102 protein-coding genes and 2 pseudogenes (2 of these 104 only partly in view) are annotated in these 115,343 nt (G+C 46.2%); 32 read left to right on the plus strand and 72 right to left on the minus strand.

All coding sequences use genetic code 11. The features are described 5' to 3' along the window. On the plus strand, positions 1-227 hold the 3' portion of the coding sequence (locus tag LNN34_RS12140) for a YnfA family protein (protein ID WP_081638253.1). Its footprint begins 103 nt before the window's first position; only the last 227 of its 330 coding nucleotides appear in the window; its start codon lies off the left edge, out of view; it ends in the stop codon at positions 225-227. A gap of 36 nt (positions 228-263) precedes the next feature. Here LNN34_RS12140 and LNN34_RS12145 read toward each other — a convergent pair whose 3' ends face one another. The 10 genes from LNN34_RS12145 to LNN34_RS12190 all read right to left on the minus strand — a co-directional run bounded on the left by LNN34_RS12145 (position 264) and on the right by LNN34_RS12190 (position 10,380). Beyond that, positions 264-443, minus strand: a complete 180-nt coding sequence (locus LNN34_RS12145) for a small acid-soluble spore protein H (protein WP_010333419.1) — start codon at positions 441-443, stop codon at positions 264-266. 52 nt (positions 444-495) lie between these two features. After that, a complete protein-coding gene (locus LNN34_RS12150) occupies positions 496-2,313 on the minus strand; it encodes a sigma-54-dependent Fis family transcriptional regulator (protein ID WP_229043530.1) in 1,818 nt (605 codons plus the stop codon). A 102-nt stretch (positions 2,314-2,415) separates the two neighbouring features. Then, entirely contained in the window at positions 2,416-3,792 is a 1,377-nt protein-coding gene (gene lpdA / locus LNN34_RS12155) for a dihydrolipoyl dehydrogenase (RefSeq protein WP_229043531.1), read from the minus strand. Between the two features lie 16 nt (positions 3,793-3,808). Beyond that, positions 3,809-5,005: a dihydrolipoamide acetyltransferase family protein gene (locus LNN34_RS12160; protein ID WP_229043532.1), complete on the minus strand. Its 1,197-nt coding sequence runs from the start codon at positions 5,003-5,005 to the stop codon at positions 3,809-3,811. A gap of 13 nt (positions 5,006-5,018) precedes the next feature. After that, on the minus strand, positions 5,019-6,047 hold the full coding sequence (gene acoB, locus LNN34_RS12165; RefSeq protein WP_059291633.1) for an acetoin:2,6-dichlorophenolindophenol oxidoreductase subunit beta: 1,029 nt from the start codon (positions 6,045-6,047) through the stop codon (positions 5,019-5,021). 1 nt (position 6,048) lies between these two features. After that, positions 6,049-7,050 (minus strand): acetoin:2,6-dichlorophenolindophenol oxidoreductase subunit alpha, encoded by a 1,002-nt coding sequence (gene acoA / locus LNN34_RS12170; RefSeq protein ID WP_199398690.1) that lies wholly within the window; start codon positions 7,048-7,050, stop codon positions 6,049-6,051. Between the two features lie 233 nt (positions 7,051-7,283). Beyond that, complete coding sequence (locus tag LNN34_RS12175) at positions 7,284-7,973, minus strand: hypothetical protein (protein WP_229043533.1); 690 nt, start codon at positions 7,971-7,973, stop codon at positions 7,284-7,286. Between the two features lie 2 nt (positions 7,974-7,975). Beyond that, positions 7,976-8,455: a DUF6884 domain-containing protein gene (locus LNN34_RS12180; protein WP_059291636.1), complete on the minus strand. Its 480-nt coding sequence runs from the start codon at positions 8,453-8,455 to the stop codon at positions 7,976-7,978. Positions 8,456-8,569: 114 nt separating this feature from the next. Beyond that, positions 8,570-9,142 (minus strand): GNAT family N-acetyltransferase, encoded by a 573-nt coding sequence (locus LNN34_RS12185; protein ID WP_175422407.1) that lies wholly within the window; start codon positions 9,140-9,142, stop codon positions 8,570-8,572. Between the two features lie 251 nt (positions 9,143-9,393). Then, on the minus strand, positions 9,394-10,380 hold the full coding sequence (locus tag LNN34_RS12190) for a tRNA dihydrouridine synthase (protein WP_069487598.1): 987 nt from the start codon (positions 10,378-10,380) through the stop codon (positions 9,394-9,396). A gap of 1,182 nt (positions 10,381-11,562) precedes the next feature. Here LNN34_RS12190 and LNN34_RS12195 point away from each other — a divergent pair. Then, entirely contained in the window at positions 11,563-12,699 is a 1,137-nt protein-coding gene (locus LNN34_RS12195; protein WP_229043534.1) for a hypothetical protein, read from the plus strand. A gap of 245 nt (positions 12,700-12,944) precedes the next feature. Here LNN34_RS12195 and LNN34_RS12200 read toward each other — a convergent pair whose 3' ends face one another. From LNN34_RS12200 to LNN34_RS12210, 3 genes are all read right to left on the minus strand, one after another. Further along, positions 12,945-14,114, minus strand: coding sequence for a hypothetical protein (locus tag LNN34_RS12200; RefSeq protein WP_229043535.1), 1,170 nt, complete (start codon positions 14,112-14,114; stop codon positions 12,945-12,947). Between the two features lie 216 nt (positions 14,115-14,330). Further along, positions 14,331-15,731, minus strand: coding sequence for a 23S rRNA (uracil(1939)-C(5))-methyltransferase RlmD (gene rlmD, locus LNN34_RS12205; protein WP_151174844.1), 1,401 nt, complete (start codon positions 15,729-15,731; stop codon positions 14,331-14,333). Positions 15,732-15,844: 113 nt separating this feature from the next. After that, positions 15,845-16,708 carry a DNA-3-methyladenine glycosylase family protein gene (locus LNN34_RS12210; RefSeq protein ID WP_229043536.1) on the minus strand — a complete coding sequence of 288 codons (864 nt, stop codon included), beginning with the start codon at positions 16,706-16,708 and terminating at the stop codon, positions 15,845-15,847. 118 nt (positions 16,709-16,826) lie between these two features. On the opposite strand from LNN34_RS12210, the gene corA reads away from it, so the two are divergent. Beyond that, entirely contained in the window at positions 16,827-17,786 is a 960-nt protein-coding gene (gene corA, locus LNN34_RS12215) for a magnesium/cobalt transporter CorA (protein WP_044163648.1), read from the plus strand. A gap of 100 nt (positions 17,787-17,886) precedes the next feature. Next, positions 17,887-18,750: an NAD(P)-dependent oxidoreductase gene (locus tag LNN34_RS12220; protein WP_229043537.1), complete on the plus strand. Its 864-nt coding sequence runs from the start codon at positions 17,887-17,889 to the stop codon at positions 18,748-18,750. A 34-nt stretch (positions 18,751-18,784) separates the two neighbouring features. On the opposite strand, the gene pdaA is transcribed toward LNN34_RS12220, so the two are convergent. Both pdaA and LNN34_RS12230 read right to left on the minus strand, forming a co-directional pair. Beyond that, positions 18,785-19,576, minus strand: a complete 792-nt coding sequence (gene pdaA / locus LNN34_RS12225; RefSeq protein ID WP_229043538.1) for a delta-lactam-biosynthetic de-N-acetylase — start codon at positions 19,574-19,576, stop codon at positions 18,785-18,787. A 99-nt stretch (positions 19,577-19,675) separates the two neighbouring features. Further along, a complete protein-coding gene (locus tag LNN34_RS12230; RefSeq protein WP_010333401.1) occupies positions 19,676-19,861 on the minus strand; it encodes an SE1561 family protein in 186 nt (61 codons plus the stop codon). A gap of 145 nt (positions 19,862-20,006) precedes the next feature. On the opposite strand from LNN34_RS12230, the gene yfkAB reads away from it, so the two are divergent. Both yfkAB and mscC read left to right on the plus strand, forming a co-directional pair. Continuing rightward, on the plus strand, positions 20,007-21,128 hold the full coding sequence (yfkAB, locus tag LNN34_RS12235; RefSeq protein WP_044163646.1) for a radical SAM/CxCxxxxC motif protein YfkAB: 1,122 nt from the start codon (positions 20,007-20,009) through the stop codon (positions 21,126-21,128). Next, on the plus strand, positions 21,129-21,971 hold the full coding sequence (gene mscC, locus LNN34_RS12240) for a mechanosensitive ion channel protein MscC (RefSeq protein WP_083504394.1): 843 nt from the start codon (positions 21,129-21,131) through the stop codon (positions 21,969-21,971). It begins immediately after the preceding gene. A 34-nt stretch (positions 21,972-22,005) separates the two neighbouring features. Here mscC and LNN34_RS12245 read toward each other — a convergent pair whose 3' ends face one another. Then, entirely contained in the window at positions 22,006-22,800 is a 795-nt protein-coding gene (locus LNN34_RS12245; protein WP_082687919.1) for a YfkD famly protein, read from the minus strand. A gap of 70 nt (positions 22,801-22,870) precedes the next feature. Next, positions 22,871-23,926: a calcium/proton exchanger gene (gene cax, locus LNN34_RS12250; RefSeq protein WP_024120588.1), complete on the minus strand. Its 1,056-nt coding sequence runs from the start codon at positions 23,924-23,926 to the stop codon at positions 22,871-22,873. Positions 23,927-24,093: 167 nt separating this feature from the next. Between cax and LNN34_RS12255 the strand changes: the two genes are divergently transcribed. Beyond that, complete coding sequence (locus LNN34_RS12255) at positions 24,094-25,269, plus strand: MFS transporter (RefSeq protein WP_044163643.1); 1,176 nt, start codon at positions 24,094-24,096, stop codon at positions 25,267-25,269. A 198-nt stretch (positions 25,270-25,467) separates the two neighbouring features. Here the strand turns inward: LNN34_RS12255 and LNN34_RS12260 are convergent, their stop codons facing one another. From LNN34_RS12260 to LNN34_RS12270, 3 genes are read right to left on the minus strand one after another with little or no spacing between them, the layout of a single operon-like run. Further along, positions 25,468-26,295, minus strand: a complete 828-nt coding sequence (locus LNN34_RS12260; protein ID WP_044163642.1) for a YihY family inner membrane protein — start codon at positions 26,293-26,295, stop codon at positions 25,468-25,470. Between the two features lie 23 nt (positions 26,296-26,318). After that, positions 26,319-26,642 carry a hypothetical protein gene (locus LNN34_RS12265; RefSeq protein ID WP_099043428.1) on the minus strand — a complete coding sequence of 108 codons (324 nt, stop codon included), beginning with the start codon at positions 26,640-26,642 and terminating at the stop codon, positions 26,319-26,321. An 18-nt stretch (positions 26,643-26,660) separates the two neighbouring features. Next, positions 26,661-27,131, minus strand: coding sequence for a low molecular weight protein-tyrosine-phosphatase (locus tag LNN34_RS12270; protein WP_106295815.1), 471 nt, complete (start codon positions 27,129-27,131; stop codon positions 26,661-26,663). A gap of 201 nt (positions 27,132-27,332) precedes the next feature. On the opposite strand from LNN34_RS12270, the gene LNN34_RS12275 reads away from it, so the two are divergent. After that, on the plus strand, positions 27,333-27,548 hold the full coding sequence (locus tag LNN34_RS12275) for a DUF1128 domain-containing protein (RefSeq protein WP_044163637.1): 216 nt from the start codon (positions 27,333-27,335) through the stop codon (positions 27,546-27,548). Positions 27,549-27,711: 163 nt separating this feature from the next. Next, positions 27,712-28,908: an MFS transporter gene (locus tag LNN34_RS12280; protein ID WP_202656801.1), complete on the plus strand. Its 1,197-nt coding sequence runs from the start codon at positions 27,712-27,714 to the stop codon at positions 28,906-28,908. Positions 28,909-28,942: 34 nt separating this feature from the next. Here LNN34_RS12280 and LNN34_RS12285 read toward each other — a convergent pair whose 3' ends face one another. Beyond that, positions 28,943-29,461 (minus strand): type 1 glutamine amidotransferase domain-containing protein, encoded by a 519-nt coding sequence (locus LNN34_RS12285; RefSeq protein WP_059336024.1) that lies wholly within the window; start codon positions 29,459-29,461, stop codon positions 28,943-28,945. A 242-nt stretch (positions 29,462-29,703) separates the two neighbouring features. Between LNN34_RS12285 and LNN34_RS12290 the strand changes: the two genes are divergently transcribed. Then, complete coding sequence (locus LNN34_RS12290) at positions 29,704-34,080, plus strand: multifunctional 2',3'-cyclic-nucleotide 2'-phosphodiesterase/3'-nucleotidase/5'-nucleotidase (RefSeq protein WP_229043539.1); 4,377 nt, start codon at positions 29,704-29,706, stop codon at positions 34,078-34,080. Between the two features lie 33 nt (positions 34,081-34,113). Here the strand turns inward: LNN34_RS12290 and LNN34_RS12295 are convergent, their stop codons facing one another. From LNN34_RS12295 to LNN34_RS12320, 6 genes are all read right to left on the minus strand, one after another. After that, a complete protein-coding gene (locus tag LNN34_RS12295) occupies positions 34,114-34,779 on the minus strand; it encodes an NAD(P)H-dependent oxidoreductase (protein ID WP_099043431.1) in 666 nt (221 codons plus the stop codon). Between the two features lie 138 nt (positions 34,780-34,917). Next, positions 34,918-35,634 carry a trehalose operon repressor gene (gene treR / locus LNN34_RS12300; RefSeq protein ID WP_215510746.1) on the minus strand — a complete coding sequence of 239 codons (717 nt, stop codon included), beginning with the start codon at positions 35,632-35,634 and terminating at the stop codon, positions 34,918-34,920. Positions 35,635-35,654: 20 nt separating this feature from the next. Beyond that, entirely contained in the window at positions 35,655-37,343 is a 1,689-nt protein-coding gene (gene treC, locus LNN34_RS12305) for an alpha,alpha-phosphotrehalase (protein WP_215510747.1), read from the minus strand. 72 nt (positions 37,344-37,415) lie between these two features. Continuing rightward, entirely contained in the window at positions 37,416-38,828 is a 1,413-nt protein-coding gene (gene treP / locus LNN34_RS12310; RefSeq protein ID WP_229043540.1) for a PTS system trehalose-specific EIIBC component, read from the minus strand. Positions 38,829-39,631: 803 nt separating this feature from the next. Next, entirely contained in the window at positions 39,632-41,047 is a 1,416-nt protein-coding gene (locus tag LNN34_RS12315) for an alanine/glycine:cation symporter family protein (RefSeq protein ID WP_069487605.1), read from the minus strand. Between the two features lie 135 nt (positions 41,048-41,182). Then, the gene (locus tag LNN34_RS12320; protein WP_059291655.1) at positions 41,183-41,575 is read right to left on the minus strand and encodes a DUF1992 domain-containing protein; all 393 of its coding nucleotides are present in this window, start codon (positions 41,573-41,575) and stop codon (positions 41,183-41,185) included. Between the two features lie 255 nt (positions 41,576-41,830). Here LNN34_RS12320 and ltaS point away from each other — a divergent pair, with 255 nt between their 5' ends. Further along, positions 41,831-43,777, plus strand: a complete 1,947-nt coding sequence (ltaS, locus tag LNN34_RS12325) for a lipoteichoic acid synthase (RefSeq protein ID WP_059336020.1) — start codon at positions 41,831-41,833, stop codon at positions 43,775-43,777. 34 nt (positions 43,778-43,811) lie between these two features. Here the strand turns inward: ltaS and nagE are convergent, their stop codons facing one another. Further along, positions 43,812-45,170 (minus strand): N-acetylglucosamine-specific PTS transporter subunit IIBC, encoded by a 1,359-nt coding sequence (gene nagE, locus LNN34_RS12330; RefSeq protein WP_024120573.1) that lies wholly within the window; start codon positions 45,168-45,170, stop codon positions 43,812-43,814. A gap of 169 nt (positions 45,171-45,339) precedes the next feature. On the opposite strand from nagE, the gene map reads away from it, so the two are divergent. The 4 genes from map (at position 45,340) to LNN34_RS12350 (ending at position 47,034) form a co-directional block, all read left to right on the plus strand. After that, complete coding sequence (gene map, locus LNN34_RS12335; protein WP_069487607.1) at positions 45,340-46,089, plus strand: type I methionyl aminopeptidase; 750 nt, start codon at positions 45,340-45,342, stop codon at positions 46,087-46,089. A gap of 73 nt (positions 46,090-46,162) precedes the next feature. Then, complete coding sequence (locus LNN34_RS12340; protein WP_044163609.1) at positions 46,163-46,477, plus strand: DUF3243 domain-containing protein; 315 nt, start codon at positions 46,163-46,165, stop codon at positions 46,475-46,477. A gap of 105 nt (positions 46,478-46,582) precedes the next feature. Further along, a complete protein-coding gene (locus LNN34_RS12345; protein ID WP_010333377.1) occupies positions 46,583-46,738 on the plus strand; it encodes a hypothetical protein in 156 nt (51 codons plus the stop codon). A gap of 158 nt (positions 46,739-46,896) precedes the next feature. Then, on the plus strand, positions 46,897-47,034 hold the full coding sequence (locus tag LNN34_RS12350) for a YflJ family protein (RefSeq protein WP_010333376.1): 138 nt from the start codon (positions 46,897-46,899) through the stop codon (positions 47,032-47,034). Positions 47,035-47,071: 37 nt separating this feature from the next. Here LNN34_RS12350 and LNN34_RS12355 read toward each other — a convergent pair whose 3' ends face one another. Next, positions 47,072-47,737 carry an MOSC domain-containing protein gene (locus tag LNN34_RS12355; protein ID WP_229043541.1) on the minus strand — a complete coding sequence of 222 codons (666 nt, stop codon included), beginning with the start codon at positions 47,735-47,737 and terminating at the stop codon, positions 47,072-47,074. Positions 47,738-47,804: 67 nt separating this feature from the next. On the opposite strand from LNN34_RS12355, the gene LNN34_RS12360 reads away from it, so the two are divergent. Then, positions 47,805-48,080, plus strand: coding sequence for an acylphosphatase (locus tag LNN34_RS12360; protein WP_010333374.1), 276 nt, complete (start codon positions 47,805-47,807; stop codon positions 48,078-48,080). Here LNN34_RS12360 and nosA read toward each other — a convergent pair. The 6 genes and pseudogenes from nosA to LNN34_RS12390 all read right to left on the minus strand — a co-directional run bounded on the left by nosA (position 48,071) and on the right by LNN34_RS12390 (position 54,880). Continuing rightward, complete coding sequence (gene nosA, locus LNN34_RS12365) at positions 48,071-49,162, minus strand: nitric oxide synthase (protein WP_217828178.1); 1,092 nt, start codon at positions 49,160-49,162, stop codon at positions 48,071-48,073. The genes LNN34_RS12360 and nosA overlap by 10 nt on opposite strands. Positions 49,163-49,283: 121 nt before the next feature. Next, on the minus strand, positions 49,284-50,078 hold the full coding sequence (locus LNN34_RS12370; protein WP_069487610.1) for an MBL fold metallo-hydrolase: 795 nt from the start codon (positions 50,076-50,078) through the stop codon (positions 49,284-49,286). A 55-nt stretch (positions 50,079-50,133) separates the two neighbouring features. Next, positions 50,134-51,435, minus strand: coding sequence for a citrate transporter CitM (citM, locus tag LNN34_RS12375; protein ID WP_202647055.1), 1,302 nt, complete (start codon positions 51,433-51,435; stop codon positions 50,134-50,136). A gap of 198 nt (positions 51,436-51,633) precedes the next feature. Further along, positions 51,634-52,593, minus strand: coding sequence for a tripartite tricarboxylate transporter substrate binding protein (locus tag LNN34_RS12380; RefSeq protein ID WP_059353399.1), 960 nt, complete (start codon positions 52,591-52,593; stop codon positions 51,634-51,636). A gap of 2 nt (positions 52,594-52,595) precedes the next feature. Further along, positions 52,596-53,276, minus strand: a complete 681-nt coding sequence (locus LNN34_RS12385; protein ID WP_229043542.1) for a response regulator — start codon at positions 53,274-53,276, stop codon at positions 52,596-52,598. Beyond that, positions 53,248-54,880: pseudogene (locus tag LNN34_RS12390) on the minus strand (ATP-binding protein). The gene LNN34_RS12385 and the pseudogene LNN34_RS12390 overlap by 29 nt, the downstream one beginning before the upstream one ends. A 234-nt stretch (positions 54,881-55,114) precedes the next feature. On the opposite strand from LNN34_RS12390, the pseudogene LNN34_RS12395 reads away from it, so the two are divergent. Next, a pseudogene (locus tag LNN34_RS12395) lies at positions 55,115-55,341 on the plus strand (glycosyltransferase family 2 protein); the annotation flags it as partial. A 328-nt stretch (positions 55,342-55,669) separates the two neighbouring features. Here the strand turns inward: LNN34_RS12395 and LNN34_RS12400 are convergent. The 3 genes from LNN34_RS12400 to LNN34_RS12410 form a co-directional block, all read right to left on the minus strand. Next, a complete protein-coding gene (locus LNN34_RS12400) occupies positions 55,670-57,106 on the minus strand; it encodes an anion permease (protein ID WP_044163592.1) in 1,437 nt (478 codons plus the stop codon). Between the two features lie 128 nt (positions 57,107-57,234). Next, positions 57,235-58,497 carry a pectate lyase gene (locus tag LNN34_RS12405; RefSeq protein ID WP_044163590.1) on the minus strand — a complete coding sequence of 421 codons (1,263 nt, stop codon included), beginning with the start codon at positions 58,495-58,497 and terminating at the stop codon, positions 57,235-57,237. Between the two features lie 199 nt (positions 58,498-58,696). After that, positions 58,697-59,044: a general stress protein gene (locus tag LNN34_RS12410; protein ID WP_024120550.1), complete on the minus strand. Its 348-nt coding sequence runs from the start codon at positions 59,042-59,044 to the stop codon at positions 58,697-58,699. 235 nt (positions 59,045-59,279) lie between these two features. On the opposite strand from LNN34_RS12410, the gene LNN34_RS12415 reads away from it, so the two are divergent. From LNN34_RS12415 to LNN34_RS12440, 6 genes are all read left to right on the plus strand, one after another. Continuing rightward, on the plus strand, positions 59,280-59,648 hold the full coding sequence (locus LNN34_RS12415) for a DUF3212 family protein (protein ID WP_202663637.1): 369 nt from the start codon (positions 59,280-59,282) through the stop codon (positions 59,646-59,648). 116 nt (positions 59,649-59,764) lie between these two features. Continuing rightward, a complete protein-coding gene (locus LNN34_RS12420) occupies positions 59,765-60,715 on the plus strand; it encodes an ABC transporter substrate-binding protein (protein WP_044163588.1) in 951 nt (316 codons plus the stop codon). Positions 60,716-60,786: 71 nt separating this feature from the next. Beyond that, the gene (fecD, locus tag LNN34_RS12425) at positions 60,787-61,788 is read left to right on the plus strand and encodes a Fe(3+) dicitrate ABC transporter permease FecD (protein WP_044163586.1); all 1,002 of its coding nucleotides are present in this window, start codon (positions 60,787-60,789) and stop codon (positions 61,786-61,788) included. Beyond that, a complete protein-coding gene (gene yfmE, locus LNN34_RS12430; protein WP_229043544.1) occupies positions 61,785-62,786 on the plus strand; it encodes a Fe(3+)-citrate ABC transporter permease YfmE in 1,002 nt (333 codons plus the stop codon). The genes fecD and yfmE overlap by 4 nt, the downstream gene beginning before the upstream one ends. A gap of 12 nt (positions 62,787-62,798) precedes the next feature. Further along, complete coding sequence (gene yfmF, locus LNN34_RS12435; RefSeq protein ID WP_229043545.1) at positions 62,799-63,596, plus strand: Fe(3+)-citrate ABC transporter ATP-binding protein YfmF; 798 nt, start codon at positions 62,799-62,801, stop codon at positions 63,594-63,596. Between the two features lie 107 nt (positions 63,597-63,703). Beyond that, positions 63,704-64,723: an NADP-dependent oxidoreductase gene (locus LNN34_RS12440; protein ID WP_193660246.1), complete on the plus strand. Its 1,020-nt coding sequence runs from the start codon at positions 63,704-63,706 to the stop codon at positions 64,721-64,723. A gap of 54 nt (positions 64,724-64,777) precedes the next feature. On the opposite strand, the gene LNN34_RS12445 is transcribed toward LNN34_RS12440, so the two are convergent. Both LNN34_RS12445 and LNN34_RS12450 read right to left on the minus strand, forming a co-directional pair. Beyond that, entirely contained in the window at positions 64,778-65,224 is a 447-nt protein-coding gene (locus LNN34_RS12445; protein ID WP_229043546.1) for a GNAT family N-acetyltransferase, read from the minus strand. 66 nt (positions 65,225-65,290) lie between these two features. Beyond that, entirely contained in the window at positions 65,291-66,424 is a 1,134-nt protein-coding gene (locus LNN34_RS12450; RefSeq protein WP_059353404.1) for a DEAD/DEAH box helicase, read from the minus strand. 172 nt (positions 66,425-66,596) lie between these two features. On the opposite strand from LNN34_RS12450, the gene LNN34_RS12455 reads away from it, so the two are divergent. Next, positions 66,597-68,153 carry an ABC-F family ATP-binding cassette domain-containing protein gene (locus LNN34_RS12455; RefSeq protein WP_044163577.1) on the plus strand — a complete coding sequence of 519 codons (1,557 nt, stop codon included), beginning with the start codon at positions 66,597-66,599 and terminating at the stop codon, positions 68,151-68,153. A 37-nt stretch (positions 68,154-68,190) separates the two neighbouring features. Here the strand turns inward: LNN34_RS12455 and LNN34_RS12460 are convergent, their stop codons facing one another. The 7 genes from LNN34_RS12460 to yfmT form a co-directional block, all read right to left on the minus strand. Further along, positions 68,191-68,427: a hypothetical protein gene (locus LNN34_RS12460; protein ID WP_059293904.1), complete on the minus strand. Its 237-nt coding sequence runs from the start codon at positions 68,425-68,427 to the stop codon at positions 68,191-68,193. Positions 68,428-68,834: 407 nt separating this feature from the next. Then, entirely contained in the window at positions 68,835-70,025 is a 1,191-nt protein-coding gene (locus tag LNN34_RS12465) for an MFS transporter (RefSeq protein ID WP_059293859.1), read from the minus strand. 65 nt (positions 70,026-70,090) lie between these two features. Continuing rightward, positions 70,091-70,513, minus strand: coding sequence for a MerR family transcriptional regulator (locus LNN34_RS12470; RefSeq protein ID WP_024120538.1), 423 nt, complete (start codon positions 70,511-70,513; stop codon positions 70,091-70,093). 124 nt (positions 70,514-70,637) lie between these two features. After that, the gene (locus LNN34_RS12475) at positions 70,638-71,084 is read right to left on the minus strand and encodes a YfmQ family protein (protein WP_069487616.1); all 447 of its coding nucleotides are present in this window, start codon (positions 71,082-71,084) and stop codon (positions 70,638-70,640) included. 123 nt (positions 71,085-71,207) lie between these two features. Continuing rightward, positions 71,208-73,097 carry an ABC-F family ATP-binding cassette domain-containing protein gene (locus tag LNN34_RS12480; RefSeq protein WP_044163569.1) on the minus strand — a complete coding sequence of 630 codons (1,890 nt, stop codon included), beginning with the start codon at positions 73,095-73,097 and terminating at the stop codon, positions 71,208-71,210. A gap of 134 nt (positions 73,098-73,231) precedes the next feature. Next, the gene (locus tag LNN34_RS12485; protein ID WP_369810965.1) at positions 73,232-73,852 is read right to left on the minus strand and encodes a methyl-accepting chemotaxis protein; all 621 of its coding nucleotides are present in this window, start codon (positions 73,850-73,852) and stop codon (positions 73,232-73,234) included. Positions 73,853-74,104: 252 nt separating this feature from the next. Beyond that, the gene (gene yfmT / locus LNN34_RS12490; RefSeq protein WP_101863633.1) at positions 74,105-75,562 is read right to left on the minus strand and encodes a benzaldehyde dehydrogenase; all 1,458 of its coding nucleotides are present in this window, start codon (positions 75,560-75,562) and stop codon (positions 74,105-74,107) included. Between the two features lie 247 nt (positions 75,563-75,809). Between yfmT and LNN34_RS12495 the strand changes: the two genes are divergently transcribed. From LNN34_RS12495 to LNN34_RS12505, 3 genes are all read left to right on the plus strand, one after another. Then, entirely contained in the window at positions 75,810-77,195 is a 1,386-nt protein-coding gene (locus tag LNN34_RS12495) for an amino acid permease (protein WP_101863634.1), read from the plus strand. Positions 77,196-77,298: 103 nt separating this feature from the next. Then, positions 77,299-78,009: a YjjG family noncanonical pyrimidine nucleotidase gene (locus LNN34_RS12500; RefSeq protein ID WP_059336002.1), complete on the plus strand. Its 711-nt coding sequence runs from the start codon at positions 77,299-77,301 to the stop codon at positions 78,007-78,009. Positions 78,010-78,130: 121 nt separating this feature from the next. Further along, complete coding sequence (locus tag LNN34_RS12505; RefSeq protein WP_101863635.1) at positions 78,131-79,363, plus strand: MFS transporter; 1,233 nt, start codon at positions 78,131-78,133, stop codon at positions 79,361-79,363. A 30-nt stretch (positions 79,364-79,393) separates the two neighbouring features. Here the strand turns inward: LNN34_RS12505 and LNN34_RS12510 are convergent, their stop codons facing one another. The 7 genes from LNN34_RS12510 to LNN34_RS12540 all read right to left on the minus strand — a co-directional run bounded on the left by LNN34_RS12510 (position 79,394) and on the right by LNN34_RS12540 (position 90,010). Then, a complete protein-coding gene (locus LNN34_RS12510; protein WP_101863636.1) occupies positions 79,394-80,329 on the minus strand; it encodes a putative nucleotide-diphospho-sugar transferase in 936 nt (311 codons plus the stop codon). Positions 80,330-80,343: 14 nt separating this feature from the next. Next, complete coding sequence (locus LNN34_RS12515) at positions 80,344-81,507, minus strand: glycosyltransferase family 2 protein (protein WP_069487620.1); 1,164 nt, start codon at positions 81,505-81,507, stop codon at positions 80,344-80,346. 28 nt (positions 81,508-81,535) lie between these two features. Next, positions 81,536-82,447 (minus strand): putative nucleotide-diphospho-sugar transferase, encoded by a 912-nt coding sequence (locus LNN34_RS12520; RefSeq protein WP_059353410.1) that lies wholly within the window; start codon positions 82,445-82,447, stop codon positions 81,536-81,538. 22 nt (positions 82,448-82,469) lie between these two features. Then, entirely contained in the window at positions 82,470-83,438 is a 969-nt protein-coding gene (locus LNN34_RS12525) for a GDP-mannose 4,6-dehydratase (RefSeq protein ID WP_024120527.1), read from the minus strand. 6 nt (positions 83,439-83,444) lie between these two features. Further along, entirely contained in the window at positions 83,445-84,209 is a 765-nt protein-coding gene (locus tag LNN34_RS12530; protein WP_059293866.1) for a glucose-1-phosphate cytidylyltransferase, read from the minus strand. A 240-nt stretch (positions 84,210-84,449) separates the two neighbouring features. Next, positions 84,450-86,369 carry a lipoteichoic acid synthase LtaS1 gene (gene ltaS1 / locus LNN34_RS12535; protein WP_044163549.1) on the minus strand — a complete coding sequence of 640 codons (1,920 nt, stop codon included), beginning with the start codon at positions 86,367-86,369 and terminating at the stop codon, positions 84,450-84,452. A gap of 452 nt (positions 86,370-86,821) precedes the next feature. Then, positions 86,822-90,010 carry a bifunctional cytochrome P450/NADPH--P450 reductase gene (locus LNN34_RS12540; protein WP_101863637.1) on the minus strand — a complete coding sequence of 1,063 codons (3,189 nt, stop codon included), beginning with the start codon at positions 90,008-90,010 and terminating at the stop codon, positions 86,822-86,824. 148 nt (positions 90,011-90,158) lie between these two features. On the opposite strand from LNN34_RS12540, the gene LNN34_RS12545 reads away from it, so the two are divergent. After that, on the plus strand, positions 90,159-91,229 hold the full coding sequence (locus LNN34_RS12545; protein ID WP_229043547.1) for a DUF3900 domain-containing protein: 1,071 nt from the start codon (positions 90,159-90,161) through the stop codon (positions 91,227-91,229). A 329-nt stretch (positions 91,230-91,558) separates the two neighbouring features. On the opposite strand, the gene LNN34_RS12550 is transcribed toward LNN34_RS12545, so the two are convergent. Both LNN34_RS12550 and LNN34_RS12555 read right to left on the minus strand, forming a co-directional pair. After that, positions 91,559-92,665 carry a restriction endonuclease gene (locus LNN34_RS12550; protein ID WP_059293870.1) on the minus strand — a complete coding sequence of 369 codons (1,107 nt, stop codon included), beginning with the start codon at positions 92,663-92,665 and terminating at the stop codon, positions 91,559-91,561. A gap of 432 nt (positions 92,666-93,097) precedes the next feature. After that, positions 93,098-94,207: an FAD-dependent oxidoreductase gene (locus LNN34_RS12555; RefSeq protein WP_229043548.1), complete on the minus strand. Its 1,110-nt coding sequence runs from the start codon at positions 94,205-94,207 to the stop codon at positions 93,098-93,100. A gap of 161 nt (positions 94,208-94,368) precedes the next feature. Here LNN34_RS12555 and LNN34_RS12560 point away from each other — a divergent pair, with 161 nt between their 5' ends. Beyond that, positions 94,369-94,872, plus strand: coding sequence for a MarR family winged helix-turn-helix transcriptional regulator (locus LNN34_RS12560; RefSeq protein WP_106295797.1), 504 nt, complete (start codon positions 94,369-94,371; stop codon positions 94,870-94,872). Positions 94,873-95,051: 179 nt separating this feature from the next. Here the strand turns inward: LNN34_RS12560 and LNN34_RS12565 are convergent, their stop codons facing one another. The 3 genes from LNN34_RS12565 to LNN34_RS12575 all read right to left on the minus strand — a co-directional run bounded on the left by LNN34_RS12565 (position 95,052) and on the right by LNN34_RS12575 (position 97,003). Further along, complete coding sequence (locus LNN34_RS12565; protein WP_059293873.1) at positions 95,052-95,696, minus strand: Bax inhibitor-1/YccA family protein; 645 nt, start codon at positions 95,694-95,696, stop codon at positions 95,052-95,054. Between the two features lie 115 nt (positions 95,697-95,811). Continuing rightward, entirely contained in the window at positions 95,812-95,979 is a 168-nt protein-coding gene (locus LNN34_RS12570) for a YezD family protein (RefSeq protein WP_044163542.1), read from the minus strand. A 154-nt stretch (positions 95,980-96,133) separates the two neighbouring features. After that, the gene (locus LNN34_RS12575) at positions 96,134-97,003 is read right to left on the minus strand and encodes an STAS domain-containing protein (RefSeq protein ID WP_044163541.1); all 870 of its coding nucleotides are present in this window, start codon (positions 97,001-97,003) and stop codon (positions 96,134-96,136) included. Between the two features lie 197 nt (positions 97,004-97,200). Between LNN34_RS12575 and LNN34_RS12580 the strand changes: the two genes are divergently transcribed. The 3 genes from LNN34_RS12580 (at position 97,201) to hmoA (ending at position 98,594) form a co-directional block, all read left to right on the plus strand. Then, positions 97,201-97,707 carry a hypothetical protein gene (locus LNN34_RS12580; protein ID WP_044163538.1) on the plus strand — a complete coding sequence of 169 codons (507 nt, stop codon included), beginning with the start codon at positions 97,201-97,203 and terminating at the stop codon, positions 97,705-97,707. Between the two features lie 99 nt (positions 97,708-97,806). Further along, a complete protein-coding gene (locus LNN34_RS12585; protein WP_059335991.1) occupies positions 97,807-98,169 on the plus strand; it encodes a VOC family protein in 363 nt (120 codons plus the stop codon). 101 nt (positions 98,170-98,270) lie between these two features. Further along, positions 98,271-98,594: a heme-degrading oxygenase HmoA gene (gene hmoA, locus LNN34_RS12590; protein WP_024120514.1), complete on the plus strand. Its 324-nt coding sequence runs from the start codon at positions 98,271-98,273 to the stop codon at positions 98,592-98,594. Between the two features lie 36 nt (positions 98,595-98,630). Here the strand turns inward: hmoA and LNN34_RS12595 are convergent, their stop codons facing one another. From LNN34_RS12595 to LNN34_RS12655, 13 genes are all read right to left on the minus strand, one after another. Next, complete coding sequence (locus tag LNN34_RS12595) at positions 98,631-99,326, minus strand: DUF421 domain-containing protein (protein ID WP_229043549.1); 696 nt, start codon at positions 99,324-99,326, stop codon at positions 98,631-98,633. A gap of 75 nt (positions 99,327-99,401) precedes the next feature. Then, positions 99,402-100,745, minus strand: a complete 1,344-nt coding sequence (gene lplD, locus LNN34_RS12600; RefSeq protein ID WP_229043550.1) for an alpha-galacturonidase LplD — start codon at positions 100,743-100,745, stop codon at positions 99,402-99,404. Positions 100,746-100,753: 8 nt separating this feature from the next. Continuing rightward, on the minus strand, positions 100,754-101,641 hold the full coding sequence (locus LNN34_RS12605; RefSeq protein ID WP_044163530.1) for a carbohydrate ABC transporter permease: 888 nt from the start codon (positions 101,639-101,641) through the stop codon (positions 100,754-100,756). A 13-nt stretch (positions 101,642-101,654) separates the two neighbouring features. Next, positions 101,655-102,611 (minus strand): ABC transporter permease, encoded by a 957-nt coding sequence (locus LNN34_RS12610; protein ID WP_229043551.1) that lies wholly within the window; start codon positions 102,609-102,611, stop codon positions 101,655-101,657. Positions 102,612-102,665: 54 nt separating this feature from the next. Next, positions 102,666-104,174, minus strand: coding sequence for an extracellular solute-binding protein (locus LNN34_RS12615; protein ID WP_229043552.1), 1,509 nt, complete (start codon positions 104,172-104,174; stop codon positions 102,666-102,668). 122 nt (positions 104,175-104,296) lie between these two features. Then, positions 104,297-106,870 (minus strand): hypothetical protein, encoded by a 2,574-nt coding sequence (locus LNN34_RS12620; RefSeq protein ID WP_229043553.1) that lies wholly within the window; start codon positions 106,868-106,870, stop codon positions 104,297-104,299. 44 nt (positions 106,871-106,914) lie between these two features. Beyond that, a complete protein-coding gene (locus LNN34_RS12625) occupies positions 106,915-108,909 on the minus strand; it encodes a beta-galactosidase (protein ID WP_229043554.1) in 1,995 nt (664 codons plus the stop codon). 5 nt (positions 108,910-108,914) lie between these two features. Beyond that, positions 108,915-109,568 carry a rhamnogalacturonan acetylesterase gene (locus LNN34_RS12630; RefSeq protein WP_059293879.1) on the minus strand — a complete coding sequence of 218 codons (654 nt, stop codon included), beginning with the start codon at positions 109,566-109,568 and terminating at the stop codon, positions 108,915-108,917. Positions 109,569-109,571: 3 nt separating this feature from the next. Beyond that, positions 109,572-110,582, minus strand: a complete 1,011-nt coding sequence (mgrA, locus tag LNN34_RS12635; protein WP_059353422.1) for an L-glyceraldehyde 3-phosphate reductase — start codon at positions 110,580-110,582, stop codon at positions 109,572-109,574. 9 nt (positions 110,583-110,591) lie between these two features. Further along, on the minus strand, positions 110,592-112,430 hold the full coding sequence (locus tag LNN34_RS12640; RefSeq protein ID WP_229043555.1) for a rhamnogalacturonan lyase: 1,839 nt from the start codon (positions 112,428-112,430) through the stop codon (positions 110,592-110,594). Positions 112,431-112,479: 49 nt separating this feature from the next. Further along, a complete protein-coding gene (locus LNN34_RS12645) occupies positions 112,480-114,342 on the minus strand; it encodes a rhamnogalacturonan lyase (RefSeq protein ID WP_229043556.1) in 1,863 nt (620 codons plus the stop codon). A gap of 124 nt (positions 114,343-114,466) precedes the next feature. After that, positions 114,467-115,093, minus strand: coding sequence for a YesL family protein (locus tag LNN34_RS12650; RefSeq protein WP_229043557.1), 627 nt, complete (start codon positions 115,091-115,093; stop codon positions 114,467-114,469). Further along, on the minus strand, positions 115,090-115,343 hold the end of the coding sequence (locus tag LNN34_RS12655) for a YesU family protein (RefSeq protein ID WP_229043558.1). The gene runs 409 nt beyond the window's last position; the window shows 254 of its 663 coding nt (coding positions 410-663); its start codon lies off the right edge, out of view — the gene reads right to left on this strand; its stop codon occupies positions 115,090-115,092. Before LNN34_RS12655 ends, LNN34_RS12650 begins: the two co-directional genes overlap by 4 nt.

The raw sequence follows: 115,343 nt of genomic DNA on the forward strand, positions 1-115,343 counted from the left end.
ACGGGGCAGCCGGGGCACTGATATTGATTGTGTACGGCATTCTCCCGACGTTTCAATCCTTCCCTTCCTTCGGCCGTGTATACGCCGCTTATGGAGGAGTGTTCATCGTACTAGCTGTCTTTTGGGGGTGGCTTGTCGATCGGAAAACTCCTGATCTGTATGACTGGATCGGCGCACTGATTTGTCTGATCGGCGTTTGTGTGATCTTATTTGCGCCGCGAGCATAACAAAATGGCCTGCTTATGAAAGCGGGCCATGTTTGTTTAATCCTCTTTTAAGTTGTTCAGCAGCACTTCATGCTCCTGCTGCGGTTCGTCCAGCGGATAAATTCTTGCTGTTCCGGTTTCTTCATTCACATGCTGAATGTAAATCGGAACTCCGTTATACGTTACTTTCTTCATATCCGGTGATTCCACGATTTCTTTCGCTCTCTGTATATTCATCTCAACACCCTCCTTCACCCATAACGTTTCCATTTCTTGAAAGAAGTATGCTTTATGATCCAGCGGTCATATTAAATTTTTTCAATCGTTTGTAGAAGGTGCTGCGCGGAATGCCGCTGATTTTCGCAGCTTGGGAGACGTTTCCTTTTGCCGTTTCAAGCGCATTGATGAGGATATCTTTTTGAATTTGCTCACGGAGATTAAGCCCCTTTGTTTCAGCCTCCTTTTCTTTTACGGGGCCGATCGGCAAGCCCGACGCTTCGAGCAATAAGGAAAGCGGCTCGTCACTCAGCCGTCCGTCCGGAAACCTGATGGAAAGGCGTTCAAAGACATTAAACAGCTCGCGAATATTCCCCGGCCACTTCCATTGCTTCAGTACGTCCAAAAAGGCAGGCGGAAGCTCTCCCGGCCATCCATTTTTCTGTGTGTAGTACGCAAAGAGGGTCTCAATATCTTCGAGACGGTTCCGCAGCGGAGGAAGCTGAATCGGGTAGACATGAAGGCGGTAAAACAGGTCCTCTCTGATTTTTCCGCTTTCTGCGAGTTCACGCAAATCACAATGTGTGGCAGCAATCACTCTGATATCAACCGGAATTTCTTTTGTCCCGCCGACCGGCGTAATCTTGCGTTCCTGAAGCACCCGTAAAAGCGCCACCTGCATCGAGTGGGAAATTTCTCCGATTTCATCTAGAAATAAGGTGCCGTGATGTGCTTTTTGGAAGGCGCCCTTGTAGCCATCTCGTTTCGCTCCTGTAAAAGCCCCTTCTGCATAGCCGAACAGCTCGCTTTCGATTAAATCCGACGGGATCGCTCCGCAATTCACGGCTACAAACGGGCCGTGCTTACGGTCGCTGTTTTCATGAAGCGCGCGGGCCGCGACTTCCTTGCCCGTGCCGGTTTCACCCGACAGGCAAACTGTCGCATCAGCCGCGGCCGCTCGTTCAAGGCTTTTGAGCATCGCTTGCGATTGCCTGCTTTGTCCGAGGACTCCATTGAATCGAAAGGCCGGCTTTTTCTTTTGTTCCGATAAATAAAAACAAGTGGCGCTGTTCCCCATGGTGACCGCTTTTTCGATCGTAAAGCCTCTTTCCTTCAACTCATAAAGATGCCGGCCTTGCCAATCCGGTATTGACGTTCGTATCGGCAGGCTTGCGCCGATGATGTGCTGTTTGGCATTGCAAAGCACAATCGGCACACGGGACGCTGCCCTATCGGCAAAGCGGCTGAGCAGTTCAAGCTCTTTCTCCCTGCTTTTGGCTGCCAATTCCCTTTCCGCGGCAAAGGCAATGGCCGCGGAAATGCCGAGCATATTTGGCTGTGCGTGCGCTGCCGGGCAAGAGATATCAATCACCCCCGCAAGACTGCCGTCCTCATAATGAATTGGTGCTGCTGAGCAATTCCAGTGATGGGAGGCGACAGAATAATGCTCTGATCCTTGAATGACAACCGGCTCGCTAATGTGAAGCGCCGTTCCAATTGCATTTGTGCCAACCGCCGTTTCTGTCCAGCACGCGCCTTCGACAAAGTTAATGTGTTTGGCTTCATGCAGCGCGCGGCGATGGCCGTCAAGCGCCAGCACCACGCCGTCCGCATCAATTAATAGCGCCATCATTTCCATTTCTTTTATTGCGGGCAGCAGTTTTTCCAGGTAAGGCATTGCGGTCGACAGAAAGAATGAATGCTTGTTTGACTGCTGATCCAGTTCCGTTTGCTGCAAAACCTTCGGGCCTTTTTCTAAATAGGGGTTAACCTCAGCCTTTCTGCAGCGGTGCCAGGATTCGGCTATCCTTTTTCTTATTCGGGCTTCGTCCAGCACGCCGTCTTTCACAAAACGTTTCCAGGTTTGCAAATCGTTCGGGATCGAATTCATTCTTTGATCGTTCCTCCCTTACACGCCGTTTTCATCTATTGTAGGGGAAAAATAAAGCGCTTTCAACATAAAAAAAGCCGGCGCATTCGCCAGCTTTTCTTGTTATGCATGTACCGCAAGCCCAATCGTGCTTAACAATGCTTCGTGCAGCGTTTCCGACAGTGTCGGATGGGCCGCGATAAAATGCTCTGCCATATCCGCCGTCATTTCTCCGTTCATGATGGCAGCCGCCTGGCCGATAAGCTCGGTCACATCCGGTCCGATCATTGAGACTCCGACGATTTCGCCGAACTCCGGTTCCGCCACGATCTTGACCTTTCCTTCCGCTTGGTGTTTGATGAGCGCCTTCCCGTTTGCGGAAAAAGGAAATTCACCAATCTGTACATCTCCGTAAACGTGTCTTGCCTGTTTTTCCGTCAATCCGATACATGCGATTTCCGGCGATGTGTAAATACATCGGGGCACGTTTTTTTCATTCATTTTGACGTCGCGTCCTGAAGCGTGTGAAGCGGCGATGATCCCTTCATGGAAAGCAGCATGGGCCAGCTGAATGCCACCGATCGCGTCCCCGCATGCGTAGATATGAGGAACATTGGTCTGCATCTGCTCATTTACGGGAATACCTTTTTGGGAAAAATCAATTCCCGCCTGGTCAAGCTGTAATCCATCCAGACGAGGTTTTCTGCCGATCGCCACCAGCACATAATCGGCCTTTGTCTTAAACTCACGCTGTCCGCTTTTCCATATCGCCGTTTTGGCTGCTTGATCAACACGCTCTAACCGGGAGGAGGTGTGAACTTCAACTCCGTCTTCCTCAAGCTTTTCCTGAAAGAGACGGGCGATATCCTCGTCCTCTGCCGGGATCAGCTGGCCGGCCGTTTCAATGATCGTCACCTTCGATCCAAGTCTGGCGAACAATCCGGCATACTCGCAGCCGATCACACCGCCGCCGACAATCACAAGCGAACCGGGAATTTCAGAAAGGCCGAGTGCATCTTTGCTGTCGATCACCCATTTGCCGTCAAACGGGGCAAAGGGCAGCTGGATCGGCTCTGATCCGGAAGCAATCAATATTTGTTCAGCCTCTCTGATTTCTTTTCCGCTCTCCCCTTCGATTAAGAGCTTCTTGTCAGAAAGAAAGGAGGCCTCTCCCTTCACGACTTGTATTTGATTTTTTTTCATTAAGTACTGTACGCCTTGGACAAGCTGGCTGACAACCTGCTGTTTTCGGCTCTGCATTTTGTCCCAATCAACCAATATTGCACCGGGCGGGAGTTCAATTCCGAAGCGCCCGGCATGTTTGATTTTATCGAGCACATTTGCGCTTTCTAACAAAGACTTCGTCGGAATGCAGCCTTCATTCAGACAGGTTCCTCCAAGTGAGCCTTTGTCAATGAGCAGCACCTTTTTTCCCTGCTGTGCCGCTGAGACTGCTGCCGCATAGCCTGCTGGTCCCCCTCCGATAATGGCTAATGTCATGTTCTCACCTGCTTTTCTATAAAATTAACGCTGCCGGTTCCTCCAAATATGTTTTGATCGTCTTCAGAAATTCAGCTGCCGGAGCGCCGTCACAGGTTCTGTGATCAAACGTCAGGCTGAGTGGCAGTATCGTACCTCTGACAATCTCCTCCCCTTGAAAAACCGGCGTGTCATAGCTTGCTCCGATGCCGAGAATGCCTGTTTCCGGCGGATTTAATATCGGGGTGAAATGCTCGACTCCAAAAGCGCCAAGGTTTGTAATGGAGAAAGTGGAGCCTTGCAGTTCTTCGCTCCCCGCCCGTCCCTCGCGTGCTTTTTTGGCGTTTTCTGAAATGGTTTTGGCCAGCTCAATCAGCGGCAGTTTTTCAGCATGACGAATGACAGGGACAACCAACCCTTTTTCAAGAGCAACAGCCATTCCGAGATGAACATGAGGATGTGTGATAATGCGCTCATTTTTGTAGAAGCTGTTCAGCATAGGGTGTGATTGGAGAGCGAGCACCGCAGCTCTTGAGACAAAATGAGTGATCGTCAATTTCGTGCCGTGCCGTTCCTCCGCTGTCGGCGAAAGCTGTTTTTGAAGAGCTCCCAGCTTAGTGATATCAGCCTTCATTGTAATCGTCAGCTGGGCGCTGTTTGCCAAGCTTTCCTGCATTCTGGACGCGATCACTTTTCTCATGCCAGTAACTGGCATTTCCTGCGCCTTTTGTTCGGAAACTGGCTCAGCCTGTTCCCTTTTTTGTTCAGAAAGCGCCTTTGTGACATCATCCTTTACGATTCGTCCGCCCGGTCCCGTGCCTTTCAGATTTTTCAGGTCTAACCCTGCTTTTTCCGCTATTTTTCTGGCGACTGGAGAAATTTTCAGTCTGTCTTTTTTAGTGTTTGCGGGTTTGTTCTCCTGTTTAGGAGGCGGGGGATTGGCTTGCCTGCTAGCTTCAGCGGCTGGCTCTTTCGCCTCTTCCTGTACCGATTCATTAGCGTCCCCGATGTAGCAAATGGCCGTACCGGGCGGAACCTCTTCCCCCTCTTTCACCTTAATATCAATCAGCGTGCCCTTTTCAGGCGCTTCGATGTCCATTTCAATTTTCTCCGACTGAATGCTGGCGATGCTTTCTCCCTTTTCAACCGGATCTCCCACTTTTTTGTTCCAAATCGATACTTCTCCTTGTTTCATGGCCATTCCCAACTTTGGCATCACTACTTTGACCGCCATATGTGTCCCCCCTTTAATTCACTGCCGGCTCGCCAAGCAATTCAAGCGTAACGCTGACGATTTTATCTGGTGTCGGCAAATATTGGTCTTCAAGCACTGGCGAAAACGGCACAGGTGTGTGCGGTGCTGTAATCCGCTTAATCGGCGCATCCAGCAGATCAAAGCCTTTGTCGGCCACAATCGCGGCTATATCTGTGGCTATGCTGCATCGCGGATTGGCTTCGTCAATGATGATCAGCCGGTTTGTTTTTTCTAGCGATGTGAAAATTGCTTCCTCATCCAGAGGAGACAGACTGCGCGGATCAAGAACTTCGGCTTCAATGCCTTTTTCTGATAATTGTGCTGCCGCTTCGAGTGCGGTATTGACCTGCTTGCCGATCGCAAACAGCGTAATGTCGCCGCCCTCGCGTTTGATGTCCGCTTTTCCGAGCGGGATTGTATAATACTCTTCCGGCACTTCCCCTTTCATGTTGTAGGACGTTTTGTCTTCAAAAAAGAACACCGGATCGTTGTCTTCGATCGCCGCAAGCAGCAGACCTTTGGCATCATACGGATTCGACGGAACAACCGTCTTCAGCCCCGGAATGCTTGTGAAAAGGCCGTACAGCGTTTGGGAGTGCTGTGCCGCAGCCCGGAAACCCGCTCCGTATGTGGTGCGGACGGTAATCGGCACTTGAGCTTTTCCGCCGAACATATAGCGGAATTTTGCCCCTTGGTTAATGACCTGGTCAAAGCACGTGCCGATGAAATCGTTAAACATCAGTTCCGCAATCGGTCTCAGCCCTGTTGATGCCGCAGCCATAGCGGCGCCCATATAGCCCGCTTCAGAAATGGGCGTATCCAGCACCCTGCTCCGTCCAAATTCCTGAACGAGCCCTTTTGTGACGCCTAATACGCCGCCCCATGCTTCGTCATCCTGCAAATGATCGACTGCCGCTCCTCCGGCTACATCCTCACCGATCAACAGCACATTTTCATCTCTTCTCATCGCAAGCTTCATTGCTTCATTGATCGCGTCTGACATACTTATGACTCTCGCCATCTTACATTCCTCCTTTTTCGTATGAGACATATACATCTGCCAGCAGCTCTGATTCTTTCGGATATGGGCTGTCTTCGCTGAAGGAGACTGCTTTTTCAATCGATTCTTTGACGCTTTGTTCAATGTCTGCCAGTTTTTTTTCATCCGCCTCCTTTAACAGATAGTTTTTAAAGCCTTGTATGGCATCCTTTTCTTCAAGGTGCTCAGCTCTTTCATCCTTTGTTTTATAGGTTTGGGCATCTCCTTCGAAATGGCCGTAGTTTCTGTAAGTCATGCATTCAATCAAGGATGGGCCTCCGCCGTTTCTTGCTCGTTCAATCGCTTCCTCTGCTGCCTGATAAACTGCTAAAATATCTTTTCCGTCCACGGTTACTCCCGGCATGTTATAGGCAGCTGCCCGATCAGCGATTGAATCACAGGCTGACGCGTACTCAAATGGCGTGGCTTCGCCGTAGCCGTTGTTTTCAGCGATAAACACAACTGGAAGATTCCATACAGCCGCTAAGTTGAGGCCTTCATGGAAGGTTCCTTGGTTATTTGCTCCGTCCCCAAAAAAGCAAACGCTTACATTTTTAGTCTGTTTATATTTAGCCGTGAGCGCTGACCCGCATGCGAGCGTAAATCCGCCCCCGACGATTCCATTTGCCCCTAACATGCCTTTATCGAGATCGGCAATGTGCATCGACCCGCCCTTGCCTTTACAAAGCCCGGTCGCTTTCCCGAAAATTTCAGCCATCATGCCATCCAGATCACAGCCCTTGGCGATACAATGCCCATGCCCTCTATGTGTGCTTGTAATGCTGTCGCCATCATCTAAGTGAGCGCACACGCCTACAGCTACCGCTTCTTCACCGGCATACAAATGGACGAATCCGGGAAGCACTCCCTCTGCGAACAGTTCATGCACTTTGTCCTCAAAGCCCCTGATTTCCAGCATCTTTTGGTACATCCACAGCGCTTTTTCCTCAGTTAATGACAAGCCTTCTCGTTTTAACAGTTCCATTGTGTGTGCCTCCTTCTATTTAGGGTTCACCTTAATGAATGCAAGAAGTGTGCCAGCTATTGGATGCCCGTAAAATCAGTCTTTTATGTTGATACCATGAGACAGTTTGAGACAGGTGTCTCATTTTGTCTCAATATGAAACCATGTGTCTCGTTTTATTCCAAATCAAAAAGACCGGGCACCTGCATGGTCTTTTGACGTCGATCGACATATTTATTTCCTCGGAAATCTTATCAACTTCCTAATGCCTCTGCATCGTTTTTCTGAATGGCGATTTCAGGAGTGAAATCAATTGAATATTTTACATAACCAAAGCCGCCGTCCCCATCCTTCTGCATGCAGTCTATCGTGCCTCTGAAATATGTATACCCTTTTTGATTAAGCGTTTTTCTGACGGTTTCCGCCATCGCCGCGGCATCTGTTTTTGTTTTTCCGCTTGCATCTAACTGAATCGTCAAACTCAGCGGCGCTCTTTCAGCCAATTGCTTGCTCCATCTTGTATCTAATGTAAACTGGGCGTTTTCAACGCTGATATCTGCTTCGGCTTTTATAAGTTGCGGAACGGCTTTTTTCAAATCCGCTTCGATTTCCTTTGATGCTTCTTGATTTAGATGTTTTGCAACAGACTCGGTATAGGCTTCTTCAATCCCATCGCAGGTTACCTTAGGATGGAGAAACCCCATCGCGCACATTTGGTAGCTTTGAGATTGGGTGTTTGCTTGAAACACATATTCCGAGGTTTTGGCGTTATAAACTCCATTCGTGATCTTGATTTCTTTTTGAGGATAGGTTTCTTTCACATAAGAGACAAGCTTTTGCTCTGCGGTATTTTTCGTAAATGGATCACCGAAACATACATGATAGATAAATAGTCCGCATCCGAATAATGCAATGGCAAGTAAGCCAACCACAAGTTTTTTCATGTTCACACTCTTTTCTTCATCTGTACGTTCTGCAGTTCATGCTTTTCTTCAACAGCCCGATTCAGCGCTTGAAGCATGTAACCAATGCCTTTGTACGATGACAGAGGCCAGCTGATATTCTGATGTTCTTCAATGACGGCGTTTAGGACGTTTCGGTATTTTTTCCCGCCAAGCATAACAAGCTGTTCAATGTCGGAAAAGCCTTTTTCGTGAAATTGACGGCGCAGCTCGTCCGCTGCCATAATCTCCGGATGAGCGGTTCCAAAAGTGACATCGTAATTTTCGGGTACGACATCATCTGGGCGAAGGAATCCGTGCTTAGCCGACAATATGACCCACTCGTCGAAAAAAGCTTTCGCATATCGCTCGCACGCCTGATGAAACGGGCTGAGATAAGCGTCTTCCGCCCTTACCGGACCTGTATCTGGCCGGATGTCCCATATTTTTTTCTTGCCGCAGGGGATGATGCATAGTCGTTTCATTTTTCTCTTCCCCCTATTTCTGTTTCATATAATAGTTGAAATAACAAGCGCCCCTGTTTTATTTTCCATATCCCGGGCAGTTAGTTCCTCACATTATTGTGAAAGAGGCATTTGTTAAAATTTATTTTTATCTTTTCCCAAACCAGCTGTAAAATCTCCTTTGATCATTGAAAACATATATAAATCTTCAAATTTACCACAAGCGAATTCATAATGTCTCAACAAACCCTCTCTGCTAAAACCTTGTTTTTCTACTAGTTTTATCGATGGGATATTAGAAGGTTCAATAAGAGCTTCAACTCTTTCCAGCTGCAAGTGGTTATATCCATATTTGACAACAGCCTCTAATGCTTCACTGACGATTCCTTTTCTCCAGTAATCTTTGCTTAATTCGTACCCAACTTCAGCTCGATAATGTTTTGCAAGTCTATTAAGAAATCCACAACTTCCTATTACGACGCCAGAATCTTTAAGGGTAATTCCCCATCTGATTCCTGTACCTTCTTCATAAATGGATTTATACCACCTGATCTCTTCCCACACATCTTTAGTTGTTTCAAAGGGGTCTAACCCCATCGGCTTAACAACATCTTGATCTGAAAGATATGGTAGCATATCTTTGGCATCTTCAAAGTTTACTTCTCTTAAACGTAATCTTTTTGTTTCAATTATAGGAAATTCTTTCACCGTAAACTCCCCCTTCATTGTTTCCGCACCATCTCCTGTTATTACCATGTATTTTATCTTATCCATTTAGATAAAAAAAGATAGCAAGGACAATTCCCTGCTATCTTGATTCTTATAATACTTCAACAGCTTCTAGGCAGCATGTCTCCCTGAATATCGAGATGAAAATTTGCAGGAATAATCCGGCGCAATACCGCATTCACACCAGTTTAATGTCCCCACTTCGCTCTCACCTTGAATTGGAACACTTTTTACTTTGGCTCCGCCCCATCAAGATACTTCCTCTCAAATTCATCGAGCAATGCACGCACTTCATCTGTTGACTTTGTGTTCATGCATTGGTTTCTTAATTCACTTGCCCCACGGAATCCGCGGAGGTAAATTTTGAAAAAGCGAGGAAGAGGCTTGTATGGACGCGCTTCTAATGCTGAATATTTATCATGAAGATCCAGATGCAGCCGTAAGAGATCAAGCAATTCCTTACTGCTATGCTCTTTCGGCTCCTTTTCAAAGGCAAATGGATTTGTAAAAATACCGCGGCCAATCATAATCCCATCAACACCGTATTGTTCAGCAAGTTTCAAGCCAGTTTGACGGTCAGGAATATCCCCATTGATCGTCAACAGTGTATCTGGCGCTACCTCATCACGAAGTTTCTTAATCTCCGGGATGAGTTCCCAATGCGCATCCACTTTGCTCATTTCCGATCTTGTACGCAAATGGATAGAAAGATTCGCAATGTCTTGTTTCAGTACGTGTGTCAGCCACTCACGCCATTCGTCAACATCTGTGTAACCAAGCCTTGTCTTCACACTTACAGGCAATCCCCCTGCTTTTGCTGCTTGTATTAGTTCTGCTGCAACCTCTGGACGACAAATAAGGCCGCTTCCCTTTCCATTCCCCGCCACATTAGGTACAGGGCAGCCCATATTAATATCCAGACCCTTAAACCCTAATTCCGCCATACCAATACTCATTTGGCGAAAGTTCTCAGGCTTGTCTCCCCATATATGAGCTACCATTGGCTGTTCATCCTCTGTAAAAGTCAAACGGCCGCGCACACTGTCCTTCCCATCCGGGTGACAATAGCTCTCCGAGTTTGTAAATTCCGTAAAGAACACATCAGGTCTTCCTGCTTCACTCACTACATGGCGAAACACAACATCCGTCACATCTTCCATTGGTGCCAGTACAAAAAAAGGCCGTGGTAATTCACGCCAGAAATTATCTATCGTCATTACATTCAAATCCTTTCATTATGGGATACGGCTACACCTTTATCCCAAAATTAAAAAGCTGACCATGCTTATTTACACTTATAGCATGTGTAAGCACTTCTTATCAAACGATAGTAAATTTTGAACATTTAAACTAGTAATAAAACGTTAAGAAAGGGCAGTTTGGGTTATAGGGTTGGTACATGATCCAGGGTTCACCTGCATACTCTCCAAAATTTCCGGTCGATAGCTAGGGGACTATTACATACTTGTTTTTGTCTTCCTATCTAATAAATGACAGCAGGCCAACGATGTATATGAAAAGACCTAAAATCGGTATTGTTAATTCTGCCGAAATCCAGATCTACTTAGGAATCGTTTACATTAATTAGACGATTTCTGTGCAGTTAAAATATACAACTTCTACATCAGACCGTTCCAGTTAAAATAAAGTTTTCCTTCTGAACCCCATTTACACACTTTTTTGATTCAGAATTGAACATTTTCCACCTAATCTTCTACTTTTTTGTTTTCCAATAAGAAACGGTACAATTCTGGTGATAACCTATCTCTGTCCAAGTCTCCGTCACTACCATCCAGCATTGTTTTTCTCGAATTCATTCGATATCTTTGGTCAGTTACATTAACAATTCCTTGATAATCCCCCAACCAACCCCTTTTTCTTACAAATACCTCCTTTCGATCTTTTTGCATTTTCCACTGTAAAAAAAGTTAGTTTTCAGGATGTAGGATTCCAACGTTTCTTTGTTAGTAAACTCTTGTCAAAACGAAGACCATCTTTATCATTTATCACTTCCATTACATCTAGTAAAGGAAATGACTCTCTAATATCAAAAACCGTTAGAGTTGAACACATATAATAGGAATGCTAAGTACTGGCTATCTGCATGAAGGATGATTAGTACGCTTTGTTTTTAATCCACAAAGCCCTGAAAACCTCCTTAAGAAGAAAGATCATATAATTCAGCCAAGGAAGGTAATCTGTCCAAATTGATTATAGACAATTCTGTTCGTTTTTAACACGCATATAATGAAACATCTAACACCTTCAATATATCACCTAGTTTTACAAAATCATTGTATGACAGCTGTTATGTCATTCTCAAAAGCCTACGGCAAATTAAATTATTTTCAATAAATCATTCACATATTCTGTATAATAAGATAAAAAGGAGTTTTTATATGCTAGATTTGTATGCTGACTCATCTAAAAGCTTCAGGTACGCACTTCATCATTTACTTGATATTGTAGTTGAGCACTTTATGGAAGTAGGAAGTAATCTTTCTTATGAAGAAATTTATGCTTCTGTTTTTCCTTTGCATAAGCAAGAAGATGAAGAATATGCAATGGGTTTTCTAAAAAGCCTCCAAAGAGAAATTAGGGATGATTATTCTCATAGATTAACTTCAATGAAAGAATATGTCCTATATAATATTCTTTTGTTTGTCTACGAGGGATCCGAAGATGGATTCTTATTGAATGATGAGATTACAAATTATATTAAGTATTGTCCCAACGTTATGTTTTTTGAAGATGAATTTGATGTCTTGTACACTATTAAAACGCCTAATGACCTTATCGGAATATGCTTTGATGATTTAGATTTTCTTGAGGTGCACAAATATTTCGAGGCTTATAAGAAGAATCCATACATAGTTAACAATCTTTATAATGTTGATTTAGATTACCATACTGAGTTAATGCCTAATGATATCTTGACTGAGTATAATGAACTAAAGGATTACATGCAAACAAGTACAGAACCTAAAGTTTTTCCTGCAGACACAGAGGAATCATTTTATAATCTTATAAATGAATTAGTCGCTAATTTTAATCATTATATTGTTCATAAGAAAGGTCATACCCTTATAAATAACAAATTAGGAGAATATGGCGAAAAAGAGGTCCAAGTGCTATTTGATCTCTTCACTAGTACATACCTAAAAGATACTGAACTAGTAATAACCAGAGAGGTGGATACTGGTCGAGGTACAGTTGATTTTTATATTTCTAAAGGCAAGAATATGAGGGGTTTAATTGAAATTAAATTAGGAAGTCACAATAGATTTGCGCATGGTCTAAAATATCAGTTACCCGTATATTTATTAACCGAAAATATTAAGTGTGGTTTCTTCATTCTTATATGTTATTCAGAAGAAATATATCAACATTCTAACTACTTACATGTAGAAGCAAAAAAATTGAGCAAAGAGCACCAAAGAAAAATCTATTTTAAAAGAATCAATGCGAGTGGTAGTTTAGCAACTGCTTCCAATATCAATTCGGAAGCAGGAATGGGCTTTTCAAACAAACAATAGTTATAATTTTTTACCTGCTTGTGACAATGAAAAAAGATTATTCACAAACCCAAAAAGGAATGTTGCTTCATCAACATTCCTTGGTTTACCCCCTCAAGAATTGTAAAGTTATCAGTTGGAGTAATACCCTAGAGAGGATGCAGTTAAGCATTGATTGATTCATATTCAATTAAAACTCAATCTGTAATTGCATTTTCCATCAGTTTCCACAGTTTATTATACTAATCTTCAAAATCCCATTCTTATCACTTTACTTCCCAATATTGAAATTTATACATACTCTTAAAGGAGTCAGATTGAGATAAGGCAATTTTCTCTGCTTTTCTTTCATCATATGAGGACATGCCAGTAATACCAAACACCTCAAATATTATATCCTTGTCTTTATCGATAATATATCCATCCGGAATAAAACTTCCATAACCTTCTATTGGCAAATAAGGCTTATAAAATGTTAGATTATCTTCACATAACCGATCATATATACTTTTTTCATGAGAACTTTCACAATATAAACCTCGGTCAGATATTGGTATTAAACAGTAGTTTTTCAGAGTCATACATTTATGATACTTGTCTTCTTTATACACAAAACCTGCTACCACATATTCAAGGCTATGCGGTTCTATTTTAATCTTCTGTTCATATTCCTCCTTTTCAACATAAAAGCGATTAGTTCGCCCAAAAGCATCTTTACAATACAGAATATCTTTTTTTGTATTATCAAATAGAGTATCTTCTCCAAGCAGTGCTACACTATTTACATACATATAAACAAAATAGATTTCTTTTTTTACTTTTACATTATTTATGCCTACTTGTTTATAAAACATCTCGTTTAATGTTTTTCTTTTTCTAGATAACCTAATTCGAGACGCTATTCCATAAACATGCCTAGCTAATTCATTTTTATCATTAGGAATTCTATGTTTTTTGCCTAACACCATGCTTTCCCACGCCATCATATTTATCCTTGTGGCTAAGCCAAAAACCGTTGATACATTTTTATTAGACCCTGTTCCTTCGTGATAAAAAACATTATTTCTAACATTATTGTTTCTCTCTTTATCATCTCCTGACTGAGAAAGATGTAATTCTTTAATTCTAACAATGTGTAACCCTTCTTCTTCATCATAGCTCCAAGCCTTTTCATATGGGCTTGAACCCACAAATTGAGGATGTCGGCAACATTCCTTGGAATGTTTAAATTGTCTGGTAGAATTATACAAATACGGTGATTTTGCATTGGAAACTTTAAGCACTATCTTATCAGAACACTCACACCTTAATTCTATTTCTCCCTTTTCACTCCTAGTTTTTAAGTTTAGTAACAGAGATTCTTTTATAGGTGAATAAGGTAGTTTTGTTATGTTTCCTTTTGGTTTTTCAATTACGAAAAATGATTTTTTATCCAAGATATCCCTTCTCTCTATATTAAACAGACTACAGTTCAATTATAGTTGAAGTTAACACAAAAATCGTTGAAGAATTTCCAAAAATCTTATATTTTAGAATTGCTATTAAAAGGAGGAAGAAAGAATCGAAAAGACAATCAGGGCAAAGGTCTACGCATGAAAAAGACCCGGAAATCGGAATTGTTTATTCTACCGAAATCCAGATCTGATTAGGACTTAATGAGACGATTTCAATACAAGCTTCGCCACTGCTTCAACGTGAGCCGTCTGCGGAAACATATCGACAGGCTGAATATATTCCACGCGATAGTCTTTCGACAGCGCCTGTAAATCCTTCGCAAGCGTGGATGGATTGCAGGAAACGTACACAAAGCGTTTCGGTTTGACTTTTTTGATCGTGTCCAGGAACGTAGTGTCACAGCCAGTTCTTGGCGGGTCGACGATGACGACGTCCGGGCGGAAACCTTCTTTCGTCCATTTCGGGAGCCAGTGCTCGGCTGTTCCTGTTACGTACGTGGCGTTTGTCATGCCGTGTTTTTTGGCGTTTTTCTTGGCATCATCAATTGATTCCTTGATGACGTCCATGCCGCGGACTTCCTTCGCTCCGTCCGCCACCCACATTCCGATGGTGCCGACGCCGCAATACGCGTCAACGACTTTTTCTTTTCCGGTCAGCTGCGCCGCTTTTTTCACTTCGTCATACAGCTTGACGGTTTGCTCCGGGTTGAGCTGGAAGAAGGCGCGGGCGCTCAATTCAAAAGATACGTCGCCGAGCACCTCTTGAATTACGGTATGTCCGGCGAGGGGTTTTGATTTCTCACCGAAAATCACAGAGGTTTTCGCTCCGTTTACATTTTGAATAATGGATTTCACCTCAGGCAGGCGCTTTTGGATCGCTTTGACGATTTCTTCCTTATGCGGAAGCGTTTCTTTTGCTGTCACAAGCACGACCTGCACTTCGCCTGTTTCAAAGCCGACTCTCGTCACGATCGTGCGAACGTCGCCTTTTCGTTTTCTTTCATTATAAACAGACACATTGAAGTCCTCTAAAATGCGGCGGACGATGCCTGTTGTTTTATTTGTTGCCGGATGCTGGACGACGCAGTCTTTGATCGGCACGATATCATGAGAATCAAGGCCGTATAAGCCGGCGATGATGCTGCCGCTTTGTGAGCGTCCGATCTGGAATTGGCTTTTGTTGCGGTAATTCCATGGATTGTCCATGCCGACCGTTTCTCTGATATCCATGTTTTCGACTTTAAACTTCGTATGGCGCTCCAGAGACTGGATGACGATGTCGCGCTTTTCCCGAAGCTGCTGGCTGTATGCAAGATGCTGAAGCTGACATCCGCCGCACTGCTCGTAGACAGGGCAAGGCGGTGCCACCCGATGCTCTGAAGCCTTGCGAATCTTCTTGATCCGTCCCTCCGAGAACTTCGGCTGCACTTTCGTCGCTTGGACGACAACCTCTTCACCAGGAAGCGCGCCAGGCACGAACACGACTTTTTTCTTGAAATAGCCGACGCCTTCCCCGTTAATTCCGAGACGTTTAATCGTCAGCGGAAAGGTCTGTCCGACTTTCAGTTCGACGAGCGCCTTTTTGTTTTGTTGGTTCACGTTGTTCTCTCCGTTTCTATATGAAGCTTTCTGCAGATGGCAGAAAGTGAAATGTTTTTTTCACATCTTTCTAGTATAACACGTTTGCACGATTTCCTTCATTGTCAGACGAATTATTCTATACTCCTCCACAAATACAACGACGCATAGCTCAAATAAGGCTCCCACTCCTTGCTCATCGCGAGCATAACATCCTTTGCCGGTTTGTCGTCCAAATTGAAATGGCGTTTGATCGCGTTTTGCAGTCCGATATCGGCCAGCGGGAATAAATTGGGCCGTCCGAGCCCAAACATCAGCACGTTTTGTACTGTCCATGGGCCGATGCCTCTGATTTTGATCAGTTTCTTCATGATGTCTTCATCTGTCAGTTGGGGCAGCTCTGACAAATCGAGTGTGCCTTCTGCAATCATCCTTGACGTATCAATGGCGTATTCCGCTTTTCTCATGCTGAACTGGAGCTCGCGGAGATCTTGATAATCCAGCGCCGCAATTGTTTCCGGCTTCGGATAGCACCACACGCCGTCCTTCTGCTCGCCGAACGTATGGACAAACCGTTCTGTCAAGGTGTACGCAAAAGATAGATTCAGCTGCTGGTGCACAATGCATTTCATGATACAGTTGTACACGCTGTAGTCCAATACAAGCGGCGTGCCTGCATGCTCTTCAAAAATCGCGGAAAGATTCGTTTTTGAGAAATGATCAAGGACATGCTGCAAATCATGTTCCCATTGAAAAATCCGTTTGATTTCCTTCATCATGTCTTCCTGCTCTGTTTCCCCGCTGACGAGAAACTCGGGCTCGTCCGCATGGCCTAAAGCCTGCACCTTCACAATACATACGTCACCGGCCTTATTTCTGATCGGCACTCTTATGTCCCGCGCTTTCAAATCAACTGCATTCAGAGGGTCTAACGCCAGCCTGTCGAGCACACGGTCAAAATGGTACGGCGGTGTGACCGATACTTTTTCTTTCCACATATGATCAGCCCTTTTTCCGTTTTTTGTTCAGTATACCATGCGGCTGGAAACCTGTAGAAAACACTGTATACTTTTCTGAAAAAGGCTGCATGATATAATGGCAGGTGGAGGGTTGTTTATGATCAACATTACCGCTATCACAACACAGCATCAGCTTTTGAAAAATATACCGATCGAACGGGTTGAACAGCCGGATATTGCGTGGTACTGGGTTGATTTTTACGGCCCGGAGGAAACGGAAACCGCGTTATTGAGAGATTTTTTTCATTTTCATCCGCTTGCGATTGAAGATTGCTTTCAGCATATGCAGCGCCCGAAGCTTGACCATTACGATGGCTATCGCTTTTACGTGCTTCATGCGCTGAATCAGGAAACACTTGAGACCGAAGAAGTCGATATCTTTCAAGGCGAAACATTTGTCGTCACCTTTCATTTACACGAAACGCCCGGTATCGCCAAAGTCCGGGAGCGATTATATGCTTCACCGGACATGTTTAAAAAAGGGCCGGGGCATATTTCTTACATGATCATGGATCAGCTTGTTGATGAATATTTTCCTCTGGTGTACAACATAGAAGACCGGCTGAATGAGATTGAAGACAGCCGCAGCCACAAAACGTACGGGACACTGATGAGCGAGGTGTTTGAGCTCAGAACTGACCTATTGCATCTCAGGCGGACCATTATTCCGATGCGTGATTTGCTGTATCGGATTTTAAGTCTTGACCATGTGAAAGAGCAGCGGGAAACAAAGGCATACTTCAGCGATATTTACGATCATTTATTAAAACTTTCAGAAATTGTGGAATCTAACCGCGACATGACGTCCGATTTACGTGACAGCTACGTGACACTGAATTCGAACCGGATGAATGCGATTATGATGACATTGACCATCGTGTCTACGATTTTTATCCCGCTCACGTTTATCGCCGGCGTTTACGGCATGAACTTCGACAACATGCCGGAGCTTCACTGGAAATACGGATATTTTGCTGTGCTTGGCCTGATGGCCGCTCTTGTGGCCGGCATGCTGATATGGTTTGTACATAAAGGATGGTTCAACATCTTTAAATGAGGACAGCGTGAAGCTGTTCTTTTTATTTTGGTAAGCCGATTTCCAGCATATCCTGTTCATTTTGTATATAATGAAAAAAAATGTTCAGGGAGTGATCAGATTGAAAATCGCTGTGATCGGACTCGGCAATATGGGACAGCCCATTGCCCGAAACGTGCTACAAGCAGGCTATCGTTTGACAGTATACAATCGGACGAAAGAAAAGACGGAGGAATTCGCATCCCAGGGCGCCCAAGTGGCAGAAACGCCGCGCCAGGCGGCCGAGACCGCTGATATTGTCGTGACAATGCTTTCTGATGACAATTCTGTCAGCGCCGTGACATTCGGCAAAGACGGATTGATTGAAGGATTATCTGGGAATGGCATTCACATTTCGATGAGCACGATCAGTGTGGAGTTCTCAGAAAAACTCGCGGCCGCCCATGCAGAAAAAGGACAATCCTTCCTTGCGGCTCCTGTGCTGGGAAGACCGGATGCCGCCGCAAAAGCCGCGCTTCGCATTATAGCGGCAGGACCCGCGGAAGCGAAAAAAACAGCAAAACCTCTGCTCGAAAGCTTGAGTCAGCAAGTGTTTGACGTCGGCGAAGAAAGCAAAACAGCAAACGCAGCGAAAATTAGCATCAATTTTCTGCTCATATCCATGCTGGAGGCGTTATCTGAATCATTCCTGTTGATGGAGAAATACGGACTAGAGCAAAAACAATTTTTAGAGATCGCCAACGCGCTTTTCGGTTCCCCCGTATATCAAAATTACGGAACGATCATGGCCGAGCAAACATTTGAGCCGGCGGGCTTTAAAATGTCATTAGGGTTGAAGGACACCAATCTGGCGCTCGCCGCCGCGGAGCAGGTTTCTGCAAACCTCCCTCTTGCCGAGCTGGCGAAAAGCCATTTTGAAAACGGTATTGAAAAAGGGCTTGGAAACCTAGATTGGGCCGCTTTAATAAAATGCATAGAAAAATAGAAAAAGCCTCTCCATTGCGGAGAGGCTTTCTTGCTTACAAAGACGGCAGCTTCATTTCTTTCTCAAACATCAAGTCATCAATGCTTTTAAAGGTATAGCCTTGTTTTTTCAGGTCGGTAATCGCATCGTCCAGCGCCTCGGCATTGTCCTTGGAGACAGTGTGAAGCAGGTAAATCGCACCCGGATGCGCCTGTTTGATCATGTGGTCGTAGGCGTATTTTTTTCCTTTTTGATGATTGATTTTCCAGTCGACAAAAGCGACTGACCAGAAAACGGTTTGATAGCCCATGCGTTTTGTTTCTTTCAGCACATATTCACTGAATACGCCGCGCGGCGGCCGTAAGTACAGGTTGTCCTGCTTTCCCGTGATCTTATAAACTTCCTCGCTGACTGAATCAAGCTCATCCTGAATTTGGTCTGCTGTTTTTGTCGTCAGATCCGGATGGTGAAAGGAGTGGTTGCCGATGATATGCCCTTCATCCGACATCCGTTTGATCAGCTCGGGCTGATCCTTCACGAAATGCCCGGTGACAAAAAACGTTCCTGTCACGTGATGTTTTTTTAAGACATCAAGCACCTTTGGCGTATAGCCATTTTCGTAGCCGTTATCAAATGTTAAATAAATTGTTTTTTCTTTTGTATTGCCTAAATAAAACGCGTCATATTGTTTGATCAGGCTGTTCAGCTGTTTTCCCGCATCTGGCGGCTGATGATTAACGCTTCGCTTAAAGCCCCAATTAATCGGCTCATTCGGTACCGCATCTGCCTCTTTTGCTCCTGCTGCAAGCAGGACGGCGGCGCAGCATATTGCACACATCCACTTCATGGCCAGCGCTCCTTCTGCATTTTTTCTTATTTTACAGAAAGGCGCCCTGTTTTATACTGACGCTTAATGCCAATATAAAAAACCGCGGCATGCGCGGTTTTATTCCCAGTCTTTTTTAAATCGTTCATATTTGGCTTCCAGGTCATCCAGCATGCCGATGAGTCTGTCTATATCTTCAACGTCTGTTGCTTCAGGGTCTAATGAATCGATGACGTTCATAAACATGTCTAGTCTGTTCTTTAAATAATCAAGCTGCTGATCTTTATTGTTTACTGCGTTCCCCATTCTGCGCCTCCATTCATTTTTTATTATGGTAGCTCATTTTTTGCTGTTTTTCAATCGCCCCGCTACTTGCGATCTTGGCAAATCAGGTCTAAAATTAACTGTTGGCAGCGTTAGTATGCCCCATTTATAAAGGAGTTAGATAGTCATGACACAAAACACGAAGCTGCGTCCGATTACACCTGAGTTCGATCCTTGGGAAGCCTATATGGATGTCGACCAGTATGGAGATATGCAGCTGACGAACGTTGAATTTACAACGACGACACTGTGCAATATGAGATGCGAGCATTGCGCTGTAGGCTATACATTGCAGCCCAAAGACCCGAATGCTCTGCCAATAGATCTTCTGTTAAAACGGCTGGAGGAAATTCCCCGCCTCAGATCCATCAGTATTACAGGCGGAGAGCCGATGCTTTCATTAAAATCTGTAAAGGAATATGTCGTGCCGTTATTGAAATACGCCCACGAGCGCGGGGTGCGGACCCAAATCAATTCAAACCTGACTCTCGATATCGAGCGATACGAATGGATTATTCCGTATCTTGATGTGTTACATATTTCTCATAACTGGGGAACGGTTGAAGAGTTTGCGGAAATCGGTTTTGCTATGATGGACAGAAAACCGACCTTCGAACAGCGCGCGCGCTATTTTGATAAAATGATCGAAAACAGCCGCAAGCTAGTGGATGCCGGAGTGATGGTATCAGCGGAAACGATGCTGAACAAACGCACACTTCCGCACATTGAGCATATTCACCGCCAAATCACAGAAGATATGAAATGTCAGCGTCATGAAATCCATCCGATGTATCCGAGTGATTTTGCGAGCGCCCTTGAATCTCTCAGCCTGAAGGACATGAGACAGGCGATTCACCGTTTGCTGGATATTCGTGATGAAAAGACATGGATGCTGTTCGGCACACTGCCGTTTTACGCATGCAGTCCTGACGAAGAGGATCAAGAGCTGCTTCGCCGGCTTCGCACGGCGAAAAACGTGACAGTGAGAAATGACCCTGATGGCCGGTCACGCCTGAATGTCAATATTTTTGACGGGGATATTATTGTGACCGACTTTGGCGATACACCGCCACTCGGCAATATACAGACGGACAGCCTGCCTTCCGCCTATCAAAAGTGGAGAGAAACAAAGCTGGCCAAAGAACTGAACTGCCACTGCCCGAATGTCCGGTGCCTCGGACCAAACGTTCTCGTCAAAAACAGCTACTACCAGGATACAGATTTTTCAAAACGTCAAGCCAGGAGTTAGATGCGGATGGAAGAAACACTTACGGAGATTTTTCAGAATAAAATCGTTGATATTCTCCTCGTCGCCGTCATTTTGTGGATCGGTGTTTTTATCATTAACCGATTGGTGCAGTTATTTTTTAAACGGACGGACTTTATTGAAGAAAGAAAAGAGAAAACCATTGAAAGCCTTGTCCGTTCTATCACCCAATATACGGCGACGATCGGTTTTATCTTTTATGTTATTTCTTTATTTGTGCATGATTTCGGCAAGATTTTAGCCGGGGCGGGCGTAGCCGGTATCGTCATCGGTTTTGGCGCCCAATCACTGATTAAGGATGTGCTGGCGGGTGTGTTTTTAATTTATGAACGCCAGCTTCATAAAGGCGATTATGTGACGGTAAATAATTTATTTAACGGCACCGTCGAAGAAATCGGCCTGCGCTCGCTGCAAATCCGTGAATGGAGCGGAAAGCTTCTCACCATCAGCAACGGTGAGGTCAGACAAATAGAAAATTATAATATTGATTTTATGCGGATTACCGAATCCTTTCTCATCAGCTTTAAAGAAGATCCAGATCGTGTATACAGTGTGCTGGAGGAAGCGTGCGACATGCTGAATGAAGAGCTTCGCGATTCACTGAAGCGGGATGAATTCGGAAACCCGACAGAGCCATTTCAAATACACGGCATCACCGCTTTGAATAAAATCAACCGCGGGGTTGAATTTACCGTAAAGGGCATGGTCCGGGATGAAGATTATTTCAGTGCCAGCCTTGCCGCCAGACGGGTGCTCGTTCGCCAGCTGTACCAAAACAATGTGCAAATGCTTGAGGAAGCTGTAAGAATCGAAAGAACCCAATAAAAAAACTGATTCCATAACGGAATCAGTTTTTTGTTTATCTTGGCTGTGAGGAAAGCTGGAAGCTAAACGTGACATGGTCTTGAACCGGAATCCACGCGCCGATTCCCTGTGACGTGACATTTTTCACTACAAGTTTTCGTTTATTGCCCTTGAGCACTAAATAGACTTCTCCGTAAGTCACTTTCCCTTTTTCATTCACAGCCGGAGCATATGCGTTTAAATAACCGAGTTTTTTCGGAGCGACTTTATAAATTTGATCTCGTTTTGTTCCCGCTCCGATGACCGTTTCAAATGCTAGCGGAAGATTTGTTTTTTTCATCGCCTTCAGCATCATCATGCTTTTGACATCTTCCGTGTTTGGAACTTTTGCTGTCAGGCCGCCCGTTACTCTATATTGCTGCTCTTGGTCATAATGCATTTCAGCCGTTTGTTTTCCGCCGCGGTTATCCGCGCGGTTTGTATTGATTTTTTTATACTCCCAGTTGGCGACTGTTTCATTCGATTCATATCCAAGCGCCCATTTCCCGAGAAATATTGTGGCTCGGTAGCCGACCGCAAGCGGTGTGCCAGAGACCGTAGACTCGTTCAGCATTTTGATGAGGTGCGGATTTTCGATCTGTACCTCTGATGAACTCAGCAGTTCCTTAGCCAGCTTGCTCGGCTGAAGCATCGGCTGATCCTGTGAAGCATTCGGATACGTGTTTTCCTTCGAAATGCTTGCTACAGAATTAGGCACCTTAAACTGCTTCTTCGCGTGGATGGGCTGAACGCCGAAAAAACTAAAGAATAACAACACAATAAGTGTGGAATGAAATAGCTTTTTCATCATATCACTCTTTCTATCGCATTTTCCCTTAGTCTTTTCATCCCGCTTTGTTGTTATCCATCATTTTTTCAGGTTAAAGAAGGAAAAAGCCGATCGCCATAATGACATAAGCCGCTAGCAGCGTGGCACCTTCAAACCAGTTGGAATCACCATCATTCGAAATGGCAATCATCAAGAGAACGGAAGATACCATCGCGACAAGCTCCGGCAGTGTAAACACAAGCGGCATGCTTACCGGGAAAAAGATAGAGCAGATCACGAGAACCGGCGCAACAAACATGGCAATCTGCAAAGTGGAGCCGACAGCGATCTCCACCGCAATATCCATTTTATTTTTATAGGCCATAATGATGGCTGACGCGTGTTCCGCCGCATTACCGACAATCGCAACGATGATGACCCCGATAAACAGCTCGCTCCAGCCGAACTGTTCAGCAACCGAGTGGAATGTGTGCACCAGATTTTCGGATATGTACGCCACGACAATTGTTGCCGCAAACAAAACAATCGTGGCAACCTTCCCTGACCATTCCGGCTGCTCCTCTTCCTCAGGCTGGACAGCATTGTTCGGCTGATATACACCGCGGTGCGTGACAAGCTTAAAGTACAGAGCCGCCACATATAACAGAATCAAAATGATGCTGATGCCGATGCTTAAATTAAGCTTGCTTGTATCCCCCATTCCAACCGAAAATACCTCAGGAATTACGAAAGCCACAATAATGGCGAAAATCAAAAGCCCGGAATTATGGCGTGCATCATGGATATTAAACTCCTGCCGCTTGTATTTTAAACCGCCGACAAAAAACGATAACCCCGCAACCAGCAGGAGATTTCCCAGCACTGAACCTGTTAAAGAGGCAAGCACGATTCCTGTAAGGCCTTCCTTTAATGCAAATAGCGAAATAATCAGCTCAACCGCATTCCCGAAGGTGGCGTTCAACAGACCGCCGATCCGCGGCCCGGCAATAATGGACAGCGATTCTGTCGCTCTTCCCATATAGCTTGCCAGAGCAATAATTGTTACACAATAGACTGCAAAGAGAATGGCAGAAGGCCAATGCATCAAACTGCCGATAACCGAAAGCGGAACACCAGCCGCCACTAATATAAAAAAGATACGATTCATAGTGAATTGACTCCTTTAGTATGACTTGTTTTATTTTTATTCTTCACAAAAATCATCATGATTACACGAGGTCAAATGTTTGCGCGCGATATAGGCTTTTTTCAGGTTGCCGCCTTTTGGAAATCGGTGTACGATCAACATAGATCTCACAAAGGAGAACAGACACGATGTCACGAATGCATTTTTCTATTCTGGTTTTGCTCGTTTCCATATCCGGGTTTTCACAGGGCATGCTGCTCCCCGTCATCTCGATTATCTTTGAAACAAATGGTGAATCAGCGGCGATGAACGGCCTGCATGCGACCGGGCTGTACATCGGAGTGCTATTGGCTTCTCCGTTTATGGAGGCTCCGCTTAGAAAACTGGGCTTCAAACCGCTGATCGTCATTGGCGGAAGCATCGTCATTTTAAGCTTGTTCGGGTTCATTTGGCTTCAGTCGGTTTGGGTGTGGTTCCTGCTTCGTCTTTTCATCGGGATCGGCGACCATATGCTTCACTTTTCTACGCAAACGTGGGTGACCTCCATGTCGTCAAAGCAAAACCGCGGGAGAAATCTTTCCATTTACGGACTCTCCTTTGGTCTTGGTTTTGCTGCGGGCCCGTTTATGGTCCCGTTTGTTAAGCTGAGTCCGGCACTGCCTTTTATCGTGTCAGGCTGCATCAGTTTGCTTGCGTGGCTCTTTGTTTTCTTGCTACAAAATGCATACCCGGAAACCAGCCCTCACGAAACCAAATCAGACAATAGTTTCAGACGCTTTTACCAGGCTATGCTGTTTGCATGGGTTGCGTTTATGCCTACGTTCGGGTACGGATTTCTGGAGACTGCATTAAACGGCAGCTTTCCTGTGTATGCGCTGCGTCTGGGTTTATCTGTGGACGCCGTCGCTTTGATTCTTCCTGCATTTGCGATCGGAAGCATTATTTTTCAATTCCCGCTCGGCATTCTCAGCGATAAATACGGAAGACGGAATGTGCTGCTTGTGATTTTGCTGACGGGGGCCTTTTGCTTTCTCATCGCAGGCGTGTTCCCTTTTCCTTACGTGATCGGCTGCTGCTTCTTTATTGCGGGCATGGCAGTCGGGTCAACCTTTACACTCGGCATCAGCTTTATGACAGACCTTCTTCCGTCCCACCTGCTTCCGGCGGGGAATTTGCTATGCGGCATTTCATTCAGTCTCGGCAGCATTTTCGGGCCGATTGCAGGCGGCTGGTATATGCAAACCTTCGAAAGTGCTAACTTGTTTTATTTGATTACCCTCATTCTGGCCGCTGTCTGGCTCGCTATCGCTTTAGGCAAACCAAAAAGCTGGCCAGCGGCTGAGACCTATTCTTCCTCTTCATAAGAAAAAGCCTCCTGACACAAAGTCAGGAGGCTTTTGTTCTAATGATAGCCGTTTTGTCCGTTGGCACTTCCGCTTGTTTTATGACTCGATTTGCTCTTTGAGTTCTGTTTGTTATGGCTTCCGCCTTTTTTCGTATGCTTTGTCATCACGTTTTGCCCCCCGGATCATTTTTGAACTGAAGTTCCTTTATAGGGTGCGCTAATTGTAGGGATTTTCATCAGGAAGCTTTTTACGTTTATGTAAAAGCGCGTTGATTTCTCCCCCTAAAATAATTAAAATCCCGCTTAAGTAAAACCAGATCATCAGGACGATGATCCCCCCAATGCTTCCGTATGTGGCGCTATAGTTCGCAAATGTACTGACGTAAAACGAAAACAGGGTGCTGACGACAATCCAGCCGATGGCCGCAAACAGCGCACCCGGCATTACAAAGCGAAGCGACAGCTTTTTGTTAGGCGCGATGACGTACAAAGCGGAAAAAACAATCAGCAGCACAAGCGGGCTGACTCCCCAGCGGATCGCCGTCCAGATGGATAAAAACAGGTCCGAAGCGCCGACAAAGTCCGCAGCAAGCATTCCGATCTGCCGGCCGAATACCGGCAGAAGCAAGGCAACTAAAATGGTAAACACCATGGCGATCGTCAGAAAAATTGAGGTTAGACGTACAATGATAAAAGAGCGGTTTTCCTCCACTTCATACGCGTGGTTTAACGATCTGACGATGGCATTCATTCCATTAGACGCAGACCATAACGCCGCGATGATCCCGAATGACAGCAATCCGCCGTTTCGGTCATTTAATGTTTGGTGGGTAATGGATTCAACGAGGGACATCGCACTTCCGGGAGCGTATTGTTTTATAACCCCCAGCACGTCATCTGTAGAAATCGGAAGATACGCGGTGAGCGTCAGCATAAAAATCAAAAACGGGAACAGCGATAACAGAAAAAAATACGCCAGCTCCGCAGATTTGCTTTGTCCCTCATGAAGGGTGTATCTGCCGAACAGCTCTTTCAGAAAGTTCATGTCGTCTCACCTCGAATGTTTAATCATTTATCTTTTGTAAAATGTTCCTTTGTTTCCTGTACCAGCTCCATCACTTTCGGCGTTGTTTTCTTCAGCTCTTTGACTTGCTGATTAACGAAGCCGACTTCATCTGACAGCGTCTGGGCCAGCTGTTTGGCTTCATCAATTTTTGTAATGACATTGTTTTTCAATAGTTCAGGATTGTTTTTGTACAGAGATATTTTATGCTTGCACGTCATCCATCTCATGCCGCAGGCCTGTCTCGTCGGCTTATGGAGCAAGGATAGCGCCGCGCCTGCCGCAGCTCCGAGAATGACACCTTTCAGCAACCAGCGTTCATTGTTCATGATGAACTCTCCTTTCCCTCACAATTGTTTTTCTTCTTGAATAGATGCAAGCAGATGCTCACAGCCTGATCTGATCAATTGATAGACCACGTCAAAGTTCCCAGTGTAGTAAGGGTCGGGAACGTCCGCAAGATCTGAATCATCAACGTAGTCAAGCAGCCTCTTGATCTGTGCGGCTTTTTTAAAACCCGCCATGCTTCTCAGGCTTCCGATATTTTCTGCATCCATCGCAATGATGTAATCAAAATCGGTTAAATCCTGTTCGCGCACCTGGCGCGCCAGCATGCCTTCAAAGCTGATCCCTTCTCTGTGCAATATCTCCTGCGTTCCTTCATGCGGAGGATTGCCGACGTGCCAGCCGCCGATGCCGGCTGAGTCTGTTCTGATTTTCCCCTCTAATCCTTTTTTCGCTGCCAAGTCCCGAAATATCGCTTCCGCCATCGGAGACCGGCAAATGTTTCCCAAGCAAACAAATAACACGCTGATCATGTTGTGCAACCTCCCTATTCTTTGCCCATATTTCTCTAAAAAGAAACCTTTACCGCTATCTTAGTAGGATGTTCAATCACTTTTCAACTGATGTCACCACTTTTTTGAAATAAATGGCCGAAATGAGAATAGGGTTTTTTTCTGATGGAATTCTGTTAGAATAAAACATACCAAATGACGCGAAAGAAAGGATGGAATCATTTGTCCAGCCAAAATACAGAAACATTAACTCAAATGATTGAAGAGATTTCACAAAAACTGAACATGCTGAATGTCGGGGTTATCAAAGCGGAAGACTTCAGCGACGAAAAAATAGAGGACCTCACCTACCTTCATAAAATGGTGATGAAAAAAGCAGCATTCAGCCCGAGCGAAATGCAGGCGATCGCTCAAGAACTTGCATCACTTCGAAAATAATGGGGCTTGCCGGCATCCGGCAAGTCTTTTTTATTATTGATGAAGATGATTCTTTTTGCTTTCGTTTATTAGGGAGCCGGAAAGACGCGGCAGCAAGGCGCCGGGCTTCCTGAGGCCGGCGAATACAGCAAATGGCCGAATAAGATTTTGAAGGAGTACTAGAATGAAAACGAAATACGTCAAAACAGCAACCGGAATGTACATCAACTACTTCTTGCTCGGAATGGTCAATATCATTCTCGCATCCAACATGTCCTCCTTAACGAAGCAGTGGAATACCGACCCGACAGGCATCAGTTATGTGATTGCGGCTATCGGATTCGGCAAGCTGCTGACATACGGAATATCTGGCGTTTTATCAGATAAAATAGGCAGAAAACCGCTCATTGTGGCTTCCGCCGGATTGATGGCTGTCTTTTTAATCGGTATTCCATTATCACCGAGTTATGAACTTGCGTTTGTGTTTGCTTTATTAGCCGGAGTCGCAAATTCGGCCATGGACGCAGGAACATATCCGGCTTTAACGGAGCTCTTCCCAACTGCTCCCAGCTCGGCGAATGTCTTGGTAAAAGCTTTTATGTCTCTCGGGGCCGCTCTTTTGCCGCTCCTGATTACAGTTTTGGCAGACCATAGCCTATTCTACGGATATGCATTTTATTTGCCGGCAGCTGTCTATGTGCTGAACATCCTCTGCTTATCAGCGGTTTCGCTGCCAAAAAAACAGAAACAGCCCATCAGCACCGGGCAACAGGGATCTCCTGCTTTCTTATCTGAACCCGACATGAAGAAAGAAGGCGCCGCGCTGATTATCATTGGTTTTACATCAACGGCTTTATTCACAGTATCTCAAATCTGGCTTCCAAGCTTCGCCCAAAAGGCTGCAGGGTTAGCTGAATCAGCTTCCGTACAATTGCTGAGCTACTATAGTATAGGCGCTTTGGTATCTGTTTTATTATTAGCCCTTCTGCTGAACAGATGGGTAAAACCGGTGATGATTACGCTGCTGTATCCGATTATTACATTATGTACGCTTGCCGTTATGCTGACAGTTCACGTCCCAGTTGTACTGGACATCACAGCCTTTTTCTTAGGATTTTCAACCGCGGGTGTGTTTCAAATTACCATTACATTAATGACAGAGCTTTTCTGGAACCGCAAAGGCACCGTCACCGGAATTGTTGCGACAGCTTCAAGTATTGCCTCGATTCTGCTGCCGATCGCCACCGGGCTCATCGCAAAAGCGGGAGGCATAGCCCATATCTTTATGTTCGACTTCGGCATTGCCGTCATCGGAACAGCCTCTGCTGCCTTTTTGTATTACAGATACAATAAACTGACCGCAGGTTCCAAGCTATCATGAAAAAACGGACGTCCCCGCAGGGCGTCCGTTTTTGTTATTTTTCAAGCAGTGCCAAAGATTCGCGGTTAAATGCAGGAATGTCATCCGGCGTGCGGCTGGTGACCAATTGATTTTGGCAAACCACGACTTCCTGATCAACGACATCTGCCCCCGCGTATTCCATATCTACACGAATGGACGTATAACCTGTCGCTTTTCTGCCTTCCAGCGCTTTAGCAGTAATCAGCAGCTGCGGGCCGTGACAAATCGCAAATACCGGCTTTTTGTCCGTCATAAACGCTTTTGTAAACTGGACGAAACGCTCATCGGCACGAAGCTGGTCGGGTGAAAAACCCCCCGGAATTAAAAGCGCGTCAAAGTCGGAAGGGTTTACGTCATCAATGGACGCATCGACTGTGACTTGCGCATTTCCCTGCTTGCCTTTTACGGTTTTCCCTTTTTCATTTTCGATAACGGTCAGCTCATGCCCCGCTTCTTTAAATGCTTTTGCTGGTTCAGTATACTCGCTGTCTTCGAAATAATCTGTCAGCACAACTGCGATTTTTTTACCCATGATTGATAACCTCCCCCTTAATATGTCTACATAAAACACTCTACCCCAGCCACAATATAATAAACATTTTGCAGAGCCGACAAACGATAAGCATAATGACCCAATTCACATCACCCAAAGATGATACATAATACTTATTTTTCTCCCTTTTACAATAATCATAAAGAAACATCTACAAATGCTTACAAAATATTCTTACAATAGAACCAGTAACACAAATTTCGTTGAAAGGTGGAGAACTGGTGAGAATACAGAAAAGACGAAAAGACGTCAGTAACATTCTCCGTATTCTGCTGCCCCCAATTATGATACTTAGCTTAATCCTCCCAACACTGCCCGTTCATGCAGAAGAAAACACGGCTCCTCAAGTGAATCTCAGTATTTTGGCTACAACTGATATTCATGCCAACATGATGGATTACGATTACTACAGCGACAAAGAAACGACAGAATTCGGGCTTGCCAGAACGGCACAGCTGATCCAAAAGCACCGCCAGGAGAACCCAAACACCTTGCTCGTGGATAACGGTGACTTGATTCAAGGAAATCCGCTGGGCGAATACGCAGTGAAATACGAAAAAGACAACATTATCTCCGGCGCGAAACCCCACCCAATTATCAGCGTCATGAACGCGCTTAAGTATGACGCAGGAACACTTGGCAATCATGAATTCAATTACGGGCTCGACTTTCTCGACGGCACAATCAAAGGAGCCGATTTCCCGATTGTAAACGCCAATGTGAAAACAACTGGCGGCGAACACCGTTATACGCCGTATGTTATTAACGAGAAAACAGTCACAGATGAAAACGGAAACGAACAGAAGATCAAAGTAGGCTACATAGGTTTTGTCCCGCCGCAAATCATGACCTGGGACAAAAAGAATCTCGAAGGACAGGTTCAGGTGCAGGATATCGTCGAATCTGCCAATGAAACGATTCCGAAAATGAAGGCAGAAGGCGCGGATGTCATTATTGCCCTTGCCCACACTGGTATTGAAAAGCAGACGCAATCGTCAGGTGCAGAAAACGCCGTTTTTGACCTGGCCACGAAAACAAAGGGCATTGATGCGATTGTCTCGGGCCATCAGCACGGACTCTTCCCTTCCGCAGAATATGCGGGTGCCGCTCAGTTCGATGTTGAAAAAGGAACCATTAACGGCATTCCGGTCGTCATGCCAAGCAGCTGGGGCAAATACTTAGGCGTCATTGACCTCAAGCTTGAAAAAACAGACGGCTCGTGGAAGGTCGAAGATTCCAAGGGCAGCATCGAATCAATTTCCGGCAGCGTCACATCCAGAAACGAAGCCGTCACAAAAGCCATTCAGCAAACACATCAAAACACGCTGGAATATGTCAGAAAGCCTGTCGGAAAAACAGAAGCCGACATTAACAGCTTCTTTGCCCAAGTCAAGGACGACCCTTCTATTCAAATTGTGACAGATGCGCAAAAATGGTACGCGGAAAATGAAATGAAGGATACCGAGTATAAGGATCTTCCAATTTTGTCTGCAGGCGCGCCGTTTAAAGCCGGCGGCAGAAACGGTGCCAATTACTATACAAACATTCCGGCCGGGGATCTTGCGATTAAAAACGTCGGAGACTTGTATCTGTACGATAATACCCTCCAGATCGTGAAGCTGACCGGCAGCGAGGTGAAGGACTGGCTCGACATGTCAGCTGGACAATTTAATCATATCGATCCGTCAAAAGGCGGCGACCAGGCCTTGCTGAATGAGAATTTCCGTTCCTACAACTTTGACGTGATTGACGGCGTCACCTATCAGGTCGATGTCACAAAACCGGCCAAATACAACGAAAACGGAAAAGTGATCAACGCGGATTCAAGCCGGATCATCAACCTTTCCTATGAAGGCAAACCGATCAGCCCGAGCCAGGAATTTCTCGTAGTCACGAATAATTACCGCGCCTCCGGCGGCGGCGGTTTTCCTCATCTGACGAGTGATAAGATTGTCCACGGCTCCGCAGTTGAAAACAGACAGGTACTGATGGATTACATTATTGAACAGAAAACATTAAACCCAAAGGCCGATAACAACTGGTCGATTGCACCGGTTTCCGGCACAAATTTGACGTTTGAATCTTCGCTTTTAGCCAAGCCTTTTGCGGACAAAGCCGATGATGTCGCTTATGTGAGACATTCTTCAAATGAAGGCTATGGCGTGTACAAGCTTCAATTTGACGACGATTCAGATACCGATCCTCCTGAAGGCGGATTATGGGATCTTACCGTCATGCATACAAATGATACGCACGCTCACCTTGATGACGCAGCCAGACGAATGACGAAAATCAACGAAGTAAGAAACGAAACAGACCACAACATCCTGCTTGACGCGGGAGATGTGTTTTCCGGCGACCTGTATTTCACGAAATGGAACGGTTTAGCCGACCTGAAACTGATGAACATGATGGGTTATGACGCCATGACCTTCGGAAACCACGAATTTGATAAAGGTCCGTCCGTTCTTTCTGATTTTCTCAGCGGGAACAGCACAACTGTCGATCCGGCGAATCGCTATCACTTTGAAGCGCCTGATTTCCCAATCGTCAGCGCGAACGTGGATGTATCAAATGAACCTAAGCTAAAATCATATGTCAAAAAGCCGCAGACCTTTACTGCGGGAGAAAAGAAAGAGCCGGGCATCCATCCGTATATTCTGTTAGACGTTGACGGCGAGAAAGTGGCCGTGTTCGGACTGACAACCGAAGACACAGCCACAACATCAAGCCCGGGCAAAAGCATTGTATTTAACGACGCATTTAAAACTGCACAGAACACCGTGAAAACGATTCAGGAAGAAGAAAAAGTAAACAAAATTATCGCGCTCACCCACATTGGGCATAACCGCGATCTTGAGCTAGCCAAAAAAGTGAAAGGCATTGACTTGATCATCGGCGGACACACCCACACTCTCGTGGACAAAATGGAAGTCGTGGAAAACGACGAACCGACGATCGTGGCACAGGCAAAAGAATACGGCAAATTCTTAGGGCGTGTCGATGTCGCGTTTGATGAAAATGGCGTTGTCCAAACAGACAAATCAAATTTGAGCGTGCTGCCAATTGATGAACATACAGAAGAAAACGCAGAAGCAAAACAAGAGCTCGATCAGTTCAAAAGTGAATTAGAAGACGTGAAAAATGAAAAAGTCGGCTATACGGATGTGGCGCTTGACGGCCAGCGTGAGCATGTGCGCACGAAAGAAACGAATCTCGGAAACTTCATCGCGGACGGTATGCTGGCAAAAGCGAAAGAAGCAGCCGGCGCCAGAATAGCGATAACAAATGGCGGCGGCATCAGAGCCGGCATTGACAAAGGGGATATCACACTCGGCGAGGTGCTCAACGTGATGCCGTTCGGCAATACGCTTTACGTGGCCGATTTGACCGGAAAACAAATTAAAGAAGCCCTTGAACAAGGCCTAAGCAATGTAGAAAATGGCGGCGGCGCTTTCCCTCAGGTGGCCGGAATCGAATATACCTTTACATTAAACAACGAACCTGGACACCGTGTGTTAGAAGTGAAAATTGAATCGCCTAACGGAGACAAAGTTGCTATAAATACGGATGATACCTACCGCGTGGCAACAAATCATTTTGTCGGTGCCGGAGGAGACGGATATTCTGTCTTTACAGAAGCCTCCCATGGTGAAGACCTTGGCTACGTTGATTATGAGATTTTCACCGAACAGCTGAAAAAACTAGGAAACAAGGTCTCTCCTAAAGTTGAAGGACGGATCAAAGAAGTATTCCTGCCGACAAAGCAGAAGGACGGCAGCTGGACACTTGATGAAGACAAATTTGCGATTTATGCCAAAAACGCCAACAAGCCGTTTGTCTATTATGAAACGTCTGAAGGATCACAAGAGAAACCAATCAATCTAAAAATGAAAAAAGACCAGGTCAAGCTATTGAAGGATAGAGAATTAGATCCTTCCCTGACGGTGTTCAACTACTGGTACAGCATGAAGCTTCCAATGGCGAATATCAAAACCGCGAACACTGAAATCGGAATCAAATCTAAGGGAGAATTAAACGTCTCCCTATCAAATGTATATGACTTTACAGTGAAGCAAAAAGGAAAAGAAATAAAATCATTCAAGGAGCCCGTTCAGCTTTCGCTTCGCATGTTTGATATTGAAGAAGCCCATAACCCTGCCATTTATCATGTCGACAGGAAAAAGAAAGCTTTCACAAAGACAGATAACGGATCAGTTGACGATGATATGGTGACAGGATACACAAACCACTTCAGCGAATACACGATCTTAAATTCCGGTGCTCACGATAAACCGCCGGCGTTCCCATCCGATCAGCCGACAGGCGGCGGTGATGACGGCAAGAATGGCGGAGGGCCCGACAATCCAGGCGGAAAGCAGCCGAATGACGGCAAAGGCGGCGATCAAACACCTCCCGGCACTGAACCAACAAATGGATCGGGCGGATCTGGAACCGATGGTCCGGCTGGCGGCCTCCTTCCGGACACAGCCACATCCATATACTCGATCCTGTTGGCCGGATTTCTGATCAGCGCACTCGGTACGGCAATGTACTTGCATCAGAGGAGAAAACAGAATAGAGCGAATCAGGCATAAAAAAAGCTGCTCGTTATCGAGCAGCTTTCGTTTTTATACCCATTTCACAACATCTTCAACTGCAGATCTTGTTTTCGGACGAGGGTCTCGCACACGGTAGCCGAATGCCACCATCACAGAAATATCAAAGCTTCCGTTTTCCAGAAGGCCTTCTTCTTCAAGGATGCGATGAATTTCATCATATTGGAAGCCTTCCACAGGGCAGGAATCAACGCCGATTTGCGCAGCGGCTGTCATCATGTTGCCAAGCGCGATATAGGTTTGTTTTGATGCCCAGTCAAACAGGGTTCTGTCGCTTTCAAGCAAATGCAAATCGTGCTTCTGGAACTCCTCTGTTTTGCTGAGATAACCTTCATACACGTCTTGCGGCATTTGTTTTACTTCTTTTAAATGACGTTTGATGTAGTCCGCATTATATTTGATATCCTTCGCTGTACGCGCCAGAATCAGGACGAAATGGCTTGCTGTCGGAAGCTGCTTTTGCGCGCCCCATGTGTATTCGCGAAGCTTTTCGCGGAATTCGGGATTTTGGACAACAACGAATTTCCAAGGCTCAAGGCCGAGTGAACTTGGAGACAGTCTTCCTGTTTCTAAAATAAATTCAAAATCGCTGTCTGATACTTTTTTATTCGGGTCAAATTCCTTTGTCGCATGTCTGAAATGGTATGCGTCCAGAATTTGTTTCTTTACATCTGCCATGTTAAGCACCTCTCCTTTTGGTTACTCTCACTTCTATTGTAGCCATTCTCACAAAAAGTAAAAGTACGCACATTTTTGTATGATAGTATCAATTTTGATACCAAGAGAAAAAAGCGCTCTGCCGCAGGCAGGCGCTCTTTATTTTCCCCGTCGCGCAAAATCGACAAACCTGAATTTGTCCAGACGGTGTCTGCTTTCCGTATATTGAAAGAGACTTGTATCCTCTAAAAAGACATAGTTTCTCACAACCACCATATGGTCATAGCCTCGTAAATCAAGCAATTCCCTGTCCTCATCCGCACACGGCTCGGCCACAATTTCTTTCTGCGCATAACTGATCGAAAGACCAAGCTCTCCTTCAATATATTCATAAATGGAGTTTTCGCAAATTTCTTTCGTCAGGTGAGGCACATGCTTTCTGAAAAAGTAGTCCTTGTCCAAAATGACATGCTCCCCGTCAATTTTTCTTGACCTGATCACTTCCCATATGTCATCATCCGGCTGTGCCCGAAGCTGTTTTTGGATCAGGTCTGACGGGGGCACCAGCCCGAATTTGTGAACGGCTGTTTTCGTTTCTTTTCCCAAAGTTTGCGCCAGTTCCTTGAAGCTGACAAGCCCTGAGACCGGAAACTGCATTTTTTCACGGTTGAGAATCACGGAGCCTTTCCCCCTGATTTTCTGGATATATCCATTTTGAGCCAGCATGTGAAGCGCCTTTCGAACCGTTTCTCTTGATGTGCCGTACTGTGCGGTCAATTCATGTTCAGACGGAAGAATCTCCTCCGCCTTCCATCGGCCGTCTTCAATTTGCTGTGCGATGTCTTTATAGATTGTGATAAATTTATTCACCTTCATTTATGACCACCCAGCTTAGTTTAGCACGGTTTTGTTAAATGATAAACAATGGACTCATACGGGCGGAGCGTCATATTCTTCAGTTCTTCTCTCTCTTCATCGTTTGTCAGAAGCACCTCTGCCTTCCACTCGCCGGGCTTCAGCGTGTCCGGCAGTGTAAAGGCTGCCTCCGTCCCGTAAAAATTATTGATGATGAGCAGCTTCTCATTTTCGCCATGTCTCATATACGCAAAAACGTTCGGATCATCCTTTGCGATCAATTCATACGTTCCCTCTGTGACAATGTCATAGGTTTTTCGGATCTGGATCAGCTTCCGGTAGTGATAAAAGACCGAGTGTTTGTCCTTCAGTGCCGCCTCAGCATTGATCTCCCGGTAATTTCCGGCGGCCGGTATCCATGGCGTGCCTGTTGTAAATCCGGCATTCGGCGTATCATCCCACTGGACAGGTGTTCTGGAATTGTCACGGGATTTTTCCTGTAAAATGGCTAAAATCTCTTTCTCCGCCATGCCTTTTTTCTTGAAGGCGTGATACATGTTCAGCGACTCGACATCCCGATAGGAGCTGATGCCGGTAAACTTCGGATTGGTCATGCCGAGCTCTTCACCCTGATAAATATAAGGCGTGCCCTGCATCATATGAATGGCCGTCGCAAGCATTTTTGCTGATTTCACCCGATATGGACCGTCATTTCCATATCTCGATACAATGCGCGGCTGATCGTGATTGCACCAGAACAAAGCGTTCCAGCCCCCTCCCGCCTGCATCTCCGTCTGCCATACAGATAAGATCTCCTTCAGCTTCAGAAAATCGAACGGAGCCAAGGCCCATTTTTCTCCGTTTGGATAATCGACCTTGAGATGATGGAAGTTAAACGTCATATCAAGCTCTTCATTGCCGGGATTTGTATATCGGATGCAATGGTCAATCGATGTAGAAGACATCTCACCGACCGTCATGCTGTCATAATGTGAAAACACCTTTTCGTTCATTTCATGCAGAAATTCATGCACCCGCGGCCCGTCAGTGTAAAAGGTACGGCCATCATCGCCGTTTTCCGCATTCGGAAAGCGCTGGTCTTTTGAAATCAGATTAATGACATCAAGCCTGAAGCCATCAATTCCTTTTTCAAACCAAAAATGCATCATCTCATAGACATGCTTTCTGACCTCTTCATTTTCCCAATTCAAATCAGCCTGTGTGACATCAAATAGGTGCAGATAATATTGGCCTGAGGCTTCGTCAAGCTTCCATGCCGAGCCGCCGAATTTCGATTCCCAGTTTGTCGGGGCTGTCCCGTCTTCGTTCGGGTTTTTCCATATATAAAAATCACGGTATGGGCTGTCTTTTGAAGAAATCGCCTCTCTAAACCATTTGTGCTCAGTTGACGTATGATTGACTACAAGATCCATGACGACTTTTAAGCCTCTTTTGTGCGCTTCAGCTAATAAGCGTTCAAAATCTTCCATTGTGCCGTACTCTTGATAAATCGTATAGTAATCACGAATATCATACCCATTATCATGCTGTGGCGAGTCGTAAATCGGCGTTAGCCAAAGAACATCCACCTGAAGCGTTTTTAAGTAATCAAGCTTTTCAATAATTCCATTCAAATCGCCAATGCCGTTTCCCGTCGTATCTTTAAAGCTTTTCGGATAAATTTGATAAACCACGGCTTTTTTCCACCATGGTGTTTGTTCTGTTTTCATCTGTCTCCACCACCGTCTTTTTTAATGAAAATGGGAAAAGGGACCGTCAAAAATACGTCCCGCTCCCCTTTGTTATTTACGTTTCAGTCGCGCATAAGCGTATGTTCCGGCAAACGGAACAATCAAGACAATCGCCATCCCGATTGCGAATGCGCCCCAGTACTGGCTCATAATCGAGAAAATGCCGGGCACGCCGCCAACACCGACGGAGCTTGCCAAAACGCCTTGAGATGAGACATACATCCCGGCAAGCCCTGAGCTGATCATCGCAATGATAAACGGAAATCTGTAGCGAAGGTTCACCCCGAATATGGCAGGCTCTGTAATGCCCAGATAAGCGGAAATGCCTGATGTTAAGGAAAGGCCTTTTTGTTTCTCATCCTTTACGATAAACATCATCGCCAGCGCCGCTGACCCTTGAGCGATATTTGACAGCGCCAGCATCGGCCATAAAAAAGTGCCTCCGAGCTTAGAACCGATCAGCTGCAGATCAACTGCCAAAAACGTATGATGCATTCCGGTAATCACCAGTGCCGAGTATAAGCCGCCGTACAGCAGCCCGCCCAGCGCGGCAAATGAGCCGAACACCGAGATAAGCCCCGAAGTTAACACATTCCCGATCGCAAATGTGACCGGTCCGATAATGATAAAGGATGCAAAACCTGTCACGAGCAGCGTAATCGGCGCGACGACTAAAAGCTGTATCCCCTCGGGTGTCCGTTTCGTCAAAAACAATTCAATCTTGGCGAGCAAATACGAAGCGAGCAAAATCGGGAGCACCTGCCCCTGATAGCCGACCTTCTGCACCTCAAGGCCGAAAAGATTCCATACAGGGATCTCTCCGCTTTGTTCCGCAGCGCCATACCCCCACGCATTCAGTAATTCAGGATGCACGAGCATAACGCCGAGCACAATGCCGAGGAGCGGATTGCCGCCAAACCGTTTCACCGCCGACCAGCCGATCAGCGCTGGCAGGAACGTAAAGGCCGTGCCTGCGATTAAATTGATCATATTGGCGAGATCCGCCCACTGCGGGTACACTTGCACAATCGATTTTGTACTGAAGAAAATCTCCTGCGCCGTTAAGATATTGTTGATCCCCATTAAGAGACCCGCCGTGACAATCGCCGGCAAAATTGGAATAAAGATATCTGCAAGCGTTTTCACAGCACGCTGCAAAGGATTCATATTTTTTTCTGAGGCCTTCTTCACATCATCCTTTGTTGACTCGCCAATCCCCGTTTCCTTGACCAGTTCCGCATATACTTTGTTGACTGTTCCCTGGCCGATCACAACCTGAAACTGCCCGTTTGTCGAAAACGACCCCTTTACAACATCGATTTGATCCAGCACCTCTTGGTCAACCTTGCTTTCATCTATTAACGCGAAGCGTAAACGTGTTACACAATGAGTTGCCGCTGCAATATTTTCAGCACCGCCGACTGCTTCAACAATTTGCCGTGCTGATCTGTTCAGTTCCCCCATGCCAACCCCTCCGTTTGATAACTTGTATATACAACTTATGTTTATATTGTATTCCTGTATATACATGTAGTCAACAACTTTTTATAGCGCTTTCATACTATTCGTAAAGTCATAGAATATCTTAAACAGGCAGGGCTGCTCTAAAGAATAAACACGAGAAAGCCCTGCAGCTCCTGCGTGAGCTCGAAGGAAAACTCTGACCTTTTTAACAGAAGGCTGCTCAGATTTGTGTTTACAAAGTTGGACTTCGGAAATGTGTATGCGGATCTATTGTATATATCGAAGGAATCGTAAAATCTGAATCTATTCAGTATCACGTCCCCCGTCTTTTTTTTGCGGCATCTGAGGGATGAAATAAGGAAAACGAGGAATCTCAGCCGATATGCTGTCTATTTCCAGCGTATTGGCTGAGACGAGTTTAGATCTATTATTTTGTAAACGGCAAAATGCCTGATTGTAAAAATAAAAGGCGGCCAAAGGAGAGTCATTGAAGAACCGATCACCGAGTCCATCAGAAGGCTTTACAGAAAGCCTCAGAGTCAATAGTGCTTTTGTGCGCTTTCGCGTCAATCACTTCAGCTTAAACGATCGCTTTTAAAATCGGCCCGAGAACCAAGACCGACATCGTCTTAGCCTATATCGGACGGAATGGCAGGTACGCAGGGCATTGACAAGATGAAAAAAGAATCAAAACAGATAGACTTAACAGAATCAAACCGCTCATTAACGTGGTGATGCGATCTTGCTGCCTTTGTTCACCTAATTGATTATCAAGAGTAAGACGAGGTTAAGTTCCAAAAACACTAAGAGTTTTCAGCTTCTTTTGTCTGGCAAACAGCACTCTGTTTCGTTTTTCTTCTATCTTTCAGGTAATACTGTTCAGATGTGAAAAATTCGGTATACAGCGCTTTTACCTTCTTGCTCAATAATAACAGCGCAATCACATTCGGAACGAGAATGAAAACTAACGCTAAGTCCAGAAAGCCCCAGATGGCTTTTGCTCCGCCGGCGGCACCTATGATAATAGCCGCTAAATAAACGAATTTAATAACATGCCCCGACAGCCGTCCGAATAGAAATTCAGCTTGTTTTACGCCGTAAAAGATGACAACCATAATGGTCGAGACAACAAAAAAGACGAGAGAAATCGAAACGAAGTATCCTCCGCCAGTTCCGAAATAATGCTGAAATGCAGCCGTAGTCAGTGCTGCTGGGTCACTTGAGGCGTTCTTCCCTGTCCAGACTCCGGATGCAAGGACGACAAATGCCGTGGTGGTGCAGATAATCAAGGTATCAATGACAATGCCGATCACAGACCAGAACCCTTGTCTTACGGGGTGGTCAGTCATTGCCGCCGCATGTGCAATCGGGGCGGTTCCCATCCCGGCTTCATTAGAATACAGGCCGCGGGCAAACCCCCAGCGGATGGTTTCAGCCAAGGCAGCGCCTGCAAATCCTCCTGCTGCCGAAGAAGAAGTAAACGCATTCGAAAATATCAGAGAGAAAAACGCCGGAACAGATGAAAGATTCATAAGAACGATCAGGAGACCGGCTCCCGCGTATGCCCCTGCCATGAGAGGCACAACAAACTCTGTTACTTTTCCGATCCGCTTAACCCCGCCAATTACAACTAAAGCAATCAAAAACGCGATGCCGATTCCGGCGTATATTTTATTGAAAGAAAACGTTTCGGCAAGAGAGACTGAAACTGAATTCCCCTGAACCATTATGCTTGGAATCAGCTCTACGATCAGTGCAACAGAAAAAAACACGCCGAGCCATTTCATGCGCAGCCCTTTTGTTATGTAATACATCGGTCCCCCGACAAATTCACCCTGCTCATTTTTTTCTCTGTAATGAACCGCAAGCACACTTTCTGAAAACTTAATTGCCATAGCAAATAAGGCAACCAGCCACATCCAAAAAACAGCCCCGGGACCGCCAAACATGATAGCCGCAGGCACTCCGACAATGTTCGCCGCCCCAATCGTCGAACTGAGGGCTGATGTCAATGCCTGAAGAGGCGTAACTGTCCCCTCTCCCTTCGGCTTTTTTCCTACGCTGCCGATCGTCTGCTTTAAAATGTATAATGGATAGCGAAATTGAAAAAACTTCAGCAAAATGGTGAAGTACAATCCCGTCCCCGTCAGTAAGATAATTAGCGGCGGCCCCCACAGCCAATCAGATATACGCTCTACCCATTCTAATAGTTGTTCCATCCCATCACCCTTTCCCGTTTATGGGTCAATTCCCCACAGATGGAAAAACATAAACCTTTTAGGGCAGACAGAACTAAGTCAAATTGAGGAATAAAGGAAGCTGTACGGCTAAAAAACATCGCCTGACAAGGAAAACTAAGTGGAAGAAGGTCTGTTTCGCCCCAGCCGCTCATATACTTGATTCTTATAAAACGATGACGCTGGTTTGGAAAACATGCCTTTTTTGTCGGCAAGCTTATCGAGCATCAGCTGCTTCTCTGATTTTTTTCTTACTAATTGCTCACGTTCCTTTTCGTCATAGCACTTGGAGATTAAATGGTTGAGGGTCATAAGCTCTTTTTTCAGTGCACCCTCATCCTCAGCCATCCCTGCATTTTTTAACATTCGGTATCCCATCCGCAGGGATTCCGGCAAGTGGGCCGCATCATCCTTTGGCAGCGGTTTTCCCATTCCCGGCAGGTTGTCAAATTCTCCGTCTTTGATGGCGCGTTTAATCTTATCTTCAGACACAATATGAGAATAATCCATCGTCCCACCTCTTTTCATTAATGAATATATTTTATCATACAGCTGTCACAAACCATATTATTCCTTTATTTACAGTAATAAACCTGCTTTTACATCTGGCAAATTCCTAAGAAAACGTTGATTCGACGGCGTTTTTCGCCACTTTTTCCATCGGACGATTTTCACTTTTCTAATCCGCTGATTCGTGTTATATTGGATACGTTCGTTTTTTCTATCGTTTCGCTCGAACTGTGATCGGAAAAAAGGAGTGTAACAATGAAAACATTTATAAAAGAAAGAGGACTGGCCTTCTTCTTAATTGCGGTCGTCCTGTTATGGGTAAAGACGTATGTCGGTTATGTCCTGAACTTCAATTTAGGAATAGACAACACGATCCAGAAAATATTGCTTTTTGTGAATCCGCTCAGCTCAAGCTTATTCTTTCTTGGATTTGGACTTTTGTTCAAGAAAAAATTACAGCAGACAGCCATCATAGTGATTCATTTTTTAATGTCTTTTTTACTGTACGCAAACATTGTGTATTACCGATTCTTCAATGATTTTATTACGATTCCGGTCATTATGCAGGCTAAAACAAACGGCGGCCAACTCGGTGACAGCGCATTTTCGCTGATGAGACCGACTGACGCCTTTTACTTTATCGATACGATCATTCTGATTATCTTAGCGATTAAAGTGAACAAGCCTGCCGATACGTCTAACAAAAAATCATTCCGAATCGTTCTTGCGTCTTCGATTCTCGTTTTCTTAATCAACCTGGCAGTTGCGGAGTCAGACCGTCCTGAATTGCTGACGAGATCATTTGACCGAAACTATCTTGTCAAATATTTAGGAACATACAATTTCACGATTTATGACGCTGTGCAGAATGTCAAATCCAACAGCCAGCGCGCACTTGCCGATTCAAGCGACGTAACGGAAGTTGAGAACTACATGAAAGCCAATTACGATGTGCCGAACAATGTATATTTCGGCAAAGCGGAAGGAAAAAACGTCATTTACGTTTCACTTGAATCTTTACAGTCCTTTATCATCGACTATAAAATTGATGGCAAAGAAGTGACACCGTTCTTAAATAAACTGGCGCACGATAACGAAACGTTCTACTTTGATAACTTTTTCCACCAAACAGGACAAGGTAAAACATCGGATGCAGAATTTATGATGGAAAACTCTCTGTACCCGCTGGCTCAGGGTTCCGTTTTCGTGAACAAAGCGCAAAACACGCTTCAATCCGTTCCGGCGATTTTGAAGTCTAAAGATTACACATCTGCGACGTTCCACGGGAATACGCAGACGTTCTGGAACCGAAACGAAATGTACAAAGCGGAAGGCATCGATAAATTCTTCGACTCTGCTTACTATGACATGAACGAAGAAAACACGAAAAACTACGGCATGAAAGATAAACCGTTCTTTAAAGAATCAATGCCGCTGTTAGAAAGCTTGCCGCAGCCGTTCTATACGAAGTTCATTACCCTGTCTAACCACTTCCCATTCGGAATGGATGAGGGGGATACTGACTTCCCGGCTGGAGACTTTGGCGACTCTGTCGTCAACAACTACTTCCAGTCAGCCCATTACCTTGATCAGTCCATTGAACAATTTTTCAATGACCTGAAAAAAGACGGGTTATATGATAAATCGGTTATCGTGATGTACGGAGACCACTACGGCATCTCTGAAAACCACAATAACGCGATGGCCAAAGTGCTTGGCAAAGACGAAATTACCGATTATGACAACGCCCAGCTTCAGCGGGTGCCGCTCTTTATCCACGCTGCCGGCGTGAAGGGCGAAAAAATTCATAAATATGCCGGAGACGTCGATGTGGCTCCAACCCTTCTGCATTTGCTCGGGGTGGATACGAAAGACTACCTGATGTCCGGTTCTGATATTTTATCTAAAGAACACCGTGAAGTGATTCCGTTCCGTAACGGAGACTTTATATCACCGAAGTACACGAAAATATCCGGCAAGTACTATGACACAAAAACCGGTAAACAGCTTGATGAATCTGAGATCGACAAGTCAGAAGACTCACTCGTCAAGAAGGAACTCGAAATGTCCGATAAAATCATAAACGGAGACCTGCTGCGTTTCTACAGCCCGAAAGGTTTTACAAAGGTGAACCCTTCCGATTATGATTACACAAAACACGGCGAGGATTCAGAGACGTCAACAGAAGACGAAGATAAATAAGAAAAAAGCAGAGAGGCCAGCCTCTCTGCTTTTTTTATTTCACTGCAGCACGTAATTCCTCTGCCGCAAACTCTACATTCGGGCCAATAATGACTTGTACTGATTGCCCGCCCGATTTGACGACTCCTTTTGCGCCTGCTTTCTTTAATAACGCTTCATTTACTAAAGACGTATCTTTCACTGTCAGTCTCAGCCTTGTCGCACAGTGATCAATCGTCTGCAGGTTTTCTTTTCCGCCAAGCCCCTTCAGCATGATGTTTTCATTGACAGACTGTGCTGTGTTCTCGTCCAGCACTTCATCCAAATCATCATCCTCACGTCCCGGCGTTTTCAAATTCAACGTCTTAATTAAGACGTAAAACACGACAAAGTATACAGCCGCATAGCATATACCTACCAGAAGCAACAGCAGCGGCTTTTCTGCAATTCCGTAGCTCAAAAGATAATCGATCGCACCGGCTGAAAAAGAAAATCCAGAGCGTATGCCGAGCAAATTAACGATGAATAGCGACAGTCCGGTTAAGACTGCATGCACAGCGTATAACAGCGGAGATAAAAACATAAATGCAAACTCAATTGGCTCGGTTATCCCTGTGATAAACGCAGTCAACGCAAACCCGATCATCATTCCGGCCGTTGCTTTTCGTTTTGACGGCTTGGCAGTCACAATCATTGCCAGACATGCCGCCGGAAGACCAAACATCATAATCGGGAAGAACCCCGTCATGTATGTGCCCGCTGTCGGGTCTTTAGCGAAAAAGCGCGCCAAATCTCCTGTCACTCCATTATATTCGCCGAATTGGAACCAAAAAATATTATTCAGCACGTGGTGAAGACCGAGCGGAATTAACAACCTGTTGAATAAGCCGAATATGCCCGCGCCGATTCCGCCAAGCCCAAGCATCCACTCCCCAAACGCGTTAATTCCCGATTGAATCGGCGGCCATATCGACCCGAATATTCCTGCTAAAATGATTGTGAAAATAGCGGTGACAATCGGCACAAGCCGTCTGCCGCTGAAGAACCCGAGATATTCCGGCAGTTTTGTATCCTTGAAGCGGTTATAGGTGTAACCCGCAATTAAACCGGCAATAATTCCCCCAAATACCGCCATGTTGTTTGCTTCATTAATCGATTTTGTTGCCGCGTCGAGCATCAGATACGAAATCGCCCCTGATAAACCTGCGGCCCCATTGCTGTCCTTTGAAATGCCGATGGCAATCCCAATCGCAAATATAAGCGGCAGGTGATCAAAAACAGCAGTTCCCGCTTGATAAACAAACGGGATATCGAATAAATCCTCCCTGCCAAGTGCAAGGATAATCCCGACTGCAGGCAAAACCGCAATCGGGAGCATAAATGACTTTCCAAGCTTTTGTAAAAATGAAAGCATACCCATCCCCCTCTTACCCTTTTTTAAAAATATACCATACAAGATATCTAGTGATCTATACCAATTTTCCCGGCATATTTCTTTTTTCCCAGGTTCGTGTGTTTCCTATTCTAGAGCCAATTGTGGTAAGCTTAAACTAGATTATTTAAAAAGAAAGCGGGAATGACAGATGATTGTAACAAACGATCAAGAATTAGACGGCCTGAAAAAAATCGGCAGAATTGTAGCGCTGGCGCGTGAAGAAATGAAACGGAAAGCAGAGCCCGGCATGAGTACAAAAGACCTTGACCTTATCGGAAAAGCGGTGCTTGACGAGCATGGCGCTGTTTCGGCTCCGCAAAAAGAATACGACTTTCCTGGTGTTACATGCATCAGCGTAAATGATGAAGTGGCGCATGGTATTCCAAGCACATCCACTATTTTAAAAGCCGGAGATCTTGTGAACATTGATATCTCTGCTGAATTCGGCGGTTTCTACTCCGATACAGGCATCTCGTTTGTGCTCGGTGAAGGAGAAGAACGACTTCACAAGCTATGCCAATGCGCAGAGGATGCCTTCCAAAAAGGGCTGCAGCAGGCAAAAGCCGGCAAGCGCCAAAATCAGATCGGGAGAGCCGTTTATCATGAAGCACGTTCTAAAGGATTTACCGTCATTAAAACCCTGACTGGCCACGGAATCGGCAGAAGCCTTCACGAAGCGCCGAACCACATCATGAACTATTATGATCCATTTGATAACGCGCTCTTCAAAAACGGCACAGTGATCGCACTTGAACCATTCATTTCAACAAAAGCGGAAACCATCGTCGAAGCTGGAGACGGCTGGACCTTTAAGACGCCGGATAAAAGCATGGTCGCCCAAGTTGAGCACACCATCGTCATTACCAAAGACGAGCCGATTATCCTGACACAGCTGTAAAAACACATTTCGTATGTTTAACCTCCTCCTATTACAGGTAAAGCATCACTATTCTGCAGGAGGAGGCACTGTAATGAACAGAGATCAAGAAAAAATCCAAATTGAAAATGAAATGAATGCAATGCACGGAACAATAAAAGAAGAAATGTTAAAAGACTTTGAAGAATTTAAAGACTACCTGAAAAAACAAGTTAACCGGGGCAAAAAAATAGGATTAGATGACGGCAAGCTTGTCAAAAGCGCTGCGATCCTGGGAGACTATCTCGCGAAACATGAAGAGCCGCAAAACGGCGAAGAAATGCTGCTTCAGGAACTTTGGAGCGTTGCGGATGATGATGAGAAAAAACATTTGGCACAGCTGTTAGTCAAATTGGTTGAGAAACAATAAATACCTAAGCCGGGCGTATGCCCGGCTTCTTTATATTGTCACAAGCCCGGCCCATCCAGATATGCTACACTAGGATTAATGTCTGTGAAAGGAGCCATTGTCCGCATGTGGTTTATTATTTTTGGAATCGTCTTTTTCATTGAAGGCATCATCATGACCGTTTTCGGCGTGAAGAAAAAAAACGGGATGCTTACATATATCGGTATTGTGTTCAGCATCATGACACTTGGCATTGTCGTGCTGAAACTCACCGGGCATTAAATCATATTCAGCGTTTACTCCGCATATACATACAAGAAGAAAGTTCGCATCACTAGTGCGAAAGACTCAGTTTTTCCCGCATCTCTTTTCAGCATCTTTTGATAGATGTTACAATGCCAATCGTTTGGTCAATCAGATAGGGAAAGGAGTTTTCTGACATGCATTACGGCAGTAAAGGCTGGTATGTGGCAGAATTAAAAAAGCAGGGTATCACGAAATATGAAGGAAGAAAGCTTCAAAGCTATAAAACCTATTTTCTTGCCAACCTGCTTGAAACAAAGAAAAAACAATCCTGACATGGTAAAGCCGCGCACGTTTAGATGCGCGGCTTTTTTATTGAATCGGAAGCAGCCTGTCCCGTTTTTTGATAAAGGAAGATCTCCAGCTTTCCGACAATGCATCTTCACTTAAAATCCGTTCAATGGCGGCGAGATTTTTTGTGTCATGGTATTTGATATGGTTTGCGAATTGGACGGATATGCCTTTTTTGCCTCTGGACAGCAGGTCGAGCTTGGCGCCCGGAGCAACCCTGCCCTCTTCCAGCACGCGAAAATAAAATCCCGTATATCCGGTTTGCTGAACTTTCAGCACCATATCCTTTGCACCGAACTTTTTGGCAAGCTTTATACACGGCTGACGCGGCTGGCTGACCTGAACCACGGCGTCATCGAGCTGAAAGACATCGCCTATGCAAACGTCCTCCTCAGTCAGGCCTTGCACCGTGAGATTTTCACCAAACGCGGCGCTCGGGAGCGGTCTTGAGAGAAACTCGGCCCAAAACGGATAGTGCTCCGCCGGATAGACACAGACAGCCTTATCAGGGCCGCCATGATTGACGAGATCCGCTTGTCCGTCTCCCTCAAAATTCTCCCGATACAGCATCACTGCGGAATCTGCCGGCCGCTTCATAATGCCGGTCTCTATTTTCTTTCCATCGTATTCAAGCGTCTGCGGCTTTCCCAGATTAAGAGAAAGAATGGAATAATGCGCTGATGTCATATAAACACATCTCCTTTACAGGATATAAAATGATTGATTATCATAAAAAGAAAAGGTGGTTTTTTACATGCTTCAATATCGAATCGTTGCAGACGGCCGGGTTCAAGGTGTCGGTTTCCGCTACTTTGTTCAAGCGGAAGCCGATAAGCATAAACTCACCGGCTGGGTCAAAAACCGTGATGACGGGCGTGTCGAGATTTTGGCCGAAGGGCCGGAAAACGCCTTGCAATCATTTCTTGAGGCCGTGAAGAAAGGCAGCCCCTTTTCAAAGGTTACCGGCATCTCTGTCACTGAATCCAGCAGCCTTGAAGGCCATCACCGGTTTTCAATTGTCTATTCGTAAGGCTTATCCTGATAAAAGTAATTCGGCTTGACGATTGAATTGTCATAAGACCGGTGAAAAATATGTGTGGAGGCGGGTGAAATCGGCGGTATCAGCCACGTCCAGTCACCCGTCAGCTTTCTGCCCGCTTCTTCCTCCTGTTCTTCAAACCGTTTAAACTGGCTTGCAGCCGTGTGATGATCGACGATGCTGACGCCGTGCTTTTTATACGAGTGCAAAACAGCTTTATTCAATTCAACAAGCGCCTGATCCTTCCATAAATCTGTATTGTAATCAGCAGCGATGCCGATCACGGACGCCACTTTTTTCAGCATGTCATACCGCTTCACATCTGCCAGGTTTCTTGCTCCGATCTCCGTCCCCATATACCAGCCGTTAAACGGTGCGGCATTATAATGAACGCCCCCGATCTCAAGCCTCATATCCGCAATAATCGGCACGCCGTACCATTGCAGCTTCAAGTCAGAAAACGCTTCGAATTCCGGGTGGGTCAGCGGAACTTCTATCACCAGTGAGCGGGGCAGCTCATACCAGACCGGCAGCTTGTCACCCTTCATGCGAAAAATAAGGGGAAGAAGATCAAAATCGGTCCGCTCTCCGCGCCAGCCGAGCTGCTCACAGGCTGCGGTGAGAGAACGGGAAGCAGGATCGCCGATTCTTTCTCCGTTGGATTCATATCCCGCGTACCGGATCAGCTGATGATTCCAGATCTCGACTTGCTTTTCGCCCTTCTCTTCCGGAGGGAAAATCGTAATGGTCGGCCTGATTTTCCCGTTATTTGTGGCGGTTTCAATGTGATGAAACAGAGCGTCCCGTACTTCTTCTTTAGTCCGGACGTCACGTCTGTCAATGACATTCAGCGAGTTCCAGAACAGTCTGCCGATGCAGCGGTTGCTGTTTCTCCAAGCCATTTTCGCCCCGTGCGCCAGCTCTTCCTTTGTATGTACATAGCTTCCAGTCCGGTCAATCTCACTTTTAATGTCATCGAGGCGGTCTTGCGCTTCATCCTCCTTTCCGAGTTCCTGATAGCAATTGGCAATAAACGCTTTCGCTTCGTTCCAGAGTATTTCTTTATCTTCCAACAAACTCTCTCCTCCAAATCGCATTCATGCTTCTCATTGTATCGTTTTTGAGCGGGAAGACAAATGGTTTTTCTGCATCTTCTTGGAAAAACAAATAAAAAAACACCCGCATTTGCGAGTGTCAAAGGGATGATAAATGATGGGCCAATTCCATTAAATCACTGCGAAAGTTTCTGCCTGTCATTGGGATGCCGTGCCCGGTCAGCAGCGCTTCCGGTTCTCGTTCGGCAAGTCTTTGAATGGACTCGGCGGCCATCTCAGTGTCAGGTGTGAAATAAGCCGGCGGGCCGTGAAGCTCCTGTTTTTGAATGAAGACGTCAGCCATTTTTTCCTGTTCAACTGTAATCACCGCATCGCCAGCGACAAGCACACGGCCGTCCTCGCGGAATAATGAAATATGGCCCGGTGTGTGGCCCGGTGTTGCGATCCAGATCCACTCGTCCAAAAACGGAACAGTGCCGTCTTCAGGCAGTGCTTGAACATGAGAGGAAATATCGATCGAATGGCGCGGAAACAGCGGCGACAGCTTGGCAACCAGCCCGCTTTTGCTGTCTGGGCGCGCCGGCGGATAATCCTCTTTTCCGGTCACAAAAGGCATTTCCCGCGAATGAACATAAACAGGAACATCCCAATGCTCAAGGATCTCTTCAATGGCCCCGATATGATCAAAGTGCCCGTGTGTCAGAATAATGGCCTTCAAGTGATAGTCATCACCGAATCTTTGTTTTGCTTCGTTTAAAATCATGCCGGCTGATTGAGGCATGCCGGCATCTATTAAAATAAATGAACGTGGTTCAGAAGGATACTGAATAAAATAGACATTCGCAATTTGCACGGTCAGACCATGTACACCCTTTGCGGCCTCGAACCCAGTCCCGCTTCTGACTGAAGTCAGCGGCATATAAGGATCACTCATGAAGACACCTCCGGTACGTTGTATGCCGTTAGTGTATGTCATTCCGCCTGAATTATCATGCAGAAATCGAAATGGCACCGATCAATAAAGCGGTAACCGTCATGACAATCACGGCGAGAACCGCCCATTTCAAAGCGAATTTTTGATGATCGTCAATGGAGACCCCGACAAGCCCGACAAGCAAATGTGTAGATGGCACAAGCGGACTCAGCATATGAATCGGCTGTCCGATAATTGAGGCTCTGGCAATTTCGACTTTATCAACACCGTATGCGACAGCCGTTTCTGATAAAATCGGCAGCACTCCGTAAAAATACGCGTCATTCGGCATGAGAAATGTGAAAATGCCGCTAGTTAAGGCTACAATCGCCGGGATAAACCCGCCCATTTGTTCAGGAATCATCGACACAAGCGAAATCGCCATTTCGTCAACCATTTTGGTGCCTGTTAAAATTCCCGTAAAAACGCCTGCTGCAAAGATCATGGAGCCAATGGCCAGCACGTTGCTTGAATGTGCTGAAATACGCTGTCTCTGATGATCAAGGTTCGGATAATTCACAATGAGTGCAATACAGAATGCGATGACAAACAGCACCGTTAAACTGATTTTGCCTGATACTAAAAAGCCTATTAATGAAAGCGTCAACAACAAATTGAACCACCAAAGCTTCGGGCGTTTCCACTCATCTTCAACCGCAGCGGCCGGTTCGTTGACATCGGCCGGCTGTTTCAGCTCAATCACGCCGAGTCGTTTGCGCTCCGCTTTACCCAGCACATACGCAACTGCGACCATACAAAGCATTCCGCTCGCGATCACAGGGATCATCGGCCCGGTCAGCTCAGCCGGATCAACCCCTAGCGCGCTCGCCGCCCGCGGCGTCGCGCCTCCCCACGGAATCGTATTCATAATCCCCATGCCAACACCGGCGATTCCCGCCAATATAATCGGCCGGATGCCGAGCAGCAAATAGAGCGGAAGCATTGCGCTTGTTGTAATCATATAGGTTGTTGAACCGTCTCCATCCAATGCAACAAGCATCGTAAGAACCGCTGTCCCGACAACGATTTTTAACGGATCGCCTTTGACCATATTTAATATTTTGGCAACCATCGGATCAAAAAGCCCAGTGTCAATCATGATCCCAAAATATAAAATCGCAAACATAATCATAACAGCCGTCGGCGCCACCTGCTGAATCCCCGAGATCATCATATCGCCAACTTCAGTGAACCCGAAACCGGCTATCAGCGCAAACACAATCGGCGTCAAAACCAATGCTGTCAGGACAGAAAGCCGTTTTGTCATGATCAGTACCATAAACACAAGCATCATAAGAAATCCTAAGATTGCTAACACATTCATTCCCCCTTTAAATGAATCCGCTTACATTTTATCCCCTATTCCCCTTTTGCCTTTTTGTCATCGTATGAGAAAAACGGTCTCAAGTAAATAATTTGGTTTTTTTATATTTTTAATTTTTTAAAACCGTTTTGTTCTTTTTGGTCATTTCTAAACACAAAAAAAGCATTCCGCCTACGGCAGAATACTTTTTGCTTAATTGCCTGTCATGATGGTTTGATAAAACGCTGATTGTTCTTCAAGAAACCGTTTCGTTTCCTTGCTGTTTAAATAAAAGCTCTCCCAGTCCTGCTCGTTTATTTTCTGCTTCCATTCGGGCGAGGATGTAACCTTTTTTAATGCTTGGTCCCAGTAAGAAATCTCTTCCTCAGACATGTTTTTCGGCCCCAGCACCCCTCTCCAATGAGAGAAGACAAACGGAATGCCCTGCTCTTTCCACGTCGGCACTTTTGGAAAACCTGGCAGCCTTTTATCTGACGTGACGGCGGCTAATGTAATCTCGCCGTTTCGCTCGTACGGCTTGGCTTCTGAAACAGTCATGGAAGCTGCTTCTATCTCATGCCTGATCAGCGCCTGGATCAATTCTTCACTGCTGTCAAACTGTAAAAACTCAATGTCGAAAGGGTCAATCCCGTACATATCAGCGGCTCTTACGAACGAGAGCTGATCGTCATTGCCAAGCCCCGGGGAAAAACCGATTTTGACTTTGCCAGGATGCTTCTTGATCTCTTTCAGCACATCCTTTCCGCTTTTCAGCGCCGACCCTTTCGGAAGAGCGACAGTCTGCCATTCCTTAGCGAGAATCGCCAGCGGCGTAAAATCATCAGTTTTTAATTTACTTTGTCCGAGCAGGTAATTGCTCAGGATTAAACTGGACATCATACTGATAGTCTTCCTGCCGCTTTGGTTGACATATTTCCAGCCTTTATCGCCTCCGCTCCCAGGCTTATACACAATATGAATCCCGCCTTTCATCAGCTGTTTTTGCCTGAGCACGGATTGAATCGCCTGCGCCGTTACATCCCAGCCCCCGGAAGGCTCGGCAGGCACAACGATTTCAACCGGCCCGTCCGGCAGACGTGGAGCGGCCGCCTTCCGGATGTCACCTTGCATGAAGACCAATAGACAAATGAATAGGATCACACATTTTTTCATCGCTATTCAGCCGCCAAATAATATTTTCTCTCCGGTCTGCCGATAATCCCGTACTCCAGCTCGGCTCGCGCTTCTTCCTTAGACACAAGATATTCGGCATAGCGGCGGGCTGTTGTTCGTGACGCGCCCATTGCTTCGCCAAGTTCTTCAGCTGTCATTCCTCCGTCCGCAGTACGCAGCGCCTCTTTGATTTTTTTCAGCGTGATCGGATTGATGCCTGTCGGCAAATCCTCCGCAGTGACAGCTCCCTTAGAGCTGCCCCCAAAAATATGGTCAATCATGGATTGGCTGACCTCCGGCTGAGACAGCAGCACCTGCCTTTTTTCTTTATACTGGAGCAGCACCTGTTTGAACTTGTCAGCCGTTACGGGCTTTATCAAATAGTTTGCGATGCCCGCCCGCAGCGCTTCCTGTAAGTGGCGGGTTTCCGTTGCGGCTGTGATGATCATAATATCCACTTCCGGAAACCGTCTCCGTATCTCTGGAATCAATGCTGTTCCGAGCTCGTCCGGCATATAAATATCCAATAGCAGCAAATCAGTTTTGTGTGTCTCCAAAAGCAACATTGTCTCTTTGGCATTGCCCGCTTTGCCGATAATGCTGAATCCATCAAGCTGCTGAATCAATCTCTCATGGATTTGCGCAACCCGAAAATCATCCTCCGCAATCACGATGTGAATCAAATGGATTCCCCCTTTGTCTGTTTCTCCTTCGGTATAAAAACAGTAAATACCGCTCCCCCGCTTTTTTGATTTGTCAGCTCGATCCAGCCTCCCAGCTCACGCACTGACTCTTTTACGTTGGCGAGTCCGTAGCCTCTCTTCATCCCCTTTGAAGAGTAGCCTCTTTCAAACACCGCCTCCATTTTATCAGGCGGCACTCCCATTCCCGTATCGGATACTTCGATAACAATATCCCGTCCGATATCTGTAATAAAACATGAAACCTCCTGTACGCTTTGATCCGCTACAGCTTCGAAAGCGTTATCAATCAAATTGCCGATAATCGTAATGAGATGGGACAAGCCGACATGAGGAGGAAGAGGCCCAAGTGTGCTGTTGTCATCGATCGACAGCTTCACCTTTTTTTCCGATGCTTTGCTCATCTTTCCTAACAAAATCGCCTGCACCTGCTGCGAATGAATATTTTGGAATAAAATATCATGCTGTTCATTTTGGATGGCGTATTCCTCTTTAATCAATTCAATCGCTTCCTCATATTCGCCAAGCTCAAGCAGCCCTAAAATCGCGTATAGCTTATTAGAAAATTCATGAGTCTGGGCGCGCAGGTCCTCTGAGTATTTTCGCACCTCTGTCAGCGTGTCAATCAGCTTTTTCAGTTCTGTTTTTTCTCTGAAGCTGATAACAATTCCATACGCCTGTCCGCCTTGTGTCATGACTTTTGTATTGATAATAAAGACTTGATCGTTGACGCATACCTCCTGATTCGGCGGCATTTCTTCCTGCTCAAGCACAGACATCAGTTCTGCTCCCGGCATCACGTCATCAACAGGCACGTTCATTACAGGCTCGGGTAGCTTAAGCATCTCAGCCGCCGATACGTTCATCATCGTTACAATGCCATCACGATTGGTGGCGATAATTCCTTCCTTAATCGCCCGCAGCATCGCATTCCGCTCCCGATAGAGAGAGGCAATTTCGTGCGGTTCAAGGCCAAGCGTATCCTTTCTGATGCTTTTGGCAAGCGCGGCGGCACCGGCAAATCCAAGCAGCAGCACGAGTACAGCCATGAAGCTTAAGTCTCGCAGATGTTTCTTGATGCCTTGCTCTGCCTTGGTTTGCAGAAAATCAACGGACACGCTGCCGATCACGTGGCTGCGCCCCTTTTGTTCCTCGATAATCGGTGCGCTCCCACGGATCACCCTTTGTCCATCCGCTTTCGTCTCTGAGACGTGAGAGCCTCCAAATAGGATTTCTCTGCTTCTCGTCAAATGCTTATTTCCGCTATTTTCCGAGGCGGTTCGGACCATTCCTTTTTCATCAAGCACATAAATCGCATAAGCGCCGGTCTGTTCTTTCATTTGTTCAATGACCTCCTGCGCCTCGGCAGCTTGCCCGCCTTTCGACACGATAAGCTCCTTTGCCGGCGGCATATAGGAAATCGTTCTCGCCGTCTGCACCGCCAGCTGCTCTGCCTGTTTTCGCCCTTCTTTTGTTTGCTGAACGGCAAACGTGACCGTCAGCACGCCAATCACAAAGATCAGCAGCGCCGCAATCAACCCCATTATTTTTGTTTGCAGAGAAAAATGGAATCGCTTTTTCACCACAGCACCAGCCGTCCTTTCTACCTAGATCATACCATTTTTCGCCCGGGAATTTTCTTATTTTTCAAAATCCATTTCTTTGGTGATCAGGATCTATTATTCAGATCAAGATGTTTCCTTTTCACATTGTCCAGTTTTGCTGAACAATCCTTCTTTCATGAAGGAATCATTCCGTCTGAACATTTCGATATACATATAGATATAGTATCTGAGTGATATGGTGAAGGGCGGGAGGTTATGGTGAAAACGAGTCTTATTGTGCTGACTTATAATCAATTGGCGTTAACAAAACAATGCTTGGAGAGCATATGGACGCATACCGATGATGACTGTATAGAAGTGATTGTTGTAGATAACGGCTCTCATGACGGGACACAGGACTATCTCAAACAGATTCCTTCAATCAAAACGATTTTTAATGAAACAAAGAAGGGTTTGCGAAAGCCTGCAATCAGGGCCTTGAAGGATAAGGTTTCTTGGTGTCATTTACGCGAATATTAGAACAAATTAATTAAGTGACTGATCATCCTCTATGATTTGTCTAGTAAAGTTCGAGTTAAATGTTGCCGGCACTTCTCCAAAAATGACCGAGTCTCATTTTATTCATTGTCCAGCTAATGTTTGCATACTTAAAGTGCCGACCGACGTTTCAAAACCGTTAACAACAACTGAAACTGGACCCGCTGCCTCATTGTAAAACAGATGTGAATTTGCTTCTATTGCCCCTGTTGCATCACTTGATGTAATGTGATCGAATATAAAAAAGGCAGACCGCGTCTGCCTTTTTTCTTTCTACCATATCCCTAATAATTTCCACCATAATCCGCCGATCACAAGCCATGTGACAATATGAACGATCGACAGGATAAACCCGATAGACCACCATTTGCCTTGCGAAATGTAGCCTGCCCCGAAGAAGACCGGAGCCGCTCCAGAACCGTAGTGAGTCGTTGACCCGAACAGGTTACTGATGAACGCGAGGCTCAGCGCTGCTAAAAGCGGCGGTGCGCCCGCTGCCACGACAACAGCCAAAAATGCTGAATACATCGCACTGATGTGGGCTGTCGCACTTGCAAAGAAATAGTGAGAGTAATAATACACAACAATTAAAATGATGAATGCCACAATCCAAGAGAACCCTGATACGGATGATTTCATGGCATTACTGAACCAAGAAACCATGCCTAATTCATTCAGGAAGTTGGCCAGCATAACAAGCGCCGCAAACCAAGTGAGCGTATCCCAAGCGCCCTGTTCTTTCTTGATATCATCCCAAGTCAGAACCTGTGATAATAAAAGAACTGACAATCCGATCAGTGCGGTTGTGGTTGCGTCGATGTTGAAGCTGCCGCCAAAAATCCAAAGAGCAAGCACTAAAAGAAACACAATAACCATGGAAAGCTCTGATTTTTTAAATGGTCCCATTTCTTTCAGTTTTTCGGTTGCGATTTTCGCTGCGTCCGGTGTTTCTTTGATTTCCGGCGGATACAGCTTGTAAATCACAAGCGGCGTGATGATTAAGCTTACAAGTCCCGGCACAATCGCGGCAATTGCCCAGCTTGTCCATGTTAAGTCCACCCCTGCGACATCATGGGCCAGCTTGGCAATCAGCGGGTTCGCCGCCATCGCCGTCAGGAACATAGCAGATGTAATCAAGTTTCCCTGAAAACCGGTTTTTAATAAGAAAGCACCGATTTTTCTTTCTGTTCCATCTGCCGGGCTTGATCCGAATGTTTCGGATAATGATCTGATAATAGGAAATATAATGCCTCCTGCACGCGCCGTATTACTTGGAATAGCAGGTGATAATATTAAATCACTGAACAGCAGTGAATAAGAAAGTCCAAGGGTTTTCTTCCCGAATTTCTGAACGAATACATACGAAATTCTCGCACCTAGCCCGGTTTTGATAAATCCCCGGGAAATAAAGAATGCGATGACGATAAGCCAGATGGTCTTATTCCCGAATCCGCTTAATGTATCCTCAATTGATAATGTTCCAGTTAATGCAGTAACCGCCAATGCAAAAATTGCAATTGCACCCATTGGCAAGGGCTTGGAGATAAAGCCGATAATTGTCGCGACGAAAATCGCAAACAAATGCCATGCTTTAGGTTCAAGTCCGGACGGAGCGGGAATAAACCAGATGATTAGTCCCACAGCGACAGTAATAAGCAATGGAACAAGCTTTACTGCTGACTGTTTTCCTGCGTCTTTTTCTGAAGCCATAAATAGGTCTCCTCCTATATACTTGTTTTCCGATCCCCTTTTTCATTCTACTCCTTAACTAAGTTAATAAACATTTTAATTAATTAAAAAACACAAAGGTGAGCAGCCCTTTGTGTTTTTTTCATTTCTTAATTTAGTTTACCCGCGCCCGCTTGAGATGTAACATTTGACTTCACATTCGCGGAAGCATCAATTGATCCGTGCAAAGATGGCGTCCATCCGACAGAAGAGCTCAGCCCGTTTGCAGCCGATGCGTTGATCTGCGTACCGTTCAGCAATGTGCCGGAATCGTATAAAGCCGTTCCCCCGCTGAATACGCTGATCGTTTTAGCAGCAGTCAATCCCGGAACGTCAATGGCATTGTTTTGCGCATAAATTTTAGATGATTTTCCGATTCCCCACGCATAGCTAAAGGCATACTCTGATGAGTTTTTATTGCCTTCATAATAGTTGTTGTAAACGTGTACCTGTCCAAAACGGACTCTCGGTGCGCGCTGAACGATATTTTTGTAGCGGTTATGATGCAGTGTGATTTTTAATTTGCCGTCATCGGAAGTTTTGCTGTCACTTGATCCGAAAATGGAGCTTTTATCATGATCGTGATAGAAGTTATAAGACATTGTAATGTAATTAGCGCCGTTAGAGGCATCAGTTTGGCCGTCATGGTGCTGATATTCTCTTCCAAAATACTTTGGAGAGGTGCTGTCTGGACGCGAACCGTCATTAAATGTACAGTGATCGATCCATACATGTGTACCGCCGTTTATTGTGATGTTGTCATATTGTGAGTTCCAGTTTCCTGAACTTCCGTCAGTCGGGTCCCATTGCGGGAAATAGTCATATGCGTCTTGGAATTCGATATTGCGGATAATGACGTTATCGCTCTTGATCTGGAAGTTTCCGCCCAGAACTTTGGCATTTGACCCTGATCCGACGATCGTCGTATTTGCAGGGATATCCACCATCACGCGTGCCTTTTGGTTTTTCTGTGAGCGTGCTCTGGCCTCTTCCTGTGTTCCGGATGGTTCTTTTTTGCCCCATGTGCTTGGGTCATAGGCTTTCAAATATTTGTTCAGATCGTACTCTGGATCTTTATAATCATTCAGACCAAGCGGTTTCAGATTGTCATCGACATTCATGTCAATCGTTCCCTTGATATAAATGATTTTTGGCGTAGTGTTGGTGTCCTTGCCCAAAGCCGAAACGAGCTGGCTTCTGTTGCTGACTGTATACACGTGGGATGACGAGGCTTTTGATCCGCCTGTCGTGCCTGTCGAGTACGCTCCCCAGCCATCATTTGACCCTAACGTCTGATGGCCCAAATCCGCTGCGTTCGCCCCAACCGGAGTCAAGCCTAATAACAAAGCCGTGGCTAACATCACTTTTTTCATGCAGTCTGAACCCCCATTTTCTATTTTGTGAGAATTTGTTCCATATTCTCACAAAAAACATAATAGCAAATTCATGGGTATCCATAACCGAAAATGTACCGCTTTTTATTGCGGCATCCTGCAAAAAAACACCGCAAAGACCGCAAATATAAAAAACCCCAAAAGGACGATAATCGCCTTTTGGGGTTACATTTCTGCATCATGCCCAAGATTTTACTTTTTCGTTGTCTGTCACAAAGAGAAGCACTTTCCCTTCATCGAGCCGTTTTTCAAACTGAGCCGCTTCGTCTTCTGAAAAACCGATTTCGTGGATTTTATTGCGCAGCTCGTCACCTTTTTTATTAAATATGTTTCCTACCGCATGTTTGAAACCTGTTTCTTTGGCTCCGATCGTGTTGGCATTCGTGTTGTCTGCCAGTCGTTCCGTTCTGTCATCGTCGTGAGCTAAGACGTATACATCCTCTTTTGCGACACCCATTTGCTGTAATTCTTCTACATCCTTCATGAGCTGTTCGTCGTTTGTATACTCTCTTACAACTGGTTTCATATCCAATTCCTCCTTCATCATGTCTATGTTATATTCATACCCGATCCTTTTTCTATGAAACAGCATCCAGAGCATTGGGCACAAAAACAGGAAGAATGGTAGTAGATATTTCATTTCTAACCATGGTAAAGTGATAGAACGAGAGTATTTTCAGAATAGTCAAAATCAAAACCGCTGCACGGAGCGTCCGAACATGAATCGCCATTTTTATCCGTACAAGCAGGAGGTATGTCCAATGCAATACTTTTCACCAGAACAGCAATACAATGCGTGGGTTGTGAGTGATTTAGTAAAACAGGTCTTCCATCAGCGTGTCGGCTATTCAGCCGGCATTCACCAGCTTGCCATCTTTGCCGAAGAAACATTTCACATCGATATTGACTTTGTTTTCTCTATTGTGATGAATATCGGAGACATTGAATTTGCGCTCTCTGAAGAAATCGAAAAAAAATTGTCCGGCTATCTCAGCGTTCTTCTTCCCCATGTCAGCAGAGATATGCTTGAAGCCTCTAAAGCCAACGCCAGTTCGTTTTTATCCCACAGACACGGCGATGCTGTGTACGATTTATTTGTGCCATATGACCCATACATCAAAAAAATATAAAGCAGCGGGCTTCTGTTTCTTTATTTAAAAAATATTGACATAGGAAGCCATGATATTATAGTGTTTATTTGTGATAATGATTCTCATTATTAAATTCAGAAAAAAGGAAGAAAACAATGCGCACCTATCCTAACAAGTTTATTGCCATCATCAGTGTTTTATTAATCGCTTGTTTCATTATATCCGGCTGTTCATCAAGTCAGGATAACAGCGGCAGCAAAGCCGGAAGCAAATCTAAGGATTCAAGAGTCATTCAGCACGAAGACGGGAAAACAACAGTGACCGGCACACCTAAAAAAGTTGTTGTGCTTGAGCTTTCATTCCTGGATGCTGTTTACAATCTCGGCATCACGCCGGTAGGCATCGCCGATGACAACAAAAAAGACATGATTCAAAAGCTGGTCGGCAGCCCGATTGATTATACATCCGTAGGCACGCGAAGCGAACCGAATCTTGAGGTCATCAGCTCCTTGAAGCCTGATTTAATCATCGCTGACGCTGAACGCCATAAAAACATTTACAAACAGCTGAAGCGAATCGCACCGACCATTGAATTGAAAAGCCGGGAAGCGACTTATGATGAAACAATCGACAGCTTCAATACCATTTCTAAAGCATTAAATAAAGAAAAAGAAGGAAAAGAAAAACTCGCCGACCATACAAAGGTCATTGACGATCTGAAAGCGGAGCTTCCAAAAGATGAAGACCGCAGCATCGTTCTCGGCGTGGCAAGAGCCGATTCCTTCCAGCTTCATACGTCATCTTCTTATGACGGAGAAATCTTCAGCATGCTCGGCTTTACGCACGCCGTGAAGTCAGATAACGCGTATCAAGAGGTCAGCCTCGAGCAGTTAAGCAAAATCGATCCAGATATTTTGTTTATTTCAGCCAACGAGGGTAAAACAATCGTAGATGAGTGGAAAAAGAATCCGCTCTGGAAAAACCTAAAAGCGGTGAAAAACGGACAAATCTACGATGCAGACCGTGACATTTGGACAAGATTCAGAGGAATCAAGTCCAGTGAAACAAGCGCCAAAGACGTGCTCAAAAAAGTGTATAATAAGTAGGACAAAAGAGAAGCGAGGAGAATCCTTGCTTCTTCGTTTTTGCAAACAGACGCAGCAAGGAAGTGAGACTGTTGTATTACTCAGCCAAACGGCGCTCATCATCAAGATTGATGGTTTTTATCATTGCACTGATCATCCTTATTTTCGGGCTTGGGGTGAATCTCTCAGTAGGCGCCTCAGACATCGGCATCATTGATGCTTTGACATATCTTTTTGTATGGGACGGATCAAAAGAACAGCTTATCATCTCTACTCTTCGCCTCCCCCGCACATTAATCGGCGTTTTCGTCGGCGCCAGCCTGGCTGTAGCAGGAGCGCTGATGCAGGCCATGACAAGAAACCCTCTGGCTTCACCTCAAATTTTCGGTGTGAATGCGGGTGCATCGCTGTTTGTCGTTGCTTCTCTCGTCATTCTGCCGGCATCGTCTTACTCTTCGGTTGTGTTCGCTTTTGCAGGTGCGGCGGCAGGCGGCGCAATTGTGTATATGATTGCCTCTTCCGGCGGAATGACACCTGTCAAACTGGCGCTGTCAGGAATGGCGGTGCATTTGTTCCTGTCCTCCATGACACAGGCGATTATTATTTTAAATGAGTCGGGAGAGGATGTGCTGTATTGGATGACGGGTGCGATTGACGGAAGCAATTGGCAGGACGTTATGACCATTGCCCCGTTTTCTGTCATCGGCATTGGACTTGCCCTTGTGTTTTCAGGCCCCGTTTCTGTTCTCGGTCTCGGTGATGAAACCGCAAAAGGACTCGGGCAAAACATGAACGGCATGCGGATTCTGATCAGCTTTATCATTTTAATTCTTTCCGGCGCTTCTGTGGCGGTTGCCGGCCCAATCGGCTTTGTCGGGCTGCTCGTCCCGCATATCGTCCGCAAGCTGATCGGAGAAAATTACAAGTATGTGCTGCCGTTTTCGGCGCTGTTCGGCGCCATCTTATTGGTGTACGCAGATGTCCTGGCCAGATGGATTGCATTCCCTTATGAATCTCCGGTCGGCATTGTCACCGCCATTATCGGAACACCATTTTTCTTATATTTAGCAAGGAAAGGGCGAAATCTGAAATGAAGAAATCAACCAGAAAACAAAAACGCCCCTTGCTGGCCATCCTCATATTGGCTGTCATCCTGCTAGTGCTGTCCGTGATCAGCATCGGCTTCGGGGCATTGTATATTTCACCTGATGCGGTGGTTACGAACCTGTTAGGAGCGGATCATTCCTTCGAGTTTATTATTCAGCAGTACCGGCTCCCCCGCATTATACTGGCGATTCTGGCAGGCGCCGGGCTTGCCGCTGCCGGAGCCATTTTGCAGGGTGTCATCCGAAATCCCCTTGCGTCTCCGGACGTTGTCGGAATTTCAAAAGGGTCCGGACTGGCCGCCATGGCCGTTATTCTCATTTTTCCTGAGTCTCCGGTCTACGTGCTGCCGTTCTCCGCATTTGCCGGAGCAGCCATTATTGCTGTAGTATTATTAATGATAGCCCGCAAAAAAAGCATTCAGCCCTCTTCATTGGCTTTATCAGGCATTGCCTTAGGCGCGGTCTGCCACGCCGGCATGCAATATATGATGGTCAAATTTCCGGGGGACGTCAATGCAGCGCTCATTTGGCTGACAGGCAGCCTCTGGGGGAGAAACTGGGAAGAAGTCAAGCTCCTTGCGCCATGGCTTTTGGTTCTGTTGCCGATTGTCTGCATCCTCATTCCGAAGCTTGATCTGATGTCACTCGGAGATGAGTTAGCGCAGGGTCTCGGCGAAAATGCAAACAGGCTGAGATTCATCCTGATTTTCACCGCAGTTGCACTGGCGGGGAGCTGTGTAGCTGTCGTCGGATCAATCGGTTTTATCGGGCTGCTTGCGCCGCATATCGCCAGAAGGCTTGCCGGAGAAAAAGCTAAATATTTACTGCCTGCATCGGCATTACTCGGTGCTATTATATTACTAATCGCAGATACATTAGGACGCGGCATCATGCCTCCGGTTGAGATACCCGCCGGAATATTGACAGCTGTGATCGGCGCGCCTTATTTTTTATATTTATTGAAATTCGAAGCGAGGAAACAGTAGGGAGAGGATACCATGGGAAAACTGGCTGCAGACCAGCTCACTCTTTCATATGACAGCACAGTGATTATTGACGGAGTCGATTTAAAGATTGAAGAAGGAAAAATCACTGTGCTCATCGGCGCCAACGGCTGCGGAAAATCAACAATCCTCAAATCGCTTGCCAGGCTGATGGCACCAAAAAGCGGCACGGTCCTATTAGAAGGAAAAGATATTCATCGCCAGCCGTCCAAAGAAGTGGCTAAAAAGCTGGCGATTCTTCCTCAGTCTCCTCAGGCGCCTGAAGGATTGACGGTACAGGAACTATGCTATTTCGGCAGACATCCTCATAAAAAACTGTTATCCAAGCATACGCAAGAGGATCACGATATGGTAGAGTGGGCGCTTGACGCAACCGGAATGAATGAGCTGAAGGATCGGACACTTGATGCCCTTTCAGGCGGTCAAAGACAAAGAGCCTGGATTTCCATGGCGCTTGCACAAGGCACTGATTTGCTTTTGCTCGATGAACCGACCACTTACTTGGACATTTCTCACCAAATTGAGGTGCTGGAGCTGCTGAAAAAGCTGAACCGGGATCATGGACGCACAGTTGTCATGGTGCTTCACGACTTAAACCAAGCCGCTCAATATGCTGACTATCTGATCAGCGTCCTGGACGGAAAAATCTACAATGCCGGAACGCCGGAAAACGTCTTTACCCAGCCGTTTTTCCGGGAAGTCTTCGGCTTGGAATGCTGCATCATGAGAAGCCCGATCGACCAGAAGCCGATGTGCCTGCCGATGGGACTATGCCCAAAATTACGGACGTGATGAAAAAGGAGAGGAATCTGCCTCTCCTTTTTTTATGCGGCTTACTTTTTGTATTTCATCACTTGTCCGTGTTACATTGGTGTCAATCAAATGATAGGAGGATGAATATGACAACAGCTCAACAGCAGATTCAATTAGCAAGACGTCCGCAAGGGGTGCCCGTTCACGAAGATTTCCGCTTTGAAACAATCCCCGTTCCTGAGCCGAAGCAAGGTGAGGTGCTTGTCAAAACACTCTATGTGTCAGTCGATCCTTACATGCGCGGACGAATGCAAGACACGAAGTCATACGTAGAGCCATTTGCCTTAGACGAAGCGCTGTCAGGCGGTGTCATTGCTGAAGTTGTGTCAGACGGAGATAAGCTGAAACAAGGAGAAATCGTAATCGGAAACCTGAACTGGCAGGAATATTCCGCTGTCAGCGAGGCCGCCGTGCGAAAAATTGATACAAGTCTCGCCCCTGCTTCAGCGTATCTCGGCATTTTAGGAATGACCGGTTTGACGGCATATTTCGGCCTGCTGGACATCGGCCGCCCGAAAGAAGGCGAAACCGTGGTTGTCTCCGGAGCTGCAGGGGCTGTCGGTTCCGCTGTCGGACAGATCGCCAAAATTAAGGGAGCACACGTCGTCGGTATCGCAGGCTCTGATGACAAAATTGACTACTTAAAGAATGAACTGCAATTTGACGAAGCGATTAATTACAAAACTGCAGATGATATTCAACAAGCGCTTGCTGACGCTTGTCCGAACGGTGTCGATGTGTATTTTGACAATGTCGGCGGGCCGATTTCAGATGCGGTCATGAACCTTCTCAATGAGTTTGCCCGTATCCCTGTGTGCGGCGCCATTTCTTCCTATAACGCGGAAAACGAAGCGGACGACATGGGCCCTCGCGTCCAATCCAAGCTGATCAAAACGAAGGCGCTGATGCAAGGATTTATCGTAAGCGACTACGCCGACCGTTTTCCTGAAGGCGCAAAACAGCTGGCGGAATGGCTGAGCGACGGAAAGCTTCATTATGAGGAAACGATTACTGAAGGCTTCGAAAACATTCCCGATGCATTTCTTGGCTTATTTAAAGGAGAAAATAAAGGTAAACAGCTGATCAAAGTCAGTGATCCAAGCTGAAAATATACCAATAAAAGGAGGGCTTTCCGCCCTCCTTTTATTTTTGAGAATACGTCAATGACGAAGAGTCAAAGTAAAAAATCCATCTTCATCAGGTTCTGTTTCTGCCGACGTAAACCCGGCTGCTTTAAAACAGGATAAACTGACTTGATTGTCTTCTTCAATGCAGGCAGCCCATTCACTTACCCTCGCAAAATTGGGATCATCAATTAATTTACGTAATATCGTTTTCCCATAACCTTGAAGATGCTGCTGAGGATTTACGATCAATCCAATATACGCCTTATCCTCTACGAACTCAATGACGGCCATTCCTGCCGGCAGCTGTTGGTCATATGCCATCATGACAGCATTGCTTTCATCATTAATCACTCGGGCGTACCACTGATGTAATGGCAGCATTCCATCCATTCTCTCCCTGACATTCTCTTTCTCAAACCACTTTTCAATAATGTTCAGCTCAGACTCCTTCAAAAAACGAAAACGGTCTATCGAAGCCATCTCCTCACCCCGCTCCTATTTTCTGTTATTTTACAGCAAAAAGGAAGGGCGATTCCGCCCTTCCTTTTATTTCGTATTCAGGTTACCGCCTGAATAAACAGCTTCACTCAGCTCCACGCCAAGTTTCTTCGCCATTTTCTTCAGCTTTGATTCTTCCATACGTGTGACAAGACTCAGTACGTTCCCTTCTTTTCCAGCCCGTCCTGTTCGCCCTGATCTGTGAACATAGCTGTCTTCATCAGGAATATCGGCGTGGATCACATACGGCAGGTTTTCAATATCCAAACCGCGCGCGGCAATGTCAGTTGCCAAAAGCAGCGGAAACTCGCCCTGCTCAAACGCTTTAATGATCTTCGCCCGCTCCATCTTTTTCGCCTCACTGTGAAGGATGCCAAGGTCGACATGATGGTACGCCAGCTTTTCCGCGTACACACTAAGGTTACCGATATCTCTCACAAACACAAGCGCCTGCATGCCATGAAGTCTTGAAAGCTTTTGCAGCAGCTTCACTTTGTCGCGCTGGTCACAGATGATGTATTGATGCTTCACTTTTCCCGCTTCCGCTTTGCTGCGTTCTACCTTCAAAACCTCGGGCTCTTTCGTCATGTCGCGGAGCACGTCTTCTGTTTCTTTCTTCAGTGTGGCTGAAAAACAAAGAAGCTGGCGGTCTCTTAATGTCGTTTTAATGATTTGCTTGATTGTTTCACGATGCTCCGGCAGGACAAGCTGATCGGTTTCATCAAGTACGATCGTTTTCACTTCATGCATCTTGAGTTTTTTCGCTTGAATCAGCTCAAACACCCTGCCCGGCGTCCCGACGATAATATGCGGATGATTCTTTTTCAGCTTTTCGACCTGCTTTTTCACATTCGCTCCGCCGATTAAGGAAACTGCCCGTAATTCTGATCCCATTTTCCAGTCCTGAATCACCTGAAAAATCTGCATCACCAGCTCACGTGAAGGTGCTAAAATCACCGCCTGCGGATGCTTCTGATCAGGTTTGATGCGCTCCAATACCGGCAGTGCGTAGGCAAGCGTCTTACCTGTTCCTGTCGGCGATTCTGCGATGACATCCTTACCTTCCATGGTGAGTTGGGCCGCCTGCTCCTGCACAGGAGTCGGCTTTTCAAAGCCTGAAGCGTTCCAATTTTCTTTGATAAATGATTGTGCATTATGTAAAAATGGCCAAGTTTGCGTCATTTTTGTTCTCCTCGATTCCTAAAATCTATTCCATAGTATCTCAAAACAGCGCGCAGAACGCAATTTTTCTTTTTCTTTCCTATGCCTTTCAACAATCGTCTTCCTCCTTTATAATCAAAAGGTGAGAAATACACGCCATACAGCGTGTTCGATAAACGATAGAGGTGTAAACATGAGTATTTTATCTGTAAAGGACTTAAGCCACGGCTTCGGTGACCGGGCCATTTTTAATAATGTATCTTTCCGTCTTTTAAAAGGCGAGCACGTCGGTCTGATCGGCGCGAACGGTGAAGGAAAATCGACCTTCATGAATATTATTACCGGAAAGCTTGAGCCTGATGAGGGAAAAGTCGAATGGTCAAAAAACGTCCGTGTCGGCTATCTGGATCAGCATACCGTGCTTGAAAAAGGAAAATCCATCCGTGATGTGCTGAAAGACGCTTTCCATTATTTATTTGCAATGGAAGAAGAAATGAATGAGATTTATAACAAAATGGGCGAAGCAGATCCTGACGAGCTTGAAAAGCTTCTTGAAGACGTCGGTGTGATTCAAGACGCGCTGACGAACAATGATTTTTATGTGATTGATTCTAAAGTGGAAGAAATTGCACGCGGACTCGGCTTGAGTGATATCGGACTTGACCGTGACGTTACTGATTTGAGCGGGGGTCAGCGCACAAAAGTGCTTCTCGCCAAGCTGCTTCTGGAAAAACCGGAAATCCTGCTTCTCGATGAGCCGACCAACTACCTTGATGAGCAGCATATCGAATGGCTGAAACGCTACCTGCAGGAGTACGAGAATGCGTTCATCTTGATTTCCCATGACATTCCGTTCTTAAACAGTGTCATCAATCTGATTTATCATGTAGAAAATCAGGAGCTGACACGCTATGTCGGCGACTACCATCAGTTTATGGAAGTCTACGAGGTGAAGAAACAGCAGCTTGAAGCGGCCTACAAAAAACAGCAGCAGGAAGTCGCGGAGCTGAAGGATTTCGTTGCCCGCAACAAAGCCCGCGTCAGCACGCGAAACATGGCGATGTCCCGCCAAAAGAAACTCGACAAGATGGATATGATCGAGCTGGCGGCGGAAAAACCGAAGCCTGAATTCCACTTCAAGCCGGCCCGAACATCAGGAAAGCTGGTTTTCGAAACGAAGGATCTCGTGATCGGTTACGATTCCCCGCTCTCACGTCCGCTGAACCTCCGCATGGAGCGCGGGCAAAAAATCGCCCTTTACGGCGCAAACGGGATCGGGAAAACGACATTGCTGAAAAGCCTGCTTGGCGAAATCCAGCCGCTCGAAGGCTCTGTTGAACGAGGCGAGCACCTCTTTACCGGCTATTTCGAGCAAGAGGTCAAGGAAACAAACAACAATACGTGTATTGAGGAAGTTTGGAGCGAATTCCCTTCATATACACAGTATGAAATCCGCGCCGCTCTGGCAAAATGCGGACTGACGACAAAACATATCGAAAGCCGCGTCTCCGTATTAAGCGGAGGCGAAAAAGCGAAGGTCAGATTATGCAAGCTGATCAATTCGGAAACCAACCTGCTGGTGCTCGATGAGCCGACAAACCACTTGGATGTCGACGCCAAGGAAGAGCTCAAGCGCGCCCTCAAAGAATACAAAGGCTCCATTCTTCTTATTTCTCACGAGCCTGATTTCTATATGGACATCGCGACAGAAACATGGAACTGCGAGTCTTGGACGACGAAAGTGCTTTAATGTTACGAAAAAACCCGCCTGGTGAAGGGCGGGTTTTTTACTGCCATTTTTTCTGAACGATTCTCAAAAGCTCTCTGTCTTTTAAAATGAGCTGCAATGGCGAGGTGAATTCATCAAGTGTCAGCTCTCTTTTGGCAGACAGTTCAAGGTCTTCCTCATCAGCCCATGCGGTGAACCATTCAACCGAAAAGCTGTTTTTCATAACGCTGTGTATGTATTGATAAAGCATGTGTAAACACTTCAGGTCATATGCGTCAGGCTTTGCCTTATGCATGGAAAATGATCCCTCTTCAGCATGAACTATTATTTGATAAGGCAACCGTAAATGCACAGACACATTCTCAGCTTCCTCAAGATCAATGCCCGCCGCGTCAATACCTGACCGGAGCGGATGCCCTTTCCAGGAGTAGCCGAGGGCTGACTGAAAAAACCGGTTTCTAAAGGCGTTTTAGCAGCTAAATAGTAAAATTGTGTCATCAGGATGCCCTTTCTCGCGTCGATTTAATTATGATTAGATTATAACCGATTGCAAAACATATCCTTGCATGCCATTTCACTTCATAATAGAAGGGGTTAAAAATATGATAAATGGCTATCTGACGGGAAATACGATCATACCATTATGATGGGAAGGTTAAGCAAATAAAAAAAGACACTGCACCTTAGCAGTGTCTTTCGTTATTAATGCCCTGCCTTGATTCCGGCAAGATGTTTACGACCCATGAGAAGGACAAGCATGCCGACAAAAACGACGATACCGCCTACTGTATATGGTGTGCTTGCGGTAAAGTGTTCTGACAGCATTCCCGCAATCCACGGAGCGAGCGCGCCGCCGATGAAGCGGACTGAGCTGTAGGCTGAAGACGCGATTGAACGTTCAACAGGCGCAGCCCCCATGACAGCTGTTGTCATGATCGTGTTGACCATACCAAGGACAGCACCGGCCACAACGATACATGTAATAATCAACGCCTGATGCTCTGTCCAGATGCCCATAATGATCAGAATGACCGCAAAGGCGATAAAGAGAACAACCAAGGAACGCACTGTGCCCAGCGCTTTGTGCACGATCGGCGCCGTAAAGACTGACGTAATCGCCAGCAGAAGTCCCCAGCCAAAGAAAACATATCCAAGGCCGTGTTCATCTAAATCCAGAACGAACGGAGAATAAGCGAGCAAAATAAAAAATCCAAAGTTGTATAAGAAAGCCGATACCGCCATTGTCAAAAGGCCTTTATATTTGAGTGCCTTCATGGCGTCAAATACCCCAACGCGCTTCGCCGGTTTAGGCAATTTCGGCAGCATCAAGGAAATGGCGATTAACGCAATAAACATCAGGACAGATACTCCGAAGAACGGCGCACGCCATGAGATGCTTCCAAGCTCTCCGCCTGCAAGCGGTCCGACGGAAATCCCGAGTCCGAGCGCCGCCTCATACAAAATAATCGCTTGGGCGCTGCCGCCGACAGACACGCCGACAATGACCGCAAGCGCTGTTGAAATAAATAAAGCATTACCTAGTCCCCAGCCGCCGCGATAGCCGACAAGCTGAGCAATTGAGCTTGAACTTCCGCCAAGCGCTGCAAAGACAATAATAAAAATAAGTCCGAGAATTAACGTCCATTTTGCGCCGATCCTGCTGGAAATGGCTCCTGAGAAAAACATCATAAATCCGGTAACGAGCAAATAACTTGTAAATAAGAGTGATACTTCACTAGGTGAAGCATGTAATTGTGCGGCAATCGCCGGAAGAATAGGATCGACCAGCCCGATTCCCATAAAGGAAATCACACAGGCAAACGCGACAGCCCATACAGCTTTCGGCTGATTCAGCAAACCTGTCTTCTGATTCACTTGTTTTGAATTATCCATTTGATCTGACCTCCATCTTTATTCCATTAAAAGAAACGCTACAAAAATAGCGTTTAGCAAACGTTTTATTCGATTGATTGAATGGCATGCTCCGCTTTGTCTTTCATCCCGTGCAGACGTTCCTTAAAGCTTTGGAATGTGCGGATTTTTTCATCAATCAAATCCAGCTGGTGATTCAGCGTTTCCTGAATTTCCTCCAGCTTCTCTTTCCGTTCCTTTGGATCCAGTGACAACAAATACCCCTCTTTGTTTAACTCAAGCTGGCGGCTGGTTTCCATGAAATGCTGAAGCTCCTGAAGGGAAAAGCCAAGCACTTCCTTTGTGCTGATCACTTTCTCAAGCTCTTCCATATCATCCTCTGAATAAAGTCTAACGCCGCCTTCCGTCCGTTTCGGCGCTGGAATCAAGCCGATTTCTTCATAAAACCGAATGGTCCGCTTTGTCAGCCCGCTTCTTTTGGCAACTTGATCAATCTTCATCCATTCCATGGTAAATCCCCCTTCGCCTTTTCTGTTATTATTATACACCTTTTGCACCTTAACGTAAACGTTAAGTTTTGAAATGTAATAAAAAAGACGAGTACATAAAGCACCCGTCTTTCATTATCCTATTTTAAGCTAAGCTCCCTGTCACTGACAAAGACTGCTTTTGCATACTTTCAGAAAGCAGTCGATACGCGATAACCTTCTTCTTGTACTGTTTCACGACATCGATATGGTCATCGTAGCTGTACACAAACAGCTTTACATCTTTTTTGCCTTTTTTCGTATCTATCACGAGCGGTGTTCCGCCGTTTTCGGGGTATAAATAACGCTCTTCGTCGCCTGGGTAAATATAATATTTCTCCAGAAAGACAGCTTCGTTAAATTGATCGATCATGTGCCTTTTCTCTTCACCCTCGAGCCATTTTCCATCTAGAGAGAGAACAGCATCTTCGTCGTTCAGCTTGGCGTGCACCTCAAATTTGCTGAGCAGCCATTCTATGACGCCTGTTGGCAGGCAGGTTAATACGATTTTCACCAGACTCATGAGGATTAACATCACGATAGCCCATGTCATACTTCATCATCTCCGTTAGTTTTCCGTGTGCCGCTGACACACAATTCCATCCTATCATAAGCTGGCCGTTTCGTTTTTGTACATTATGTGAAAAAAAGTGCGGCCTGCTGCGGCCGCACTTTTCTAGCTTTCCAGCTCTTCTATCATGAGGGACAATTCCGTCCAGCGATCCATCGCTGTCTCAAGCTCTTCCGCTGTTTTTGCCTGCTCGGCCATCAGCTCTTGAATTTTCCCGAAATCACTGCCCGCCGCGGCGATATCCGCTTCAAGCTGTTCATGCTTTTCTTCAAGCTCGGCAATTTTATCTTCAATGCCGTCCCATTCAAGCTGATCTTTGTAAGAAAGCTTTTTCCGTTTTTTCTTCGGTTCCGCTTCAGCCGGTTTGATTTCAGCTGCGGGTTTTTCAGCCGTTTTTTTCGCTTTGGCCTGCTCCATATAGTCGCTGTAGGAGCCCTGGAACCGTGAAATCACGCCATTCCCTTCAAATACAATCAAACGGTCTACGACGCGGTCAAGGAAGTAGCGGTCATGGGATACGGTGATGACAACGCCGGGGAACTGTTCAATATAATCCTCAAGCACGCTTAACGTTTCTGTATCCAAGTCGTTCGTCGGCTCATCGAGAAACAGCACATTCGGCTCCTGCATCAGAACCTGAAGCAAGTATAAGCGCCGCTTTTCTCCGCCGGACAGCTTGCGGATATAGGTTTGCTGCATGGAGCGCGGGAAGAGGAAGCGCTCAAGCATTTGTTCAGCGGTGACGATATCGCCGTCCTCTGTTTTCACGACTTCCGCTGTTTCCTTAATGTATTCAATCACCTTCAGCTCACCGTTCATTTCACTGTGATCCTGGGTATAGTAGCCGATTCTTACTGTTTGGCCGATCGTAATATGCCCGCCGTCAGGAGTGATTCGTCCGGCAAGGCTGTTTAACAGTGTTGTTTTTCCAATGCCGTTCGGCCCGATGATCCCGATTCGTTCACCAGGTATAACCAGTTCATTGAATCGATCGACAAGCACGTTTCCTCCATAAGCGATCATCACGTTCTCCGCTTCGATTACTTGCTTTCCAAGACGATGGGAGCCGATCGCAAAGTCGAGCGAGCCGGCTGACTGAGGGCCTTTCTGCTCCTTAAGCGATTCTACCCTGCCGATTCTCGCCTTTTGTTTTGTGGAGCGTGCTTTCGCTCCGCGTCTTAGCCAGGCCAGTTCACGGCGCAGCAGATTTTGCCGCTTCGTTTCTTTTTGCTCGGCCTGCGCTTCCCGTTCCGCGCGCTTTTCCAAAAAGACTTCATAGTTGCCTTTGTAGGTATAGAGACTGCCCCGTTCAAGCTCATAAATGCGGTTTGTCACGCGGTTTAAGAAGTACCTGTCGTGCGTCACCAGCATGACGGCGCCTGGATATTGCGCCAAATACCCTTCAAGCCATTCAATCGTTTCATTATCCAAATGGTTCGTCGGCTCGTCTAAGATCAGGAGGTCGGCGGGCTGGATTAAGTTTTTCGCAATCGCCACCCGTTTTTTCTGTCCGCCTGACAGCTCGTTGACAGGCTTTGTTACGTCAGTTACTCCCAGCTTCGATAACACCGTTTTCGCCAAGGTATTCGCATCCCACGCATTGTTTGCATCCATTTTCGCCTGCGCAGCCAGCAGGTGTTTCTGGCGTTTTTCATCTTCCGGGTCTTCTCCCAGTTCATAGAGCGCCTTTTCATATTCACGGAGCGTTCTCATGACAGCCGATTCACCGGAATAAATATGCTCCAGTACAGTTTGTCCAGCAGGCAGCTGCGGGTCCTGATGAAGAAATTCAACATGCACGCTGCCGGATTTGGCGATGTCTCCTTCTTCAACAGATTCCAAGCCGGCAATCACTTTCAGCAGCGTTGATTTTCCGGTGCCGTTCGGCCCGATTAATCCGATTCTCTCATTCTCTTCAATATGAAAGGAGATATGGTCAAATAACGTCTTATCTCCGTATGTTTTGTAAAGGTTCTCCGCTTTTAGTATGCTCATGGTTCCTATCAATCCTCACGTAAGTTCATGTGTACATTTTAAATCAGCCGCTGGAATAAAACTAGTAAAAGAGCAGACAAATTTCATGGAAATACCGGACAGAAAAAAAGACCGGGGACTCTGTCCCCAGTCTCTTACTCTTCTTCAAGCGCTTTCTCTGCCATTTTAGCGAGATGCTGCGCACTGCCTGAGATCTCCTGCATCGTGGCGGAAATCTGTTCAACAGCAGCAGCTTGTCCGTCAGTATGCTGATTAATCGATTCAATCGATTCTTCTAGCCCTTTTAACAGGCTGTGGATTTTTTTCGTGATCTGATCGATCTGGCCGACATTTTCTTTCGAATGCGTCGCAAGCTTTCTGATTTCATCCGCTACGACAGAAAATCCTTTTCCGGACTCCCCTGCCCGTGCGGCTTCAATCGCAGCATTTAAACCGAGCAGATTGCTCTGATCAGAAATGCCTTTCACGGTTACTGAAATATCAGCGATTTCTCCCGCGCTTTCGCTTACCTTTTTCGCTTGTGAGGAAATGCCCGACATTTGCGATGAGAAACCGTTAATTGATTCAGAAATATCGGAAATGGCCGCAGCCGTTTGTTCAACAACTGCCGATAAGCTTTCCGCTACATCATGAAGCTTAGAGGACTCCTCAAGACTCGTGCCGAGGCCCACTCCCCCAATCACTCTTCCGTTCTGGTCATGAAGCGGGATGGCGCGTGCGATTAATGGAAAGCCGAACAACTCCTTCGGCACCATGCTCGTTTTTTTCTGATTGCTGCGAATCGCGTCTGTGATGATATCTCCTTCTTGCAGCGGATCTCCGGCTTTTACGTTAAGGGAAAAGGTTTTTGCCGGAATATTTACCAGCAATTTCTCCGTATCATAAATGCCGATTGTAATATCATCCTGAACCAGGCTGTTTAAATAAGGGGCTACTTTCACAAATGCGTCTAGAAGATCTGCTGTTTCATTTTCCGTTCTTATGCTCAATTCCAATCACTCCTTTTATTAGTAAGGGAAGCTTCGTTTTTCGTGCTGAACCGAAATCCATTTCAGCGTCGTAAATTCTTCAAGGCTCCATTCGCCATTTAATCGGCCGAGGCCAGATTGCTTTTCACCGCCGAAGGCCACATTCGGTTCATCATTAATCGTCGTGTCATTAACATGGATCATGCCCGTTTCAATCCGTTTCGCAAAAGCCACGCCGCGTTCAAGATTTGAGGTATGTACGGCTCCGCTTAAGCCAAATGGGGTATCATTCGCGATATCCACCGCTTCGTCTTCTGAATCAAACTTCATGAAGGAGACGACTGGCCCGAACAGCTCTTCCTTGGCAATGCTCATAAACGGTTTTACGTCTTTTAAGATGGTCGGCTCCACGATCGTCCCGTTAAATCCGCCAAGCTTCACTGGAACAGCCCCTTCTTCAATCGCTTTCTCAACAGATTTCATTAACCCGTCAGTCTGCCTGCTGTTGATTAAAGGCCCGATAATCGTATCAGGGTCCATCGGGTCGCCAACTTTCAGCGATTCCACTTTTGCCTGATACAGCTCAAGGAATTGATCATAAATTGATGAGTGAACCAGTACGCGATTGGCTGACATACAAATCTGGCCTTGATGGGTAAATCTGCTGAACACTGCCGCATTGACTGCATATTCGATATCAGCATCTTCAAGCACGATAAAGGCGCTGTTTCCGCCAAGCTCAAGAAGCGGCTTTTTAAAGTGCTTCATCGCGAGCTGGCCGATGTAGCTCCCCACTTTCGTAGATCCTGTAAATGAGATGATCCGCGGCACCGGATGTTCGACAAAGCTGTCACCGATTTCTGCAATGTCAGTGACAACAACATTCAGCAGTCCTTTCGGAACGCCCGCGCTTTCAAAAATCTTCGCAATCAGCGTACCGCCGCAAATCGGTGTTTCTTCGTGCGGCTTCAACACGACGCCATTGCCTGCTCCGAGTGCCGGCGCTACTGATTTCATAGATAAAAAGAATGGGAAGTTAAAAGGACTGATGACACCGACAACACCTGCCGGCACGCGATATAATCTGTTTTCCTTGCCGTCTATTGTAGAAGGAAGAATTTTCCCTTCCATGCGGACAGGGAACGTCGCCGCTTCTTTCATGATATTTTTCACGAGTCCGATTTCAAAAGCGGCTTTCAGCCTTGTGCCGCCCAGCTCTTCCATAATCAAATAAATGATGGCTTCTTCATTCTCTTCAATATACGTAACGGCTTTTTCTAAGATTGCTCTTTTTTCGAATGGGTTGACCGCATCCCATTTTTTCTTTGCCAAAGCCGCTGCCCGGTACGCTTCATCTACATCATCAGCAGTCGCTTTTTGAAAGGATGTGATTGTTTTATGAGTATAAGGATTTTTGTTTTCCAATACATTTGGGCTGCTGCCCTCCTGCCATTTTCCGCCAATAAATTGTTTGTTTAATTCTTCATATTGAAACATGGTCAGCATCTCCTTTTTAACAGCAAATCAAAATATGGCCAATCTATCATTTCTATCGGTTCACCATCAGCAAAATTCAATATCCCGTTTGTAAAAATTACTATATTATGATACGACAACGCTTTTTAGCTTCTATCGTTTAAAGCAGAAAAATATATGATTGACGGCGTCAAATTTCGACAATATAATACAACGAGAAATGTATATAATGATTAGAATATTTTGAATTTTCCAGGAGGAACTTTTTATGAGTTCATTATTTAGAAAAAAACCGCTTGAAACATTAAATGCGCAGAGCCAGTCAAAAAGCCTCGCCCGTACTTTAAGCGCATTTGATTTAACACTTCTCGGTATCGGGTGTGTCATCGGCACTGGGATTTTCGTTATTACAGGAACTGTGGCCGCGACCGGTGCCGGTCCTGCCCTGATCTTATCGTTCATTTTAGCGGGTCTCGCCTGTGCGCTTGCCGCCTTCTGTTATGCTGAGTTTTCGTCTTCGATTCCGATTTCAGGAAGCGTGTACTCATACTCCTATATCACACTTGGAGAGCTGCTCGCCTTTTTAATCGGATGGGATCTCATGCTTGAATATGTCATTGCGCTGTCGGCGGTTGCCACGGGCTGGTCTTCATACTTTCAATCGCTGCTCGCCGGCTTTAACTTTCATATTCCGGCTGCGCTGACAGGAGCTCCGGGAAGCTCGCCGGGCGCCGTGTTTAACCTTCCGGCTGCGGTTATTATTCTCCTCATCACTGCAATTGTCAGCAGAGGTGTCAAAGAAAGTACACGCTTCAACAACGTGATCGTGCTGATGAAAATCGGAATTATTTTATTGTTCATTATTGTCGGCTTCGGTTATGTCAAACCGGATAACTGGACTCCTTTTATGCCGTTTGGAATGAAAGGCGTCATTGTCAGCGCGGCAACGGTTTTCTTCGCGTATCTCGGATTTGACGCAGTTTCCAACGCTTCAGAAGAAGTGAAGCATCCGCAAAAAAATATGCCGATCGGCATCATTTCAGCTCTGGCCGTCTGCACCATTTTGTACATCACGGTATCGCTTGTTTTGACAGGTATGATGCCTTATGCCAAATTAAATGTCGGTGATCCGGTGTCCTTTGCGCTTAAATTCGTCGGCCAGGATGCGGTTGCGGGAATTATTTCTGTCGGCGCTATCATCGGAATCACAACAGTGATGCTCGCATTGCTGTATGCCCAGGTCCGTTTAACCTTTGCCATGAGCAGAGACGGTCTTTTGCCGGGATTGTTCGCAAAGATTCATCCGTCATTCAAAACGCCGTTCCGCAACACATGGCTGACAGGAATCGTCGCGGCGGGAATCGCAGGATTTATTAATCTCGGCACACTTGCGCACCTTGTGAACATGGGAACGCTTGCGGCATTTACTGTCATTTCGATCGCTGTGATTGTGTTAAGAAAGAAACACCCGGAAATCAAAGCCTCCTTCAGGGTGCCGTTCGTTCCGGTTGTGCCAATCATCAGCGCTGGAATATGCCTTTGGTTTATGTACAGCCTTCCAGGCATCACATGGCTTTCATTTGTCATCTGGATCGCCGTCGGAACAATCGTTTATTTCCTTTATGCAAAAAAACAGAGCTTATTAAACAAATAATTGTAAGCCGTCGGTGCGGACATTTCAAACGTCCAATTCGCCGGCTTTTTTCTTTTTTGCGTGTGCTATACTTTGAGTATACATACAGAAAGGAAGACCAGCCTTGAAACCATACCGCACTTTATTATTTGATGTAGATAATACCATTTTGGATTTTACAGCGGCAGAAAAATCAGCGCTGCGCCTGCTGTTTGAAGATCAGAACATTCCGCTTACCGATGAAATGGAATCCCGTTATCAAACAATTAATCAAGGCCTATGGAGAGCCTTTGAAGGCGGAAACATGACTCGCGATGAAGTGATGACCACCCGCTTTTCCGCTTTGTTCAAGGAATATGGCTATGAAGCAGACGAAGTGCTGCTGGACCAGAAATATCGCCGTTTTCTTGAAGAAGGGCACCAGCTTATGGACGGGGCTTTTGATCTCATCACAAAACTGGAACAGCATTTTGATTTGTATATCGTGACAAACGGCGTTTCCAGAACTCAGTATAAGCGTCTCAGAGATTCAGGATTATTTCCGTTCTTCAAGGACATTTTCGTTTCTGAAGACACAGGTTTTCAAAAGCCGATGAAAGAGTACTTCGACTATGTGTTTGAACGAATTCCCCATTTTTCAGCGGAGCACACCTTAATCATCGGCGATTCGCTGACAGCGGATATCAAAGGCGGACAGCTCGCCGGAATTGATACTTGCTGGCTTAATTCTGGCATGAATCTCACTGAAACAGAGGTTGTGCCGACGTATCATATCCGTAAGCTTGAAGAGCTATATCAAATTCTGAAAATCGAAAAACCAATCATCAACTGTTAATGTTTTTTGGCTGCGGGTGCTGCTTCTTTCCAAAAGGCGTCTTTTTTCCTCTTGATAAATCCTTCACCTTATGAATAATATGGTGGTATGCATTGGTGATATATGTTAGGAGGAGAATCATTTGGCTATTGCCGCCCCGCTGAAGGAAAAACCTGTTCAAAAACCCGGCACTACCGTGTATCCGATTTTGTTTATCATCGGAATCTGCCACATGCTCAACGATTCGCTTCAGGCTGTGATTCCGGCCATGTTCCCGATTTTGGAACGCTCCATGAGTTTGACGTTCACACAGCTTGGCATCATCGCTTTTACGTTAAACATGGTGTCATCCGTCATGCAGCCTGTCGTCGGCTGGTATACGGATAAACGGCCGCGGCCGTACGCCCTGCCGATCGGGCTGACTGCCAGCATGCTCGGCATATTGGGCCTTGCATTTGCCCCGTCATTTGTGACGATCTTGTGCTGTGTGTTTTTCATCGGATTAGGCTCCGCTATTTTTCATCCGGAAGGCTCCCGTGTGGCTTATATGGCCGCCGGCGCAAAACGCGGGCTTGCCCAGTCCATTTATCAGGTCGGAGGAAACTCAGGCCAAGCGATGGCGCCCCTGATTACCGCGCTGATCCTTGTCCCGCTCGGACAATTCGGTGCTGTCTGGTTTACACTTGTAGCCGCGCTCGCCGTTATGTTTCTGCTTTATATTGCAAAATGGTACGCCGCTCGGCTCGGCAGTCTTGCACAGAAGCAGGGCACCCAAAAGAAAGCCGCTGAACAAAACTCGTCTGTCACCAAGTCCGTTATAACCGCTCTTATTATTATTATCTTTTTGATTTTCGCGCGTTCTTGGTATACGAGTGCGATCGGCAACTTTTACACGTTTTACGCGATGGATACATATCACGTAAGCATTCAGCAGGCTCAGAGCTATATTTTCGTCTTTTTGCTGTTTGGCGCTGTCGGAACCTTTCTCGGCGGCCCGCTCGCAGACCGTTTCGGAAAACGAGTTGTCATTCTCGGCTCGCTGCTGTGCTCAGCGCCGCTGGCGATTCTGCTTCCATTTGCCGGCCCGGTTCTGGCCTATGGGGTACTCGCTTTGATCGGCTTGGTTCTCATGTCGAGCTTTTCCGTAACAGTTGTGTATGCACAGGAGCTTGTCCCCGGAAAGATCGGCACGATGTCCGGTTTAACCGTCGGCCTCGCCTTCGGTATGGGAGCAATCGGCGCTGTGGCGCTTGGCGCTCTCATTGATGCTGCGGGACTGACCCCGACCATGATTGCCATTTCGTTTCTCCCGATTCTTGGCATCCTCGCGTTTCTTTTGCCGAGTGATCAGAAACTGAGAGAATGGCATAGCTGAAAAAAACCCCTGCCGCCTGGCAGGGGTTTTTTAATCAAGCTGAATAAAATGAGTGTCCGGCACCGCGTGCTTCGGGATAAAACCGTCCGCAAAGTCCGGAAATGCCGCCTGTATTTCGTCAATCCATCTTTTCAGGTTTAACACATACGGCATATAAATCATTTCAATTGTCGCTTCGTCTTCAATGCGGTAATACCAGCAAAGATTAAATTCGTTCTCCGTCACCAATGTGAATCCGGAGAAATGATAGAAAATCAGCGGCGTTTCATCTAGATAAACGCGGCCGTCCTTTTGAGTCACCTGATAGTTTTCTATATTCCAAAGCGCCGTATTGGCTCCGGTTGATTTGACAACATGCACACCCTGATACTGCGCCGGCCACTTCTCCACATACCTTTGATCGCCGTACGTCTTTCTTTTCGTATTCATTTCCACCGTGCAATATTCAATGCAATCCTGTCTCCACTGCCACACCGCTTGATAGGCTTCTTCCGTATTCCGGGCGCCGACAAAGCCTGTGTTAAAACGCCCGGTCCGCTCATAATAAGACATGAACCGCGGCGAGTTGCGGTGATCGGTCAAATACAGTGAAGCCGCCGGATTTTCGGCAAAAATACGCGCTGGATCAGAAAAGAAAAATAGATCGGTATCCATATGGGCATAATATTCGGCGTCATCCCACTGGCTCATGACATGGAACAAAAATGCGGGCTTCAGTGTCCAGCAATACTCATGGAACGTTCTGTTGCTTTTCGCTTCCAATAGCTCCGGATCTTCCATTTCATGAAGCTGCACAAAGGTGACATGCTCCCATGGCACGTGCTGTAGCAATTCATATGCCTTCTGATCGACACACAGCACATATAAATGAAAATCATCGCAATGCTCATGGAGGGAATGAATCATAGGCATCAGTTTAAAGATGTGCGTCCTTGACACTATTGTTGAAAAATGAAATTGACTCACCATACCACATCCATTTATCTAAGATCCACGTGCAGTATATCATTGACAAGCGCATACAGCGCATTGGCAAAATCGTTTACGCCAAGCTTCTTCTTCGCTTTTGGCAGAAGCTTTTGAACGGCTTGCAAATCAAAGCTTTTCGCAGTCACCCGCGGTGTTTTTTTCTGCCAATCCGGGTCCAGATTGCGATCCTTCACGACATGGAGCAGCTCAAGAAACAGATGCAGCAGCATGTCGTATTTCTTCGAGTCCAGCAGCTTATGAATATCATCCATGATCCTGTTGGTCATGTCCGGAGGGAATGGGCCGTTAAAGGCAAGATGAACGTCTAATGACTGAATGTTGTTATATTTGTCGCACATATAGGCAATGTTTGCTCTGATATCGTCTACTGACTGACAATTGCTCGGGTGCTCCTGATGAACGCTGACAATATCGCGGTGCAGCCTGAACGTGAGTCCGGCCTGATGGAGCCTGATCCCAAGATCATAATCCTCAAACCCGTACCGCACAATGCCTTCGTCAAACAAACCGAGATCAGCCACATGCTTTCGTTTTACTGATGAATTGTTTGTGATAAAAAAACGCCACGGCATATGGTAGCCCTTTAAGTCATCGCCGTATTCATCCAGTATCCGCTTCAGCACGTCAATAAAATCGGTATCAAGGTCAAAGCTTTGGTCCAGAAAGCTTTCGTTTTTGATATCCGCTTCCGCCAGAAGCTTTTGTTTGTCTTTTTTCGGCATTTCATCATACAACTTTGCGAGCTGCTTCTTATGTTCATCTTCAAAGCGCTCATAATAATAGCTGTAGATCCTTTTCCAAAATAAACCGCACACAACAAGATTTTCTTTGTTTTCATGCGCTTTGATATGCTTTGCCACAAGATCTTTGGCAGCAAGCATATCGCTGTCATGAAATATCAGAATATCTCCTCTGGCATTGCGGACCGCCTGATTTCTTCCGTATGCAATGCCCCTGTTTTCTTTAATCCGTACAAAAATCAGCGGAAAGTCCGCTTGAAACGATTTGAGCATCGAGAGCGTCCCGTCCTCAGAGCCATTATCCGCTACGATGACCTCAAACTCTTCATCGCACTCCTGCTGGTTTAAAGACAGAAGGCTGTTATAGAGGCGCTCCTTTGAATTATATGCAGGAATAATAACGCTTGCTTTCACTTCATTTTCACTTCCTGTATTTAATCATTTATTTGTTATCATCTTTTGAAGCAAAACCGTTAAATTCAGGGTCAAGCGCTTTGATATGCTGAATGATATGCGGCAGGGTCTGCTGGTACAGCTCATGCACGAACGGCAGGTCTGTGCGTGTTGTTTCGTGAATCTGTTTGATTTCATTGATGCTGACGATTCGATATCCGCTGAAATGATAGAAGATCAGCGGGTTTCCATCTTCCAGCACAATTCGGCCATCCTTCCAGGAAAACGTATGCTGTCCGTAATTCCAATGGCCAATGTTCACACCTGGTGTCGTAATGTCACACACATTCGGAAACAGCTCAGACATATAATCCAAATAGCCCTGATCCCCGAATTTCCCTTCACCCGGCGCATTTTTACACTCCTCAAGACAGCGCTCCTTCCACCACTCCAGACAGTCCGTTCCTGCTTTATCATGTTTAAAGCTGATAAAGCCCGAGTTATATCTGCCTAACAGACGCTGCAGCATATCAATTTGCTCTCTCTCAAAGGAAGGGATGATAATATCGCCCCGGGAAAGAAGCACCGAGCAGTCCGGCTGGTTCGCAAATATCGGTGACGGGTCGGCGTAGAAAAATAGATCTCCGTCAATATACGTCACCCGTTCCAGTTCGGGATTGCTGTTCAGCACAGCTTGCAGAAAGATCGGCTTCATCGTCCAGCAGTATTCGCTTTGATCCCGTGTATCCTTCAGCTTCAGGAGCGTTTCATTTTCAAGCGCTGACACCGGTACAAGTGTCAGCTGCTTCAGATTCAATTTCTGCAATACGCGGTGCGTGTCATCATCCATACAAAGCGTAAAAATGGGGCTGTCTTGATCGACTTGCGCTAAAGACTTAAATAAGGCGACTGCCTGATATAATCTTCCTTTTGATAAAACGGTGCAATAGGCGCTCGTCACGGTATGTTCACCTCATTTCGCGTTACTTTTTGAAGAATTCTGTGTACCACGCAATGGTTTTTTCAAGTCCTTCATCAATGGTGTAAGCAGGTGTCCAATTCAGCAGCTTTCTCGCTTTTTCCGCAGATAAATATTGGTGCTTGATTTCATTGCTTCCCTGATTCAGCACCTTCGGCTTTAGATTGCTGTTCATTTTCTTTAATATTTTCTCGACTAACTCAAGCACAGTCAGCTGAATCTCATTGCTGAAGTTAAAGGCTTCCCCGGCGAGGTTGTGTTCCTCCATTTTCTCCGCCAGAAGCAGATAAGCCTGAACGGCATCTTCAATATAGAAATAGTCGCGGACAAAGGTGCCGTCGCTGCGGATTTCGGGAGCTTCCCCGTTTAGCACAAGCTGAATCGTCTGCGGAATGATGCGGTTGAAGTTCAAATCCCCGCCGCCGTACAGATTTCCGCAGCGCGTAATACAGACCGGCAGGCCATAGGTGTGAAAATACGTATGGCTGATCAGATCCGCGCAGCTTTTCGATACGTCGTACGGATGCTTGCCTTGCAGCGGCATATCTTCATCGTACGGAAGGTTTTCTTGATCACCGTATGCTTTATCGCTTGACGCGACAATGACACGCTTGATTAACGGATGCTTCCGGCAGGCCTCAAGAACATTCCACGTGCCGAGAATATTCGCTTCAAAAGTGGAAACCGGGTTGCGGTTCGCTACGCCGACAATCGCTTGTGCAGCGAGGTGAAACACCGTGTCGATTTCATACTCGCCAAGTGCGCGTTCAATCACGGGCAAATCTTCAAGAGCGCCCTGCACGATGTTCATTTTCTTCACATGTTCTCCCTGATAAAGATTGGACTGAGGCACATGATCTCTGACAAGCCCCGTCACGTTTGCGCCCTGTTCGATCAGCTCTTTCACCAAATAGCTTCCTAAAAGACCTGTACAACCCGTGACAAATACGTTTTTATTTTTCCAGAAACTCAAATCAGTTCACCATACCTTCCATACATGTTGTCCTTGATCCCACAGCTTGTTGACTTCCAAAAGATTTTTATACGTATCGATTGCCGTCCAAAATCCGTAATGGCGATACACGGCAAGTTCACCGTCTTTCGCAAGGTTCTTCAGCGGTTCATCTTCGAACATGGCGTTTCCGTCCTTCGGCAAATAATCGAAAACCTTTGGATTGAGAACGAAAAATCCGCCATTGATGATGCCGTCACTCGATGTCTTTTCAGAAAATGTTTTCGCTATGCCATCCTCAACCGTTAAGGTGCCGAACTGCGAGACTTTATCAATGCCGGTGACAGTCGCGGCAGCACCCTTTGTCTGATGATAGCTGATGAGATGAAAAAGATTGATATTGGCCAGCCCGTCCCCATAGGTGAGCATAAACGTTTCATCGCCGATGTAGTCCTTCGCCTGCAAGATTCTTCCGGCTGTCAGCGTGTCTTCCCCTGTCTCCAAAAATGTGATTTTCCACGTTTCAGGCTGTCCCAGCATCTGCACCTCTCCTGTAGAACTGTCGAGCGTGAGGCTGTTGTGCTTCCATTCGTAGTTCAGAAAATATTCTTTGATTTTTTCTCCTTTGTAGCCTAAAAGCAGAATAAACTCGTTCACTCCGTAGTACTGATAGATTTTCATAATATGCCATAGAATCGGTTTTCCGCCTATCATGGCGAGCGGTTTAGGAAGTTCATTCGTGACCTCACTCATTCTCGTTCCTTTTCCGCCGCAGAGAATGACCGCTTTCATCTCTACCCCTCATCTCTATGAATATTGAGTTCGAAACCTTGGTACCTCCTTACAATCTATCAAGGCATTTCCCCGATAATTTGTCCGATTCCAATACCGGTTTCAAAATCTACTGTAATGATATGAGAGAGAGGCGGCCTTGGTGACCAAATAGAATCTATTTTTTCAACTTGGTTATGTAACCACACAAAAAAAGAGCCCTGAGCGCGGCAATGCGCCCGCTCAAGGCTCTTCTTTGTCTTATTCGATATCTTGTTCCTTGCCGTAATGATAATCAGAAGGATCAACAGTTTTAAAGTCACTGAGTTTATGGAATCTCAGCAAGTCTTTGTAAAGGACACTGTCTGAAAGCTTCAGCTGCTGTGTCACTCTCGTTTTCAGGTTCTTCGTATCTTCATTCGCTTTTACTTCTTTACCTGTCTTCGTATCATAGATGATATTGTCGACAGATGTGTACTTCGGCGTTACGAAGTCGCCGTTTCTAAACGCCACTGTGTCGTCGTGGTCTTTAGAGAATAAATCGGTACCGAAGTTGATATATTTCTCAGAATCAATACCTTGCAAGTGAAGAAGTGTCGGCATGACGTCAATTTCGCCGCCATACGTATGGTTCACTCCGCCTTTTTTGCCAGGAATGCGGATCATCAGAGGCACACGCTGGTTTTGCGCGTTTTGATAATCTGTGATCTCTTTTCCGAGAATTTCTTTCATCGCGCGGTTATGGTTTTCAGAAATCCCATTGTGGTCACCGTAAATCATGATGACTGAGTTGTCATACAGACCTGCATCCTTCAGTTCCTTGAAGAATTGCTCAAGGGACTCGTCAAGGTAACGGGCAGTCTGGAAGTAGCTGTCGACTGTATTATCGCCAGTCGTCGCTTTCTTAATCGTCGCGTCTTTTTCATCCAAGTTAAACGGATAATGGTTTGTCAAGGTAATCAAATGCGCGTAAAACGGCTTTTTCAGAGATTCAAGTTTTGGAATCGATTCTGTAAAGAACGGCTTATCCTTGAGCCCCATATTAATGATGTTTTCTTCTGACATGTCATACGTGCTTGCGTCGAAAAATTTGTCATAGCCGATATGTTTGTAAATCTGATCGCGGTTCCAGAACGATTTGTAGTCACCGTGCAGGACGGCGCTTGTATAGCCTTCCTTCTGATCCAAAATCGCAGGAAGCGACTGGTACGTGTTTTCGCCTTTTGTTACAAATGCGGAGCCTTCCGGAAGACCGAAGATCGAGTTATCCATTGTCAGCTCGGCATCAGATGTTTTACCCTGACCTGTCTGATGGAAGAAGTTATCGAAGTACGTGACGTCTTCGCCGCCGTGGGCCAGTTTATTTAAGAATGGCGTAACTTCTTCACCGTTCAGCTTGTAATCAATCAGGAACGACTGGAAGCTTTCCAGGTGAATCTTAATGATGTTTTTGCCTTTGGCAGAACCAAAGTACTCAGCGTTCGGCTTCGCGTAATGTGACGTCGTGTAATTCTCGACACTTGTCAAATCATCGCTGCTTGCATACGCTCTTTGCGTTTCTGTTTGAGCCGTCTGCACACCGTCATAAATGGTGTAATTGTAAAGACCTAAGTATTTTACGATATAATTGCGGTCAAACGTTCTTGTCAGCAGCTGCGGGCGGTCTTTTTCCGCAAAATGCAGGTTGATGAAAAACAGTGCGACCCCGGAAAGAATCACCAAAGACGCAAAACGTTTTTTCATTTTGAATTCTTTGAATTCAGGTCTCCAGATCAGTACCGCAATCAAGATGATAATATCTAAGAAATAGAAAATATCATGACCGGCCATGATGCTGAAAATACCGTCTCCCATGTTTCCGACGTTGCCGGACTGTTTAATGTTCGGGAACGTTAAGAAATCATCAAAGAAACGATAGAATAAAATATTTGCATATAAAATGAACGTCATCACAAAATCAATAATCAGCATGATAATAGCCGATTTTCGCCCTTTCGCAAGCAAAGCCAGTCCTAAAAAGAAGACGGCGCTTGAGAACGGGTTAAACACCAAAAGGATTTCTTGGGTTGTGCCTTTTACCCCAAGGTTAAACTCTGTTTTGTAGGATAAATACGTTTTTGCCCAAAACAGTATAACAGCCAACACAAAAAAGCTAAGTTTGTAAGAAAAAAGTTTCTTCATGGCAACCTCTACTTTCTTAAACACTTTAAGTCTTTATTTACTTTTACCTTCTCTTTTTATCCTGTCTTCCAATTCCTTCTTTCCAAACAAAATCAAGGCATCACACAACAAATAAATATACCGCGCTAACCGGGATATTTACGTTTTGCACCATACCAGTTCTATTACACCTATTTCAAACCAAACACTGGACGAAAGAAGCCCTCAATTCGTTTCACTTTTTTCTCGTAAATAAAAAAGGTTTCTTTTGTCATGCCCGCTTTTGGAAAAAAAGAAATAGATACCGAGTATAAGAATAACATAAACTAGCAAAAACGAAAAATAGGTCTTAAGGACAGCCCGCCCATCAGGCGGACTGTGGTTATTGTATGCACAGACGTTTAGCGAGATCACATTTTTTTAAAAAGGACATAACAAAAGGACTGGATCTTTCCAGTCCTTTGTAAAAACAATCAAATCCCCGACCAGACATCCTTTGCATACATGCCTGTTTCCTGCAGATGTTTGAGCCAGTTTTGCGCTTCTTCTCCACTGGTGCCATGAACAGACTGATACGCGTTTTGCAGCGCGGCCTCCACATCAGGCGCCATCCTGCTGCCGTCACCGCATACATAAAGCCGGCCGCCGCGGTCGAGAATCGAAATTAAGGTTTCCGCATGTTCCGCCATGAGGTGCTGAACGTACGTTTTCGGTATGCCTTCTTTACGGGAATAAGCCGTGTGCACAGTAACAATTCCGTCTTGTTCAAACTGCTTAAGCTCATCCCGGTAAATAAAATCGCGGTCATTTCTGCAGCCAAAATAAAGATGGGCTTCACCGAGCGTTTTCCCCTCGCGTTTTAAAGCTGACCGGGCTTGCAGGAATCCGCGGAATGGCGCAACCCCTGTTCCCGGCCCCACCATGATGATTGGTGTTTCAGGGTCTTCCGGAAGCTGAAATCGGGATTCCGGTGTGCGGACAAACATCACGACATCATCTCCCGCCTTCCGCTCCGCCAAGTCATTCGATGCCACTCCGCGGTATTCGCCGCGTCCGCTCCAAGCCGGCCCGCGCACAACGCCTACAGTTATCGAGGCTTGTTCCGGATTCACCCGCGGAGAGCTTGAAATCGAATAATACCGCGGTTTTAACGGGCGTAAAAGCTCTAAAAACCGTTCAAACGGCATTTCACATGCTTCATATTGTTCGAGCAGATCCAGCATGGAAATCCGTTTTTTCAAAATTTGTTCCTGATAAACGCCCTCTTCTGTCATATCTTCCAATTCACGTTTATGAGGCGGGCAGACGGTAAATGCGGCCAGCTCCCGTATTTGCGCCCTTGTTGCCGCTTCCTGCACCTCGACGCTGTAGCTGAACAGATCATGCAGGCTGACAGGCCGATTCAAAGGCAGATGCCCCGAGCTGCGCCCGCTTGCCGTCAGTGTAACTTGGTCAGTTCCTTTTAAGCCGAATCTGTGAAGAATCCGGCTGACATTTGTCCGGCTGTTCCTTGGCAGAACGCCAAGGTGATCGCCCTCCCGGTATTCGACGCCAGAAGGCAGCGCAATTTCAATATGGCGGGTGCTGCGCCCACTGTCTGCGGACTGGAGTTCACGATTTTCCGCAATGGATGCGTGAACCGCTTCATACGACCGGGCTAATGGGGATTCTCCCAGCCCCCTGACAAACTGAAGGCTCAGCGTGCTTCTCTCCTTATCAGCATTTTCATTAAGCTCGAGTCCGAAGGCTTTGATGGCGTCCGACCACATGCTTTTTTTCCACTGGTCAAGCTGTCCTTCAAAATCACCGCTCACATCGCCCTCTCCGCGTGCAGAAAAACGGGTCGCCCCTTTTTCCGCTAGCTGCTCGTCAATGGTTCGGGGTACATACTGATACGTGCTTGCCCAGTTATGATCTCCGCAGCCAAACACCGCATAATGGACACCCTCAAGCTCACCCGGCTGTATTTCTTCAAGCCACTGCACAAACTGTCCCGCATTGCTTGGCGGTTTTCCATTGTAGGAAGAGGTGACGATCACAACAGCTCCCTCTTTCGGCAGCTTTCCAATCTGATCGTTCAAGGGCGCAACCTCAGTCCTTACGCCGTGAAGACTGGCTGTATCTGCAAGCTCCCGGGCGACGCCTTCCGCGGTGCCTGTATCAGAGCCGTACAATACGAGTAGCGGCCGGTTGTTGAGGCCGATAACCGAAGCACTTTTCGTTTCCTGTTTGCCCTTTTGTTCATCGTCGTGCGCCGCTTTTTCCTCAGACGGAACGCCGGCATGAATCGCTTCCTGATTTCGTGTTTGAACCCGGATGTGAAAATCACCGGGCTTAAGTGTCAGCGTTTGTTTGATATCAAGCTCATAATTCTCATGATCAATCAAAGTGAAATATTTTAAAATCATGCCAAGCACAAGTGTAGCCTCATGCAGGGCGAACTGCATGCCAATACAGGCTCTCTGTCCATTCCCGAACGGCTTGTAAGCATGATGAGGCACTTGGTCCTGATGTTCGAACCGTTCTGGACGGAATTCCTCAGCATCAGCTCCCCATGCGTCTTGATCGCGGTGAAGCTGCGGAATCAAGACAGAAATTCTGTCCTTGGTTGTGATCGGATATTTTCCGCCAATGACCGTATCTTCCTTTGGATAAAGGCTGAAAGCCGGAGCCGTCGGCCATAGACGCAATGATTCATTTAAAATCATCCGGATGTATTTCAGGTCAAGCACTTGTTTATAGGTCGGCGCTGCATCCGTAAGCACCCGGTCGACCTCTTCATACGCCTTTTTCAATTTGTCGGGATGCTTCAATAAAAAGTAGATTGCAAACGAAAGCAGGCCGCTCGTTGTTTCATGGCCGGCAATTAAAAATGTAATGATCTGAAAACGGATGTTTTCATCATCAAGCTTCTCCCCGGTCTCCGGATCTTCCACCTTCAGCATCCGGGCGAGCAAGTCTTTTTCATCCTGATCCCCATCCGCCTTGCGCTCTGCAATAATGCTGTCGACTAACGAAAACATCGTTTGTATATCGTGGTGGAATTGGCGCTTTGTTCTGACCATGAGTTTATCCTGAACATCAAGCCGCTGCATCTGGTGCATCGCTTCATCCAGCGCGCGCACCATGCTGTTGATAAACGGATGAGGCGTTTCTCTGTAGTAGCTGTTAAAACGATAGTTAAATCCGCATAACCCGATCGTGTCCAGCGTCAGCCGGGTCATATCCGCGGGGACGTCGACTGCTTCGTTCGGATTGAGCCTGGCCCACTTTTGAATCAGCTGAACAGCGATATCGACCATTTTTTCATGATAATCCTTCATGGCCCGCTGGCTGAACGTCGGCATCAGAATGTTGTGCGCTTTTCTCCAGTTGGGCTCATGCGTCCAGCTTGTAAACAATCCGTCACCGGAAAACGCGCGAACTTTTTCCAAAGCGCCTTCAATGCTTTTATCGAAACGCTCTTCATCACAAACTTCTTTCACGAGTTCATGGCCGGACACCACAATTGTCGTGCCCGCCGGTGTGTGAATTTGAAAAATGGGGCCTTGCTCGTCCGCCAATTTGATCAGTGACAGGGTCGGTTTATCTTTATCAATTAAAGGAAGATTGCCGAGCGGTCCAAACGTCTTCGGCTGAGGAATCGGGCTTGTTTCCTTCATCGAACCATTCCTTTCGTATGTAATGCTTTCTATCTGACTACATTTCCCTTTCATGGTGACGATTATTCCATTTCTCTGATTGACGCCTGATCATTGTTTTTTCTATACTTGAGAAGCTGTACAATACGCAAATAAGGTGAGTTCATATATGGATTTTGAAATTCGATTTTTATCCTTTTATGTCATACAGGTGGAGGGCAAGGATGAGCAGGCAAACAAGCAATTCAAGCACTTCCAGACCCTTGATACAGAGGAATTTGAAGAAAGCGAACTGAAGGACTTTCTTGACGGAGAGCTGAAAAAAATCGTCAAACGGAAAGCCGACCGCCATCCGCAATCCGAGCAGGTGCCGACGAAAATCGGCCATTTTATCGTCGAACCCGGCCACGAGCTGGATTCCAACCCGAACTACAACATGTTCAACCGCGCGCGCCTGGCGGAAACAAAAGAGGACTTTAACGAGCTGAGCGAACAGTTCGTCCGCACGTACCTAGATACAAGCGCGGTCCGCGGCGGTGTGTTCTTAGTCGCTTCGGCTGTGCCGAGAAAATACTTCGACGAGTCATTTGTCTTCATTATGAAATGTGATTTTGAGCCGAAGGTCGCCCGCATCTCAGATGCGTCTTCCCTCATTAAAAAAGTCGAAATGGCCATCACGACAAAAAACATGAAGAGTATCCAATACCCGTTCATGCCGGAGGAAGGAATGGTCGAGGAAGGCGAGCTGAAAATCCACCAAGCCTCGCATGCCCGCTATTTCGAGGATTTCCTGAAATTCGTTGAGTACGGCGAATCAATGCCGGAAATCATGAAAACTCAGGTCATGAACATGGTGCAGGAGCACGTCTATGAGACATTTGAGGATAACAGTGAAGAGCTTAAACAGTTTGAACAAGACATCGAAATCTGGGAAGCGAGCGAAAAACGGGAAATCCAAGAACGCCTCGACACGCATCAAGTGATCGAAGCCTCCGCCCAGATCATCGAGCACACGCCGGAAGCCGAGCTGAAAATGAAAGTCGGAGAAACCGAGATTAAAGGATTGCTAGCTGATTTTGGCGAATCAATTCATCTTGCGAAGGTGAACGGGCGCTATGTCGCGCTGATTGAAGCGGAGACGATTTCGTTTGAGAAGGGCAGTTCGCCGGTGGAGTTTTATAAGCCTGATGATTTGAAGGAGATTGTAAACAAGATAATTAGCAAAATTGTTGAAGAATAGAGATAAGGAGAAAGAAACGTCATTTAATGTCTCCTTAACCTTTGATACTGTCCATAAAGTTATATTAAAAGTAGCATTATTTTGGCATATCAGGAGAAGAAGCATTTAGAAAGAATGGTCTAAATATAAAAAGAGCTTGTTGTTTTTCAAGCTCCTTTTATATTCCCTATCAGTCTAGTGGCATTTTCCTTTTCTCTTTCCCAACTAATTAACTTATAATTAGTTAGAGATAGGGTTTAGAAAACCTAACAATAAACAATTTCTATTAATTAAAATTTCAATTTATTTACTTGAACTAAAATAAAAATGTTTAAGCTCAGATAAGATATTTACTCCTCATCAAAATAACTAAAATCAATTTTCTTTACGATAAATTTTTCTTTAACACTTACTCCTATGTCATAATCAATCATAAGTTTTGCAAGAGTCTCACCGTCAATAAGAACTATTTTCTTACTTTGTAAACGTTCTGCATATTCGATCGCATTTTTCGTGAAGTGCGAAGTAGTTATAAAAACTCCCTTCTTAGCACCCATGTCGTCAAGAGCACCCGAGAAACTTTGAACCAATTCTCTTCCAATAGAATTATCCCACCGTTTCGCTTGAAGATAAATATTATCTAATCCTAATTTGTCCTCTTTTATGATACCGTCAATTCCACCATCATTTGTTTTTCCTGTAATTTTACCGTCACCATAACCCATAGCAACTAGTAGTTCCACAATAATATATTCGAGTTTTTTCCAATGCGCCTTTTTAATCTTTTGAATAATTGATTTTGCCAATTCCTTTCTAATGTCATTAAATTGTTCCATCATTACTTCAAATGGGTCTTTAACTTCCTCCATATCTTCAATTTCTTCTTGAATTTCATTTTGATTGTCATTAAGCAAAGATAAACCGCTTTGTGTTATCTGATATATTGATTGACTTATTTCTTCTATGTAATTTGACTTTTTTAATCCGTATCTTACCTGTCTGATCCTTGTTATAAAAATTGAATCCTTACTATTCTCATAAGAGCGTGTTCTTTGTTCCTCAGTTAACTTAAATATTTTTGTTAACTCTTCGTTTATATAACTGGAAGTATATGATTTCTTATCGCTTATCACTTGTAGAAAGGGAATCATGATGTCTCTTGATAAAGGAATATCATTCAGATTAGAATTTACATTTTTAGTAATTTGACTAACTTCTGAAATATCCTTTGGGAACCCCTTTTCTATTATCAAATTATGAATATCCTTTTGTGTTAGACCACTTTCACTAAGCTGTTTTATAATCTTTAAAACATTTATGGAACTTTCATTATATAAAACACTATTTCCTTTTTTAGTATGTGGAATATAATCATTAAAGTAGTTTATCCAGCGTCTTCCTCCACTCTCAGACCAACCAACGGTTTCTGACAGTTTTCTTTTCGATATTAATCTCATTGTTTTTTCCTCCTATAAACTTCGTATAAGTATAACAACATACACTATTACTTAATAAAGCATTTGTAAAATGATTAGGAATTTTCAGAACATAAACCTAATTATATAAGTTCATTTTTCCAAATTTTCACTAGAGAAGACAAATTGATTTCCCACTTATGTTTCAAAGCTAAAAAATTTTATAATTTTCAAGTCTGAAGTGCTGTAGTTACTATGATTAATAAAATAATGAAGTTCTTTCTACTTTATTGGAGCACATATGGAGATTCAACTTCTAACTCCATATAACTTTCGGAGTTTTATTCGTGAATTTTCTTAAATATGAGATATCATCAGAGTCTATTATACTACAATTTCAAAAAATCAGTTGTAGCTTTTTCCAAAAGTTAACTATTCGAAAAAGTCCAGAATTCAATTCTGGACTTTTCCTCTTTAATACCCTTCTCTCAACACCGCATAGCACTCCCCGATCAGCTCTTCCGCTCCGGGCTGGCCTTTCAGCCCGCGGCGGACGATTTCTGAGGATAAATCCTGCACGTTGAGCGCTCTTGGCGCTCTTCTTTCGTAGTATGCATGAAATGCGGTTTTGAGGTCATCGTGGTTTTTGAGTTCTTCGGCGAGGACCATGGCATCCTCGATGGCCATTGCCGCTCCTTGTGCGAGGGTCGGCGCTCCGGCATGGGCGGCGTCTCCCCCGATGACGACGCGGCCTTTGTACCATGGCTCCTGCACTGCAACCTGCTCCAGCTTGTTAAAAATGACAGGATGTTCTTTTGACATATGCTTTGTGACAAAATTGAGCCCCGGAAAGCCTGAGAGGATCTCTTTGACTCTATCAAACCGGGTGTCTTCCTCATCCCAATAATCGCTCGCGCAAGGCTGGAGGACGAAAACATAACCGGCGTGTTCCGCCAAAGGCACAACGCCGATTTGTGTCTCTCCGCTTCTGTACATCAATGTCGCGTCCTCAAATGTGTAATCAGGAAACTCGATATAAAAGCGCCACGCCCCCATGCCGAGAAACTCTTTTTCTATTTCTTTTTGCAGCATGGCATCGCGCACAATGGAATGAATGCCGTCAAAGCCCGCCAGAATGTCGGCCTGCATCTTTTCTCCATCACCAAATATGGCAGTAACCGCTTCAGGCGTTTCTTCATAAGCCACAATCTTTTTCCCCCACAAGATCCTTGCACCCGAAGCTTCGGCATGCTTGATGAGAATATCATTTAACGTTTTTCGCAGAATATTATTGCGGCCCGGAAGCTTATCATCTAAGAAAGACTCACTGACTTTGAATAATAGATTCCCCTGCTTATCGAATGTTTTAAACCATGCTGTTTGAAATCCATGCTCGCAGCACTCTTCAAATACGCCCAGCTCCTTTAACACCGCCAGTGCGTTTTGCGGCTGGAGAATCCCTGCGCCGGTCTTGCGGTTTTCTGCAGCCGCTTCACATAAGGTGACGGAAAAACCTGCTCTCCTGAGAGAAATAGCTGCCGACAGCCCGCCGATTCCGCCCCCCGCAATCAGTATATGTTTCATGTTGATAACCACCTTTTCAGTTCTCTGCATGTAGTTAGGCACCTAACTATATTACCTTACTATGTTCGGCAAACAGCTGTCAATCAACTCCAACACAGGTTGCGTTCTGATTTTCCCTCCATTATAATCGTGTCACGACAAACGTACGGGAGCTTATTGTGATGGAATTAAAACATTTACCGAAATACAAGCATATAACAGAACATGCAGAGACGTATTCCAATGTGGACGCCGGTTCTCTTGAATTATTTTTATCTTTGTTTGATATCTCGAAAAAAATGAATCATGTGATGGAGCATTATTTCACCAGACGCGGACTGTCTGAAGGAAAATTTAAAATCCTGATGCTTTTGTTCGACGCAAAGGACCACACGTTAAGCCCGACGGAGCTCGCCAAGCAATCAAACGTCACAAAAGCAACGATTACCGGCCTGCTTGACGGACTCGCGAGGGACGAATTTGTCCGCCGCAGGCATCACACCGAGGATAAACGAAAAATCAGCATCGAGCTGACAAAGGAAGGCAAAGAACGGCTGGAGCAATTTCTGCCCGGCCATTTCAGCAAGATTTCCGCTGTCATGGAAAAATACAGCGATGAGGAAAAAGACATGTTCGTAAATATGCTGGGTGATCTGTTTGAAAAGCTGAGCGTGTTTAAAGACTAAAAAACCCGTCCGGTCTGGACAGGCTACAGCATTTTTCTTTAAACACGTTGACAAATATCGCTGATTACAAACACAATGCCGATCAGAACGAATAGAAAAATGCCGGACACTATTGTCACGCTATTGTACATAAATAACAATTTCAAAAAGCGCCTATCTCAATGACAGGCGCTTTCTGATTAATCATCACTGTTTAAAATGCCAAAGAAGCGAAGCAGGTTGATGAACAAGTTGATAAAGTCAAGATACAGTGACAATGCCATAACCGGAATTAAGTCCTCTGTAATATGACGGTGTTTGATTTGGTTTAAATCATACAAGATGTAAAGGGAAAAGACGATGGTTCCAATCACGGAATACGCCATCATCGCCGCTGAGTTTAACGGGCTGAAAATGTTGAAAATGCCCACCACTGCGAGTGCGAGCACCGCTACCAGCAGAAATGACCACAGGAAGGATAAATCCTTCTTCATTTTTGCGCCGATTGTGCCGAGAACGGCAAAAATGACAAATGTAGAGCCAAAGGCTTCAAGCACGACATAGGCGCCGGCGATGGAAGCGTAGTGGCTGACGATCGGAAATAACGTAATGCCGGAAATGAAAGCGAATGTATATACAAACGCATACCCGACCGCTTTTCTTCTGCGCATCCAGAAGGCCAGAATAATCATCCCCACTTCAAGAATGGAAAGCGGCAGCATCAAAGCGACAGGAACAAATTGGCCGATATAAAGGCCGACAGTCGCGATCAGCAGCGTGAAGACAAAGACTGTCAAAATGCGCTGCATGATCGATTGCTTACTCTCGTGAACCGTAGCTTGCATGTCAAAAATCCTCCTAAGAAATGATCTTAAAGGTCTATTATATAAAAAATGGATGAAATATGTATATGTTTTAAGGAGAATTTAATGTCGAACAAAGGCCTTTAAAAAACCTCTTTTACTTCGATTCTTTGCTTTTCAGTGAGAAACGGTGCTTTTCGACCTTCTCAATCTGTGTGATCTGGGAATCGTGTACGGTGATTTGAACGGTGCCGAAATCCAGTGTTTCCAACGAACTGATGATTTTTTCAATCACTTTCGGATCAACGGTTGTTTTTGAAACCAATGACCTTCCCCCCTGTTTGTTTTAATTCATAGTATTCGTATAAGAATTATAATATTATGTTTTTTCCAATAAATCAATGGTGATTTCTATTCAAATCAAAAAGGCATATGATCACCTCATCAAGGGGCGGTCATATGCCTAATCAGATTTCATCTTAGTTTTCTTCCAATTCCTCAACAATACAGCGGACGCCCATGTTTTCAAGCGCCTGCTTCAGCGTGCCGTATGTTTCATATTCACTGAAATCGAGCCCTAATTGAATGGATGTTTGGGCTACATCCGGTCGAATGCCTGAAAATACGGCTTTGACGCCAAGTAAGAAAAGTGTTTTCGACAGGTTGTACAATTGCTGTGCAACCATTGTATCCACAATCGGGACGCCGGAAAGATCGACAACAAGACTTGTGATTTTTCTCTCAATGCATTGGACAGGCACTGTCTCTAAAATCACCTGCGCACGTTTTGTGTCGACAGAGCCAATCAGCGGCAATATGCCGATTCCATCCGCAATGGAAATCACCGGACAGCCTAATTCACTGATTAATTCCTGCTGAGAAGTGAGCCTCATCAGCATAAATTTTTGATACTGCTCGGAAAACTCAATAATCAGCTTATCGAAAGACTGATTCACAGTACGGTTCCAGCGGTCAGCATCCTCATTTGTGACGATATCCCGATGCTCTTTTATAAACGTAACGACAGCATCCCAGAATGCGATTCTTGAATTTGATATGGCTTCGACGACCTCATGCACCGGAACATCTTGCTCTACTCTGTTTTTCGCAACATTCAGCGCCCATTTTGCCATATTGTCTTGAAATTCGGTTTGTTCCTCCAGGAATGCACTTGCGATTGTTATATTCGTAAACGTATGCTGCTCTGTCAAAAGCTTTTTCGTTTCTTCACTTAAATGGTCGGCGGAGTATAATTCGCCTTGCAGCTGACTTCGTAAACTGAACCATTTCTCAGTAATGTCAGCCGTATGGTCTATGATATATTGATATAGTTTTTGATCGATATTCACGGTCTGTCTCCTTTTTCATAATAGAAGCTCTTATATTATAAAATTATAAATCGGAATTGTGAATGGGACTAGGGAAAAATGGATTGTTTCTGCACACTGAGCGCATGCCAATTTCATCCATAGGCAGATTCACTAATATAAGCCCACTCTCATATCCTGTCAAATGTACAGTTTACTATGAGAAAGGACGTTATGATATGTATTATCATCCATATATGTATGACGGACCGATTTATGATCCATGGCTCGCAGTTGAATATGATTACCGCTACCCAGTTGGATACCCAGGGCCTGGAATTGGCGGAGGCGCCGTACCCGGAATTGGCGGGGGTGCCGTGCCCGGAATCGGCGGAGGCGCCGTACCCGGAATTGGCGGGGGTGCCGTGCCTGGTATAGGCGGAGGCGCCGTGCCCGGTGTTGGAGGCGGGGCGCCGCAAGGTCCTCCCCCGCATAAAAAGCCGGCAAAACCGACAAAGCCTCAGGGCTTGCATGGGGCGGCTTATTTAGTTGAACCCGTTCTCATTCAGCCTTGCCTCTTCCGTTTTACCTATGTTTGGTTAACCAACGGCAGCTCATTTTGGTTCTATCCAGTCATTCTTGGCAGAGAATCCGTCGGCGGCTTTTATTGGGATGCCTCACACCACCGCTGGTTTTATTACGCCTTGGACACAAAACATATAGATGTCGTAAGCTGCTCATTTTAATGGTAAATCAGCCGGTTCTCCCGGCTGATTTTTCTGTGTTACTTCAGCTTTATAAAGGTTATGATATATATACATATCTATTGAATTGGAGGTTTCCCTATGATCAAACAAATCGGCACTGTGGCTGTATATGTTGAGGATCAGCAGAAAGCGAAGCAATTTTGGTCGGAGAAGGTGGGTTTTGACATTGTGGCGGACCATCCGATGGGACCAAACGCAAGCTGGCTGGAGGTCGCACCCACGGGGGCACAGACTCGTTTAGTCATTTATCCGAAAGCGATGATGAAAGGCGCCGAACACATGAAGGCTTCTATTGTCTTTGAGTGTGAAGACATCTTTGGTACATATGAAAGAATGAAGACAAACGGCGTAGAATTTCTCAGTGAGCCGAACCAGATGGACTGGGGCACCTTTGTTCAATTTCAGGACGAGGACGGCAATGAGTTTTTATTGAAAGCATAAGTGTGACGGCGGAGAAAATGCTCCGCCGTGCTCTTTTTTTGACATTGAGAATGAATTTCATTTACAATAACGGATATATGAGCGTGATTGGGGAGAGATAAATGTTTGTTCAGTTAAGAAAAATGACGGTAAAAGAAGGCCATGCTGATAAAGTGATCGAACGTTTCAGCGCTGAAGGAATCATTGAAAAACAGGAAGGCTTAATTGATGTGACCGTGCTTGAGAAAAACGTCCGCCGCGGCGATGAGGAAGTCGTTGTCATGATCCGTTGGCAATCCGAGGATCACTGGAAACAGTGGGAAAAAAGCGATGCGCATATCGCCGGGCATAAAGCGAACAAAGGCAAGCCAAAGCCTGACTATATGATCAGCACTGAAGTGAGCATGTATCACGTGAGAGCTGTTAAACAAGGGACTCATCAATAACGAAAAAGAGCTTGGGCTATGCCGCAAGCTCTTTTTTCATGAGGATCTGCTTTCTTCAAATGTGATGGCGTACAACGGTTTATTAGGATGCCATTCAGCAAATAATACATCCTTAGTCTTTTCAATCCCCTGCTTTTTCAGCGTTTGCTTCAGCCACTGTTCGTCTACCCCTGCTTCTCGCAGGTTGTCATACACAATCTCGCCATCAAGAATTAACGTGGTGGGCAAAGACACATTTTGCTGCGGAAGATTCATATCTTTTCTCGTCGGATTGCCAAAATCGGATTTCTGAAGAACACTGACCATCCCGTTTGTTTCTAATATGGCATATTCCACTTCCTGTATGGAAAAGCAGCCTGCCTGCCTTAAAAGGCTCTGCAGCTGATTAATGTCGAGCTTGTTTTTCTTCAGCATTTCATATTTGAGCTTTCCATTATGGATGACGATATTCGGTTCACCTTCCAGGAACTTTCTGGACCCTTTTACTTTTTGGGTAATGAATTCAATTAGATAAATCAGCAGTCCCCACAGCAGCGAAGCGAAAATAATCTCTGTGATCTTAATTTCATGATCGTACACTGCATTTCCGACCAGTTCCCCTAAAATCAATGCAGAAATAAAGTCAAACGGAGTGATTTGAGAGAATTGGGTTTTTCCGAGAAACTTCAAAATGACAAATAAAATACCCAAACCGCAAACTAATTCTACCGCTACATTGAGATAATCTCCCATGTTGATAGCACCTACTTCTTAAGAGCTACTATCATTATGGTCAACTGCACGTTTTCTAAACGGTCACTGCTCCTATTATAAAATCGGCTGGTGCTTTGAAAGCATGTCGTCAAAAAGCTGCTCCGCATCACGGCGGTCGAGCGTGACAAGCGGGTCATTGTGAAACGCTTGAAAAGCGAGACCGCGGTCCTTTGTTAGCCCCGCTTCCGCCACTGCCTCCTGATTGGATACGTGTCGTGCCGCCAGCATTTCCACACCCTTCGGCAGCGCTCCGGAAACAATCGGCTGGACACGGTTGCGGGTAATGAATGCGTTTGTTTCCACGATCGCATCTAATGGCAGATGAGCGACCTGGCCTTGATTCGGCAGATTCACATTTGTTACAAGTTCGCCCAGTCCGAGGAGCGCCGCAATGATATTCACGCCCTCTTCTCCTGATGCTTTCCTCTCAACACCCTGTTTTTGCTGTGCCATGTGGTCCGTTTCTTTTTGTTTCCGGTCTCTGTCCTGTTTTCTGAAGGATATGGGTGTCAGGTGAAACTTCCATGTCTCAGGCTGTTTGAGATAACAACCGGGGAAAAACTCAGCCAGATGCCTGTCACCGGCAGCAGGGATGGCACCGTACGTTTCAAATAAATCGAATGCAATACGGTGCGCAGAGCCAAATACACTGTCCTTCCAGCTTTCCCCCTCCAGCTCATAGCCGGATTCGGCATAATGCGCACAGAAATCACGGAAAACAGGCAGCAGATCAATATGCCGGTAAGAAGCTGCAGTGACCCATGTAAAATGGTTAATGCCCAGCACATGAACATGGACGTCTTCACGCCGCTTTACCTCTAGTCCAAGCCTATCTGTAACCATCTCCGCCAGCAGTTTTTGCGTGCCGAATACTTCGTGGCAGCAGCCGAACGCTTTTATGCCGGGAAACACTTTATACAGCGTTCTCGTGCACACAGACATTGGGTTTGTATAATTAATGACCCATGATTCGGGGGCGTAGTCTCTTATTGCCCGGGCAATTTCTGCAAACATCGGAACGGCCCGCAAACCTCTCATGATTCCCCCCGGGCCAACAGTATCACCAACTGATTGATAGATGCCGTATCGCTCAGGCAGATGAACGTCCGTTTCCATGTCATCCAGAGTGCCCGGCAAAATCGAAATAATCACGATATCCGCACCGGATAATACTTTTTTCAAAGTAGACACCGCCTCGTACCGCCATCTGCCGTCTCCGCTGTTATTGCCGATGATTTCATTTTTCTGCGCCGCTTCAACATTCAGATCATAGAGCGCCACCATGCCTGACATTCGGTCATCAAGGGACAAATCGCTCATTAAGCTTCGGGCCCAGCCTTGGGAACCCCCGCCGATATAGGCGATTTTGATCTGATCTAACGTACTGATATGAAACACTCCCTTTCTCAGCCTTTCACAGAACCGATCAGCATTCCTTTGGCAAAATGTTTTTGTAAAAATGGATAAACCGCCAAAATCGGTATGGTTGCGATGACGATGACAGCAAGCTTAATCCCCTGCTCCGGCGGAATGGTATTTTGCATCGTATCGCCATTGGTCGCCGTTAAGTCCGATAAAATCGTGACCTGGCGGAGCACCATTTGCAGCGGCCATTTTGCACTGTCATTGATATATAAGAGAGCATGGAAGAAATCATTCCAAATCCCGACCGCATAAAACAGCGCAAAGGTGGCAATGACCGGCTTTGACAGCGGCAAAGCGATCCGCCAAAAGACGCCGATTTCTGAACAGCCGTCAATTTTTGCTGATTCCTCAAGCTCCCGCGGCAGCTGCTGAAAGAAGTTTTTGATAATAATGAGGTTAAACGGATTGATCGCCATCGGCAGGATCAACGCCCAATAGGAATCCAGCAATCCAAGTGACTTGACAACAAGATACGTCGGAATCATCCCCCCGGAAAACAGCATCGAGAAAATCACAAGGTTTAAAAGCAGATTCCGTCCCTTCACATGCCGCTTCGCCAGCGGATACGCCATCGTAAAGGTGAAAAACAATTGCACGGCTGTCCCGACTACGGTAATGAAGATGGATACGCCCATACTTCTGATAAACGTCGGTGTCGAAAACACGTACCGATAAGCGTCAAGGGTAAAGGTTTTCGGGAAAATAAAGAAGCTGCGCTGAGCCAGCTCAGCTTCTGTCGCAAAGGAACCGGCGATAATATACAAAAACGGCAAAATGGTAATCGCGCCGACGCCGCCAAGAAACAAAATGTTGCAGACGTCAAATACCCGTCCGGCTTTTGTGTTGTGCATCGTATGAATGTCAGCCATACCTCTCCCCCCTTTAAAACAATCCTTCCTGATCGAACTTTTTCGCGATGTAATTGGCACCGAAAATTAAGATAATCCCGACAACTGATTTAAACAGACCGACAGCTGTGCTGTAGCTGTACGCGCCTTGGGTAATCCCCATCATGTAAACGTACGTGTCGAAGATGTCAGCCACGCTGCGGTTAAGCGAGTTTGTCATCAAATACACCTGTTCAAAACCGATATTTAAAAAGCTTCCGATCCTTAAAATCAAAAGAACAATGATGGTGCTTCTGATTGCCGGAAGCGTAATATGCCACATCCGCCTAAACCGGCCGGCCCCATCCATAATCGCCGCCTCATATTGCTCCTGATCCACCGTTGCCAAAGCGGCGAGAAATAAAATCGTCCCCCAGCCTGTCTCCTTCCAGATGCTTTGCATGACAATCATCGGCCGGAACCAGTCAGCGTCTGATAAGAAAGAAATCTGATTCCCTGTCAGGCTCATGACCATTTTGTTGATGACGCCTGTATCGACTGTAAAGAAAACAAAGGTGATGCTGACCACGATTGTCCATGAGACAAAATGGGGCACATAAATAAGGGTCTGAATGCACCTTTTATACACAGCCTTCCTCAGCTCATTCAACAGCAAAGCCAAAATGAGCGGCGCGGGAAAGGCAAACAGCAGATCAAGGCTTGCCAGCATGAGCGTGTTGCGCAGCAGCCGGGAAAAATCCGGATTCATAAAAAAATCTTTAAAATAATCAAGACCAACCCATTCGCTTTTCCAGAAGCCGAGATATGGCGAATAATCCTTAAACGCGATAAGCACGCCCCACATCGGCAGGTATTTGAAAATCAGAAAATAAAGCAGACCGGGAATAAGAAGAAGATAAAGCCATTTGTCTCTTTTGAGCGCAGCCATCCAGCTGATGCCTTTTCCAGCAGCGAGGACTGGTGCGTTTCCCTTCTTCGGCACCGTTTCCATATCTGTTCTCCTTTCGTGTTACCGATGCGCCCGCTGAACGGCAGGCGCATCGGTTTATTTTGACGATTGATACAATTTGTTTAAGTCCTTCATCAGTTCATTGCCGCCGCTGTTTTCCCAAAGCTTCACCGCATCCTTGAAGCCTTTTTCATCGATTTCTCCAATAATAAATTGTGTTCTTGCATCGAGAATGATGTTGTCCAGCTGGGCTCCTTTTTGGGTATATACATCGGATACAAGCGACTCAGCCGGGTTAAAGACGGCTATTTTTTCTCCTTCAGTGATGATGTCCTTGCGATGCTGGAAGAGCTTTGTTTTCTGATCTTCGATGTAATACTCGCTTTTCGGGATGGACATGCTGAACTGAGCCAAGCCTTCATGCTCATACAGAAGGGATTTGTTGTTTTTTTCAAGAGAGGTGAATACGCCGTCCTTCAGCTCATAATTACGGTCCTCGACTCCATTGTTGGTCAGAATCTGTGCTTCCTTATCGTTCAGCTTATCAAGGAAGGACAGCACCTCTTTCAGCTCTTTTTCCGTTTTCACACTTGATTTTGGTATCGCGATCATGCCTGAATATCCTGATGTCGGGAAAGTGCGCTTGCCTTTTGGTCCTTCTACTGTGCCGACGATATCAATGATATCCTTGTTCGACTCATCCGCTTCTTCCATGGCGCTTTGAATTTGCGACGCTCTGGAGCCTGTATCAACGATGACACCCGCTTTTCCTTTTACAACCGGGTCATTCCACTTCGCCGAATCCATAACAGCGAAATCCTTGTTGATCAAGCCTTCATCATACAGCTTCTTAAAGAAGGTGAGCGCCTCCATATATTCCTTCGTTGTAAAATCAGGCACCAGCTTTCCGTTTTCAACGCCGTAGCGATTCGGGGCGCCGAACCAGATTTGCAGAACATCCCACGGGCTTCCGTTGCCAAGCCCCATCCATTTCGGCACGACCATGCCGTACGTATCGTCCTTGCCGTTTCCGTCAGGATCTTTTTCCTTAAAGGCTTTCAGCACTTCATAAAAATCATCAAGCGTTTCCGGCATTTCGAGCCCGACGTTTTTGAGCCAGTCGGTTCTGATGATCATACAGGCTCTGATCAAGTCTCTCGATCTGTAGACCCCGTACACCTCGCCATTTACCGAGCTGTTCTTGAGTATCTTTTCATCAGCCTGGCTTACATTCTTGTAGTCTTTTAAATAAGGAGACAGCTCCCAAAAAGCGCCCGCTTTGACAGACTTAATAAAGCCGGCTGACTTATCTTTAATCACAATCGCATGCGGCATCTCTCCAGAGGCCATGACGATGTTAAATTTATCGTTGTAGGATGAATCAGGCACCCATGTGACCTTAATATCTTTGCCTGTGTATTTCTCTAACGCTTTTAATGATGGGCTTTTATCACCCGGGCTTTCCGGTGACAGCAGCGGCGCCATAATGTTGATCGTGTTTTTTGAATCGCTCGCTGAATTGGATGTTTCTGAATTGCTGCACCCGGCTATCATCATGGCAGCGAGCGGTAAAGCGAGCCATTTTTTTCGTATTCTTTTTTTCATGATGCGTAAGTCCCCCTTTTTCTCCTTTTTCATTTCTCCTTTGCCACCCCTAATATAAAGCGCTTACATAAATTCTTGCAATCTTCATTTTTTGCATCATTTCTCCTATGAATTGACGGCTGTTATCCTTTTTTGCCGGATGTATCTTTTTTTGCGGGGAGGTATTCACCAATTAATTCAAGTGCCGCAATGACATTTAAACACCATTGGGAGACAGTGTTTGTCGTTACCCACGGAAGCTCTTCAAGCTGAGTCCACGTCTCGATTTGCGCGGGGTTGATCGGAAGCGGTGTATGGCTCAGTTTATGGTCGAGCAAAAGATTCCACGCTTTTTCGGCGAGGTTATGGTCTTGTTTTTTTCTCGCAGCATAGGCTGTCATACCAGCCGCAAACATCGGCCAGTGAAAATGCCCGTCATGGAGCGCACCTCCGCTTTTTTTTCGTTTTTCTTCATCACTGAATGTGTAAAACTCGCCGAATTCACTCAGCATTTCCTCCCATTCACGGTCATCGAGAAGCTCAGCCAGCTCCATCCACACTTGCGGCGCGCCAAACGCAATGATCATATGATAGCCGCCCGCGATGCCGTCTCCCATGTGATGAAGCATAGATGTCGCCGGATCATATTCAAACGTCGGACCTGATAATAAGCGAAGGGGCAGGGGTTTCAGGCAGCTGATGCCAGTTTGGATTTTCCTGAGATATTCAGGATTCTCAGTCCGCTCCCATTCCGCCAGCCAGTTCGAGCAAAACGCCGCCCAGTCCGGCCCCGTTCTGACGTGAGTCGGGTGCTCTCCTTTCTCGTAGAAGGCTCGCATCGGATCGGTGTTCACTAGGGCAGCATCGGCGTCCTTCACTTCCGTCAAAAGATCTCCCGTGCGCTCATCGCCCGTCAGATAATAATAGAATTTATAAAGGCCGGCCATGCTGATTCTCGCTTCCTTGCAGCCGCATCCCCAGTGCACCACGTTATGCCGGGAGCCAAGCCCCGCATATTCTCCGAGATGAAAACAGTCGGTTTCACTTGTATGGCGGGTCATTGCTTCTGCCATTCGGAACAGATCTTCTCTGCCGGAGCGGAAAAACGCCTGCCACAGCCACAAGGTTGGAACGAGCTCATTATTTTGCCACGCGTACCCGCCGAGATCATACCGCCACATATGCCGGACCGGGTCATACGTATGCATGACGTCTCCATAGTTCCAGAACCCGTACCATCTGCGCTGCTCCACTTCTTTTTGATAAAACGAGAAGGCGGCGTCCAGCTGTTCTTCCAGCTCTTTTTTGACCGGATCGGCCGTATCGATTACACTCCAAACGCCAAGCGCTTTTGACTCGTAATAAACGTCCGGCTCACAAATAAGCAATGGCGGCACCTGCCATTTGTCCGCTAACGCATTCAGCACGTCATCAGACGGCATCTGAGAAAAGCATGACAGGCTGATGTCGTTTGTGTTGGCAATGCCTGTCGGATCAGAGCGCATCTCATCAAACCCTTCGTACGCGCTGACGACATGGGTGTCCCCTGTATAATGCCTGAAATCCATTGCTTCCGCGTCTGGCGGCCAGAGCCAGACGGTCAAGTTCGGCTGATCACCGGCAAGACCTGTTATCTCAAGTGACGACGGATATTTTTCAAAAAAATACCGCAGACCAAGTGCTAAGCCCCCATTTTCGCCGCCTGCATAGCAAAGCCCCTTCGCCCGCGTACCATGCAGCATGTCAACCCACGAATATTCCTTGCCGGTCCGTTTTGCCAGTCGGTAATGATCGCTGGAGTCCTGAACGAGTTTCACATCATTCCAAACTGCGTTCTGTACGCCGTGTGCGAACCAATCCTTGTGCTCTTCACTTGGAGAAATCGGTTCGCCGTTGATGTGCCGCTGATAAAGTGGATGCCGTTCATTCCATTTGCGGGTGCCAAACAGCTGGGCGGGTTCCTTATAAACGCCTTTGTCCCCCGCAAAACGGAAATGGCGGTTGTACGGCTCTCCCTGTAAAAAGAGGTCAAACTGCATGCCAAGCCCTTTGATGAACTCTCGTTTGAAATTTCTGTCGATCAGCTGAGTGTGCATGATATTCATCTCTGAAAGCCCGGCATAAAACGTCAATCTGATAATGAAGGGCAGCCATTCTTCATTTGTCTTTTGGAGTACATGCCCCCCCTCAATCTTGATGACTGCTTTTACAGGACCTCTCTGTTCAATGACCGCACGTTTTATGAGACTGACCGATGTTTCATGAGAGAAAACCTTTTCCGCCGCCATCTCCTTTCTCGTTTCCTTTATTGCGATCAGCCGCCCGCCTGCGGCGATCGGCTTTCCGTTAATCACCAGCGATTGGATGATGTCGGAACCTGTTTTATTCACAGTGCAAACAAGCGCCCCGGTATCCACTTGAATTGCACCCTTTGACTCGTGGATCATGAGCTTTTTCGCTGGCAGCTGGTTTTCATCTTTTTGAAGGGTAAAGCTTGTATCGGTTTGCTCACTGAACACAGCCGCGTGCTTCGTCCATTTGATGCTCCCGTCCGGCCAATAGGCCGACGGATCGCTTTGCACATAGCGGCTTTCACCCTTTGCATTTACAAGCGCCAGACAGTCTCCCTTTTTCAATTCTCCTCTTTTCCAAGGCACACCCCACGTTACGCCGCTTGTCAGCTTAGGCTGTTCTGATAGCCATTTGATCTTTTTCATCTGTTCTCTCCTTCCATATAAAAAAGCTGATTCAATGCAAAGAATCAGCTGCGATTATCAAACTGAATCACACGGTATTCGTGTTGGCCGACTGACAGTCTCCCCGCTCCGACTGAACGGTTTGCCAAAAGGTCGGTCCCCTCTTCCGGAAGCGTCACACTTCCGCCTTTTCCATCCATATTAACGATAACCCATACAAGGCCGTTTTCTCCTTTTCTCGGGGCAACAATCGTACCAGGGGTGACATCGGACTTGACAGAAACGGCTGCTTCTCCCGCATAATGCCTGACGAGTGCTTCCAGCATTGCATCCCCTTTTTCGCCTGATGGAAGCGAGCCGAGCATGACCATTTTCCCTTTGCCGTGCTCTCGTTCTGCCAGAAATGCATGGCCGGCACCAGGCCCGGATTCAACTGTGCCGAGAGTGTTTCCGCTCTCTGTATCAAACACCGCGCTCCACAGCCCGAGCGGCGCCGTCATGCCAAACGCTTTTCCTGTATTGGCATCCTCGTTCATCGGGAACGTGAACAGTGTTTTGATTCCGGCTGTTTTCTCCAGTTCTCCAAGGGCATAATCGGTATGAACCGTATGCTCGCCCGTACGCCCTCCCGTCAGCGGCCCGGCAATCCATATGCCGCCCGCTTCAGCAAATGCGGAAGCTTTTTTGATAAAAGCAGAAGACAGATAAGGCACAAATGGCGTAAACAGCACACGATAGCCCTCCAGCGGAAAGCCTTCCGGAACGAGATCACGATGAATACCCGTGTTGAGGATGCGCTCGTAAAAGTGTGTGATAAGCGTTCGGTGTTGGAGCCCCCGGTGAGGTTCTGTTTTCAGAAACGCTTTCGCCCTGTCGGAGTAGGTCATTGCAACCTCAGCCTGAACGGGCACCGTAGAAAGAATGATCGGTTCGATTTCCTTTCTTGCCCGCTCAACCGCCAAAACGTTTTGATAACCGACCGTCGGCTCTCCCCAGGCACTAAGGACGGAACCGTGTGAAATTTCGCTGCCGGAACGCTGCTGGCGCCACAGCCAGTAGCAAAATCCCTCGCTCCCCAAGGCGTAAGAAGACACGGCTTCAGCTTGTAAATACCCATCGGCGTGCGGCATGGCACAGCTTTCGAGCGAGGCTGCATATGACGGGCTTGTTTCCAGAATCCAAAACGGGCGGTCTTTTTTGAAATGCCTCCAAATATCACAATTTAATAAAAATGCAGATGCATTTTCTTGGGAAGCGTACGTATCATAGGAAGCAAAATCGAGATTCTGAAACATCCGCTCATTGTCTGTGCTGAACATGACCGATCCGTTATGAGTGATTGGCGCATCTGAATAACAGCGGATAATTTTCGCCTGTTCATCCGCAAATTGAGCGATCATCTCCATCGAAAACAGCTGATACATCGTGCGCAATGAAGCGTGATGCAAAAACGGGGCGGGACCCGGCTGCGGCACCTGCTCAAAGGTTTGATAGGTTTCGCTCCACACATCGGTTCCCCACGCTTCATTTAACCGTTCAATCACACCGTAACGGTTTCTAAGCCAGACATGCCATAAGCTTAAGCACGTCTCACACATGCATTCAGCCACATGGCATTTAAATTCATTATCGAGCTGCCATCCGATCAGCCCCGGCAGGTGTCCCAGCTCTTTAGCGATGCTTGTGGTGATGATGGCGGCTCTTTTTCGGAAATATTGGTTATTTGTACAAGCATGCTGACGGGAGCCGTGCCCCATCACCTCTCTTTTTTCGTTGATATGCATTCGCTCAGGCCGGCCGTGCGACAGCCAAATAGGCGGTGTCGGCGTCGGTGTGCACATGATCGTTTCGATGCCGTTGTCATACATCCGGCTGATCATTTCCTTAAAAAAGCTCACGTCAATTTTTCCTTTTTCCGGCTCGATCACAGACCAGGCGAATTCACCCATTCGCACGACATTGATGCCGACCTCCCGCATCCTGTCAATGTCCTGCTGAATCGTCTTTTCATCCCATAGCTCCGGATAATAGCAAGCGCCGTGATATAATTTTCTCCCCAAGTCCTTCACCCTTCTTTGACGATGGATTCTGTTAATGGCAGGCCGAGCTCCTTCATGCCTTTCGCTACGAGTTTTGCCATTTCATTTGCGCCTTTTTTTGTAAAATGCGTGTAATCGTCAATCCCCTCAGAAACCATAAAATAGGTGTATACTTTTTCTTCGCCCTTCTCAGTAAAGAAAGCGAGGCTTTTTTCCATTAGGTCAATGAGCTGGACATTCTCCTCAGCGGCTGTCTGCTTCATGGCAATGCAATAATCAGGAAAGTCGTTCAAAAACACGCCGTTTTCATAATGAAAGCGGGCTACTGGAGTAATGAGAAGCGGATGTGCGCCTTTTTCTCTAGCGCCTGCGATATACTGCTTTAAATATTGTTTATAGGTGGTATATGGCTCGGTGTAGCGCTCCGGCTTATTTTTCGATGCGTCATTATGACCCATCTGCACAAACAGCCAATCATCCGGCTCAATCACATCAAGGATCGCCTGAAGCCTGCCTTCCTCCACAAAGGTTTTTGAGCTTCTGCCGCCGATCGCTTTATTGATCACCTGAATATGCTCCGGCAGATGCGAACCGAGAAACTGCCCCCAGCCCCCTTGATTTGTACTTTCTCCATACGTTTGGACAGTCGAATCACCAGCAAGATAAAGATGATGTGCCATGTCTCATTCCCCCTCGTTTTTTTCACTTAATATAAACTCGATGGCAGAAAGCTCCTCGTTTGAAAAGTCCGCTGATTGCAAGGCTTGAACGTTTTCCTCTATTTGTTGCGCCCGGCTTGCTCCAATTAAAACGGAGGTCATCCGGGCATCCTTCAAAAGCCATGAGAGCGCCATTTGCGGGAGCGATTGTCCCCGTTCTTTCGCAACCAGATTCAGCCTTTGCGCCTTACTGACCGTCCTTTCGGTAATGTGCTCCGCCTGGAGGAAAGGACTGTTCGCATCCTTTGCTCTTGAGGTTTCCGGGATGGAGGAAACGTACTTTGTCGTGAGAAGCCCTTGAGCAAGCGGCGCAAACGCGATGCAGCCGGCTCCCTTTTTGTCCAGCACATCAAGCAGCCCTTTTTCCGGATCTCGGTGAAACATCGAATATTCCGTCTGATGGATGGCGAGCCGGACTCCGAGCTGTTGTAAAAGATCGGCGGAGCGCTCTGTCTCTTCAGGGCTGTAGTTTGACAGTCCGACATACAAAGCTTTTCCTTGACGCACAAAGCCCGCCAGCGTCTCCATCGTTTCCTCAAGCGGCGTTTCAGGATCAGGACGATGCGAATAGAAGAGGTCCACATAATCAAGCCCCAGCCGCTTTAAACTTTGATTCAAGCTGGCAGTTAAATGTTTTTTTGAACCGCCATTGCCATACGGCCCCTTCCACATGTCATAGCCGGCTTTAGTGCTGATGACGAGTTCATCACGGTAAGGCGCAAAATCCGTTTTCAGCATGCGCCCGAACATCTCCTCAGCGGAGCCGGGCGGCGGGCCGTAATTGTTGGCCAGATCAAAATGGACAATGCCTGCATCAAATGCGGCTCTCAGCATGGACCGCGCGTTCTCCGGAGAATAGGCAGCGCCGAACTGATGCCAGAGGCCGAGAGAAACGGCGGGAAGCCTTAATCCGGTTCGCCCGGCTTTGTGATAGGTCATTTTGTCATAGCGTTCAGTCTTTGCTTCGTATCCCATACGTTCCTCCTAAAGCGGCGTCTCCGCTTTGTTTCCCGCTATGTACAGAGCGGGCTTCGGCGGTTTTTTCATCCCTGTTCCGAGATAAAAGCTTGTGTGCGGCGGCTGGTTGTACGCGGTGTTCTGCCAAGCGATCCCGAGCCTGTAAACCGGATCGTGCATCAGTGTGTAAAAACGATGGCGGGTAAGGTGTGTCGTTGTATAGATACGGAGCGCACTGCTGTCTTCGGTTCTCCAAATGACCTCTTCCCGCCAGTCTCCGAACAGGTTGGCCTGAAGAACCGGGTTTCCTTTTGTCCCGTTGTTGGACAGCACACCTTCCGGCTGAAAAATCGTTTTTAAACAGCGGTTTTCAGCATCCCACTTTTCAATCTTTGGTTTGCCGATTGTTCCATTCCATTCATGATCCAACAGCTCCCTGACCAAGTCCCCGTCCCACCAAATGGCGAAATTGGCTGAAGCAGGCGCTTTGTCGCTGATTTTTTCTCCTTTGCTCGTATAGAGCCCATATGACATTCCTTCATTGCCCGGCGGATCGATTCCCCAGACGAGTGATCCCTTGTACCGAGGGTCAATGTGAGCCGCCATTCCTCTGCCGACATCTGTTCCGGCATGGACGCCCCATAACACCTCGCCTGTTCCGGCATCACGCAGCGACAACCCATACGGCTTGCTTGCGTCCTCATGAACCTGAAACACTTCAAGCCCTTTGCGTGACGGATCTAGATCGCCGACGTGCATAGCGTCTCCGTGTCCGAGTTCCGTCGTGTACAGACCGGTTCCGTCATGATCAACCGCCATGGCGCCGTAAATAATTTCATCCTTTCCATCTCCATCAACATCGGCAACGCTCAAGCTGTGGTTGCCCTGTCCCGCGTATGCTTCATGCCCCGGCTGATTGGAATCAAACATCCAGCGTTTTTTGAGCCTGCCGTTCCTGAAATCATAAGCGACCAGTACCGCTCTCGTATAGTAGCCGCGCGCCATCACGAGGCTCGGCCGTTCCCCATCCAAATAAGCGATTCCGGCGAGAAAACGGTCCATGCGGTTTCCGTAGCGGTCTCCCCAGTCATCCAGCTTGCCGCGGGGCGGTTCATATTCCACGGTCGTGAGCGCTTCACCGGTTTCCCCTTTAAACACTGTCAAATATTCCGGACCTGACAGGATTCTGCCCTGCTCATTCCTGAAATCGGCATGCGCTTCACCGATGGTGTTTCCTTTGCCGTCTATTGTGCCGTCGGCTGTTTTCATAGCGATTTCTGCTTTTCCGTCACCGTCTAAGTCATAGACCATAAACTGCGTATAATGGGCGCCTGCTCTGATATTTCTGCCGAGGTTGATCCGCCACAGAAAAGTGCCATTCAGTTTATAGGCGTCAATGAGGACGTCTCCGGTATATCCGTCGTGGGCGTTATCTTTTGAGTTGGACGGGTCCCATTTCAGGATGATTTCATATTCTCCGTCCCCATCCACATCTCCGACGCTCGCATCATTGGCGCTGTAGGTATACGGTTTTCCGTCCGGTGTCACGCCGCCTTCGGGTTTGTTAAGCGGGAGCTCGAGAACGTTTTCCCGCCAAACGGAAGCTTCTTTCGAAAGCCTTTCTTCCCGGCCTTTATAGACAGCCGCCACTTGATAGAGAGAGCCCTCCGTTCCCTTTTCATCCAGAAAATTGGTGCTATCCGCAATCGGTTTGCCAGTGATCCGATCTCCGTTCCGATAAATGTGAAAAGCAACAGTCTCATGATCGGTTGCGAGAAAACGCCAGCTCACAAATACGCCTTGCTCCGTTTTGACCGCGATCAGGCCTCTGGTCAGGTATTCCATTTGCCTCTTTTTTGGTTTCATTTTATATGGGAACGGGCCAAGCGTACGGCCCGTTCCTTCCCCCCTTCTGTTAAGGCGTATACATATTCGGTTTAGACTGTGCCGCCATGCCGTCTCCTAAAAAAAAGCTTGTATGCGGCGGCTGGTTATACGCGACATTTTGCCAGGCAATGCCGAGCCGGTACACAGGATCATGCATCAGCGTATACAGCCTGTGCTCGGTCGGGATTGTGGTGGTGTAGATGCGGAGCGCACTGCTGTCCTCGGTTCTCCACACAGCTTCCTCCCGCCAGTCACCGAGCAGATCAGCCTGAAGAGCCGGTGTTGCTTTTGTAGAGTTATTGGAGACAGCACCTGATGCCGTCAGCAGGTTTTTAGAGACGCCGTTTTGATAATCCCATTTATCAATCCTGTTGCTGTCCAGCTGTTCCCGCAGCAGGTCATCGTCCCACCAGATGCCGAAATTGGTTGACGACGGCACACTGCTGCCGATTTTGGCGCCTTTCGATGTGTAAAGAGAACCGTTCGCCCAAACCTCTTGTCCCGGATAGCGCGGATCAATATCAGCAGCCATGCCCCGGCCTACATCCTTGCCGGCGTGGACACCCCAAATGATTTTTCCCGTTGCGGCGTCACGGAAGGATAAGCCGTATTGCGCGTTTTTGTCCTCATGAACCTGAAATACTTCAAGCCCCGGCCGGCTCGGATCAAGATCTCCGGCATGCAGCGCGTCTCCGTGGCCTAAGCCTGTCGAGTACATGCCTTTGCCGTCATGGTCAACAGCCATTGAGCCGAAGATGATTTCATCCTTGCCGTCTCCGTCCACATCTGCAATGCTTAAGTTGTGATTTCCCTGTCCGGCGAAAGCTTGATTACCCGACTTAGAGGAATCCAGCGTCCAAAGCTTTGACAGTTTTCCGTCTCTGAAGTTATACGCAACAAGCATGGTTTTTGCGTAATAGCCTCTAGTCATAATCAGGCTCGGACGCTGTCCGTCGAGATACGCAATGCCCGCAAGAAAACGATCGACCCGGTTGCCGTAGCTGTCACCCCAATCTGATACATTGCCCCGTGCCGGTTCAAAGTTTGAAGTGACAAGCTCTTTTCCCGTTTCACCTTGAAAGACAGTCAGGTACTCAGGACCAGAAAGCACACGCCCCTGCTCATTTCTGTAATCGGCATTCGCATTTCCGATCACTTTTCCCGTGCCGTCTTTTGTTCCGTCAGCGGTCTTCATCGCCACTTCCGCTTTTCCGTCACCATCCAGGTCATACACCATAAACTGAGTGTAGTGTGCGCCCGCTCTGATGTTTTTGCCGAGACCGATTCGCCATAATTTTGTTCCGTCCAGCTTATACGCATCAATAAACACTTCACCCGTATAGCTGTCCTGTGAATTGTCCTTTGAATTGGACGGATCCCATTTTAGGATCAGCTCATACTGCCCATCGCCATCCACATCGCCCGTACTGGCATCATTGGCACTGTAGGTATAGGCTTCACCCTTTGGTGTCTTGCCGCCAGCCGGTTTATCAAGCGGAACGGAATGATACGGCTGTGCCCATACAGAGGCTTTTTCAGAAGCGGCCTGCTCGGTTCCGTTTACAACAGCCCGAATGGAATACGATGAGCCAGCTGTTCCGTTTTTATCGATATAATTCGTGGATTTGACAGGCGAAGCATTCAGCTTTTGTCCGTCTCTGTACACATTAAACGTCACAGATGCGTTTTCTGTCCCAAGAAACCGCCAGCTGACAAAAATGCCGCCATCCGTTTTGACTGCCACAAGGCCCCGGTTCAGCGCTTCCATCTGCCGCGCCGCTCCTTCTGCTTTGACAGGAAACACAGAAGCCCCCATCATCAACAACACCAACAATGTGAGAGTGGTAAACATGCTTTTTCTTCGTCTAATCATCAGACAGCTCCTTATCATTTATATGTAAGCGCTTACTTAAATTGGATTTTATGCGCTTGAGGAGCTGTCTTCAATGTCACATTTTTGCATAAACGTTTTTGATTAGCTGCACTTTTTTGCCCGTTTGTCATTTTTTTGTTTATCAGGCCTGATGACGGTGCTGCGCCTCTGTTTTTTGAAACCCTCTGAAAGCAAAAAACATCGACACGAGCCCAAATAAACTTGGGCCGTAAAATGGGATCAGGCCCGGAAGCGTATACAGCAAATAAAGCACAAATCCGCAGCCGATCAGCATACAGCCGGTGGTCAGCGGCCGCATGGCGCCTAACAGCAGCGCTTGCGGAATATATTGGCGAAGCGGAAGCTCGTAATGCACATAAAGAGGAAACACATACATGAGCGCGACAGTATACAAAAGCCCCGCCAAGAGGGTGCAGCTCGTCACGGTAAAGGACAGCCAATCCGCACTTGCCGAAAAATAATAATAATTAGCCGACAAAATAAGCAAAAGAGCAAAAAACGCAAGTCCAATCGCATTGACCTTCAGAAACTCTTTTTTGTAGGTATCCAGAAATAACGCAAATACTGGGACATCTTTTTGCCCCATCAGCCATTTCCGTATGACGGCACACATCGCGGCTGTGCTCGGCGCCCATCCGAAAAGAACGCCGCCCATAAGTGTAAACAACAGCCACAGCCCGTTCAGCCACGCGATTTTCACGACCGCTTCACAGCCTGCATAAAGCGCATCCGTCACAGTCGTCTTCATTTTCTCACCGCTTGGTGCACAGACAAATCACGATAAGCGGCTTTCATCGGCGACATTTGCCTCAGCCCGATTTTTCCTTTCGTTAACACAGGTCCGAATGTGCTTCCGTCATCCTGCCACTCCAGAATGGGCAGATCATTGATCGAAAAATGCACATACCCTTTATCCTTAATAAGCTTCATATGATACGGGGAATCAGCGTCGTCCGGAGAAGGCAGCTGATCAGCTCCCATTGCAGCGAGGTGGAAAC

This window comes from Bacillus sp. AF23 (assembly GCF_020861455.1).
Lineage (GTDB): Bacteria > Bacillota > Bacilli > Bacillales > Bacillaceae > Bacillus > Bacillus halotolerans.

Excerpts from the sequence above, each read along its gene's own strand:
- LNN34_RS12645 (WP_229043556.1), bottom strand. The coding sequence starts at position 114,342 with ATGATAAGGAGCTGTCTGATGATTAGACGAAGAAAAAGCATGTTTACC.
- LNN34_RS12495 (WP_101863634.1), top strand. The coding sequence starts at position 75,810 with ATGAGTTCATTATTTAGAAAAAAACCGCTTGAAACATTAAATGCGCAG.
- ltaS1 (WP_044163549.1), bottom strand. The coding sequence starts at position 86,369 with ATGAAGAAACTTTTTTCTTACAAACTTAGCTTTTTTGTGTTGGCTGTT.
- LNN34_RS12255 (WP_044163643.1), top strand. The coding sequence starts at position 24,094 with ATGTCACGAATGCATTTTTCTATTCTGGTTTTGCTCGTTTCCATATCC.
- LNN34_RS12470 (WP_024120538.1), bottom strand. The coding sequence starts at position 70,513 with ATGGAATGGATGAAGATTGATCAAGTTGCCAAAAGAAGCGGGCTGACA.
- treR (WP_215510746.1), bottom strand. The coding sequence starts at position 35,634 with ATGAAGGTGAATAAATTTATCACAATCTATAAAGACATCGCACAGCAA.
- LNN34_RS12615 (WP_229043552.1), bottom strand. The coding sequence starts at position 104,174 with ATGAAAAAAAGAATACGAAAAAAATGGCTCGCTTTACCGCTCGCTGCC.
- LNN34_RS12370 (WP_069487610.1), bottom strand. The coding sequence starts at position 50,078 with ATGAGTGATCCTTATATGCCGCTGACTTCAGTCAGAAGCGGGACTGGG.
- LNN34_RS12485 (WP_369810965.1), bottom strand. The coding sequence starts at position 73,852 with ATGGTGCCGAAGGAGTTGTTCGGCTTTCCATTAATCGCACGCGCCATC.
- LNN34_RS12295 (WP_099043431.1), bottom strand. The coding sequence starts at position 34,779 with ATGGCAGATGTAAAGAAACAAATTCTGGACGCATACCATTTCAGACAT.
- LNN34_RS12360 (WP_010333374.1), top strand. The coding sequence starts at position 47,805 with ATGCTTCAATATCGAATCGTTGCAGACGGCCGGGTTCAAGGTGTCGGT.
- LNN34_RS12195 (WP_229043534.1), top strand. The coding sequence starts at position 11,563 with ATGCTAGATTTGTATGCTGACTCATCTAAAAGCTTCAGGTACGCACTT.
- LNN34_RS12190 (WP_069487598.1), bottom strand. The coding sequence starts at position 10,380 with ATGACGATAGATAATTTCTGGCGTGAATTACCACGGCCTTTTTTTGTA.
- LNN34_RS12420 (WP_044163588.1), top strand. The coding sequence starts at position 59,765 with ATGCGCACCTATCCTAACAAGTTTATTGCCATCATCAGTGTTTTATTA.
- map (WP_069487607.1), top strand. The coding sequence starts at position 45,340 with ATGATTGTAACAAACGATCAAGAATTAGACGGCCTGAAAAAAATCGGC.
- LNN34_RS12400 (WP_044163592.1), bottom strand. The coding sequence starts at position 57,106 with ATGGCTTCAGAAAAAGACGCAGGAAAACAGTCAGCAGTAAAGCTTGTT.
- acoA (WP_199398690.1), bottom strand. The coding sequence starts at position 7,050 with ATGGAACTGTTAAAACGAGAAGGCTTGTCATTAACTGAGGAAAAAGCG.
- LNN34_RS12415 (WP_202663637.1), top strand. The coding sequence starts at position 59,280 with ATGCAATACTTTTCACCAGAACAGCAATACAATGCGTGGGTTGTGAGT.
- LNN34_RS12340 (WP_044163609.1), top strand. The coding sequence starts at position 46,163 with ATGAACAGAGATCAAGAAAAAATCCAAATTGAAAATGAAATGAATGCA.
- LNN34_RS12605 (WP_044163530.1), bottom strand. The coding sequence starts at position 101,641 with ATGGCTGACATTCATACGATGCACAACACAAAAGCCGGACGGGTATTT.
- treP (WP_229043540.1), bottom strand. The coding sequence starts at position 38,828 with ATGGGGGAACTGAACAGATCAGCACGGCAAATTGTTGAAGCAGTCGGC.
- corA (WP_044163648.1), top strand. The coding sequence starts at position 16,827 with ATGATCAACATTACCGCTATCACAACACAGCATCAGCTTTTGAAAAAT.
- LNN34_RS12160 (WP_229043532.1), bottom strand. The coding sequence starts at position 5,005 with ATGGCGGTCAAAGTAGTGATGCCAAAGTTGGGAATGGCCATGAAACAA.
- LNN34_RS12540 (WP_101863637.1), bottom strand. The coding sequence starts at position 90,010 with ATGAAGGAAACAAGCCCGATTCCTCAGCCGAAGACGTTTGGACCGCTC.
- LNN34_RS12640 (WP_229043555.1), bottom strand. The coding sequence starts at position 112,430 with ATGAAACCAAAAAAGAGGCAAATGGAATACCTGACCAGAGGCCTGATC.
- LNN34_RS12620 (WP_229043553.1), bottom strand. The coding sequence starts at position 106,870 with ATGAAAAAGATCAAATGGCTATCAGAACAGCCTAAGCTGACAAGCGGC.
- LNN34_RS12260 (WP_044163642.1), bottom strand. The coding sequence starts at position 26,295 with ATGAACTTTCTGAAAGAGCTGTTCGGCAGATACACCCTTCATGAGGGA.
- nagE (WP_024120573.1), bottom strand. The coding sequence starts at position 45,170 with ATGCTTTCATTTTTACAAAAGCTTGGAAAGTCATTTATGCTCCCGATT.
- LNN34_RS12180 (WP_059291636.1), bottom strand. The coding sequence starts at position 8,455 with ATGAAACGACTATGCATCATCCCCTGCGGCAAGAAAAAAATATGGGAC.
- yfmT (WP_101863633.1), bottom strand. The coding sequence starts at position 75,562 with ATGTTTCAATATGAAGAATTAAACAAACAATTTATTGGCGGAAAATGG.
- pdaA (WP_229043538.1), bottom strand. The coding sequence starts at position 19,576 with ATGAAGTGGATGTGTGCAATATGCTGCGCCGCCGTCCTGCTTGCAGCA.
- lpdA (WP_229043531.1), bottom strand. The coding sequence starts at position 3,792 with ATGACATTAGCCATTATCGGAGGGGGACCAGCAGGCTATGCGGCAGCA.
- LNN34_RS12410 (WP_024120550.1), bottom strand. The coding sequence starts at position 59,044 with ATGAAACCAGTTGTAAGAGAGTATACAAACGACGAACAGCTCATGAAG.
- LNN34_RS12550 (WP_059293870.1), bottom strand. The coding sequence starts at position 92,665 with ATGAGATTAATATCGAAAAGAAAACTGTCAGAAACCGTTGGTTGGTCT.
- ltaS (WP_059336020.1), top strand. The coding sequence starts at position 41,831 with ATGAAAACATTTATAAAAGAAAGAGGACTGGCCTTCTTCTTAATTGCG.
- mscC (WP_083504394.1), top strand. The coding sequence starts at position 21,129 with ATGCGGATGGAAGAAACACTTACGGAGATTTTTCAGAATAAAATCGTT.
- cax (WP_024120588.1), bottom strand. The coding sequence starts at position 23,926 with ATGAATCGTATCTTTTTTATATTAGTGGCGGCTGGTGTTCCGCTTTCG.
- LNN34_RS12440 (WP_193660246.1), top strand. The coding sequence starts at position 63,704 with ATGACAACAGCTCAACAGCAGATTCAATTAGCAAGACGTCCGCAAGGG.
- LNN34_RS12610 (WP_229043551.1), bottom strand. The coding sequence starts at position 102,611 with ATGGAAACGGTGCCGAAGAAGGGAAACGCACCAGTCCTCGCTGCTGGA.
- yfmE (WP_229043544.1), top strand. The coding sequence starts at position 61,785 with ATGAAGAAATCAACCAGAAAACAAAAACGCCCCTTGCTGGCCATCCTC.
- treC (WP_215510747.1), bottom strand. The coding sequence starts at position 37,343 with ATGAAAACAGAACAAACACCATGGTGGAAAAAAGCCGTGGTTTATCAA.
- LNN34_RS12565 (WP_059293873.1), bottom strand. The coding sequence starts at position 95,696 with ATGCAAGCTACGGTTCACGAGAGTAAGCAATCGATCATGCAGCGCATT.
- LNN34_RS12355 (WP_229043541.1), bottom strand. The coding sequence starts at position 47,737 with ATGACATCAGCGCATTATTCCATTCTTTCTCTTAATCTGGGAAAGCCG.
- LNN34_RS12145 (WP_010333419.1), bottom strand. The coding sequence starts at position 443 with ATGAATATACAGAGAGCGAAAGAAATCGTGGAATCACCGGATATGAAG.
- LNN34_RS12230 (WP_010333401.1), bottom strand. The coding sequence starts at position 19,861 with ATGGGGAACGCAGTAAACAATAAAGATCAGCAGCTTGATTATTTAAAG.
- LNN34_RS12580 (WP_044163538.1), top strand. The coding sequence starts at position 97,201 with ATGTATTATCATCCATATATGTATGACGGACCGATTTATGATCCATGG.
- LNN34_RS12270 (WP_106295815.1), bottom strand. The coding sequence starts at position 27,131 with ATGATCAGCGTGTTATTTGTTTGCTTGGGAAACATTTGCCGGTCTCCG.
- LNN34_RS12345 (WP_010333377.1), top strand. The coding sequence starts at position 46,583 with ATGTGGTTTATTATTTTTGGAATCGTCTTTTTCATTGAAGGCATCATC.
- LNN34_RS12315 (WP_069487605.1), bottom strand. The coding sequence starts at position 41,047 with ATGGAACAACTATTAGAATGGGTAGAGCGTATATCTGATTGGCTGTGG.
- LNN34_RS12280 (WP_202656801.1), top strand. The coding sequence starts at position 27,712 with ATGAAAACGAAATACGTCAAAACAGCAACCGGAATGTACATCAACTAC.
- LNN34_RS12380 (WP_059353399.1), bottom strand. The coding sequence starts at position 52,593 with ATGAAAAAATGTGTGATCCTATTCATTTGTCTATTGGTCTTCATGCAA.
- LNN34_RS12320 (WP_059291655.1), bottom strand. The coding sequence starts at position 41,575 with ATGGATTATTCTCATATTGTGTCTGAAGATAAGATTAAACGCGCCATC.
- LNN34_RS12445 (WP_229043546.1), bottom strand. The coding sequence starts at position 65,224 with ATGGCTTCGATAGACCGTTTTCGTTTTTTGAAGGAGTCTGAGCTGAAC.
- acoB (WP_059291633.1), bottom strand. The coding sequence starts at position 6,047 with ATGGCGAGAGTCATAAGTATGTCAGACGCGATCAATGAAGCAATGAAG.
- LNN34_RS12350 (WP_010333376.1), top strand. The coding sequence starts at position 46,897 with ATGCATTACGGCAGTAAAGGCTGGTATGTGGCAGAATTAAAAAAGCAG.
- LNN34_RS12210 (WP_229043536.1), bottom strand. The coding sequence starts at position 16,708 with ATGTGGAAAGAAAAAGTATCGGTCACACCGCCGTACCATTTTGACCGT.
- LNN34_RS12460 (WP_059293904.1), bottom strand. The coding sequence starts at position 68,427 with ATGCATAAGGCAAAGCCTGACGCATATGACCTGAAGTGTTTACACATG.
- LNN34_RS12150 (WP_229043530.1), bottom strand. The coding sequence starts at position 2,313 with ATGAATTCGATCCCGAACGATTTGCAAACCTGGAAACGTTTTGTGAAA.
- LNN34_RS12175 (WP_229043533.1), bottom strand. The coding sequence starts at position 7,973 with ATGAAAAAACTTGTGGTTGGCTTACTTGCCATTGCATTATTCGGATGC.
- LNN34_RS12475 (WP_069487616.1), bottom strand. The coding sequence starts at position 71,084 with ATGACATGGGCTATCGTGATGTTAATCCTCATGAGTCTGGTGAAAATC.
- LNN34_RS12405 (WP_044163590.1), bottom strand. The coding sequence starts at position 58,497 with ATGAAAAAAGTGATGTTAGCCACGGCTTTGTTATTAGGCTTGACTCCG.
- LNN34_RS12650 (WP_229043557.1), bottom strand. The coding sequence starts at position 115,093 with ATGAAGACGACTGTGACGGATGCGCTTTATGCAGGCTGTGAAGCGGTC.
- LNN34_RS12465 (WP_059293859.1), bottom strand. The coding sequence starts at position 70,025 with ATGGATAATTCAAAACAAGTGAATCAGAAGACAGGTTTGCTGAATCAG.
- LNN34_RS12545 (WP_229043547.1), top strand. The coding sequence starts at position 90,159 with ATGGATTTTGAAATTCGATTTTTATCCTTTTATGTCATACAGGTGGAG.
- LNN34_RS12560 (WP_106295797.1), top strand. The coding sequence starts at position 94,369 with ATGGAATTAAAACATTTACCGAAATACAAGCATATAACAGAACATGCA.
- yfkAB (WP_044163646.1), top strand. The coding sequence starts at position 20,007 with ATGACACAAAACACGAAGCTGCGTCCGATTACACCTGAGTTCGATCCT.
- LNN34_RS12585 (WP_059335991.1), top strand. The coding sequence starts at position 97,807 with ATGATCAAACAAATCGGCACTGTGGCTGTATATGTTGAGGATCAGCAG.
- LNN34_RS12455 (WP_044163577.1), top strand. The coding sequence starts at position 66,597 with ATGAGTATTTTATCTGTAAAGGACTTAAGCCACGGCTTCGGTGACCGG.
- LNN34_RS12595 (WP_229043549.1), bottom strand. The coding sequence starts at position 99,326 with ATGGGAGATTATCTCAATGTAGCGGTAGAATTAGTTTGCGGTTTGGGT.
- mgrA (WP_059353422.1), bottom strand. The coding sequence starts at position 110,582 with ATGGGATACGAAGCAAAGACTGAACGCTATGACAAAATGACCTATCAC.
- LNN34_RS12630 (WP_059293879.1), bottom strand. The coding sequence starts at position 109,568 with ATGGCACATCATCTTTATCTTGCTGGTGATTCGACTGTCCAAACGTAT.
- LNN34_RS12245 (WP_082687919.1), bottom strand. The coding sequence starts at position 22,800 with ATGATGAAAAAGCTATTTCATTCCACACTTATTGTGTTGTTATTCTTT.
- LNN34_RS12450 (WP_059353404.1), bottom strand. The coding sequence starts at position 66,424 with ATGACGCAAACTTGGCCATTTTTACATAATGCACAATCATTTATCAAA.
- LNN34_RS12285 (WP_059336024.1), bottom strand. The coding sequence starts at position 29,461 with ATGGGTAAAAAAATCGCAGTTGTGCTGACAGATTATTTCGAAGACAGC.
- LNN34_RS12530 (WP_059293866.1), bottom strand. The coding sequence starts at position 84,209 with ATGAAAGCGGTCATTCTCTGCGGCGGAAAAGGAACGAGAATGAGTGAG.
- yfmF (WP_229043545.1), top strand. The coding sequence starts at position 62,799 with ATGGGAAAACTGGCTGCAGACCAGCTCACTCTTTCATATGACAGCACA.
- hmoA (WP_024120514.1), top strand. The coding sequence starts at position 98,271 with ATGTTTGTTCAGTTAAGAAAAATGACGGTAAAAGAAGGCCATGCTGAT.
- LNN34_RS12555 (WP_229043548.1), bottom strand. The coding sequence starts at position 94,207 with ATGAAACATATACTGATTGCGGGGGGCGGAATCGGCGGGCTGTCGGCA.
- LNN34_RS12480 (WP_044163569.1), bottom strand. The coding sequence starts at position 73,097 with ATGAGCATACTAAAAGCGGAGAACCTTTACAAAACATACGGAGATAAG.
- LNN34_RS12265 (WP_099043428.1), bottom strand. The coding sequence starts at position 26,642 with ATGAACAATGAACGCTGGTTGCTGAAAGGTGTCATTCTCGGAGCTGCG.